Source organism: Pseudomonas sp. R84 (assembly GCF_009834515.1).
Lineage (GTDB): Bacteria > Pseudomonadota > Gammaproteobacteria > Pseudomonadales > Pseudomonadaceae > Aquipseudomonas.
In genome coordinates this window covers 6,362,396-6,476,166 of record NZ_CP019426.1, presented here as the reverse complement: position 1 = coordinate 6,476,166, position 113,771 = coordinate 6,362,396, and the positions used below count along the sequence as shown (strand labels likewise).

112 protein-coding genes and 3 pseudogenes (2 of these 115 running past the window's edge) are annotated in these 113,771 nt (G+C 58.4%); 78 read left to right on the top strand and 37 right to left on the bottom strand.

What is annotated here, in order from left to right:
- The 5 genes from pstA to PspR84_RS28875 all read left to right on the top strand — a co-directional run.
- A protein-coding gene (gene pstA, locus PspR84_RS28895) for a phosphate ABC transporter permease PstA (RefSeq protein WP_007920248.1) crosses the window boundary here: on the top strand, positions 1-627 show its 3' end. Its footprint begins 1,044 nt before the window's first position; the window shows 627 of its 1,671 coding nt (coding positions 1,045-1,671); its start codon lies off the left edge, out of view; its stop codon occupies positions 625-627.
- A 184-nt stretch (positions 628-811) separates the two neighbouring features.
- A complete protein-coding gene (pstB, locus tag PspR84_RS28890) occupies positions 812-1,645 on the top strand; it encodes a phosphate ABC transporter ATP-binding protein PstB (protein WP_016985765.1) in 834 nt (277 codons plus the stop codon).
- Positions 1,646-1,766: 121 nt separating this feature from the next.
- Positions 1,767-2,528 carry a phosphate signaling complex protein PhoU gene (phoU, locus tag PspR84_RS28885; protein WP_007954334.1) on the top strand — a complete coding sequence of 254 codons (762 nt, stop codon included), beginning with the start codon at positions 1,767-1,769 and terminating at the stop codon, positions 2,526-2,528.
- Between the two features lie 176 nt (positions 2,529-2,704).
- Positions 2,705-3,661, top strand: a complete 957-nt coding sequence (locus PspR84_RS28880) for a response regulator (RefSeq protein ID WP_160059960.1) — start codon at positions 2,705-2,707, stop codon at positions 3,659-3,661.
- A gap of 208 nt (positions 3,662-3,869) precedes the next feature.
- Positions 3,870-4,766 (top strand): M23 family metallopeptidase, encoded by an 897-nt coding sequence (locus PspR84_RS28875; RefSeq protein WP_160059959.1) that lies wholly within the window; start codon positions 3,870-3,872, stop codon positions 4,764-4,766.
- Between the two features lie 137 nt (positions 4,767-4,903).
- On the opposite strand, the gene PspR84_RS28870 is transcribed toward PspR84_RS28875, so the two are convergent.
- From PspR84_RS28870 to phoB, 3 genes are all read right to left on the bottom strand, one after another.
- Positions 4,904-6,244, bottom strand: a complete 1,341-nt coding sequence (locus tag PspR84_RS28870; protein WP_007920256.1) for a hemolysin family protein — start codon at positions 6,242-6,244, stop codon at positions 4,904-4,906.
- Positions 6,245-6,354: 110 nt separating this feature from the next.
- Positions 6,355-7,641 carry a phosphate regulon sensor histidine kinase PhoR gene (gene phoR, locus PspR84_RS28865; RefSeq protein WP_238785362.1) on the bottom strand — a complete coding sequence of 429 codons (1,287 nt, stop codon included), beginning with the start codon at positions 7,639-7,641 and terminating at the stop codon, positions 6,355-6,357.
- A 139-nt stretch (positions 7,642-7,780) separates the two neighbouring features.
- Positions 7,781-8,470, bottom strand: a complete 690-nt coding sequence (gene phoB, locus PspR84_RS28860; RefSeq protein WP_007896474.1) for a phosphate regulon transcriptional regulator PhoB — start codon at positions 8,468-8,470, stop codon at positions 7,781-7,783.
- Positions 8,471-8,621: 151 nt separating this feature from the next.
- Between phoB and PspR84_RS28855 the strand changes: the two genes are divergently transcribed.
- A complete protein-coding gene (locus PspR84_RS28855; protein ID WP_160059957.1) occupies positions 8,622-9,005 on the top strand; it encodes a hypothetical protein in 384 nt (127 codons plus the stop codon).
- A gap of 114 nt (positions 9,006-9,119) precedes the next feature.
- Here PspR84_RS28855 and ubiA read toward each other — a convergent pair whose 3' ends face one another.
- Both ubiA and PspR84_RS28845 read right to left on the bottom strand, forming a co-directional pair.
- Positions 9,120-10,010, bottom strand: a complete 891-nt coding sequence (gene ubiA / locus PspR84_RS28850; protein WP_160059956.1) for a 4-hydroxybenzoate octaprenyltransferase — start codon at positions 10,008-10,010, stop codon at positions 9,120-9,122.
- Positions 10,010-10,570, bottom strand: a complete 561-nt coding sequence (locus PspR84_RS28845; RefSeq protein WP_160059955.1) for a chorismate lyase — start codon at positions 10,568-10,570, stop codon at positions 10,010-10,012. Before PspR84_RS28845 ends, ubiA begins: the two co-directional genes overlap by 1 nt.
- Before the next feature lie 201 nt (positions 10,571-10,771).
- Here PspR84_RS28845 and PspR84_RS28840 point away from each other — a divergent pair, with 201 nt between their 5' ends.
- From PspR84_RS28840 to PspR84_RS28710, 28 genes and pseudogenes are all read left to right on the top strand, one after another.
- Entirely contained in the window at positions 10,772-10,939 is a 168-nt protein-coding gene (locus tag PspR84_RS28840) for a rubredoxin (RefSeq protein WP_034152097.1), read from the top strand.
- A gap of 21 nt (positions 10,940-10,960) precedes the next feature.
- Entirely contained in the window at positions 10,961-12,109 is a 1,149-nt protein-coding gene (locus PspR84_RS28835; protein ID WP_160059954.1) for an FAD-dependent oxidoreductase, read from the top strand.
- Between the two features lie 190 nt (positions 12,110-12,299).
- A complete protein-coding gene (locus tag PspR84_RS28830; protein WP_003213368.1) occupies positions 12,300-12,575 on the top strand; it encodes an HU family DNA-binding protein in 276 nt (91 codons plus the stop codon).
- Positions 12,576-13,218: 643 nt separating this feature from the next.
- Positions 13,219-14,781: a type VI secretion system protein TssA gene (gene tssA / locus PspR84_RS28825; RefSeq protein ID WP_007920270.1), complete on the top strand. Its 1,563-nt coding sequence runs from the start codon at positions 13,219-13,221 to the stop codon at positions 14,779-14,781.
- Between the two features lie 32 nt (positions 14,782-14,813).
- Complete coding sequence (gene tssB / locus PspR84_RS28820; RefSeq protein WP_003229587.1) at positions 14,814-15,317, top strand: type VI secretion system contractile sheath small subunit; 504 nt, start codon at positions 14,814-14,816, stop codon at positions 15,315-15,317.
- 25 nt (positions 15,318-15,342) lie between these two features.
- Complete coding sequence (gene tssC / locus PspR84_RS28815) at positions 15,343-16,818, top strand: type VI secretion system contractile sheath large subunit (protein ID WP_007920272.1); 1,476 nt, start codon at positions 15,343-15,345, stop codon at positions 16,816-16,818.
- 9 nt (positions 16,819-16,827) lie between these two features.
- Positions 16,828-17,235, top strand: a complete 408-nt coding sequence (gene tssE / locus PspR84_RS28810) for a type VI secretion system baseplate subunit TssE (protein WP_007920274.1) — start codon at positions 16,828-16,830, stop codon at positions 17,233-17,235.
- Between the two features lie 11 nt (positions 17,236-17,246).
- Positions 17,247-17,771, top strand: a complete 525-nt coding sequence (locus PspR84_RS28805) for a PAAR domain-containing protein (protein WP_160059953.1) — start codon at positions 17,247-17,249, stop codon at positions 17,769-17,771.
- Between the two features lie 11 nt (positions 17,772-17,782).
- Positions 17,783-18,775, top strand: coding sequence for a DUF6402 family protein (locus tag PspR84_RS28800; protein WP_102356311.1), 993 nt, complete (start codon positions 17,783-17,785; stop codon positions 18,773-18,775).
- Positions 18,772-19,158, top strand: coding sequence for a hypothetical protein (locus PspR84_RS28795; RefSeq protein WP_146011287.1), 387 nt, complete (start codon positions 18,772-18,774; stop codon positions 19,156-19,158). Before PspR84_RS28800 ends, PspR84_RS28795 begins: the two co-directional genes overlap by 4 nt.
- Positions 19,159-19,428: 270 nt before the next feature.
- Positions 19,429-19,851: a hypothetical protein gene (locus PspR84_RS28790; protein ID WP_160059952.1), complete on the top strand. Its 423-nt coding sequence runs from the start codon at positions 19,429-19,431 to the stop codon at positions 19,849-19,851.
- 69 nt (positions 19,852-19,920) lie between these two features.
- Positions 19,921-21,708 (top strand): type VI secretion system baseplate subunit TssF, encoded by a 1,788-nt coding sequence (gene tssF, locus PspR84_RS28785; protein WP_160059951.1) that lies wholly within the window; start codon positions 19,921-19,923, stop codon positions 21,706-21,708.
- A complete protein-coding gene (gene tssG / locus PspR84_RS28780) occupies positions 21,672-22,679 on the top strand; it encodes a type VI secretion system baseplate subunit TssG (protein WP_160059950.1) in 1,008 nt (335 codons plus the stop codon). The genes tssF and tssG overlap by 37 nt, the downstream gene beginning before the upstream one ends.
- 11 nt (positions 22,680-22,690) lie before the next feature.
- A complete protein-coding gene (tssH, locus tag PspR84_RS28775; protein WP_160059949.1) occupies positions 22,691-25,348 on the top strand; it encodes a type VI secretion system ATPase TssH in 2,658 nt (885 codons plus the stop codon).
- A 10-nt stretch (positions 25,349-25,358) separates the two neighbouring features.
- Positions 25,359-26,879, top strand: coding sequence for a sigma 54-interacting transcriptional regulator (locus tag PspR84_RS28770; protein WP_108224961.1), 1,521 nt, complete (start codon positions 25,359-25,361; stop codon positions 26,877-26,879).
- A gap of 93 nt (positions 26,880-26,972) precedes the next feature.
- The gene (locus PspR84_RS28765; protein WP_003229566.1) at positions 26,973-27,113 is read left to right on the top strand and encodes a hypothetical protein; all 141 of its coding nucleotides are present in this window, start codon (positions 26,973-26,975) and stop codon (positions 27,111-27,113) included.
- An 18-nt stretch (positions 27,114-27,131) separates the two neighbouring features.
- Complete coding sequence (gene tagH / locus PspR84_RS28760; protein WP_034152083.1) at positions 27,132-28,328, top strand: type VI secretion system-associated FHA domain protein TagH; 1,197 nt, start codon at positions 27,132-27,134, stop codon at positions 28,326-28,328.
- Between the two features lie 5 nt (positions 28,329-28,333).
- On the top strand, positions 28,334-28,834 hold the full coding sequence (gene tssJ, locus PspR84_RS28755; RefSeq protein WP_007920299.1) for a type VI secretion system lipoprotein TssJ: 501 nt from the start codon (positions 28,334-28,336) through the stop codon (positions 28,832-28,834).
- Positions 28,835-28,836: 2 nt separating this feature from the next.
- Complete coding sequence (tssK, locus tag PspR84_RS28750; RefSeq protein ID WP_007920300.1) at positions 28,837-30,168, top strand: type VI secretion system baseplate subunit TssK; 1,332 nt, start codon at positions 28,837-28,839, stop codon at positions 30,166-30,168.
- A gap of 5 nt (positions 30,169-30,173) precedes the next feature.
- Positions 30,174-31,049 carry a type IVB secretion system protein IcmH/DotU gene (icmH, locus tag PspR84_RS28745; RefSeq protein WP_016985783.1) on the top strand — a complete coding sequence of 292 codons (876 nt, stop codon included), beginning with the start codon at positions 30,174-30,176 and terminating at the stop codon, positions 31,047-31,049.
- Positions 31,050-31,062: 13 nt separating this feature from the next.
- Positions 31,063-34,602, top strand: a complete 3,540-nt coding sequence (gene tssM / locus PspR84_RS28740) for a type VI secretion system membrane subunit TssM (RefSeq protein ID WP_160059948.1) — start codon at positions 31,063-31,065, stop codon at positions 34,600-34,602.
- Entirely contained in the window at positions 34,602-35,330 is a 729-nt protein-coding gene (locus PspR84_RS28735) for a PP2C family serine/threonine-protein phosphatase (protein WP_160059947.1), read from the top strand. The genes tssM and PspR84_RS28735 overlap by 1 nt, the downstream gene beginning before the upstream one ends.
- On the top strand, positions 35,327-36,328 hold the full coding sequence (locus PspR84_RS28730; protein ID WP_160059946.1) for a serine/threonine-protein kinase: 1,002 nt from the start codon (positions 35,327-35,329) through the stop codon (positions 36,326-36,328). The genes PspR84_RS28735 and PspR84_RS28730 overlap by 4 nt, the downstream gene beginning before the upstream one ends.
- Before the next feature lie 28 nt (positions 36,329-36,356).
- Positions 36,357-38,357 (top strand): annotated as a pseudogene (locus PspR84_RS28725) (type VI secretion system tip protein VgrG); the annotation flags it as partial.
- The gene (locus PspR84_RS29845; protein WP_342794725.1) at positions 38,334-38,804 is read left to right on the top strand and encodes a peptidoglycan-binding domain-containing protein; all 471 of its coding nucleotides are present in this window, start codon (positions 38,334-38,336) and stop codon (positions 38,802-38,804) included. The pseudogene PspR84_RS28725 and the gene PspR84_RS29845, both read left to right, overlap by 24 nt.
- A gap of 11 nt (positions 38,805-38,815) precedes the next feature.
- Positions 38,816-40,546, top strand: coding sequence for a peptidoglycan-binding protein (locus tag PspR84_RS28720; protein WP_160059944.1), 1,731 nt, complete (start codon positions 38,816-38,818; stop codon positions 40,544-40,546).
- A 3-nt stretch (positions 40,547-40,549) separates the two neighbouring features.
- A complete protein-coding gene (locus PspR84_RS28715) occupies positions 40,550-41,059 on the top strand; it encodes a hypothetical protein (protein ID WP_238785184.1) in 510 nt (169 codons plus the stop codon).
- 94 nt (positions 41,060-41,153) lie between these two features.
- A complete protein-coding gene (locus PspR84_RS28710; protein WP_160059943.1) occupies positions 41,154-41,765 on the top strand; it encodes a hypothetical protein in 612 nt (203 codons plus the stop codon).
- A 57-nt stretch (positions 41,766-41,822) separates the two neighbouring features.
- Here PspR84_RS28710 and PspR84_RS28705 read toward each other — a convergent pair whose 3' ends face one another.
- Positions 41,823-42,191 carry a DUF6124 family protein gene (locus tag PspR84_RS28705; protein ID WP_160060151.1) on the bottom strand — a complete coding sequence of 123 codons (369 nt, stop codon included), beginning with the start codon at positions 42,189-42,191 and terminating at the stop codon, positions 41,823-41,825.
- A 70-nt stretch (positions 42,192-42,261) separates the two neighbouring features.
- Between PspR84_RS28705 and PspR84_RS28700 the strand changes: the two genes are divergently transcribed.
- The 18 genes from PspR84_RS28700 to PspR84_RS29535 all read left to right on the top strand — a co-directional run bounded on the left by PspR84_RS28700 (position 42,262) and on the right by PspR84_RS29535 (position 53,980).
- Positions 42,262-42,768, top strand: coding sequence for a hypothetical protein (locus PspR84_RS28700; protein WP_160059942.1), 507 nt, complete (start codon positions 42,262-42,264; stop codon positions 42,766-42,768).
- A gap of 3 nt (positions 42,769-42,771) precedes the next feature.
- Positions 42,772-43,029, top strand: a complete 258-nt coding sequence (locus PspR84_RS28695) for a hypothetical protein (protein ID WP_160059941.1) — start codon at positions 42,772-42,774, stop codon at positions 43,027-43,029.
- 156 nt (positions 43,030-43,185) lie between these two features.
- Positions 43,186-43,761, top strand: a complete 576-nt coding sequence (locus tag PspR84_RS28690; RefSeq protein ID WP_160059940.1) for a hypothetical protein — start codon at positions 43,186-43,188, stop codon at positions 43,759-43,761.
- A gap of 203 nt (positions 43,762-43,964) precedes the next feature.
- Positions 43,965-44,714 carry a lysozyme inhibitor LprI family protein gene (locus PspR84_RS28685; RefSeq protein ID WP_238785183.1) on the top strand — a complete coding sequence of 250 codons (750 nt, stop codon included), beginning with the start codon at positions 43,965-43,967 and terminating at the stop codon, positions 44,712-44,714.
- 47 nt (positions 44,715-44,761) lie between these two features.
- Positions 44,762-45,187 carry a hypothetical protein gene (locus PspR84_RS28680; RefSeq protein ID WP_160059939.1) on the top strand — a complete coding sequence of 142 codons (426 nt, stop codon included), beginning with the start codon at positions 44,762-44,764 and terminating at the stop codon, positions 45,185-45,187.
- Positions 45,188-45,195: 8 nt separating this feature from the next.
- Positions 45,196-45,657, top strand: a complete 462-nt coding sequence (locus PspR84_RS28675; RefSeq protein ID WP_160059938.1) for a hypothetical protein — start codon at positions 45,196-45,198, stop codon at positions 45,655-45,657.
- Between the two features lie 20 nt (positions 45,658-45,677).
- A complete protein-coding gene (locus PspR84_RS28670; protein WP_160059937.1) occupies positions 45,678-47,042 on the top strand; it encodes a lysozyme inhibitor LprI family protein in 1,365 nt (454 codons plus the stop codon).
- Positions 47,043-47,180: 138 nt separating this feature from the next.
- Positions 47,181-47,669, top strand: a complete 489-nt coding sequence (locus PspR84_RS28665; protein ID WP_160059936.1) for a cell division protein — start codon at positions 47,181-47,183, stop codon at positions 47,667-47,669.
- Positions 47,662-48,414, top strand: a complete 753-nt coding sequence (locus PspR84_RS28660; RefSeq protein ID WP_238785182.1) for a hypothetical protein — start codon at positions 47,662-47,664, stop codon at positions 48,412-48,414. The genes PspR84_RS28665 and PspR84_RS28660 overlap by 8 nt, the downstream gene beginning before the upstream one ends.
- 88 nt (positions 48,415-48,502) lie before the next feature.
- Positions 48,503-48,958, top strand: coding sequence for a hypothetical protein (locus PspR84_RS28655; RefSeq protein ID WP_095119904.1), 456 nt, complete (start codon positions 48,503-48,505; stop codon positions 48,956-48,958).
- Between the two features lie 4 nt (positions 48,959-48,962).
- Positions 48,963-49,334, top strand: a complete 372-nt coding sequence (locus PspR84_RS28650) for a hypothetical protein (protein WP_095119796.1) — start codon at positions 48,963-48,965, stop codon at positions 49,332-49,334.
- Between the two features lie 19 nt (positions 49,335-49,353).
- Entirely contained in the window at positions 49,354-49,902 is a 549-nt protein-coding gene (locus tag PspR84_RS28645; protein ID WP_160059935.1) for a hypothetical protein, read from the top strand.
- Entirely contained in the window at positions 49,889-50,737 is an 849-nt protein-coding gene (locus tag PspR84_RS28640; protein ID WP_160059934.1) for a tetratricopeptide repeat protein, read from the top strand. The genes PspR84_RS28645 and PspR84_RS28640 overlap by 14 nt, the downstream gene beginning before the upstream one ends.
- Positions 50,738-50,793: 56 nt before the next feature.
- Positions 50,794-51,495, top strand: coding sequence for a lysozyme inhibitor LprI family protein (locus PspR84_RS28635; RefSeq protein WP_160060149.1), 702 nt, complete (start codon positions 50,794-50,796; stop codon positions 51,493-51,495).
- A gap of 71 nt (positions 51,496-51,566) precedes the next feature.
- Positions 51,567-52,538, top strand: coding sequence for a hypothetical protein (locus PspR84_RS28630; protein ID WP_160059933.1), 972 nt, complete (start codon positions 51,567-51,569; stop codon positions 52,536-52,538).
- A 56-nt stretch (positions 52,539-52,594) separates the two neighbouring features.
- On the top strand, positions 52,595-53,020 hold the full coding sequence (locus PspR84_RS28625) for a hypothetical protein (protein ID WP_160059932.1): 426 nt from the start codon (positions 52,595-52,597) through the stop codon (positions 53,018-53,020).
- Positions 53,021-53,247: 227 nt separating this feature from the next.
- Positions 53,248-53,781 (top strand): N-acetyltransferase, encoded by a 534-nt coding sequence (locus PspR84_RS28620; RefSeq protein ID WP_160059931.1) that lies wholly within the window; start codon positions 53,248-53,250, stop codon positions 53,779-53,781.
- A gap of 37 nt (positions 53,782-53,818) precedes the next feature.
- Entirely contained in the window at positions 53,819-53,980 is a 162-nt protein-coding gene (locus PspR84_RS29535; RefSeq protein WP_174244486.1) for a hypothetical protein, read from the top strand.
- Between the two features lie 115 nt (positions 53,981-54,095).
- On the opposite strand, the gene PspR84_RS28615 is transcribed toward PspR84_RS29535, so the two are convergent.
- The gene (locus tag PspR84_RS28615) at positions 54,096-54,467 is read right to left on the bottom strand and encodes a DUF6124 family protein (RefSeq protein ID WP_160059930.1); all 372 of its coding nucleotides are present in this window, start codon (positions 54,465-54,467) and stop codon (positions 54,096-54,098) included.
- Between the two features lie 519 nt (positions 54,468-54,986).
- Here PspR84_RS28615 and PspR84_RS28610 point away from each other — a divergent pair.
- Entirely contained in the window at positions 54,987-55,370 is a 384-nt protein-coding gene (locus tag PspR84_RS28610) for a hypothetical protein (RefSeq protein ID WP_007920327.1), read from the top strand.
- A 192-nt stretch (positions 55,371-55,562) separates the two neighbouring features.
- The gene (locus PspR84_RS28605) at positions 55,563-58,175 is read left to right on the top strand and encodes a hypothetical protein (RefSeq protein WP_160059929.1); all 2,613 of its coding nucleotides are present in this window, start codon (positions 55,563-55,565) and stop codon (positions 58,173-58,175) included.
- A gap of 64 nt (positions 58,176-58,239) precedes the next feature.
- Here PspR84_RS28605 and PspR84_RS28600 read toward each other — a convergent pair whose 3' ends face one another.
- From PspR84_RS28600 to exbB, 6 genes are all read right to left on the bottom strand, one after another.
- Entirely contained in the window at positions 58,240-59,640 is a 1,401-nt protein-coding gene (locus PspR84_RS28600) for an aminoacyl-tRNA deacylase and HDOD domain-containing protein (RefSeq protein WP_160059928.1), read from the bottom strand.
- A gap of 79 nt (positions 59,641-59,719) precedes the next feature.
- A complete protein-coding gene (gene recG, locus PspR84_RS28595) occupies positions 59,720-61,795 on the bottom strand; it encodes an ATP-dependent DNA helicase RecG (RefSeq protein WP_077575051.1) in 2,076 nt (691 codons plus the stop codon).
- Between the two features lie 9 nt (positions 61,796-61,804).
- Positions 61,805-62,734, bottom strand: a complete 930-nt coding sequence (locus tag PspR84_RS28590; RefSeq protein ID WP_007920331.1) for a hydrogen peroxide-inducible genes activator — start codon at positions 62,732-62,734, stop codon at positions 61,805-61,807.
- Positions 62,735-62,917: 183 nt separating this feature from the next.
- A complete protein-coding gene (locus PspR84_RS28585; protein ID WP_038359287.1) occupies positions 62,918-63,664 on the bottom strand; it encodes an energy transducer TonB in 747 nt (248 codons plus the stop codon).
- A complete protein-coding gene (gene exbD / locus PspR84_RS28580; RefSeq protein WP_007920333.1) occupies positions 63,661-64,089 on the bottom strand; it encodes a TonB system transport protein ExbD in 429 nt (142 codons plus the stop codon). The genes PspR84_RS28585 and exbD overlap by 4 nt, the downstream gene beginning before the upstream one ends.
- Before the next feature lie 6 nt (positions 64,090-64,095).
- Positions 64,096-65,049 (bottom strand): tonB-system energizer ExbB, encoded by a 954-nt coding sequence (gene exbB / locus PspR84_RS28575; RefSeq protein WP_160059927.1) that lies wholly within the window; start codon positions 65,047-65,049, stop codon positions 64,096-64,098.
- 188 nt (positions 65,050-65,237) lie between these two features.
- Here exbB and PspR84_RS28570 point away from each other — a divergent pair, with 188 nt between their 5' ends.
- Complete coding sequence (locus PspR84_RS28570; RefSeq protein ID WP_160059926.1) at positions 65,238-66,095, top strand: SDR family oxidoreductase; 858 nt, start codon at positions 65,238-65,240, stop codon at positions 66,093-66,095.
- A 140-nt stretch (positions 66,096-66,235) separates the two neighbouring features.
- Here PspR84_RS28570 and PspR84_RS28565 read toward each other — a convergent pair whose 3' ends face one another.
- From PspR84_RS28565 to PspR84_RS28540, 6 genes are all read right to left on the bottom strand, one after another.
- A complete protein-coding gene (locus PspR84_RS28565) occupies positions 66,236-66,976 on the bottom strand; it encodes a hypothetical protein (protein WP_160059925.1) in 741 nt (246 codons plus the stop codon).
- A gap of 67 nt (positions 66,977-67,043) precedes the next feature.
- Entirely contained in the window at positions 67,044-67,424 is a 381-nt protein-coding gene (locus tag PspR84_RS28560; protein WP_003229509.1) for a RidA family protein, read from the bottom strand.
- Positions 67,425-67,448: 24 nt separating this feature from the next.
- Complete coding sequence (spoT, locus tag PspR84_RS28555) at positions 67,449-69,554, bottom strand: bifunctional GTP diphosphokinase/guanosine-3',5'-bis pyrophosphate 3'-pyrophosphohydrolase (protein ID WP_007920338.1); 2,106 nt, start codon at positions 69,552-69,554, stop codon at positions 67,449-67,451.
- 57 nt (positions 69,555-69,611) lie between these two features.
- Positions 69,612-69,875: a DNA-directed RNA polymerase subunit omega gene (gene rpoZ, locus PspR84_RS28550; RefSeq protein WP_007894670.1), complete on the bottom strand. Its 264-nt coding sequence runs from the start codon at positions 69,873-69,875 to the stop codon at positions 69,612-69,614.
- A gap of 167 nt (positions 69,876-70,042) precedes the next feature.
- Positions 70,043-70,663: a guanylate kinase gene (gene gmk, locus PspR84_RS28545; protein ID WP_008078609.1), complete on the bottom strand. Its 621-nt coding sequence runs from the start codon at positions 70,661-70,663 to the stop codon at positions 70,043-70,045.
- A gap of 12 nt (positions 70,664-70,675) precedes the next feature.
- Positions 70,676-71,539, bottom strand: coding sequence for a YicC/YloC family endoribonuclease (locus PspR84_RS28540; protein WP_160059924.1), 864 nt, complete (start codon positions 71,537-71,539; stop codon positions 70,676-70,678).
- A 269-nt stretch (positions 71,540-71,808) separates the two neighbouring features.
- On the opposite strand from PspR84_RS28540, the gene rph reads away from it, so the two are divergent.
- From rph to gltS, 3 genes are all read left to right on the top strand, one after another.
- Positions 71,809-72,531, top strand: a complete 723-nt coding sequence (rph, locus tag PspR84_RS28535) for a ribonuclease PH (protein WP_016985814.1) — start codon at positions 71,809-71,811, stop codon at positions 72,529-72,531.
- A gap of 28 nt (positions 72,532-72,559) precedes the next feature.
- Positions 72,560-72,928: a DUF4870 domain-containing protein gene (locus PspR84_RS28530; protein ID WP_007920344.1), complete on the top strand. Its 369-nt coding sequence runs from the start codon at positions 72,560-72,562 to the stop codon at positions 72,926-72,928.
- Positions 72,929-73,284: 356 nt separating this feature from the next.
- Entirely contained in the window at positions 73,285-74,493 is a 1,209-nt protein-coding gene (gene gltS, locus PspR84_RS28525; RefSeq protein ID WP_160059923.1) for a sodium/glutamate symporter, read from the top strand.
- 80 nt (positions 74,494-74,573) lie between these two features.
- On the opposite strand, the gene PspR84_RS28520 is transcribed toward gltS, so the two are convergent.
- A complete protein-coding gene (locus tag PspR84_RS28520) occupies positions 74,574-75,353 on the bottom strand; it encodes an exodeoxyribonuclease III (protein ID WP_160059922.1) in 780 nt (259 codons plus the stop codon).
- Positions 75,354-75,435: 82 nt separating this feature from the next.
- On the opposite strand from PspR84_RS28520, the gene pyrE reads away from it, so the two are divergent.
- A complete protein-coding gene (pyrE, locus tag PspR84_RS28515; protein WP_160059921.1) occupies positions 75,436-76,080 on the top strand; it encodes an orotate phosphoribosyltransferase in 645 nt (214 codons plus the stop codon).
- A 102-nt stretch (positions 76,081-76,182) separates the two neighbouring features.
- On the opposite strand, the gene PspR84_RS28510 is transcribed toward pyrE, so the two are convergent.
- The 7 genes and pseudogenes from PspR84_RS28510 to coaBC all read right to left on the bottom strand — a co-directional run bounded on the left by PspR84_RS28510 (position 76,183) and on the right by coaBC (position 81,844).
- The gene (locus PspR84_RS28510) at positions 76,183-76,566 is read right to left on the bottom strand and encodes a hypothetical protein (protein ID WP_160059920.1); all 384 of its coding nucleotides are present in this window, start codon (positions 76,564-76,566) and stop codon (positions 76,183-76,185) included.
- Positions 76,553-77,125 carry a hypothetical protein gene (locus PspR84_RS28505; RefSeq protein ID WP_160059919.1) on the bottom strand — a complete coding sequence of 191 codons (573 nt, stop codon included), beginning with the start codon at positions 77,123-77,125 and terminating at the stop codon, positions 76,553-76,555. Before PspR84_RS28505 ends, PspR84_RS28510 begins: the two co-directional genes overlap by 14 nt.
- A gap of 18 nt (positions 77,126-77,143) precedes the next feature.
- Positions 77,144-77,395: a hypothetical protein gene (locus PspR84_RS28500; protein ID WP_160059918.1), complete on the bottom strand. Its 252-nt coding sequence runs from the start codon at positions 77,393-77,395 to the stop codon at positions 77,144-77,146.
- Between the two features lie 211 nt (positions 77,396-77,606).
- A complete protein-coding gene (gene argB, locus PspR84_RS28495) occupies positions 77,607-78,512 on the bottom strand; it encodes an acetylglutamate kinase (protein WP_003229488.1) in 906 nt (301 codons plus the stop codon).
- A gap of 17 nt (positions 78,513-78,529) precedes the next feature.
- A pseudogene (locus PspR84_RS28490) lies at positions 78,530-79,933 on the bottom strand (phosphomannomutase/phosphoglucomutase); the annotation flags it as partial.
- 241 nt (positions 79,934-80,174) lie between these two features.
- Positions 80,175-80,630, bottom strand: coding sequence for a dUTP diphosphatase (gene dut, locus PspR84_RS28485; protein ID WP_160059917.1), 456 nt, complete (start codon positions 80,628-80,630; stop codon positions 80,175-80,177).
- Positions 80,631-80,635: 5 nt separating this feature from the next.
- Positions 80,636-81,844 (bottom strand): bifunctional phosphopantothenoylcysteine decarboxylase/phosphopantothenate--cysteine ligase CoaBC, encoded by a 1,209-nt coding sequence (gene coaBC / locus PspR84_RS28480; RefSeq protein WP_160059916.1) that lies wholly within the window; start codon positions 81,842-81,844, stop codon positions 80,636-80,638.
- 133 nt (positions 81,845-81,977) lie between these two features.
- Here coaBC and radC point away from each other — a divergent pair, with 133 nt between their 5' ends.
- The gene (gene radC / locus PspR84_RS28475; protein ID WP_034152053.1) at positions 81,978-82,652 is read left to right on the top strand and encodes a DNA repair protein RadC; all 675 of its coding nucleotides are present in this window, start codon (positions 81,978-81,980) and stop codon (positions 82,650-82,652) included.
- Between the two features lie 148 nt (positions 82,653-82,800).
- Here the strand turns inward: radC and PspR84_RS28470 are convergent, their stop codons facing one another.
- Positions 82,801-84,387, bottom strand: coding sequence for an ABC transporter substrate-binding protein (locus tag PspR84_RS28470; RefSeq protein WP_160059915.1), 1,587 nt, complete (start codon positions 84,385-84,387; stop codon positions 82,801-82,803).
- A 448-nt stretch (positions 84,388-84,835) separates the two neighbouring features.
- Here PspR84_RS28470 and rpmB point away from each other — a divergent pair, with 448 nt between their 5' ends.
- Together rpmB and rpmG are read left to right on the top strand one after the other, a co-directional pair.
- A complete protein-coding gene (gene rpmB / locus PspR84_RS28465) occupies positions 84,836-85,069 on the top strand; it encodes a 50S ribosomal protein L28 (protein WP_007920377.1) in 234 nt (77 codons plus the stop codon).
- 11 nt (positions 85,070-85,080) lie between these two features.
- Positions 85,081-85,236: a 50S ribosomal protein L33 gene (gene rpmG / locus PspR84_RS28460; RefSeq protein ID WP_003177274.1), complete on the top strand. Its 156-nt coding sequence runs from the start codon at positions 85,081-85,083 to the stop codon at positions 85,234-85,236.
- A 179-nt stretch (positions 85,237-85,415) separates the two neighbouring features.
- On the opposite strand, the gene PspR84_RS28455 is transcribed toward rpmG, so the two are convergent.
- Positions 85,416-85,778, bottom strand: coding sequence for a cupin domain-containing protein (locus PspR84_RS28455; protein ID WP_160059914.1), 363 nt, complete (start codon positions 85,776-85,778; stop codon positions 85,416-85,418).
- Between the two features lie 239 nt (positions 85,779-86,017).
- Between PspR84_RS28455 and PspR84_RS28450 the strand changes: the two genes are divergently transcribed.
- Both PspR84_RS28450 and PspR84_RS28445 read left to right on the top strand, forming a co-directional pair.
- The gene (locus tag PspR84_RS28450) at positions 86,018-87,511 is read left to right on the top strand and encodes an aldehyde dehydrogenase (RefSeq protein ID WP_008086799.1); all 1,494 of its coding nucleotides are present in this window, start codon (positions 86,018-86,020) and stop codon (positions 87,509-87,511) included.
- A gap of 192 nt (positions 87,512-87,703) precedes the next feature.
- Entirely contained in the window at positions 87,704-88,849 is a 1,146-nt protein-coding gene (locus PspR84_RS28445) for an MFS transporter (RefSeq protein WP_160059913.1), read from the top strand.
- A 12-nt stretch (positions 88,850-88,861) separates the two neighbouring features.
- Here the strand turns inward: PspR84_RS28445 and PspR84_RS28440 are convergent, their stop codons facing one another.
- Together PspR84_RS28440 and PspR84_RS28435 are read right to left on the bottom strand one after the other, a co-directional pair.
- The gene (locus PspR84_RS28440; protein ID WP_160059912.1) at positions 88,862-90,430 is read right to left on the bottom strand and encodes a phospholipase D family protein; all 1,569 of its coding nucleotides are present in this window, start codon (positions 90,428-90,430) and stop codon (positions 88,862-88,864) included.
- Positions 90,431-90,490: 60 nt separating this feature from the next.
- Entirely contained in the window at positions 90,491-91,912 is a 1,422-nt protein-coding gene (locus PspR84_RS28435; RefSeq protein WP_160059911.1) for a PLP-dependent aminotransferase family protein, read from the bottom strand.
- A 179-nt stretch (positions 91,913-92,091) separates the two neighbouring features.
- On the opposite strand from PspR84_RS28435, the gene PspR84_RS28430 reads away from it, so the two are divergent.
- A complete protein-coding gene (locus PspR84_RS28430; protein ID WP_160059910.1) occupies positions 92,092-92,337 on the top strand; it encodes a DUF1127 domain-containing protein in 246 nt (81 codons plus the stop codon).
- 142 nt (positions 92,338-92,479) lie between these two features.
- On the opposite strand, the gene PspR84_RS28425 is transcribed toward PspR84_RS28430, so the two are convergent.
- Complete coding sequence (locus tag PspR84_RS28425) at positions 92,480-93,790, bottom strand: FAD-binding oxidoreductase (RefSeq protein WP_160059909.1); 1,311 nt, start codon at positions 93,788-93,790, stop codon at positions 92,480-92,482.
- A 148-nt stretch (positions 93,791-93,938) separates the two neighbouring features.
- Between PspR84_RS28425 and PspR84_RS28420 the strand changes: the two genes are divergently transcribed.
- A complete protein-coding gene (locus tag PspR84_RS28420) occupies positions 93,939-94,292 on the top strand; it encodes a YkgJ family cysteine cluster protein (RefSeq protein ID WP_160059908.1) in 354 nt (117 codons plus the stop codon).
- Positions 94,293-94,402: 110 nt separating this feature from the next.
- Here PspR84_RS28420 and PspR84_RS28415 read toward each other — a convergent pair whose 3' ends face one another.
- Positions 94,403-94,891 carry an Lrp/AsnC ligand binding domain-containing protein gene (locus PspR84_RS28415; protein WP_003177284.1) on the bottom strand — a complete coding sequence of 163 codons (489 nt, stop codon included), beginning with the start codon at positions 94,889-94,891 and terminating at the stop codon, positions 94,403-94,405.
- A 155-nt stretch (positions 94,892-95,046) separates the two neighbouring features.
- Between PspR84_RS28415 and dadA the strand changes: the two genes are divergently transcribed.
- The 6 genes from dadA (at position 95,047) to PspR84_RS28385 (ending at position 101,352) form a co-directional block, all read left to right on the top strand.
- Positions 95,047-96,351, top strand: coding sequence for a D-amino acid dehydrogenase (gene dadA / locus PspR84_RS28410; protein WP_016985828.1), 1,305 nt, complete (start codon positions 95,047-95,049; stop codon positions 96,349-96,351).
- A complete protein-coding gene (locus tag PspR84_RS28405) occupies positions 96,323-96,676 on the top strand; it encodes a RidA family protein (RefSeq protein ID WP_034152045.1) in 354 nt (117 codons plus the stop codon). The genes dadA and PspR84_RS28405 overlap by 29 nt, the downstream gene beginning before the upstream one ends.
- A 94-nt stretch (positions 96,677-96,770) precedes the next feature.
- Entirely contained in the window at positions 96,771-97,844 is a 1,074-nt protein-coding gene (gene alr, locus PspR84_RS28400; RefSeq protein WP_160059907.1) for an alanine racemase, read from the top strand.
- A gap of 88 nt (positions 97,845-97,932) precedes the next feature.
- Positions 97,933-98,481: a cupin domain-containing protein gene (locus PspR84_RS28395; RefSeq protein WP_007920393.1), complete on the top strand. Its 549-nt coding sequence runs from the start codon at positions 97,933-97,935 to the stop codon at positions 98,479-98,481.
- Between the two features lie 181 nt (positions 98,482-98,662).
- On the top strand, positions 98,663-99,076 hold the full coding sequence (locus PspR84_RS28390; RefSeq protein ID WP_160060148.1) for a c-type cytochrome: 414 nt from the start codon (positions 98,663-98,665) through the stop codon (positions 99,074-99,076).
- Positions 99,077-99,429: 353 nt separating this feature from the next.
- A complete protein-coding gene (locus PspR84_RS28385) occupies positions 99,430-101,352 on the top strand; it encodes an acetyl-CoA hydrolase/transferase C-terminal domain-containing protein (RefSeq protein ID WP_160059906.1) in 1,923 nt (640 codons plus the stop codon).
- A gap of 131 nt (positions 101,353-101,483) precedes the next feature.
- Here the strand turns inward: PspR84_RS28385 and PspR84_RS28380 are convergent, their stop codons facing one another.
- Positions 101,484-102,056 (bottom strand): xanthine phosphoribosyltransferase, encoded by a 573-nt coding sequence (locus tag PspR84_RS28380; RefSeq protein ID WP_034152041.1) that lies wholly within the window; start codon positions 102,054-102,056, stop codon positions 101,484-101,486.
- A 59-nt stretch (positions 102,057-102,115) separates the two neighbouring features.
- Positions 102,116-104,125 (bottom strand): DNA helicase Rep, encoded by a 2,010-nt coding sequence (rep, locus tag PspR84_RS28375; protein ID WP_008086063.1) that lies wholly within the window; start codon positions 104,123-104,125, stop codon positions 102,116-102,118.
- A gap of 262 nt (positions 104,126-104,387) precedes the next feature.
- Between rep and PspR84_RS28370 the strand changes: the two genes are divergently transcribed.
- On the top strand, positions 104,388-106,061 hold the full coding sequence (locus PspR84_RS28370; protein WP_160059905.1) for a bifunctional diguanylate cyclase/phosphodiesterase: 1,674 nt from the start codon (positions 104,388-104,390) through the stop codon (positions 106,059-106,061).
- A 107-nt stretch (positions 106,062-106,168) separates the two neighbouring features.
- On the opposite strand, the gene PspR84_RS28365 is transcribed toward PspR84_RS28370, so the two are convergent.
- A complete protein-coding gene (locus tag PspR84_RS28365) occupies positions 106,169-107,566 on the bottom strand; it encodes a NorM family multidrug efflux MATE transporter (protein ID WP_160059904.1) in 1,398 nt (465 codons plus the stop codon).
- Positions 107,567-107,724: 158 nt separating this feature from the next.
- Between PspR84_RS28365 and PspR84_RS28360 the strand changes: the two genes are divergently transcribed.
- From PspR84_RS28360 to PspR84_RS28350, 3 genes are all read left to right on the top strand, one after another.
- Entirely contained in the window at positions 107,725-108,645 is a 921-nt protein-coding gene (locus tag PspR84_RS28360) for a LysR substrate-binding domain-containing protein (RefSeq protein ID WP_160059903.1), read from the top strand.
- 184 nt (positions 108,646-108,829) lie between these two features.
- Positions 108,830-110,806, top strand: a complete 1,977-nt coding sequence (locus PspR84_RS28355) for a methyl-accepting chemotaxis protein (protein WP_160059902.1) — start codon at positions 108,830-108,832, stop codon at positions 110,804-110,806.
- Between the two features lie 219 nt (positions 110,807-111,025).
- The gene (locus PspR84_RS28350) at positions 111,026-112,240 is read left to right on the top strand and encodes an aldose 1-epimerase family protein (protein WP_160059901.1); all 1,215 of its coding nucleotides are present in this window, start codon (positions 111,026-111,028) and stop codon (positions 112,238-112,240) included.
- Here PspR84_RS28350 and PspR84_RS28345 read toward each other — a convergent pair.
- Positions 112,237-112,884: pseudogene (locus PspR84_RS28345) on the bottom strand (ATP-binding protein); the annotation flags it as partial. The gene PspR84_RS28350 and the pseudogene PspR84_RS28345 overlap by 4 nt on opposite strands.
- 235 nt (positions 112,885-113,119) lie before the next feature.
- Between PspR84_RS28345 and PspR84_RS28340 the strand changes: the two are divergent.
- Together PspR84_RS28340 and PspR84_RS28335 are read left to right on the top strand one after the other, a co-directional pair.
- Positions 113,120-113,671, top strand: coding sequence for a TnsA endonuclease N-terminal domain-containing protein (locus tag PspR84_RS28340; protein WP_238785180.1), 552 nt, complete (start codon positions 113,120-113,122; stop codon positions 113,669-113,671).
- Positions 113,668-113,771 carry the 5' portion of a Mu transposase C-terminal domain-containing protein gene (locus tag PspR84_RS28335; RefSeq protein WP_160059899.1) on the top strand. Its footprint extends 1,816 nt past the window's final position, so the window shows 104 of its 1,920 coding nt (coding positions 1-104); the start codon lies at positions 113,668-113,670; its stop codon lies beyond the right edge, outside the window. The genes PspR84_RS28340 and PspR84_RS28335 overlap by 4 nt, the downstream gene beginning before the upstream one ends.

The window sequence follows — 113,771 nt, the reverse complement described above, 5'->3', positions numbered from 1 at the left end:
GCGGTGAACAACCTCGCCGGCGTACCGGCGATCGTTTACGGCGTGTTCGGTCTGGGCTTCTTCGTTTACGTACTCGGTGGTTCGGTCGACCGCTTGTTCTTCCCGGAAGCACTGCCGGCACCGACCTTCGGTACACCGGGTCTGCTCTGGGCGTCGCTGACTTTGGCGCTGCTGGCGGTGCCGGTGGTGATTGTGGCAACCGAGGAAGGTCTGGCGCGAATCCCGCGTACCGTGCGTGAAGGTTCGTTGGCCCTCGGCGCGACCAAGGCTGAAACCTTGTGGAAGATTGTGATCCCGATGGCCAGCCCGGCAATGATGACCGGCATGATCCTCGCCGTGGCCCGTGCCGCCGGTGAAGTGGCGCCGCTGATGCTGGTGGGTGTGGTGAAACTGGCGCCATCGCTGCCTGTGGACGGCAACTACCCGTACCTGCACCTGGACCAGAAGATCATGCACTTGGGCTTCCACATCTATGACGTCGGCTTCCAGAGCCCGAACGTCGAAGCGGCCCGTCCGCTGGTGTACGCCACGGCGCTGTTGCTGGTACTGGTGATCGCCACGTTGAACCTGTCGGCGGTGTATATCCGCAACCACCTGCGCGAAAAATACAAAGCTTTGGACAGTTAACACAAATCCTGTGGGAGCTGGCTTGCCAGCGATGCAGGCGACTCGGTCAGCCAGTAACACCGCGGTGATGCCATCGCTGGCAAGCCAGCTCCCACAAGGATCGGCGCAAGCCACAGATTTTCAGTAACCCATTGGCAAGGCCAGTGGTTCAACGAACCGAATTTGTTAGCACAGGGAGCCTCCCATGCAGCACGAAACACACACCCACGGCATCAACATGTCGGCCCTGGGCCGCGACAAGCAGAGCCTCAGTCTCGAACAGGAAACCGTTGCCATCGAAGTACCGGGCCTGAGCCTGTACTACGGCGAGAAACAAGCGCTGTTCGACGTCAGCATGAACATCCCGAAACAGCGCGTGACCGCCTTCATCGGCCCGTCCGGCTGCGGTAAGTCGACGCTGCTGCGCACCTTCAACCGCATGAACGATCTGGTTGACGGCTGCCGCGTAGAAGGCGCGATCAACCTGTACGGCAACAACATCTATCGCAAGGGCGAAGACGTTGCCGAGCTGCGTCGTCGCGTCGGCATGGTGTTCCAGAAGCCCAACCCGTTCCCGAAGACCATTTACGAAAACGTGGTGTACGGCCTGCGCATCCAGGGCATCAACAAGAAGCGCATTCTCGACGAGGCGGTAGAATGGGCGTTGAAAGGTGCGGCACTGTGGGACGAAGTCAAAGACCGTCTGCATGAATCGGCACTTGGCCTGTCCGGTGGTCAGCAACAGCGTCTGGTCATCGCCCGTACCATCGCGGTTGAGCCGGAAGTGCTGCTGCTCGACGAACCGTGCTCGGCCCTCGACCCGATCTCGACGCTGAAAGTCGAAGAGCTGATCTACGAGCTTAAATCCAAGTTCACCATCGTCATCGTCACGCACAACATGCAACAGGCCGCGCGGGTGTCCGACTACACGGCGTTCATGTACATGGGCAAACTGGTGGAATTCGGCGACACCGATACCCTGTTCACCAATCCGGCGAAGAAGCAGACCGAAGACTACATCACCGGTCGATACGGTTAACCGTACAGCCGCGAGCTTCAAGCTGCGAGCGGCAAGTCAAAGCGGTTCAGCGTAACGACAAATTTCAGCTTGCAGCTTGTAGCTTGCAGCTCTTGGTTAAAGCTTTTGCGGAGCGAACACAATGATTTCTAAGGAAGGCCTGACCCATCACATCTCTGCGCAGTTCAATGCTGAGCTCGAGGAAGTGCGCAGCCACCTCCTGGCCATGGGCGGGCTGGTCGAGAAACAGGTCAACGACGCGGTGACCGCGCTGATCGAGGCCGATTCCGGCCTGGCTCAGCAGGTGCGCGAGATCGATGACCAGATCAACCAGATGGAACGCAACATCGACGAAGAATGCCTGCGCATTCTCGCCCGTCGTCAGCCGGCGGCGTCCGACCTGCGTTTGATCATCAGCATCTCCAAGTCGGTGATCGACCTGGAGCGCATCGGTGACGAAGCGACCAAGATCGCCCGTCGTGCGATTCAGCTGTGCGAAGAAGGTGAAGCGCCGCGCGGTTATGTCGAGGTTCGTCACATTGGCGACCAGGTGCGCAACATGGTTCGTGATGCGCTGGACGCGTTTGCCCGTTTCGACGCCGACCTGGCGTTGTCGGTGGCGCAGTACGACAAGATCATCGACCGCGAATACAAGACCGCGCTGCGTGAGCTGGCCACCTACATGATGGAAGACCCGCGCTCTATCTCGCGGGTCTTGAGCATCATCTGGGTGCTGCGTTCGCTGGAACGCATCGGCGACCACGCGCGCAACATCTCCGAATTGGTCATTTACCTGGTGCGTGGCACCGACGTGCGCCACATGGGCCTCAAGCGCATGAAAGAAGAAGTTGAAGGCACAAGCGGCGAAACCGCTAATGTTCCGGGCGATGCTGACGATAAGTAAGATTGCCTGAGAAAAGCGCCCGGCCCTTTGGCCGGGCGTTTTTGTTTGTGCTTTTCATGGGCAGATTCGATTAAAAAGCAGCACCCGCGAACGAAAAGTCCCGGCGTGACTGAAGAGTTTTGGCAATGTGCCATCAGCCAGCGTTATGCTTGCCGGGATTTTAATAGGGGTGTTGGATGAGCAAGATCAGTGTGTTGGTCGTGGACGATGCTTCGTTCATTCGTGACCTGGTGAAAAAGTGCCTGCGTAATTACTTCCCGGGGATCCGCACCGAGGACGCCGTCAACGGTAAAAAGGCTCAGGCCATGCTGGCCAGAGAAGCCTTCGACCTGGTCCTGTGTGACTGGGAAATGCCGGAAATGTCCGGTCTCGAACTGCTGACCTGGTGCCGCGAGCAAGACAATTTGAAGACCATGCCGTTCGTTATGGTTACCAGCCGTGGCGACAAGGAAAACGTCGTGCAGGCGATTCAGGCCGGCGTTTCCGGCTACGTCAGCAAGCCGTTCACCAACGAGCAACTGCTGACCAAGGTCAAGCAGGCGCTGAACAAGGTCGGCAAGCTCGACACCCTGATGAACAGCGCGCCGACCAAGATGAACTCGGCGTTCGGCAACGATTCCCTGAGTGCCTTGACCGGTGGCAAGCCTGCCGTGGTTGGTGGTGCACCGGCAGCTGCGGCGGTCAACCCGTTCGCCAAACCGGCTGCTGCCGCGCCAGCGCCCGCCGCTGGGCCGTCCCGTGGTTTGCTCAACAGCCCACCGGTCAAGGCGCCAGCCGCCGCTTCAGCGCCGGCCAGCGGTCGTGGCCAAGGCCAATTGCGCCTGCCAAGCGGTACTCAGCAATGCGTGATCAAGGCCCTGAGCATCAAGGAAGCGTTGCTGGTGGTGAAACGCACCGACACCCTGCCGCAGATCCTCGACAGCGCCGTGCTCGATCTGGAGCAGGGCGACAATGCCGAAATCGCCCGCCTCAACGGTTACCTGCACGCGGTTGTCGCGTTTGAGCCGAAACCGGACAGCGACTGGCTGCAACTGACCTTCCGCTTCGTTGATCAGGACGCGCAGAAGCTCGACTACATCTCCCGCCTGATCGCTCGCGGCACGGCGCAGAAGCACTTTGTTCCAGGCGCGTAATTTTCGTCGTCTGACAGTCCGCTATCGCGAGCAGGCTCGCTCCCACCCTGGAATGCATTCCAAATGTGGGAGCGAGCCTGCTCGCGAAGGGTCCATCAAAAGCACCACCCATCTCCCGCTCCTGCCAATTTGAAACATCTGTCGACTAGCCTGGTCTGCTTCACCTGCTAGGCTCATTCCCAGGCCTTACTTCGACAGACTCTTGCCCATGCTCGCGCGCCTGCTGTTTTTCTGTGGTCTCTTCATGGCCTCCACCTCGGCTGTGGCCATGACCATTTACAAATCCACCGATGCCAACGGCGTGGTCTCGTACAGCGACCGGCCGAGCAAAGGCGCGCAGGTGTTCGTTTTTCAGGACCGGATGGTCGAGCGCCTGGAGCGGCAGGTCTATCTCGACATCAAAAAACAGAAAGGCACTGACGTGGTGTTCGTGCGCAATGATCTGTATGCGCCGGTCGAGGTGGCGCTGGCGTTTACCGGGATGAGCAATGTGCGTGGCGCGCCAGCACAAACCATCCGCCGGGTGCTGCCGGCGCGCAGCAATACGCGGTTGGCGTTGCTGACGGCGGTGTCCGGCAAGCAGCCGATGGTGTACACGCCGCAATTTCACTATTCCCTCGGTGACCCTGCCGGCACCGCGCAGGGCTATCGCTATCCGCTGCCATGGCGCGGTGGGCCTTTCCGTCTGAGTCAGGGCGCCAACGGCCAATACAGCCACTACGGGCCGAAGAACAAGTACGCGATGGACATCGCCATGCCGGTCGGCACGCCGATCATTGCCGCGCGGGCAGGGGTGGTGGTGAAAACCGAAAATTCGCAGAGCGGGCGCGGCAATGATGCGTCCGGCAATTTCGTGCGGGTGCTGCACGACGACGGCACCATGGGTGTGTACCTGCACCTCAAGCAAGGTTCGGTGAGCGTGCGTGAAGGGCAGCGGGTGGCGGTGGGCAGTCCGCTGGCACTCTCGGGCAACACCGGCAACAGCAGCGGCCCGCACCTGCACTTCGTGGTGCAGCGCAACAGCGGGGCGGGGCTGGTTTCGATTCCCTACCAGTTCAACCAGCCGCTGGGGGCGTTGCCCAACTTTGCGTTGGGCAAGCAATAAAGCAAAAAAGATCGTCCGATCGCGGCCCGAACCTGCGGCAGCTCCTACATAGGAATGCGATCCCTGTAGGAGCTGCCGCAGGTTCGGGCCGCGATCGGACGATCTTTTAGCAGGCAACGCGGTATCCCGCATTGCACTCAATCCAGCATCAACACCTTGGCCAGCACAATCTTCGGCCCTTTCATCTTCTTGATGATGATCCGCAGGCCTTCGACTTCCAGCACTTCTTCCTCTTCCGGCACCCGTTTCAGGGTTTCGTAGACCAGCCCGGCAAGGGTTTCCGCTTCGATGTGATCAAGGTCGATGCCCAACAGGCGTTCCACCTTGAACAGCGGCGTGTCACCACGCACCAAGAGCTTGCCCGGCTGATAAGCGAGGATCCCGCGCTCCGCTTTGCGGTGTTCGTCCTGAATATCGCCGACCAGCACTTCCAGCACGTCTTCCATGGTCAGGTAGCCGATGATGTTGCCATCAGCCTCTTCGACCACGGCGAAGTGCGAGCCACCCTTGCGGAACTGCTCCAGCAGCTGCGACAGCGGCATGTGGCGCGACACCCGCTCCAGTGGACGGGTCAGTTCAGCGAGGTTGAACGACTCGGGAATGTGGTCCAGCGCCGCCAGCTCCAACAGCAGATCCTTGATGTGCAGCAGGCCGACGAACTCCTGGCGCTCGCTGTCGTACACCGGATAACGGCTGAACTTGTGGCGACGGAACATCGCCAGGATTTCTTTCAGCGGCGCATTGAATTCCAGGGTGATCAAGTCTTCGCGGGAGTTGGCCCAGTCGACCACTTCCAGCTCGCCCATTTCCACCGCCGACGCCAATACACGCATGCCCTGATCACTTGGATCCTGGCCGCGACTGGAATGCAGGATCAGTTTCAGTTCTTCGCGGCTGTAATGGTGTTCGTGATGCGGGCCGGGTTCGCCCTGGCCGGCGATCCGCAGAATCGCGTTGGCGCTGGCGTTGAGCAGATAGATCGCCGGGTACATCGCCCAGTAGAACAGGTACAGCGGCACCGCCGTCCACAGCGACAGCAGCTCGGGTTTGCGGATCGCCCAGGATTTCGGGGCCAGTTCACCGACCACAATGTGCAGGTACGAAATGATGAAGAACGCGGTGAAGAACGATACGCCTTTGACGATCTCCGGCGACTGCACGCCGACCGCGCTCAGCAGCGGTTCGAGAATGTGCGCAAAGGCCGGCTCACCGACCCAACCGAGGCCAAGCGAGGCGAGAGTGATACCGAGCTGGCACGCCGAGAGGTACGCATCGAGCTGACTGTGTACGGTGCGCAGGATGTGCCCGCGCCAGCCGTTCTGATCAGCGATGGCCTCGACCCGGGTCGAGCGCAGTTTGACCATGGCGAATTCCGCCGCAACGAAAAAGCCGTTGAGCAAAACCAGGATCAGAGCAAAAAGGATCATGCCGAAATCGGCGAATATTGTTGCGAGGGACAAGCCAGGGGAAGGGTCCATGATGGAGTTTTGCGGGTTCCGTGTGATTCAAAAGAGAGAAAAGTCGCGCCTGAAAGGCAGGCACAAGTCAGCCAATGTAGCGGCTGACCTGGCGATTGCCTAGTGCGACATTACTCAGCGGCGCTGATCGCCCGCGCCTGGGCCACTTGCGCCGGGGCGAAATGGCAGGTGAACGTGCTGCCGTGACCGGGCACGCTGCTGATCTCCATGCGTGCGCGGTGGCGCAGCAGCACGTGCTTGACGATGGCCAGGCCGAGCCCGGTGCCCCCGGTGTTGGAGTTGCGGCTGGAGTCGACGCGGTAGAAGCGTTCGGTCAGGCGCGGCAAGTGTTTGCTGTCGATGCCGATCCCGGAATCCTGCACGCTGAGGTGCGCGCCCTGATCGTCGCCCCACCAGCGAATGCGGATGTTGCCCTCGGCCGGGGTGTACTTCACCGCGTTGAACACCAGATTGGAAAACGCACTGCGCAATTCCGCCTCGCTGCCCTTGAGCAACAGGCCGGCATCGGCTTCCAGCGTTATGCGCTGGTTCTTTGAGCCGGACAATTGCTGCGCATCGCTCTTGATCGATTGCAGCAGGGTGTCGACTTGCACCGGCTGGTTGTCCGACGGGTAATCGGTGGCTTCGAGTTTCGCCAGCAGCAACAAATCGTTGAGCAGTGTCTGCATGCGCCCGCCCTGTTGTTGCATTTGCTGCAGGGCGCGGCTCCAGCGTGGATTCACTTCCTCGACGTTGTCGAGCAGGGTTTCCAGATAGCCGCAGATCACCGTCAGCGGCGTGCGCAATTCGTGAGAGACGTTGGCGATGAAGTCTTTGCGCATCTGTTCCAGCTGATGGATGCGTGTGACGTCGCGCACCAGCATCAAGTGTTCATTGTTGCCGTAGCGGGTCAGATACAACTGAATGCGCACGCGATCATTGGTTGGCGAGGGGATTTCCAGTGGCTCGGCGTAGCTGTTCTGCTCGAAGTATTCCTTGAAGCGTGGATGGCGCACCAGGTTGGTCACCGGTTGGCCGCTGTCCTGCGGAGTCTTGAGGCCGAGCAGGGTTTCGGCAGCACGGTTCCACCATTCCAGGTTGCCGTCGCTGTCGAGCATGATTACCGCGTCTTTCAGCGCAGCGGTGGATTCCTGCACCCGGTCGATCACCGCTTGCAGGCGCCCGCGCACACGTTGGTCGCGGCGTTGCAGGTGGTAGATGCTGTCGAACACTTCGCCCCACAGGCCATAGCCGTCCGGCGGTGCTTCGTCGGGTTGGTGCTGGCGCAGCCACTCGTGCAGACGCAGCAACTGCTTGAGCGTCCAGCCCAGATAAATACCCAGACCCGCCGCGAGGCTCCAGCCGTAATAGCCGGTGATCAGGCCGATCACCAGACACGCTGTGACCAGCAACAGCATGTGGCGAATCAGGGTGCCATGCCAGTTTTGATTCACGGGGGCGTCCTTAGCCGCAGCTTCAAGTTTCAAGCTGCAAGCTACAAGTCAGAGCGGCTCGCTGTTGCTTGCCGCTTGTAGCTAGAAGCTTGCAGCTGTTTTTTTATGCTTTTGTGGAAAACCGGTAGCCGGTGCCGCGCACGGTTTGTACCAGATTTTCGTAAGCGTCGCCGAGGGCCTTGCGCAGGCGGCGGATGTGCACGTCGACGGTGCGTTCTTCAACGTAGACGTTGCCGCCCCAGACCTGATCCAGCAACTGGCCACGGGTGTAGGCGCGTTCTTGGTGGGTCATGAAGAATTGCAGCAGACGGTATTCGGTCGGGCCCATCTCGGCGGGTTTGCCGTCGATGGTCACGCGGTGGCTGATCGGGTCGAGCAGCAGGCCGCCGACTTCGATCGGTGCTTCGCCGTCGGTCGGGCCGGCGCGACGCAGCACGGCTTTCAGGCGGGCAACCAGTTCGCGCGGGGAAAACGGTTTGGTGATGTAGTCGTCGGCGCCGACTTCAAGCCCCTGGATCTTGTTGTCCTCTTCGCCCTTGGCGGTGAGCATGATGATCGGGATGTCCCCGGTCAGCTCGTCGCGCTTCAGGCGACGGGCCAGCTCGATACCCGAGGTGCCGGGCAGCATCCAGTCGAGCAGGATCAGGTCCGGCTTGCGGTCGACGATGATGGCGTGGGCCTGCTGCGAGTTCTCCGCCTCGAGGCAGTCATAGCCGGCCATTTCCAACGCAACGGCGATCATTTCGCGAATGGGCGCTTCGTCGTCGACGATCAGAATGCTCCTGCCAACCATGCCTTAATCCTCTTGTCATTTAACTGTCTTGCGCCGCATTAGATAACGGAATTATTGCAGTCGTGTGACAGTATTTTAGTCCGGCGGCGATTGTGCAAATCCTCAACTAAGCTCTAAGTCCGAATCCTGACAACCACAAAAGAAGGTTTCCATGACTCAAATGACTGTTTCTTTCAAAGCCCTGCTGATGGCTGCGGCCCTGACATTGCCTGGATTTGCACTGGCTGCGGATCCGGCGATGGAGAAGGACGGCATGTACACCGACCACAAGGGCATGACCCTGTATACCTTCGCCAAGGACGCGGGCGGCAAGTCGATGTGCAACGACAAATGCGCAACGAACTGGCCGCCGTTGATGGCTGAGGCAGGCGATAAGTCGATGGGTGACTGGACTGTCATCAAGCGTGACGACGGCAAGATGCAGTGGGCCTACCAAGGCATGCCGCTGTACACCTTTGTGATGGACAAGAAAGCCGGTGACATGACCGGCGACGGCAAAATGGACGGCGCGTGGAAAGTCGCCAAGGCCAAATAAACGCAAATCCCCTGTGGGAGCGAGCCTGCTCGCGAAAGCGGTGTGTCAGTTAACGTAATGGCTGACTGACACGACGCATTCAGCGAGCAGGCTCGCTCCCACAGTTGTGAATCCTTATCGCAACGCGTAATCCAGCACGATCCCGACGAAAATCGCCAACCCGGCCCAGTGGTTGTGCAAAAACGCCTTGAAGCAACGCATGCGGTCGCGATCGCGGGTGTACCAGAATTCCCACGCATAACAGCCAGCAGCCACCAGCAAGCCGAGATGGAACCACGTCCCCAACTCGAACTTCGACCCCGCCAGCAACAGGCAACCCAGCGACAACGCCTGCAAACTGAGGATGATCACCCGGTCCGCCTCGCCAAAAAGAATCGCCGTCGACTTCACGCCGATCTTCAAGTCGTCATCGCGATCGGTCATCGCGTAATAGGTGTCGTAACCCACCGTCCACAACAGATTGGCGATCCACAGCAGCCAAGCCGCTGCCGGCAGCTCGCCGGTTTCGGCTGTGAACGCCATCGGCATGCCCCATGAGAACGCCGCGCCCAGCACCACTTGCGGGTAATAGGTGTAGCGCTTCATGAACGGATAAGTGAAGGCCAGCGCCAAACCGCCCAGCGACAACCAGATGGTCGGCGCGTTGGTGCACAGCACCAGCAGAAAACTCACGCCCATCAACAGCGCGAAGAACACCAATGCTTCTTTCGAGCTGATTCTGCCCGCAGCCAATGGCCGTTGCGCGGTGCGTTTGACGTGGCCGTCGACCTTGCGATCGGCCCAGTCGTTGATCACACAACCTCCGGCGCGGGTCAGCACTACGCCGAGGACGAAAATCACGATGTTGGCCAACGACGGCGAGCCTTTGCCGGCAATCCACAGCGCCCATAGCGTCGGCCACAGCAGCAGGTAAATGCCGATCGGCTTGTCCATGCGGGTCAACTGAACGAAATCCCAGGCGCGCGGGTTCAAGCGGTTCAGGGACTTGAGCAGGCTCTGATACATCAGCAGTTCTCCGGATGGGCGCGGGCGGCGCTCCACAGGCTAGGCAGGAAGATTTCCGCGACCAGCACGCTCAACGCGCCACGGTCGAAGCGCGAACGGCGACCCCACAATTCGGGCGCTTTCGCGGCTGGTGGCAGCCATTGTTCAGGGTAGTGGCAAACTTCGAGGGCGCGACGCTGGAACGCCTGATCGCAAAACAGCAATTCGCCCAGCGAGCGGCTGCCCAGTTCATCCATGTGCAAACCGTCGCCCTGCAGGGCGGCGCGCGAGGCGACGCTGCGGGCAAACACCCAGGCCTCGCCGTGACCGCGCAAATACACCTCTCGCACCCAGCCTTCGCTGCCTTCGGCCAGATCTAGCGCGGCACATTCGTCAGCGCGCAGGGTGTCCCAGCCTTCGAACAGCGGCGTCACGCTGAAGCCGTCGCCGGACAGCCGGGTCAGGCGGCGGGTGAGGGAGCCTTCGTCGAACAGCCAGTCGAGGGTCAACGAATCGGGGAGGGGCGTCAGTCGGCTTTGGGTCAGCCAGAGCGGGGTCGGGCAGGCATTTGAATGTTGCACAATGAGTCATTATTGGCCGCAAATGAGGCGGCGAGCTTACCATGGCGAGCTGCGAGATTGATTGATCCGGGGCGCCATTGCGCCGAACAGGCTTGCATCTGCCCGGCTCCATCAGTACAAAACGCCCTGAGCCGGATGGCAGCGCAACACCCATCGACCATCCGCGCCGGCAATAAGCCTGAACCCTGAGGAAGTACTTGAATGAAAAAGTGGCAATGTGTGGTCTGCGGCCTGATCTACAACGAAGCCGACGGCTGGCCGGATGACGGCATTGCGCCGGGCACCCTGTGGCAGGACGTGCCGGAAGACTGGCTGTGCCCCGACTGCGGCGTCGGCAAGCTGGACTTCGAAATGATCGAAATCAACTAAGCAAATCGAAAGGAGTAAGGCATGAGCGCACCTGTCGTCATCATTGGCACTGGGCTGGCGGGCTATAACCTGGCCCGCGAGTTTCGCAAGCTCGACAGCGAAACCCCGCTGCTGCTGATCACCGCCGATGACGGCCGCTCTTACTCCAAGCCGATGCTCTCCACCGGTTTCGGCAAGAACAAAGACGCCGACGGCCTGAGCATGGCCGAACCGGGCGCGATGGCCGAGCAGTTGAAGGCCGAGGTGCGCACTCATACGCGCATCAGCGGCATCGACGCCGGCCACAAGCGCTTGTGGATTGGCGAGGAGGCGGTGTACTACCGCGACCTGATCCTCGCCTGGGGCGCAGAAACCGTGCGTGTGCCCATCGAAGGCGATGGCGCCGATCTGGTGTTCCCGATCAATGATCTTGAAGACTACGCACGTTTCCGCGCCGCTGCGGCGGGCAAGCGTCGGGTGCTGCTGCTCGGTGCTGGCCTGATTGGCTGCGAGTTTGCCAATGACCTGATTCTTGGCGGCTACGAAGTGCAACTGGTGGCGCCGTGCGAACAAGTCATGCCGATGCTGCTGCACCCGGCCGCTGCGGCAGCGGTGCAGGCCGGGCTGGAAAGCCTGGGTGCGAAATTCCACCTCGGTCCGGTGCTGACCCGATTGCAGAGAGTTGCCGACGGCCTCGAAGCGCATCTGTCCGACGGCCAGGTCATTCCTTGCGACGTGGTGGTTTCGGCCATCGGCTTGCGCCCGCGTATCGATCTGGCGGCGGCCGCTGGCGTACAGGTCAACCGCGGCGTCGTGGTGGATCGCCATCTGAAAACCTCCCACGCCAACATCTATGCCTTGGGCGATTGTGCCGAAGTCGATGGGCTGAATCTGCTGTACGTGATGCCCCTCATGAGTTGTGCGCGAGCACTGGCACAAACCCTCGCCGGAAACCCGACCGCGGTGAGCTACGGCCCGATGCCGATCACCGTTAAAACCCCGGTGTGCCCACTGGTGGTTTCGCCGCCGCCACGGGGCAGCGAAGGCGTCTGGACGGTTGAAGGGCAGGGCGCCGACATCAAAGCCTTGTGCCACAGCGCAGACGGTCAATTGCTTGGTTACACGCTGACAGGCGCGGCAGTCATGGAAAAACTCGCCCTGAACAAACAGCTTCCGGCGCTGCTGGCGTAAATACCGGTCGTTCTGTCGGAATCACCCCGCTTTTGCCCCGACAAAGGTCGCGGGGAGACTGGCGCCGCCGGTATCCGCGTGCCATTCTCACTCCCGTCTGCCGCAGAGTAGAGCCTGCGGCGCCTTGGGCGCTGTTCCAACGAGAACAGCACGGACATAACAACAAAAAACCGTCAAAGGGGCTTCACTAATGCGTAAACCAGAACTCGCCGCTGCAATCGCTGAAAAAGCAGATCTGACCAAAGAGCAGGCCAACCGCGTACTCAACGCCGTTCTCGAAGAAATCACCGGCGCTCTGCACCGCAAGGACAGCGTGACGCTGGTCGGCTTCGGCACCTTCCTGCAGCGCCACCGCGGCGCCCGCACCGGCAAAAACCCGCAGACCGGCGAACCGGTCAAAATCAAGGCCAGCAACACCGTGGCGTTCAAGCCAGGCAAATCGTTGAAAGACAGCGTCAATCCTTAATTGCGGCGAACTCCTCGAATAACGGGGAGAACCGCAGAAAAAAATGGGCACACCGATTGCGGTCGGGTGCCCATTTTTTATGCCTGCCGATTTATTCTGGCGTGAAGCCTTAATAAAGGCCGACTGACTGATTGCGTTTGTTGGCTATCGATCAGCCTCACACAGTTAAATCAATACTCTATATATAAAAGCCATCATATTGATGGCACTTTCTGAGTTGTTGGTTGTCTCGCTGTGATTTGTTGAAACAACACTGAAGTCTTTCGGAATCATCCTACATCCGATTTTTTCAAAACCCGTCATGCTCCGCGTCATTCTCGCCTGCCCCGGTTTCCGGTGATCGATGGCAGTTGGAACGATCGCTCTAAATCAAGCTTTCCCGGTGTTTTGTACGGGTATGCGAATATAAACAGAGCATCGGGGATTCCCTGACTGAATATAGGGAAACCTCCTACAACAAACAAAGAACACTTCGTCTTGTTGTTTAATCAGATGCTTGCTAGTGGCCATCATAGTGATTACGATGCGCCCACTTGAAAGAGCACATCTCAATTGGATGAGTCGCACCACCGCTCTTCGATACTGTCCCGCGCCGCGGTTACTCCAATAGGCGCCTGACTGTAATCCTTAATAAAGGCCATGGATGTCCTACTCAAGCAAACTTTCCGCCCATTACCTCGAACTCGCTAAAGTCTCTGTTTCCAAAGAGAATTTCGCGGGCGAAGACGTTCGTTTTTCGAGCGAATTCGAGGCGCTGGAAAGCGAGCTGGCCAAAGCCTCTTCGATGCACGAAAGCGGGCAGATCGACTGGCTGAAAATTCGCGAAAACAGCGAAAATCTGCTGCGTACCCAATCCAAGGATTTGCGTGTCGGCGCCTGGCTGACCTGGTCGCTGTACCAGCGCGAATCCTTCCCCGGGCTGCTGGCCGGGCTCGGGTTGCTGCACCATCTGTCGGAAAACAACTGGGCCGACGTTCACCCGCTCAAACCCCGCACCCGTGCCGCCGCCATCGGCTGGCTGGTGCCGCGTCTCGAGCAGGTCATCACCGAAAACATTGCGATCAAAGAGCAGTTGCCGATGTTCCGGCAGCTGTCCGAGCACCTGTCCGGTCTCGAAGCGGCTTGTGCTGAGCACTTGGGTGATGACTCGCCGCTGTTGCTGCCGATTTCCCGTCGCCTGAAAACCATGATCCAGCGCGCGGCCGACAACCAACCGGCCCCCGGCGTTGTGGGTGCGGCAGTGGCGCAGGTCAAGCAGGCCGCGAGCCAGTTGCTCACCCCTGGCGCACCGATCGATAACGAACGAGACGCGCACAAAGCCCTGCGCGCCCAACAGGAAAGCGCGCGTCCGCTGTGCGCCTGGTGGCTCAAGCAGAAAGCCACCGACCTGCGCGCCCTGCGCCTCAATCGCACGCTGTTGTGGATGACCATCGACGCGGTGCCGGAGCGCAACGCCGAGCAGATCACCGTATTGCGCGGTCTGCCGCTGGAAAAACTCAAGCTCTATCAGGACCGTTTCGATCAGGGCAAATACGCTGATCTGCTGGTGGAACTGGAGGCGAGCCTGGCGAAGGCGCCGTTCTGGTTCGATGGCCAGAGGATGGTCTGGGAATGTCTCCAGAACCTCAACGCCGAGTTGGCAATGCGCGAAGTGGAAATCCACTTCGCGCTTTTGGTTCAACGGCTGCCCGGCATTGTCGAGTTGCGTTTCCATGACGGCGCGCCGTTTGCCGATCCGTCCACCCGGGCGTGGATCGCCGCCAACGTCATGCCGCACCTGCAAAGCGCCAGTGCGCCGCGCAAGGTCGAAAGCGAAAACGTCGAAACCCAGCCGGCCTGGGAAAAAGCCCTCGAAGAAGTCCTGCCGCTGCTGCGCAAGGAAGGCCTGAAGCCTGCCGTGCAGACGCTCAAGCAGGGTTTGCAATCCGCTCACGGTGGGCGCGAACGCTTCTTCTGGCAGTTCGCCCTCGCACGCCTGTGCTTCATGGCCAAGAAATACGAACTGGCCAAGAACCAGCTGGAAACCCTCGATCAGACATTACAGGACTCAGGCCTGCACGCCTGGGAGCCCGATCTTGCATTGGAAGTGCTGCATCTACTGCATAGCTGCTGCGAGTTATTGCCGCAGAACCATGCCGTACGTGAACGCAAGGAAGAGATTTATCGCAGGCTGTGCCACCTCGACCTCGAAGTGGTACTCGAATAGGCCCCAGGGCCACAACCGCAAGGAGAAAAGCCATGGCCAAAGAAGGCTCGGTAGCCCCCAAGGAACGCATCAACGTCACCTTCAAACCCGCCACCGGCGGTGCTCAGGAAGAGATTGAACTGCCGCTGAAGCTGCTGGCAATCGGTGACTACACCCACCGCAAGGACGATCGCAAAATCGAAGATCGCAAGCCGATCAGCATCGACAAGATGACCTTCGACGAAGTGTTGGCCAAGCAAGAGCTGGGTCTGACGCTGAGCGTGCCGAACCGTCTGCAGGAAGATGGCGAGGCCGACGAGCTGGCTGTGCAACTGCGCGTCAATTCGATGAAGGACTTCAACCCGGCCAGCCTGGTCGAGCAAGTGCCTGAGCTGAAAAAACTGATGGAACTGCGCGATGCGCTGGTGGCCCTCAAAGGCCCGCTGGGTAACGCACCTGCGTTCCGTAAAGCGATCGAAGGCGTGCTCGCCGACGACGAATCCCGCGGTCGCGTACTCGGTGAGCTGGGCCTGAACGCCGCAGCCCCGGACGCCTGAGACTCCAGCCAAGGAAGCCAACACAATGAGCACTAGCGCAGCACAAGAGAAGAGCGCCGGCAACGGCGAGTACAGCATTCTCGACAGCATCATCGCCGAGACCCGTCTGACTCCGGACGACGAAGCCTACGACATCGCCAAGCGTGGCGTGTCGGCGTTCATCGAAGAACTGCTCAAGCCGCAGAACAACGGTGAGCCGGTCAAGAAGGCCATGGTTGACCGCATGATCGCCGAGATCGATGCCAAGCTCAGCCGTCAGATGGACGAAATCCTGCACCACCCGGATTTCCAGGCTCTGGAATCGTCGTGGCGTGGTCTGCAGTTGCTGGTCGACCGCACCAACTTCCGCGAAAACATCAAGATCGAAATCCTCAACGTCTCCAAAGAAGACCTGCTGGACGATTTCGAAGATTCGCCAGAAGTCATGCAGTCGGGCCTGTACAAGCACATCTACACCGCTGAATACGGCCAGTTCGGTGGTCAGCCTGTGGGCGCGATCATCGCTAACTACTACATGTCGCCAAGCTCGCCAGACGTCAAGCTGATGCAGTACGTGGCCAGCGTTTCGTGCATGTCGCACGCGCCGTTCATCGCTGCTGCCGGCCCGAAATTCTTCGGTCTGGAAAGCTTCACCGGCCTGCCGGATCTGAAAGATCTGAAAGACCACTTCGAAGGCCCGCAATTCGCCAAATGGCAGAGCTTCCGTACTTCGGAAGACTCCCGTTATGTTGGCCTGACCGTGCCGCGTTTCCTGCTGCGTAACCCGTACGATCCGGAAGAAAACCCGGTCAAATCGTTTGTGTACAAGGAAACCGTTGCCAACAGCCACGAGCACTACCTGTGGGGCAACACTGCCTACGCGTTCGGCACCAAGCTGACCGACAGCTTCGCCAAATTCCGCTGGTGCCCGAACATCATCGGCCCACAGAGCGGTGGCGCGGTTGAAGACCTGCCGTTGCACCATTTCGAAAGCATGGGCGAAATCGAAACCAAGATTCCTACCGAAGTTCTGGTTTCCGACCGTCGTGAATACGAACTGGCCGAGGAAGGCTTCATCTCCCTGACCATGCGTAAAGGCTCCGACAACGCGGCGTTCTTCTCCGCAAGCTCAGTGCAGAAGCCGAAGTTCTTCGGCATCAGCGCAGAAGGCAAGGCTGCAGAGCTGAACTACAAGCTCGGCACCCAACTGCCGTACATGATGATCGTCAATCGCCTGGCTCACTACTTGAAAGTGTTGCAGCGCGAGCAACTCGGTTCGTGGAAAGAGCGTACCGACCTCGAGCTGGAACTGAACAAGTGGATCCGTCAGTACGTTGCCGACCAGGAAAACCCGAGCGCCGAAGTGCGTGGCCGTCGTCCGCTGCGCGCTGCGCAAGTGATCGTCAGCGACGTTGAAGGCGAGCCGGGCTGGTACCGCGTGAGCTTGAACGTGCGTCCGCACTTCAAGTACATGGGTGCCGATTTCACCCTGTCGCTGGTTGGCAAGCTGGACAAAGAGTAAGAGCGACTCATGGACGGATACGGCAGCCTGTTCGAACGCCTCAACGGCGACGCGCAACTACGCAAGGGCAACAGCCTTGAGGCTTGTGCCATGGCGTCAGTGGCTGCCCATCTGGCCAAAATGCTCAGCACCCGGGCCGGCAGCGTGCAAACGCTGGCCGACTACGGGCTGCCCGATCTCAATGACATGCGTCTGAGCCTGCACGACTCCCTGAGTCAGGCCCGTCTGGCCATCGAAAACTTCATCGAAGCCTACGAGCCGCGCCTGAGCAACGTGCGTGTCATTTCCCTGCCGCGTGACCACGATCAGCTTCGCCTCGCCTTCAGCATCGAAGGCCTGCTGGAAGTTGAAGGGTTCAAGCGTCAGGTCAGTTTTTCCGCGCGCCTGGATGGCAGCGGACAAGTGAAGGTCACCTAAGGAGATCCCCGATGTCTGGCAAACCAGCAGCACGCGTATCCGACCCCACCGCTTGCCCACTTCCAGGCCACGGTACCAACCCGATCGCCGCCGGTTCCGGCGACGTGTTCTTCGACGGCCTCGCGGCCGCCCGTGAAGGCGATGCCTCTGCGTGTGGTGGTGCGATGGTCGGGGGCCTTGCCACGACGGTAAAAATCAACGGTAAATCTGCTGTCACCGTCGATTCTGAAGGTACGCATGGCAACAAGGTTACGGCAGGTTCCGGAACGGTGATTATCGGCAATTCGCATTCGCCGGCGCCGTTTGTGCCGCCGTTGCCGGTGGAGATTCAGTGGCCGTTCAGCCAGCACTTTGTTGTTCGTAATCCTAGGAATGGAGCACCGGTTGCTGACCGGTCATACACATTGCGTACAGCCTCCGGTAAGGAGGTCAAGGGCGTTACTGATGCGCAAGGCCGAACGAAGCCTATCGCTTCTCACCTTGCTGAAAGTGTCACGCTTATCGTCGAAGAACAGTCTTCGCTCGTGATTGCTTAAGGGACTATCACATGCCGGCACCCACTCCTGTAACAGCTCAGCTCACCCCTTCCTCTGACAAGAAGCCTGCGGAGGCGGCTGTCGATAGCTTCCAGATCACAGATATTCCGGGTGTGATGAGGAAAATGGGCTGGAAGGAAAGTGCTCGACTCATGCAGCGCTGGTTCGACGGTGCGCCTTTTGAGATGTCCCCAAGCGAGAAACGGGGGCGTCTCGCTGTTGACAAGATCACCGCAGAAAAGCTGTTTGATGATTTGGATTTTGAATGGCTCACCTCCTCCTCGCCCCACACAGGTGAAACCATCAAGGAGCTTCTTGCGAAGGCCACAAGCCCCAGTCAATACAATGAGTTTATCGGTCGTCAGCGAGGACTAACGCAGTTAGCACCGGGACTTTTGCAATTTATGACTTGCATGAGAACACTCGGAGTTCTTGATGAAACTGGCCAGGATCTCGTAAGGGGCGCTCATGACTACAGTGCCTTGAGCGCAAGAATGCTGGAGACTGCTACCCAATATAATTTTCGATCGATAGGGATTACCACTTCGGAAAAGAAGAATAATCCACTTGATGACGTGTACGGTACTTTGGGTGGATTCGTGGTTAAGTTTGCAGTCACGAAATTCAGTACAACTCCCAAGACGAAAAAAATGCCTGCTACATTAACGATTGAAGAGATTGGGTGTTATGTACGTGATACCTATGAGTTTTTGAATGAAGATGGTGACGATCAGTTGCTCGGATACTGGAATCACGACGGTGTTGTCAGGCCTAGCGTTTATGCATATTTAACTTCGCCAAAAACATACGAAGTCGAGGGGCAGCTTTATTTCAAGGTGACCAACGATAGCTACAACAGTTACCGCAATAGTTTTGGAAAGGGTGGTGATTTGTTTGTGTACTCTACGGTCAAGAAAATCCCCGTATCAATTCATCATCGTTTCACCGCTGCAGACTTTGCCGAATTTTCGCAACGATCGATCAAGCCAAAGGCGATGCCATGAAAGCTTCACCTAAAAATTGGGTCTTGATTCTTTCACTGTGCGCGCTTGTGCCGGTTTTGATTCTTTTGAGCTTGAAGGTGCTTAGCTCGAAGGCCGCGAAGCCTCTGTACGTTGACTGGAATGAATCTGGTAGTTGCTATATCGCAACCTATGTGCCCAATTACAATTTTTTGGGCGTAGTGGTCGGGCGTGTTTTCAAGTATTTCAGCAGTCCGTATTTTTATCGTGTTTATACAAAAAATGATGATCTGCTAAAAACATCAGAATGGTATCTCTGGCGGGACGAGGGCAGTCCCGGTATTGCCCCTGAGTTTCGTGGAGAGATGATTGTTTATCCAGGCTCTGAAGGCTGGGAAAGTTGGATAGTTTCAGAGTGTCGTTAATGCCTGATTTCAAAAATAGGTTGGCCTCGTCAACTGAGAAAGTAGGAGAACGGTAAGCATGGATGCAATGAGTTTACAGGGGTATCTGGCCGGCGTTGCTGACAGTGACCTGTTTGGCTGTCTGGCGATATTGAGTTTGGTATTGCTACTGACAGCTTCGCATCGCGCGGCTCGACGCTCACGCCTTCACCGTGCCCTAACGCTTTCGGTTTTGGCCGCTGTTGTAGCTATTCATGGCTTTGGATCGTGGTACGGAAATCTGGGACCAGCATGAGCAACTACACCCGTCTTGCCAGTTGCTTGTTTTTCCATGCCGTGGGGTGTGTGGCCTACGTGTTTTTGAATAATGCAGTCGTACATGCCTACAAGCATCTGAACGGCGGGTTCACCACCCGTGGAGTTGCCATCGGTATGGCCAGCTACGCGCTGTTTTACATTTTTCTTGGTGTCAATTTGATAGCTGCGCTGATCCCGAATCTTGTCGCCAAGCTGGTGATCCTGAGCCTTATGGTGGGCTTCATCCTGCTTTGGATGCTACCCGACAACCCACTGAGAGCCTTGTTTTATGGTGTGGCTCAAGGTTGCGTCACGTTGCTGGCAATCCTCGCTTCTCAAGTTGTCGAGTTGCGTTGGGCATCGCGAAACAAGGTCGGGCGCATCCAGCCGAGCCAGCCTGAGAGTGCCATCCAATGATCAGGTCAGGTATCGAGCGTAATCATCAGGTTGGTATTTCCATAAGTTCCACTACCAGGCAGATAACCCGTGTCCTTTAACCACTACTACCAAAGCGAACTCACCGCACTGCGCCAACTCGGTCGCCGTTTCGCCGAGCGTAGTCCGGCGTTGGCGCCGTATCTGGGCCAGGCAGGGCGGGATCCGGACGTGGAGCGGTTGCTCGAAGGCTTTGCGTTTCTGACTGGGCGGCTGCGCCAGAAGCTCGATGACGAGCTGCCGGAACTCAGCCATTCGTTGATGCAATTGCTCTGGCCGAACTACATGCGCCCGCTGCCGGCGTTCAGCATTTTGCAGTTCGATCCGCTCAAGCGTTCCGGGCCGGCGTTGCGCGTCGAGCGTGATACGCCGGTTGAAAGCAAGCCGATCGAAGACGTGCGTTGCCGCTTCCGCACTTGCTATCCGACCGAAGTGTTGCCCCTCGATCTGGCCGCACTGAACTACTCGGTGAAGGGCGACGGCTCGCTGCTCAGCCTGCGTCTGGAAATGAGCGCCGACGGCCACCTCGGTGAGCTGGAACTGAGCAAACTGCGTCTGCACTTTGCCGGCGAGCGCTATATCAGCCAGATGCTCTACCTGAGCCTGCTGCGCAACCTCGAAGGCATCGAACTGATCCCGCTCGACGGTGCCGGCAAACCGATCGATGGCGTCAGCGGCAAGCCGATGGCGTTCAAGATTCCCGGTGATCGAGTCAAACCGGTGGGCTTTGCCGAAGAAGAAGCGCTGATCCCGTATCCGCTGAACACCTTCCGTGGCTATCGCTACCTGCAGGAATACTTCGCCTTCCAGGACAAGTTTCTGTTCGTCGACGTCAACGGTCTGGACATTATCAACGCGCTGCCGGAAGACACCCTCAAGCAGATGCGTGGCCTGGAGTTGCGCTTCGACATTCGCAAGAGCGGCATCATGCGCATGCGGCCGACGCTGGATAATGTGAAGCTGTTCTGCACGCCGATTGCCAACCTGTTCGCCCACGATGCTTTGCCGATTCGCCTCGACGGCAAACAGGATGAATACCTGTTGCTCCCAGCGGAATACGATCTGGAAAACTGCGGCGTGTTCTCGGTGGAAACCGTGACCGGCTGGAAGCCCGGCGGTCTCGGTTATCAGGAATACGTGCCGTTCGAATCCTTCGAACACGACCCGAGTTTCGACGTGCCCAACAGCCGTCCGCATTACAGCATCCGCCAGCGTTCGTCCTTGCTGCACGACGGTCTCGACACCTATCTGAGCTTCGGCATCCGCCACACCGAAGCCCACGAAACCCTGTCGATCGAGCTGATCTGCACCAACCAGAACCTGCCGCGCAAGCTCAAGCTTGGCGACATCTGCATGGCCTGCGAAGAGACGCCGGAGTTCCTCAGTTTCCGCAACATCACCCCGGCCACTTCCAGTTTCGCGCCACCGCTGAACCGTGACTTCCTGTGGAAGCTGATCAGCAACATGTCGCTTAACTATCTGTCGCTGGCCGACGTCAATGCGTTGAAGGTGATTCTCGAAACCTACGACCTGCCGCGCTACTACGACCAGCACGCGGAGAAGGTCAGCAAACGCCTGCTCGGCGGCCTCAAGCACATCAAGCATCACCACGTTGACCGCTTGCACCGTGGGTTGCCGGTGCGCGGTTTGCGCACCGAACTGACCATCGACCCGGAAGGGTATATCGGCGAAGGCGACCTGTTCGTTTTCGCTTCGGTTCTTAACGAGTTTTTCGCGCTTTACGCCAGTCTCAATTCATTCCATGAGCTGCGCGTAAAAAGCACACAGGGAGAGGTGTACCAATGGACACCACGTATGGGCCTGCAGCCCCTGCTTTAAGCGGGCTGACCAAGGTAATACGCGAGTACTCGCTGTTTCAGGCCGTGCTGCTGGTGATCGACCGGCTGCGCGAGGCACACCCGCACCTGAGCGAAGACGATCTGTACGACCATGTGGAGTTCCAGGCCAACCCGAGCCTGGGCTTTCCGCGCAGCGACGTCGATCGCGTCGAGTTCTTCGAAGAGCATGGGCAGATGCGCGCGCGCGTGCGTTTCAACCTGATCGGCCTGGTCGGCTCGGGCTCGCCGTTGCCGGCGTTCTACGGCGAACAAGCCTTGGGCGACAGCGAGGACGGCAACCCGACGCGCAACTTCCTCGACCTGTTCCACCATCGCCTGCAACGGCTGATGCTGCCGATCTGGCGCAAGTATCGCTATCGCGCAAGTTTCCAGAGCGGCGCGCTCGACCCGTTTTCGGCGCAGCTGTTTGCGCTGATCGGTCTCGGCGGCGACGAGATCCGCAAGGCCAAGGAACTCAACTGGAAGCGCCTGCTGCCGTACCTCGGCCTGCTCAGCTTGCGCGCGCACTCGGCGGCGCTGATCGAAGCCGTGCTGCGTTACTACTTCAAGCACGAAGACCTGGTCATCGAGCAGTGCATCGAGCGCCGCGTAGAAATTCTCGAAGAGCAGCGCAATCGTTTGGGTCGTGCCAACAGCCTGCTCGGTGAAGACCTTGTGCTCGGTGAACACGTGCGCGACCGCAGCGGCAAATTCCGCATTCACATCACCGAACTCGACTGGCAGCGATTCCATGAATTCCTGCCGATCGGTTTCGGTTACCAGCCGCTCTGCGCGCTGGTGCGGTTCACCTTGCGTGACCCGCTCGATTACGACATCCGCCTGGTGTTGCGCCAGGAAGAAATCCGCGAACTGCGCATCGGTGAGCAGAACGCCTGTCGCCTCGGTTGGACCAGTTGGCTGGGCCGCGAAAAAGCGGACGGCGTGGTGACCCTGGGCAGCAAAATTCATTAAGGACGTGAGCCATGATCAACGTAGACCTGCAACAACTCATCCAGGCGCTGGACGCCGAAACCCGTCGTGATCTGGAGCGTTCGGCCGAGCGTTGCGTGGCCCGTGGCGGCAGCAAGATCCTCGTCGAAGATTTGATGCTCGGTCTGCTCGAGCGTCCGAACGGCTTGTTGTCGCGCGCACTGCAGGATGCAGACGTCGACGCCGGCGAACTCAGCGCCGCGCTGCAATCGCGCGTCGAGCACAGCGCTTCGCGTAATCCGGTGTTCGCCCCGGAACTGGTGCAGTGGCTGCAAGATGCGCTGCTGGTGGCCAACCTCGAACTGGGCCAGACCCAGGTCGAAGACGCCGCGCTGATCCTCGCCCTGCTGCGCAATCCGATGCGTTACGCCGGCAGCCGTTATCAGCCGCTGCTCGCCAAGCTGAACATCGATCGCCTGAAGGAATTTGCTCTGTCGCAAAAAGAGCAACCGGCGGCCAATGGCAAACCCGCCGCCCAGGGCGAATCGCTGTTGCAGCGCTTCACCCACAACCTGACCCAGCAGGCCCGCGACGGCAAACTCGACCCGGTGCTGTGCCGTGACGGCGCGATTCGGCAGATGGTCGACATCCTCGCCCGTCGTCGCAAGAACAACCCGATCGTCGTCGGTGAGGCCGGTGTCGGTAAGACCGCCATCGTCGAAGGCCTAGCTTCGCGCATTGCTGCCGGTGAAGTGCCGCAAGTGCTCAAAGGCGTTGAACTGCTGTCGCTGGACATGGGCCTTTTGCAGGCCGGCGCCAGCGTCAAAGGTGAATTCGAACGTCGTCTCAAAGGCGTGATCGACGAAGTCAAAGCCTCGCCAAAACCGATCATTCTGTTCATCGACGAAGCCCACACCCTGATCGGCGCGGGCGGCAATGCCGGCGGTTCCGACGCGGCCAACCTGCTGAAACCGGCGCTGGCCCGTGGCGAATTGCGCACCATCGCTGCAACCACCTGGGCTGAGTACAAGAAATACTTCGAGAAAGACCCGGCCTTGGCCCGTCGTTTCCAACCAGTGCAACTGCACGAACCGACCGTCAGCGAAGCGGTGACCATCCTCCGAGGTCTGGCCCAGGTTTACGAGAAGAGCCACGGCATCTACCTGCGTGATGACGCGGTGGTCTCGGCGGCTGAACTGTCCGCACGTTATCTGGCCGGTCGGCAACTGCCGGACAAAGCCGTCGACGTTCTCGACACCGCGTGCGCCCGCGTACGCATCAGCCTCGCCGCCGCCCCGGAAAGTCTTGAGCGCCTGCGTGGCGAACTGGCTGAAGGTGGCCGTCAGCGTCAGGCGCTGCGTCGCGATGCCGAGGCTGGTCTGCTGATCGACCATGAAGCGCTGGAGGCACTGGAAGCGCGTTTGGACGAAGCCGAAACTGAAATGGTCGCGCTGGAAACCCTGTGGACTGAACAGAAGCAACTGGCCGAGCGCCTGCTGGAACTGCGTCAGCAACTGGCCAAGGCCCGCGAAGCCGCAGCCGTCGAGCCTGTGGTGACCGTTGAGGAAGACGCCGAAGGCACTGTGATCGAAACCGTTGCCGCCGAAGTCGAAGAAGGCCAGAGCGTCGAAGCGCTGGAAGCCCAGCTCAACGAAACCCACAGCGCCCTGACCGCCGCACAGGTCAAGGAGCGTCTGGTCAGCTTCGAAGTGTGCCCGCGTCTGGTCGCCGAAGTCATCAGCGCCTGGACCGGCGTGCCATTGGCGCAACTGGCCCGCGAGCACAACGCCAAAGTCGCCAGTTTCGCCACTGACCTGCGCACGCGCATCCGTGGTCAGGAACAAGCCGTGCACGCCCTGGATCGCTCGATGCGTGCGACCGCTGCCGGCCTGAACAAACCTGATGCGCCAGTCGGCGTATTCCTGCTGGTCGGCCCGAGCGGCGTCGGTAAAACCGAAACCGCGCTGGCCCTGGCTGACTTGCTGTACGGCGGTGATCGTTTCATCACCACCATCAACATGTCCGAGTTCCAGGAGAAGCACACCGTCTCCCGCCTGATCGGCGCACCACCAGGCTACGTCGGTTACGGCGAGGGCGGCATGCTCACCGAAGCCGTACGCCAGAAACCGTACTCGGTAGTGCTGCTCGATGAAGTCGAAAAGGCTGACCCGGACGTGCTTAACCTGTTCTACCAAATCTTCGACAAAGGCGTGGCCAACGACGGCGAAGGTCGCGAGATCGACTTCCGCAACACGTTGATCCTGATGACCTCGAACCTCGGTAGCGACAAGATCAGCGACCTCTGCGAAAACGGCGCACGTCCGACTGCCGAAGTCCTCGAAGAAACCATTCGCCCGGTGCTGAGCAAGCACTTCAAACCGGCGCTGCTGGCGCGGATGAAAGTGGTGCCTTACTACCCGGTCGGCGGCCCGGTATTGCGCGAGCTGATCGAGATCAAACTCGGTCGTCTCGGCGAGCGCCTGAATCGTCGTCAGCTGGATTTCAGCTGGTGCCAGAATCTCGTCGATCACCTTTCCGAGCGCTGCACGCAAAGCGACAGCGGCGCGCGCCTGATCGACCATCTGCTCGATCAGCACGTGCTGCCGCTGGTGGCGGATCGTCTGCTCGACGCCATGGCCACCGGCGAAAGCCTCAAGCGTGTGCATGCCACGCTCGACGGTGATGCCAGCGTGACGTGCGAGTTCGCCTGAGGTGGGTGTGATGTTCACTCAGGTGCCGCAGCCACTGGTCTATGCCGAAGCGTTGCTGGCGCAGTTCGCCAGTCTGTCGCGGGCGGCGGACGGTGCTGCGTTGCTGGGTGACTTCGTGCGTGGTCTGGCCGAGTTGAGCGGTTGCGAATTGACGCAGCTGTATCTGCTCGACGCCACTCACACGTGCCTGGGGATGAACGCCGAATGCCTCGACGGCGCCTTGCAACCGCGTGAAGCGGCGAGCCTGCCGGCGGATTACAACGGTGAACAACTGCTGCAATTTGCCCTGTGCCAGAACCGCGTGGTGTGCCTCGACGACTTGAGCGGCAGCCTGCACGAAACCAGTTTTCTGCCGGCGGCGACCTCGCCGTGGCAGTCGCTGTTGTGCGTGCCGCTGGTCAATCAGCACAAAGCTGTTGAAGGTTTGCTGCTGTGCGCCAGCCGTCGTCGCACCCACCTGCAAGGCTTCGCTGATTCCCTCGGCCAGCTCGGCTCGTTCGTGCTTGGCCAATTGCATTTGTTGCAACGCCTGCGTCAGCCGCTGGCGGAATCGACCACGGTGGCACGCAGCGTGCCGAGCATCAGTGGCTATGGCTTGATCGGTAAAAGCGCGGCGATGCGCCAGACCCATTCACTGATCAGCAAAGTCCTGCACAGCCCGTACACCGTGCTGCTGCGCGGTGAAACCGGCACCGGCAAGGAAGTCGTCGCCCGGGCGATTCACGATTGCGGCCCGCGTCGTTCTCAGGCGTTCATCGTGCAGAACTGCGCGGCGGTTCCGGAAAATCTTCTGGAAAGCGAGCTGTTCGGCTATCGCAAAGGCGCGTTCACCGGTGCCGATCGCGACCGCGCCGGCCTGTTCGATGCGGCCAATGGCGGCACGTTGTTGCTCGACGAGATCGGCGACATGCCGTTGTCGTTGCAGGCGAAGATCTTGCGCGTGTTGCAGGAAGGCGAGATCCGTCCGCTGGGCTCCAACGACACGCACAAAATCGATGTACGCATCATCGCCGCAACGCACCGCGATCTGTCGACGCTGGTCAGCGAGGGCAAATTCCGTGAGGACCTGTATTACCGTCTCGCGCAATTCCCGATCGAGCTGCCGGCGCTGCGTCAGCGTGAAGGCGACATCCTCGAACTGGCCCAGCACTTCGCCGAGAAGACCTGCACGTATTTGCAACGCGATCCGGTGCGCTGGTCGAGTGCCGCGCTGGAACACCTGTCCGGCTACAACTTCCCCGGCAACGTGCGTGAACTCAAGGCATTGGTCGAACGTGCGGTGCTGTTGTGCGAAGGCGGCGAGTTGCTCGCCGAGCATTTCTCCCTGCGCATGGAGGCAATGCCGGAAGACAACAGCCACTTGAATTTGCGTGAACGCCTCGAGCAGGTCGAACGCACGTTATTGCTCGATTGCCTGCGCAAAAACGACGGCAACCAGACCCTCGCCGCCCGCGAACTGGGTCTGCCGCGACGCACGCTGCTATATCGGCTCGGCCGTCTGAACATCAATCTGGGAGATTTCGATGGGTAGGCAAAACGTCATCGAAATCCTCGCAAAAACCATTTTCAGCGCCGCCCGCAAGGGTCGGCGCTTTGTGCTTTGTCTACACCTGGAGACCCTCTGATGTCTGTTCGTCACTGGCACGCTGTCCTGCTGACCCTCGTCGTTCTATGCGGCCTTGGCGGCTGTAGCGGCAATTACAAATTCAACGACAACGACTATCGCCCGTTGGGTGATCCGCAAGCGGTCAATCGCGGCAAGTGACCGCAAGGAGCATCAAACATGGAATTGGTTTTCGAAATGCTGAACACCAAGCAGTTCGTGCCCACGGAGTTGTGCCAGAAGACCTTTAAACAGGCCGGCGGCGTGATCGGGCGGGGCGAGGACTGCGACTGGATCATCCCTGACCGCAAGCGTCACCTGTCCAATCACCACGCGATTGTCAGCTACCGCGAGGGCACGTTCTTCCTCACCGACACCAGCAGCAACGGTGTCCAGGACGGCGAGAGCGGCGCGCGTCTGCACAAAGGCGAACCGGTGCGCATCGAACACGGCAGCACCTACGTGCTGGGCGACTTCGAGATTCGCGCGCGCCTGGTACGCGACCCGGCGACCTTCGACGGTGAAGTCGGCCGCCCACGCGCCGCTGGCAGCATCATTCCCGATGATGCTTTCCTCGATCTCGACCCGCTCAATGCTCTCGAGCAACAAGAGCGTGTGTACTCGGAAATCGACGAACTGCTGGCGCCGAACACCAAGCCTGAGGATTCCCGTCAGCGTGCCGACTACGCACGTATCGACATGGAAAGCCTGATGGTGCCGGAGCTGATTGCCGCTCCGGTCGAACCTGAGCCCGCTCCGGCACCGAAAGCCGTCGAGCGCCAGAGCGAAGGTTTCTGGGATCATTTCGGTGCGGCGCTGGGTGTCGACGTCAAAGGTCTCAGCCACGACGAACGCGAAGCCCTGGCGTTGAACGCGGCGCGCTTGCTGCGCCAAAGCATCGGCGGATTGCAGCAGAGCCTGCGCACCCGCTCGGAGCTGAAAAACGAATTGCGTCTGGCCCAGACCACCGTGCAAGGCACCAACAAGAATCCGCTGAAATTCGCCGTCGATCCGAGCGAAGCCCTGCAGATTCTGTTGCAGCCAAGCAAGCCCGGCCATCTGCCGGCCGAGCAAGCGATCTCCCGTGCGTTCCGCGATCTGCAGGCGCATCAAGTCGCACTGCTGACCGCCAGCCGCGCCGCCGTACGCGGCACGCTGGAGCACTTCTCGCCGGAGCAACTGACCCTGCGTTTCGAGCGCGACAACAAGCCGTTGATCGCGACATCGGGCGGGCGCTGGAGAGCGTTTGGCCGCTATCACCAGGCGCTGCGTCAGGACGATGACTGGAGCGAGCGCCTGCTGGCCCGCGACTTTGCCCAGGCTTACGAAGAACAGATCCGCCTGATCTCCACCCTCCACACCGACCACCAAGGATGATGCGCATGTCTCGCCGCTCGACCGCTTTTTTCAAGACGCTGACTGCGCTCACCGTGCTGGTGCTGCTCGCCGGTTGCTCGTCGCTGTCGCCGTACTCGAAAGTGACCAAGATCAACCTGAAGCTGACCGGCAGCGATCAGCTCAACCCGGACCTCAACGGTCGGCCGTCGCCGATCGTCGTGCGCCTGTTCGAACTCAAGCACCCGGTGACTTTCGAGAACGCTGACTTCTTCAGCCTGTACGAACGCGCCAAGGAATCCCTCAATCCGGATCTGGTGGCCAGCGAAGAACTCGAACTGCGCCCGGGTGAAACCGTGGAGATGAAGCTCAAGGTGGAAGAGGGCAGCCTTTATGTCGGCGTTCTCGCCGCTTACCGCGACTTGCCGGACACTCAATGGCGCCACACCGTTCAGATCACTCCGCTGGAAGTCACCGAAGTCGATCTGACTTTGGACCAGACCGGCATCCGTAACACCAATCAAGTGCTCGCCAAGGCGGATGACTGATCATGAATACCCATAAAGTCATTTGGCAGGAAGGCATGCTGCTGCGTCCGCAGCACTTCCAGCACAACGATCGCTATTACGATCACCAGATGAAAACCCGCACGCAATTGTTGGGTGGTTACACCTGGGGTTTCCTCAACCTGGAGATCGACCTGCAGTTCCTCAACATGGGCAAACTGGTGATCAGTGAAGCCTCGGGGATCCTGCCGGACGGCAGCCTGTTCGAACTCGGTGGCAACACCGAGCCGCTGGCGCTGGACGTGCCGCCGAACACCGGCAACACGCCGATTTATCTGGCGCTGCCGCTGGTCACCGGCAACCACATCGAGTCGCGCCGTCCGGAGCAGTCCGACGTGCTTGCGCGTTACACCGCGTACGACGCCGAAGTGGCCGACTCCAACGCCGGCGACGACTCCGCCAGCCAGGTCAGCTGCGGTCGCCCGGACTTCAAACTGTTGCTCGGTGAGCAGCAGAGCGATCAGGCTTACGTGAAACTGAAGATCTGCGACGTGCTCGACACCACGCCGGACGGCGTGATCAGCCTCGACCCGGATTTCGTGCCGACCTACATTCAGGCCCACGCCTCCAGCTACCTGCTGTCGTGCCTGAAAGAAGTCATCAGCATGCTCAACCACCGTGGCGACACGATTGCCGAGCGGATTCGCTCCAACGGCAAGGTCGGCGGTGCTGAGGTCGGTGACTTCATGATGCTGCAACTGATCAACCGCACCGAACTGCTGCTGCGCCACTACCTCGGCCTGGAGCAAGTGCACCCGGAAGAGTTGTACCGCACGCTGCTGACCATGCTCGGCGATCTGGCGACCTTTTCCGGCGAGAGCAAACGTCCGCGTCTGGACAGCCGCTACTCCCACGCCGACCAGGGCGGCAGCTTCCGCAAGCTGATGGAAGCGATTCGTCAGGTACTGTCGATGGTGCTCGAACAGCACGCCATCGAGCTGATCCTGCAAGCACGTCAGTACGGCATCATCGTCTCGCCGTTGCACGACCACAAACTGCTGGGCTCGGCGTCGTTCGTGCTGGCAGCCAGTGCCAACTGCGACTCCGAAGAACTGCGCCACCGTTTGCCGGCGCACCTCAAGGTCGGCCCGGTGGAGCGTATCCGCCAACTGGTCAACCTGCACTTGCCGGGGATCAAGGTCAAACCGTTGCCGGTGGCCCCACGGCAGATCGCGTTCCACTCGAACAAAACCTATTTCATCCTCGAACTCAGTTCCGAAGACCTGGCACAACTCGAGCGCTCCGGCGGTTTCGCGTTCCACGTGTCCGGCGAATTCGCCGAGCTTGAACTGAAATTCTGGGCCATCAGGAACTGACCGACATGATCAAGGAAACGGATTACAACCAGGACGACAAAACCGTCCTGCTCGATCGTCAAGGCCACGGACCGGCATCGAGTCCGCTGACCGACTTCGCCGCGCCGCCGCGTTTCGAGCAACTGGAAGAACGCATGATCTACGCCGCGCGCCTGCGCCCGGCCGAAGCGTTCAACATCAGCCTCAACTCGCTGGTCGCCGCCTCGTCCGAGCTGCTCTCGGAAGTGGTGCGCCTCAAGCACAGCGAAACCCGCGAAGACTTGTACGCGCTGAATGAGCGACTGACTGCGGGCCTGAAACTGTTTGAAGTACGCGCCCTGCACAACGGCGCCGAAAGCAGCCAGGTGATGGCCGCGCGTTACGTGCTCTGCACCGTGGTCGATGAAGCTGTCGTGACCACACCGTGGGGCAACGAAAGCGAATGGTCGCAGATGAGCCTGCTGAGCAGCTTCCACAACGAGACCTTTGGTGGCGAGAAGTTCTTCCAGTTGCTCGATCGACTGTCGAAGAACCCGGTCAAGCACTTGCCGATGCTCGAGCTGATGTACCTGTGCCTGTCCCTCGGTTTCGAGGGCAAGTACCGCGTACAGGCACGCGGCATGCTCGAGCTTGAAGGCATCCGCGATGCTCTGTATCGGCAGATTCGTCAGTTGCGTGGCGACGTGCCGCGCGAGTTGTCGCCGCACTGGGAAGGCTTGAACGATCAGCGTCGCAACCTGGTGCGCATCGTGCCGGCGTGGATGGTGGTGTTGTTCACTTTCGTCTGTCTGGTGGTGATGTATTCGGGCTTCGCCTGGGTCTTGGGCGAGCAGCGCGACACCGTTCTGCAACCTTATCAGCCGCTTGATCCAGCCGCGGTTCAACCGCAGTCGCAGCCGTAAACAGGGACGTGTGATGAAAAAGTTTTTCAAGAAAGTCGGCGCCTTCCTGCGCCAGACCTGGGTCTGGACCTTACTGCTGGTGCTGTTCGTGGCGCTGCTGGTGTGGTTCGTCGGCCCGTTGTTGGCGGTTGATGATTACAAGTTCTGGGAGAGCTCGACCTCTCGCTTGCTGACCATCGCTGTGCTGTTCCTGATCTGGGGCCTGACCATGGTCTTCGTCAGCTGGCGCGCGGGTATCCGCAAGAAAGCCGAGGAAGAAAGCGAGGACGGCCAGGATCGCATTCGCCGCGAAGAGCTGATCGACGAAGAACAGAAGGAGTTGAAAGCGCGCTTCAAAGACGCGCTGAAAACCCTGAAGACTTCCAGCCTGTATCGCGGCCGCAGCGAGCGCTGGCGCAGTGACTTGCCGTGGTATCTGCTGATCGGTCCGCAGGCTTCCGGCAAGACCAGCCTGCTGGACTTTTCCGGTCTGGAATTCCCGATCAACAAGATCGACCGCAAGCTGACCCGCGACACCCTCGGCACTCGTCATTGCGACTGGTACTTCGCCGACCACGGTGTGCTGATCGACACCGCCGGGCGTTACACCACGCAACCGGATGTGGAAGTCGACGGCGGTGCCTGGACGACGTTGCTGGAGCTGTTGCGCAAGCGTCGTCGCGGGCGTCCGTTGAACGGCGTGCTGGTGACCATTCCGGTGGAAACCCTGCTCGGTGGCAGTGAGCAGGACATCGACACCCTCGCGCGCCAGATTCGCGGCCGTCTGCAAGACGTGCATCAGAAACTGCACGTCGACGTGCCGGTCTATCTGGTCCTGAGCAAGGCTGACAAGCTGCTCGGCTTCGACGAGTTTTTCGATCAACTGACCCGCGAAGAAAGCGATCAGGTACTCGGCACCAGTTTCCGCAAGGATCAGGTCGGCACCGACGTCGCTGTGTTGCGCAACGAGTTCGAAGAACTGCTGCGTCGCCTCAACAGCCAAGTGATCATGCGCATGCACTCCGAGCGCGACACTCAGCGCCGTGGCCGCATCCTCGACTTCCCGCATCAACTGGGGCAGATCGGCGAGCGCCTGTGCCTGTTCGTCGACATGGCGTTCACCGGCAACCGTTATCAGCGTGCCACGCAACTGCGCGGTTTCTACCTGACCAGTGCGCCGCACCTGACCCAAGAGATGGATGCGACCACCGCCGGCATCGGCGCCAGTCTCGGCATGAGCGCCGGCGTGCTGCCGACCCTGCGCAGCGGCCGTTCGCGGTTCATTCATCACTTGTTCAGCCAAGTGATTTTCCCTGAGTCCGATCTGGCCGGTCTGGACAAGCGCGAGCGCAGCCGTATTCATTGGGGTCAACGTGCGTTGTACGTCGGCGCACTGGCGGCACTGGCACTGTTCGGCATGCTATGGGCGGGCGGTTTCTCGGCCAACTACGAGCGTCTGGAAAACTTGCGCAATCTGGCGCAGAACTGGACGCAGCAACGCACGGCATTGTCGCCGCGTGATGACGCCATGGGCGTGCTGAAAACCCTCGATACCAGCTACGCTGCGACACAGGTGTTCCCGAAGAAGGGCGACGTTTCGTACCACGAACGTGGCGGTCTGTATCAGGGTGAAGACGTCAATCCAGTGGTCAAAGAGGCTTACGAGCGCGAGCTTGAAAAGCAACTGCTGCCACGGGTTGCAACCATGCTCGAAGGGCAGATCCGCGCCAACATGAAGGACCGCGACCGCCTGCTCAACAGCCTGCGCGCGTACCTGATGCTGAACATGAAAGACCGTCGCGATGCCGCGTGGCTGAAGGACTGGGTCGGCACTGACTGGTCGACGCGCTACACCGGTAATACCGCGGTGCAGAACGGTCTGAATGCGCATCTTGAGCGTTTGCTGAAGCAGCCGTTTATCTACCCGCTGAACGACCAATTGGTCACTCAGGCGCGTCAGGTCTTGCGCAGCGAATCGCTGGCTACCGTGGTTTACCGCATGCTCCGCGAGCAGGCGCGTAATCTGCCGGACTACCGCTTCAGCCAACACCTCGGTCCACAAGGCTCGCTGTTTATCGGCACCGAATACGTGATCCCGGGTTTCTACACGCAAACCGGTTATCAGCAGTATTTCTCGGTGCAGGGTTCGGCGCTGGTCACCGACATCCTGCGTGACAACTGGGTACTCGGCGAAGGCGCCGGCATCAGCGACATGGACTTGCGCCGTCTGATGGTCGAGCTGGAGCAGTTGTATTTCCGCGACTACGCCAATTACTGGAGCGAAGCCGTTGGCCAGGTTGCCCTGCCGCCAATCAGCGACGCCGGTGAAGGCGCCGAACAACTGGCGGGCCTGACTTCGGCCAACTCGCCGGTGCTGGCCTTGCTCACTGAAGTGCGTGAGAACACACGCTTCCAGGCCGCTGCAGATCCTGTCGAAGAAGCTGGCGACGCTGCTGATGCGCTGGCCGGGCAGAAAGGCAAACTGGGTAAAGTCGGTAAACTGGCCTCGGCTGTCGCGGACAAGGCTTCGGCCCTGAACGTGGCGAAGACCCTGCCGGACACCGCGAAGAAGTCGCTGCAACGTCGCTTCGAACCGCTGCATCGTTTGCTCGATGACAACAACGGCCCGGCGGCGGACCTGACGCCTGCACTGAACGCGCTCAACGACCTGCAACTGCAACTCGCCGGTCTGGCCCGTTCCAGCACGCCGGAACAAGCCGCGTTCGAAATGGCGAAAACCCGCATGAGCGGCCAGCGTGATGCGCTGACCAACCTGCGCAATGCGTCCAGCCGTCTGCCGCGTCCGCTCAGCGTGTGGTTCAACGTGCTGGCCGAAGACTCGTGGCGCCTGGTGCTCAACGATGCTTACCAATACCTGAACGGCCGTTATCAGAACGAGCTGTACAGCGTGTATGGCAAAACCATCAGCAAGCGTTATCCGTTCAGCGCCAGCAGCACCAGCGACGTAGCGATCAGCGACTTCCGCGAGTTCTTCCGCGCTCAAGGTACCGTCGACCGCTTCTTCGACAGCTACCTGCGTCCGTTCGTCAGCGGCGATCCGGGCAACTACCGCATGCGCAGTGTCGATGGTCACAGCCTGCCGGTGTCGAAAATGTATCTGGACCAGATGGCCGCCGCGCTGACGATTCGTCAGAGCTTCTTCTCGATCAACCCGGCCGAGCCGACCGTGCAGTTCAAACTGGAGCCGTACACCCTCGACCCGGCGGTCAGCCGTTCCGAGTTCAAGTTCGGCGACAAGACCATGGAGTACCGCCACGGTCCGATCCTGCCAATGTCGTTCAAATGGCCGACCGATGCTGAAGACGGTCGTACCAGTCTGGTCATGGACAAAATGGCCGGGCGCCCGATTGGTATCGAGAAGAACTCCGGCCCATGGTCGCTGTTCCGCCTGTTCGACCTGATGCAGACCGAGTACCTGAGCGGGCGAGACGTGCTGGTACTGAAAGCCGACGTAGGTGGCCTGCGCGCTAACTACCTGCTGACCAGCCAGCGCACGCCGAACCCGTTCGACATGGGCGTACTGCGCACCTTCCGTATGCCGGTGCAGCTCTGATGCTGGTGGCCAGTGCCTGGCGCAGCGCGGCGCGTACCGACCCGGGCAAGGTGCGGGCGCGCAACGAAGATGCCTTCCTCGACTCGCCACAGCAGGGGCTGTGGGTGGTCGCGGACGGCATGGGCGGTCATCAGGGTGGCGACATCGCCAGCCAGTTGATCGTCGCCAGCCTGGCTGAACTGCCGCAACACGAGGACTTCGACGAACGCCTCAAAGCCATTCGCCAGTGCCTGCACTGGCTGAACCGGCGCTTGGGGCAGGAGTTGACGGTCACCGCCGGACGCCACGACAGCATCATGGGCAGCACCGTCGTGGCGCTGCTGGTGGAAGGTAATCGCGCGGCCTGCATCTGGGCCGGCGACAGTCGTTGCTACATGTGGCGCGGGCAGCGGCTGTATCAGCTGTCCAAGGATCATTCGCTGCAGCAGCAATTGATCGACGAACAGCAAATGAGCGTCGAGCAAGCGGCAGCGCACCCGGCGGCTCAGGCATTGACCCGAGCTGTTGGTGCGGCCGAAACACTGACCCTGGACGTCCTCGAACTCGAGGTCTATCCGGGCGATGCGTTTTTGCTCTGCAGCGATGGTTTGTATCAGGGCCTGAGCAGCGATGCCCTCGGCAGCGCCCTCAGCCTCAGCGCGCCGCACGTGGCGCTGGAACGGTTGTTCGACGGCGCCCTGCGTGGCGCCGCGCGCGACAACCTGACAGCCGTGGTGATCCGCCAATGACTGAAATCGAATCCTCAGTCGACGACTTGCTGATGAGCGAAGAACAGGCCAACAACCTGACCTACTTCGCCTTCGCCAAGGAGAACAAGGCAGAACCTTTGCTGGCGCCGACCAAGGCCAGCATCGGTGCACTGCCGGATGTACTCGCCGGTCGCTACCACCTCGAGCGTCTGCTCGGGGCCGGTGGCATGGGCGCCGTTTACCGGGCGCGGGATCTGCTGCACGAACAGTTCGGCGATCCCGATCCTTACATTGCGCTGAAAATCCTCAGCGAAGAATTTGCCGAATCGCCGGACGCCAGTGCCTTGCTCTACAGCGAGTTCGCCCTGACCCGACGCCTGCGCCACGACAACGTCGTGCGTGCACACACCTTTGAAGTCGACACCGATTGCCAGCGGGCCTTCATCACCATGGAATACATGCGTGGCCTGACCCTGGACAAATTGCTCTGCGAGCGGCCCCTCGGCCTGCCGTGGCAAGAACTGCGCGACATCGTCCTGCCGCTGCTCGACACGCTGGCCTACGCCCACGGTCGCGGCGTGCTGCACGGTGACATGAAACCGAGCAACGTCATGCTCAGCGAAGACGGCTTGCGCCTCTTTGACTTCGGTCTCGGCCAGGCAGAGGAGGGCGTGATGCCCGGCCTGCCGCACCTGAGCCGCGAACGCTTCAACGCCTGGACCCCGGGCTACGCCGCCCCCGAACTGCTTGAGGGCCAACCGTTGTCGGCCAGCGCGGACGTGTACGGCGTGGCCTGCGTGATCTATGAACTGGCGGGCGGCAAACACCCGTTCCGCCGCTTGCCCTCGACTCAGGCGCGCGATGAGCACCTGGAGCGCGAACTGCAAGCGCCGGCGAACTTACCGAAACACGGCTGGCCAGCGCTGCGAACCGCGCTGAGCTTCAACCCGGCAGAACGCGGCATCACTGCCCAACAATTGCGTGACGCCTTGGGCGCCACTTCGTCCTGGCTGCAACGGTTGCGACTTCGGGCGTAACGGATGACATTCGAACAGGGAGCACTTTATGTTCAACCCAGCTAACGAAACCCACTTCAGCCTCAAGGTCGAAGACTACGTCGGCGACCTGCAAGTGCTGTCGTTCACCGGCACCGAAGGCATCAGCCAGCCGTTTCGTTTCGACCTCGAACTGGTCAGCGAAAACCCTGATCTGGACCTCGAACAACTGCTGCACAAGCAAGCGTTTCTGGCGTTCGATCCGCAAGGCTCCGGCATCCACGGCCAGATCTACCGCGTCGCCCAAGGCGATGCCGGCAAGCGCCTGACCCGCTACAAAGTGTCGATGGTGCCGCAACTGCAATACCTGCATCACCGCACCAACCAGCGCATCTACCAGCAGATGTCGGCGCCGAAAATCATCGCGCTGATCCTCGAAGAACACGGCATCAAGGGCAACGCCTACAGCTTCCAGCTCAGCCAGCCGTGCCCGGATCGCGACTACTGCGTGCAATACGACGAAACCGACCTGCATTTCGTCCAGCGCCTGTGCGAAGAGGAAGGCATTCACTACCACTTCCAGCACAACCCAAAAGGACACCTGCTGGTGTTCGGCGATGATCAGACCGTGTTCCCCGATCTTGGCCAGCCGACCGCGTACGTGCAAGGCAGCGGCATGGTCGCCGAAGAACCGGTGATCAAAGGTTTCAGACTGCGTCTGGAAACCCGTACCAACCGCACCACGCGCCGTGACTACGACTTCGAAAAGCCGCGCCTGCAAATGGAAGCGGCCTACAAACCCGAAGGCGCTCTCGATAGCAAAGACGCCGAACCAGATCTGGAAGACTACGACTACCCCGGCCGTTTCATCGACCGCGCCCGTGGCAAGTTCCTCAGCCAGCGCGCCCTCGAACGCCACCGCGCCGACTACCGTCAGGCCGAAGGTCGCGGCGACCAGACCAAACTGGTCAGCGGCCACTTCATGGAAATGTCCGACCACCCGCGCACCGAGTGGAACGACCTGTGGCTGCTCACTGAACTCTTCCACGAAGGCAAACAGCCGCAAGTCCTCGAAGAAGGCGTGACCAGCGACACCACCGACAACAAAGACGACTTCCACCAAGGCTACCGCAACACCTTCCTCGCCACCCCGTGGGACGTGTTCTACCGTCCGGCCCTCGAACACCCGAAACCGCGCGTGCTCGGCAGCCAGACCGCCATGGTCACCGGCCCCAAAGGCGAAGAAATCCACTGCGACCAATACGGCCGCATCAAAGTCCAGTTCCACTGGGACCGCGAAGGCCAGGCCGACGACAAAACCAGCTGCTGGCTGCGCGTCTCCAGCTCCTGGGCCGGCGACCGCTACGGCGCCATCTCCATCCCGCGCATCGGCATGGAAGTCCTCGTCACCTTCCTCGAAGGCGACCCCGATCAACCGCTCGTCACCGGCTGCCTGTACCACAAGGAAAACCCGGTGCCGTATGCCTTGCCGGCGAACAAGACTCGCAGCGTGTTCAAAACGCTCAGTTCACCGGGCGGTGGCGGGTACAACGAACTGCGTATTGAAGACAAGAAAGGTGCCGAGCAGATCTACATTCATGCCCAGCGTGATTGGGATGAAAACGTTGAGCACGATCAGAAGATTCGGGTCGGTAATGAACGTCACGACACGGTGGTTAAGAACACCTACACCGAGCTGAAGGCCGAGGAACATCGCACCACGATTGCCGACCGCAAGATTGAAGCGAAGCTGGATGATCACCTGACGATTGGGCAGAACCAGCATGTGAAGTTGGGGACTGCGCAGCTCACCAGCGTGGGGAAAGAGATTCACCTTAAGGCTGGGGACAAGATTGTTATTGAGGCGGGGACAGAGCTGACCATTCTTGGGGGTGGGAGCTTTATCAAGCTGGATGGCGGTGGGGTCACGGTGGTTGGGCCGGTGATCAAAATCAATGCTGGCGGTTCTGCGGGATCGGGTACTGGCATCGGGATTAAACCGCCGGTGCTGCCGGGGGCGGCGGATAAGGATAAGGCGGGGAGTTTGATGGATCAGGCGTTGTTGAATGCGCCGGCATCTCCTCCGCCAGCATCCGAGAAAAAGAGCTTCCGTATTCAGATGAAGCGTCCCTATGACAAAAAGGGGATAGCTGGACAGCCCTATATGCTGGAAGTGGACGGCGTGACCTATAAAGGCACAACTTCCGCTGAAGGGTTTGTCGACCAGCCAGTTCCACCTGATGCGAAGAAAGGCAAACTTACCTTCTATCCATTTGGCGCGGAAGCGCAGCCATGGGTATGGGAGTTGGACTTGAAAGCGCAGTCGGAAGCCTCAGACGTGAAAGGGCTTCAGTCCCGCCTTAAAAATCTTGGGTTCTATGATGGGAAAATCGACGGTGAAAATGGCCCGAAAACGAAGCATGCCACCCGTTGTTTCCACCGTTCTTGTGAGTTGGCAGACAAAGATTATCTTTCTTCCAGCGATATTAAGCGTCTCGAAGAACAGCATATTGCATAAGGGAATGAGCAATGATTTACGGTAATTTTGATCTCCGTCGAGGTGATCATGATGGAAAACCTGAGCAAAACAAGCCCCCTCGTTGGGCTGGAAATGATAATCCAGTGTTATCTGTAGTCACTGCAGAAACAGCAGCTGCATTTCTCGGTACTAGCGCAGCTCTTGGTGTTTCAGAGCATGTAAGAAAACTCCAGGAAGACTTAATTACTTTGGGGTTCTCCATTGTGGGGACACCTGATGGAGGGTTTGGTAGTCATACTGAGTGGGCAGTCAGAGAATTTCAAATATATGCGTCCATGGCGCAAGTTGCTAAAGTTAGAGAAGAAAAAAAAGGGCAACTGCTATTGGACTCTGCAGGTTCTCCAGTAAAAGTTAATAACATGGATGTGTATTTCGATAGCTCTGCATCTATAGTGGCAAAGGCTGGAAAGTCTGCGACAGTAACCGGTGAGACAGTCGGCCCTGTTAGTTATTATGTTGATAGTCTTCAGTCTGTCGCTAACTCTTCGATTTATGCCGGCCCAATAAGCGGTGTAGTAAACGAGCTTACTCGAGCTGCAATTGAATATTGGTTGAGCCATGACTACAGATGTCCAGTAGTCGTTGAGGCATGGAATAATACTGCAGCCGGAGTTCGAACTGATCTAGCCAGCAACGGATGCAATTTGTGGGCGCATAATAGTCTTGCTAGTAATGCCCCGCGAGTGTTTTTTAGGGATTTTACTAGCTATTATGACTATCCTGATACACATAGTAGGCTAGAGTATCAAACTCTTGGGTATTATGAGCCTGGCGGTTTCGGTGGACCTAATACGGCAAAGAAGCATAGTTGGTCGCCAGAGGCGGAAATGTCAATCTTGAATCTTTATGACTCTGCCTATAACGCTGCTGAGGCGAATAGCGCCAAGATATCGACATATCGAACTATGCGTGTGGTGGCTGAGGCTGAATGCTATGGGCGATTTGATGTATTGAACGCTTGGGATAATGCGCTTATGTCTGCCGGACCATGTCACTGGACGATGGGGGTATTTTCGACGACAAATTCAGCGTATGCGCCTGGAGAATTGCCTGGACTTATCGCATATGTTAAAAATTTGAATCCTGAAGTTTTTAACAAGGCTTTCGGAAAGTTTGGGTTAGATACCGTTCTCCAGTGGGGAGAGGCCGGACTATATTTCCCTGGAGTACGTACATATAATACGTGGATTAAGCTTAGCACTGAAACTGACTTTGAGGCGTTGCCGACTACAAAGGAGGGTGCGAATTATATGAAAACATGGCACTGGCATTATAGATTTAGTATGGCGGGTCGAACCATCGGGGCCTACCGTAAAGCTATGTGGAAGCTGACAAAACTTCGGTTGAGTAAGATATTGGATAGAGAGGTCAAATTTAGAGTTTCCGGACATGAGGTGGTCAGCACTCTCGGAGCGGTTTTTACTTCAGAAAAATCTGTGGCTATTTTGCTCCGTTGGCACGTGTATCGTCCCGCTTTCGTTGTTACTAACGCGTCGCTCGTTGTTCCGGCAATTCAATTTGTAATTGACTCAAACTCTCAAGTAAATTGGGCATTGCCAGTTGCTAGCTGGGGGGACACGCATGAGACGTTGTTAACCAATGAGATCCAGAGACGGCTTGCTGCTCTGAACGACTCCATCACTAATGCGATTCAGTATGGTACTAATCTTCCGCAAGGTGCGGTCCGGCCGGGCAGAAACTCCTTCATTATGGATGTGTAACTTATGAAATATTTTTTGCTGTTGATTGGTTTGCTACCCGGAATTGCATGGTCTTCTGTGGGAGATATCTGTAATCCAGAACAAGACTCGAAAAGTTTTATTTCTGATTGGAATCTTGGTAATAGTAAGACAAAAGTATTGTCAATGCAGGATGGAAAAGACTTTTTAGTTGATCACGGCAGTATTGTATATGCCGGTGACTTGAATAATGACGGTAATGACGATTTTATTTTTGAAGCGTCAACAGGCGTTGGTTCAAGTGGTGATCGAGTGTTTAGCTTCCTGCTTCAATGTCATGGCTATCTTAAACCACTCGGTGCTTCGTACTTTGCCAAAGTTGAAGTCCTGGAGCCGGAAAGTGAGCAAAAAAACGTATTTAAAGACATAAAAATTTATTCTTATAAACGAAACTCAAACGGGAGTATCCAGCGAAAAGGTGGTGAGCCTCTGATGACACCTCATATTTGGCACTTCAATCCTAGCTCTCAAAAGTATGAAGGGGAGTCTGAATAAGGCGGGAGTTTGCTGAAACAAAAAAGGGACCAGATTTATTGTGCTCTGAGTTAGCGTCTTCGCCGTCGAGTGCTTTTAATAAAAGGTCTTTGTAATGAAAAAATTATTAATTCCTCTCATGGGATTGTCTTTAGTCGCAGTTTTGTCGGTGGCTCAGTCACATCCGCTGGTTATGTGTGGAGTTTCAATTCCAGATATCCCAAGCTTTAAATTGAATGTAAAACTTGAAGATGGTATTTGCTACGGAGAACTGGTCTCGAACGTAAGCTTAAGGCCAGATATTTTGACAGAGGAGAATATTTTTTTAATTGAGCCTGTGGAGTTTGAGAAAAGCCTGGCTGCATCTGGCCGCTTTGATAGCAATGGTAAATATAAATACAGCTATGCTGCTGATGACGCTTTGCAACAAGGGTCAGAAACGGGAGAGGTGGATCTTGCTCATTCGTCAGCGTCGGGCTCCGCCGCAGTCAGAGTATTAATATCCCCTTTTATGCTTTGGGACTCTGAAAAAGACAGAGCTGCAGCTGAAAGTAAGTACTCGGTGAGAAAAAAGGGGCTGTGGTTCGACTGTTTCTATGGGTTGAAAGGCGTGAAAGGTGCAACGGTCAAGTTTTCTGCATGTGTGCCTAGGTCAAACCTCAAAAGTGATCCTAAGTTATCTGATATTAGATCTTCATTTGAGGCTATGACACCGAGCAAAAATTAGTAGATACAGGGGGGGTAGGGGACGGGCTGTCAACTTAATCCGTCCCCCTCGTTCCGTTTACGTTATCGCTTCCTGCCTCGCCGCTATCAACTCTTCCAGATGATCCAACGCACGTTCCACCATGAGCTGCGCACCATCGGCAATTCGACTCAGTGCCAATGCCACCGAGCGGTTTGAGCCTTCGACATCGTCGGCTAATTTGGCAGCGATGGCGCTGATGGACAGCATGTCTTCGGAGGCGTTGGCCAGGAGGGCTTCCGGGTCAATGCCGGTGGAGATGGTGAAGAGTCTGCCTTTGCGGCGTTTGGACGGTTTGTCATGGGTAGGTGGGAAGTAATGGGCGAAGGCGCGGTCGGCGGCTTCTCTGTCGAGCGTTGCAGTGTCGAGGGATTCTTCGGCGGGGACTGGTAAAGGGGACGGATTTATTTATCTGATGGTTTTATCGTTGAACCCAAATAAATCTGTCCACTTTGTTGATTTGTAAAAAGGCAGAAAAATGAATAAATTTATTTTTTTGTATCTGTTAAGTTCATTTTTGTTTGTGCACGCTAGTGATAGCGTAGTTGTGCAAAGTAAAGGTTGTGTCATGGAGGTAAATGAATCTCCTGGTGTTTTGTTTTTCAAGACTGATGATGATATTTCATTTGTTAAGTACAAATATAAAGATGGTAGAACAGAAAATGTACAGATGAACTGCGTAGCGATGAGTTTTCCAGACGCGGTAGCTAGCGGCTTTGTACAGGAGGCCGACGGATTGAAGATTGGTACGGGAATGCAGCCGCTGTCAAAGGCTAGTCGTGTTTCTGGGGTTAATTGGTTCGGCTGGGAAGGAATATATTATTCTAACTCATACTGCTTTACTGCCGTATTGGAGGCTGGCACTGATCATGTTTTTATGATAGATGCCTGTGGCGACGAAGAAGATGTTAAAACTACCAGAAAGCGTATGCTGTCGTTACTTAAAGGCTCAAAAACTTATCATGTTGAATATGAAGGTGGATAGGTAATGAGTGATACAGGGGCAGACTATGTTTTAGTGTTGGACAGTGAATCGTGGTCTATCCCTATTTTTGCTTTTGGATTATTTTTAATGTCGGTTTTTTCGGTGGCTCAGTCACAGCCTTCAAATATATGTGGAGTTTCAATCCCAGATATCCCAGGTTTTAAATTGAGCGTAAAACTTGAAGATGGTATTTGCTACGGAGAACTGGTTTTGAACGTAAGTTCAAAGCCAGATATTCTGACAGAAGAAAATATTTTTTAATTGAGCCTGTTGAGTTCAAAACAAGCTTAGCTGCATCTGGCCTCTTTGATAGCAGTCGTAAATATAAATACAGCTACGGTGCTGATGAAGCTTTGCAACAAGTGTCAACAACAGGAGTAGTGAGCTCCCAGATCCGTTTAAGGGGAGGAGGCAGTGATGAAGGTTTGGTTGATTGTTTTGGTTCTTTCAATTTCGTCGGTTTCGTTCGCTAATGAAGCGAATGTGAAGTCGTCGGTCATATTTGCAGATCTCAATGTGTGCAAATTTAAAATGAATAATTTGTACGGAGGTGATTATGAGGTGGATAAGGAAGAAGTGCCTGCGCTCTTATTTTATTCGAAAGTTATTAAGCCTGATTCTAGGCGGCCGATAGAAGTCGATTTGAAGTTTCGATGTGTGGATCCCGCCGATGCCCAAACTTTTGCTAACTTTTCGGGTGGGAAAATGACTGACAAAGGATGGGTCATGAGTTTGGATCCAGATGTTGAGGCTGACACGTCCATGCATAATATTTTTTATGTATTAAAAGGGAAGAACTGGGAAGGTCCAGCGATATCTCAGGACGTTACAAATGGTGAAGAGGAGGACCGAACGCGTGGGTTTGGATTCTGCATACCCCATGGATCTGCTGCACTTTGTGGAGGTGGAAATGTGGCCTACTTGAATGATCTAAATGGCTCTGCGTTGAAGGCGGTCATTAAGATGGTTGAAACTATTGAGTTTGTTGAGTGAGGCTCTAAGGTAGAGGAAGGATTTGTTTTCAGCTGAATTTGATAATAATCAAAGGAAACGGATTTATTTATTGCGCTCGACCGCTTTGAGTTTGGTTCAAAACTTAAATAGATCTGGCCCGTTTGTCGGTTCTGCCTCTATCTTCTGTCGCAGGCCCGTTCAGAATTGAACGGATCACTGATTTTTTTTACGGACGCCAAGGAATGCAGATTTTCAGATTCAGCCTCATTTTTTTACTTTCAATACTGTCGCCTGTGGTCATGGCTGAGGGCACGATGATTGCCACCATCCTTCAGGCCGACTTTTCCAAGGACCCGGAAGTCCGGTTGCTTGTCAGAGTCGTTGATGTGGGTGGCGGTTCGGATACCCCTTCAATGGCGGTTCGTAATCAATGCCTGGAGAGGAAGGCGTCCGCAGAACGTCCTGGGCCGGATCCGTGCTTTTCGATAGAGATCACTGAGAGCAATAAGCAACGGGCCATTGTTCGGCAAACGCTATTGAATGATCCTCAGCGCACAACCGACCCTATCTATTTGGAAATTGTTTATCGCTCGGAGGTCAGCGAGAGCGATCCGACGAATCACCATCAGCGATCCGCCACACTGAAGATCGAAGAAAACGGCCTCTACAATTGGAACAATGAGAGCGAACAGGCATTGGCGGACGTTGAGTGGTTTCCCTCGGGAAATGGTGTTCTTGATCTGATGGTTCCTGACGCGGATGCATTGCTGAATTCTGTATATCGGGATCGTATGAACCGGCTGGACGAAAGCGGTCAGAAAGCACTGAGGGAAACTCAAAGAGCCTGGATGAAATTTCGAGATGCGGAGTGCCAGGCCGACCCGAAATTGCATAAATCAGTTTTCGGTGAGTGGTCCGATGCCTGCCTAATTCGCGCGACGATAGAGCGTGCTCGCCAATTGGCTTTGGCACCGGACAAGAGCAGACGTTGAAAAGGACAAGCCAGAGCATTCGCGCGAAAGCGTCAACTGGGATGAGCATGAACAAACTTTTCTTTCTCTTTTTTGCGCTATTTCCTTTAGGCGCTCAAAGCGCAGTCACCACCGAATCACTTTGCTTCGAATTATCCCAATCGAGCCCGGTAAAGTTCGAACTCCGTACCTACTACGACGAAGCCAGCAAATGGTCCGGTGGTTTCGTGAAGTACGCCAAATCCAGCGAACCCATTTCCATTGTGTTGACGGATTCCCAGAACGAAATCCTCGATCCGGACGCGCCTTGGCAGCACACCAGAATCTGGTCCGAAATCGTCAACGGCAAGGTCACGGGGACTTATGAGTTGATGACGCAAGGCTCGCAGATCGTCTCGATGTCTTACACAAAGCAGTCCAACGGTAAGGCTTATAGCTTCGGAATCAGCACCAGCATCGACTCCTCTCTCGAGTCCGGATGCAAGTGGGAGTAGGGCAGTACATGCAATTCAAAACTCTAGCGTTATCACTACTCGGCCTGATGTGGACGATCCCGGCGTTAGCCGAAACCACTACATTCAGCCCAACCAAAGGCGTCGACGCGACGCTGATTCTCGAAGGCTCCAAGCTGAACATCGCGGTTAAAAGCGAAACGCACAGCGAGTCGCGAACAATCGATTTTGAAGCCGAAAACGAACTCTATCTGCAGTTCGATGATTTCAATTTCGACGGCGCCAAGGATTTCGCGATCTGGCAACTCGATGACGGCATGGGCACTTACCACTACTACCGGGTATTCATTTACCAAGCCAAAACCGGCACGTTCGAAGAGTTGCAGCCGGACTGCGGCGATGGCTTCGTTAACCTGCGCGTCGACAAAAAACGTAAAGCGTTGCTCAGCACTTACTGGGAAATGAACATACCCAAGCAATGCATTACCCGATTCACCGAACGCAAAACCTGAATGACTCAAGGATGAACACAGTGAACCGTTTTGTTTTAACCCTGCTGGCCGTATTGCTGCCGGCTTCAGCTGCCTATGCGCAGGACGACTGCAGCCATGTCACCTCAAGTCTGGAAATGGTGCCCTGCTCGGAGGCGGCGAAGAAGGCTGCCGATACGCAGTTGAATGTCAGCTACAAGCAGCTAATGACGCGACTTGAGTCTGACTATCGAGCAGATCCGGCATTGGGCGCGGAGTACGCCGCGAAGGTCAAAGAATCGCAGCGTGCGTGGATGAAATTGCGCGATGCGAATTGCCCGTTGGAGGCATTCGAGATCGAAACGGGGATGCCGGCGCATGTGTTCGCGGTTAACTCGTGCATCTCCAGAATGAGTCGTGAGCGCTCGGCGTATCTGGACAAGATTGTCCCTGCTCTCGCATCCGACAAGAGCACTTCAACGGCACCAGCCAACGGCGCTTGTCCTGCGGAGGAGTTCCCTGCTTTCCTGACAGCGTTTTCCGCCAACAGCGAATCACAACGCCGTCTCACGGCGATGACGGTCAAGTCGCTGGTGTTGAAGCCGGTAGCGGGAAAGGAACGTAGCACCTTTGAGCCTTCGACCTCGGGAGTCAGTGGAGCTACTTTCAACTATCCGCTGATGGCTGCAATCACGCCCGGCAAGACACCTGGAGTCGAAATCGAAGAGGTCGATGACAGTCACGTCAATGTGGTGGATAAGAGGGCAGGTAACAGCAATGTGAAAATCTTCAACTTCTCTCGTCAGGCGTGCTGGGTGCTTGAGGGGATTGAGGATTGGTCGATCAGTGAGAAGGATCTTGTCGCAACACGTAATCCAGGAATGAGCCGCGCCGAGAACTTCTGTGATCAGCGTGCTGAAGCTTTAGGTGGGCTTGGGTTGCTTGAGCAATACCCTCTAACGGTGGAACTGGTTGAAGCGTCCCTGGAAAATTATGTATGTGCTGCGGAGTCAGGTGATGCAGAGGCAAGTCTTTCGGCGGCAAGCCTGAGTCTTTCTCAAATGGCATCCCAGTTGGAAACCAGCAAAGTTGAGGCGTTGTTCAAAGCGGCCTCGAAAATACCGAGTGGCGCGCTGGCCTATGCCACGTTTCTTTGTTCAGGAAACTCCACTGACTATAACGGCCCTTGCCTCCATCCCGAGCAGGCAAAAGAGCAGGTTATTCGTGCTATTTCCATGGGCTCAGCTGATGCGATGAATTATCTGGCCTCGACCTTTGAAGGTGGCGAGTTTGGAGCGAAGGATATGTCCCGGGCGTTAGCCTGTTATCAGATGGCGGCTGACAAAGGTAATCAGTTGGGCATCTTCAACGTGGGGCGATTGGAATCGCAGGGCGCTGAACCGATCAAGGCAAGTCACTGCATCTGAAATGCCAGGTCATGTCTGATGCGTTTTCGCAGTCGTTGAGTCTGAATACGTCCGGTAAAACGTTTAGTTTTTGAGCATCTGACGACCACCATTTTCCTTTAAACTCCACACCCCCAAGGAATGCGCTCAGGACACGGAATGCCAGCCCCCTCGACCTCGCTTCGCCCCGCGCTAGTGCTCTGGCTATACGCCGCCGCAATCGTGCACATTCTCGCCGGACTCACCCTGACCTGGGCCGGGCATTCCGGTTTACTCGACGGCTATCTGCACGTTCTCGAACTGTCGTTCTGGGGCACCGACGCAGTACCCACCGCCGGCCACGAACAACAAGTCTGGTGGCTCGCGCTGTTCGGCGCGACGTTGCAAAGCTATTCGTTGTACATGCTCGCGTTGGTGCACTTGGGCAATCGCTTGAAAGCCCCGGCAGTGTGGGGCTGGTTGAGCGCCGGCATCCTGTTATGGGCGCCGCAGGACATGTGGCTCTCGGCGCAAAAGGAAGTTTGGTCGCACCTGTGGCTTGACGGTTTTGCGCTGCTCGCATTGTTGCCGCCGCTATTTTGGCTCTATCGACATGACTGTCGGAAAGGCATTTGCGAGATCGTATCGAGCGACCCGAGCCGTGGCTGATGTATCACCGATAAGTCTCATAAAACCTCGATACCTACGCGGACTGCTGTTTGGTTTTGCACTCACGCAGGTTAATCATGCAATTGCCGACAAGACCGTGTTGGTCGGTAATGCTTCCGGTCAATCGCAGGCGGCTAAAGGGCCAATCACCGCTTTGGTCGTGATGACACCCTGCCGGTTTTCCATGACGCTTACGCAAGATCAATGGCTGCAGTTCAATTCGCCTGATCTGGTATTCGTTGCGACAAAACAACTTCCCAACACATTGAACGCGCCGCAGTTGTGGCAGGCGTCAAGCTCAAACAGCGCTGAGTGGAATTTCGAAAAGTCAGCAGGTCTGAGCGAGCCATGGTTTGGTGTTATGTGTGAAAACGCGGGGAATTTTTCCGCCCTCACTGCTCAGAAGTTGCCGTCTGATGACTCGATTGAGGTGCAGCTGTTGCGTGAAGCCAACAACCTCAAGTGTCCGGCAACTTTGACTGATCACGGCTGGAGCCCGACATTGTTGGCGGGGGATCCGCAAACCTACACGTTCGAGTCGCTGGAGGGGACAAAGTCGTCAGGATTCATCATCGGTTATCACGATAAAAGTCGACGTCTGTTCAGTCGCATCACCTTCTGCCTTATGCATAACGAACAGGTGCTGATTGGTTCGGCAGAGTCGGGCTCATCAGCCCCGTTGGCGATAAGCGCTGAGGGATTTGAAAAAATCAAAACAGCAGTGCGGAGCATCACCTTCGAGTGAGGATGTTGATGATGCATTGCATAGATGGAGCTACAGCGTGAAAGGATTTTCAGTTCTTCTCGGCAGCTTGATATTGGCTGCCGCGTCCATGGCATTCGCTGCCGATCCAACCTTCAAGGATTACACCGTCACGCCAGTTTTCACCGGCCCCAACCATAAGCTGGTGCCGCAAGAGAACAGCAGCCCAATGATGGATCAGACACGGGTGCAAGCCCTGAAAGGCAAGGTCAACTTCGCCGGCCATTACATCCTGCACAGGCTCGGTTGTGGCGGTAGCGCCATTTGCGGCGAAGTGCTGGACGCCCAGACCGGTGAAGTAGTTGGCGGTCTGCCGAATGCTTACGACGGCAGCACGTTCGGCATGGTTTACCAGCCCGACAGCCGCTTGATCATCGTGTCCGGCATCACGCTCGACGGCGAAGAAGATGCGCAGGGGAATGCTTTGGAAAGTGGTAACCGGGACCGTTACTACGAATTTGTGAACAACGAATTCCGGCTGCTGAGCACGACCGATGTGGAATCGTCGCCGATGGATGAGGAGTGAGTGGATGAACTGGTTTTTCATTCGGCCTGTGCTGATTGCGCTTTTGTTTTTATCTCATTCACTGCCCGCGACTGCCAGTGAAGGGAGTTGCTACGGCTACCTTACTGAGCTTGTCAGGAGCAGCGATTTTCCGTTTCGTTATGTCGGCAAGCACAAGGTCAATTTGCTGATCGACGAGGACGACGGTGAAGTAGTGCGCGCTCAGCTGTTTTTCGACACCGACGGCAGCGGCACGATTGGCTGGATCAAATACACCCCGGCTACCCACGAATTGCTCAACACCTCGGCCGAGTTGGATGAACCGGTGGCGTTGTCATTCGACGCCAAGTTTGCGGACGGCTATGCAAAGTGCCTGACAAAACAAAAGGCCGGCTAACGGCGAAAAGGATTTCTCAATGAATCAGCTTTTGTTCGCCGGGAGCCTGGCATGGTTGTTCTCTTCCCCAGCCTTCGCCGCGCCGACGGATGCTTACACCCAACGCGATGTCATGCAGTGTGGCGGTGTTGAAGTGGTGTTGGTTTCGTCCTGCCGATCCGTGACAGTGCAGGACACGGAAACCCACGTCATTCCGGTCTGCTCCGACCAGACCATCAACATCGGCGGCAAAGTGCTTCGGCGTGATATCAGCAAAGTTTTACAACTCACTTCCGACGGTGCGAAGACGAAAATGTTGAGCAATGTTGTTGTGGCGATGGATTGCGTGGATGGCGCCAAGGGCAGCCTTGTTTCGATAGGCGGATATGGCGGTTGTGGTGCCTGCGCGGAGTGGCACGGGTATTACTCGACAGCAGGGCGATTGGAGCAATACAGCTTCGATAATAATCAACGCTCTTTCGGCTCGAAGGGATCTCGGGGAGAGCTGATCAAGGCCTATGGCGTTACGAAGAGACAGTTAATGTCAGAAAGCCCGGCGGTGAAGAGGATCGTCTATGGCCAGCCTTAAGTGGGTGTTGATGATCAGCTGCCTTCTTACCGTCACAAGTGCCCTTGCCGAGGACCCGCCAATAGTCGGTATCGATGGGCACACCGTGACGTTTAGGGCGACAGAATGGACGATGCCCGGTGTGGATTCGGCGACCGCATGGTTCACCGCCAACGGCAAAACCTTCCCGCTCTTCAGTGCCGATGTTGGCGCTGATGGGCACTCGGATTGGCTCAGTCCTGACAAGAAAACCTTATTGCTCGACCCGGTGGTCTTCGGCATGTTGTCGGACGAGAATCAAGAAGAAAAAATCGTGTCGCAACAGCATTGCGATGTGATCTCCATGGAAACCGGTTGCGTGCTGGCCGAGCGTTCCCCTCGTTTTTGTCTCGGCAAATGGGTGGGCAATCAGTGGTTTTCGGAAGATGGCGAAGTCCTCACACCTAGCCTGGAAACGGAGTCCCCGAAGGAGTGGTTGAAATATATCTCGACCATCAAAGCTGCGCAGTCCCGCGCAGAGTCCATCGAATCGGGCCTGACTTTTTTGAGTCCCGAATCCTACATGGCGTGCCATCCCCCGGCGCAAAATGTTCAGGCGTACAACGACCTCGGTTTTTATCTGGCCGAGGGCGGTAGAGATGAGCTGGCGCTGAGGTTTTATCGCGGCGTTGAGGCCGTTGGTAAGCGCACGGTACTGATGTTGAACATAGCCGACTCGCTCTGGCGCCTTGATCGGAAAGGCGAAGCGCAGCGCTATTACAGCCAATACCGCGACGCGATGAGCGCCGACGGCAAGGCGCAGAAAATACCTCAACGTGTCGTTGAGCGATCTGCCATTCAGGGAATGAAAAATTGAACAGGTTTGTGCGTTTTATCGCGTTGTCCTTTGGATGCCTGTTTGCCTCTTTTGCGATGGCCGAAGACGACTGCAAAGAAATCACCGTGAGCGCCCAGGTCGATCGGTGTGTGGAGGCAGCTCGCAAAGAAGCCGACACGCAACTCAATGCCAGCTACAAGAAACTGCTGGGACGGTTTGAGGCTCAACAACGGCGCGACCCTGAGCAGGGTAAGGTGCTGGTCGCCCTGGCCAGAGAATCCCAGCGCGCCTGGATCAAGCTGCGCGACACCACATGCCCACTTGAAGCCACGGAAATCGAGCCTGGGGTGGCAGCGCATGTCACGACGATCAACAACTGCGTGGCCAGAATGAGTCTGGAGCGCGCGGCTTATCTGGACGCGATCGTCGCTGATGAGCCGGGTAATGTGGTCGATCTCAACAAGGTGTACCTGTCCGGCTCCCAGCGCTTCGGCGATGTCGTGGCACGTTATGTCAGCACCTTTGGCAGCCCATGCCTGACGGTCCAGATACTGGCGCCCAACGGCGGTTGGAGAGTGCTGTCCTCCAAGCGGTTTTGCAGTTTCGAGGGCAAGGCATTTTGGACGGACTATGCCGATGCCGGGTTTGAGGATCATGCGTTTGCCGAGGATGGGTTGCACGTGACGCTCAGTTTGACGGAGCTTCGTGGGCTCGGAGAGAAGCGCCTTGCCTGTGTGATTCCGATTCAGAGCGAGCAAATCAAAGAGCTGAAGTGCGGCGCACCTGAATCATCGTGAAACCATCAGCATTAACATTCGAAGATTGATCAACAGGGAAGTGAGTGGAATTGGCCAGGCTCTTAAGTTGTATGAGTGCGCTCGGATTCGTGGTTGCCTTGTTGGCTCAGCAGGCAATAGCGAGTGACCCACAAACCATCGGTGAGCTGCATCCGCCTGTAGTTGCCTCGCTCGGTGATCAAAAAATCACCGTGTTCTTTTTGAAGAACAACCTCAAAGGTCAGGTGAGGGAAGGGCATGTTCCTTACGCCGAGATCTTCTACACCACCACGAATGCGGTGAAGCCTTCGCTGAATTATGTGTGGAAGGTCGAAGGCGAGCAGATCGCCTCGGTGTTCTTCTTTGAACGCAAATTCCCGGAGCAAGCGGGGAAGTCCATGTTTGTTCTGACAAAACAAAAAGTCTCGCACAGTCAATTCGAAGGTGATTCCTATTCGGTGCTGGAATTGCCTCTGGTGAAGGACGGCGATCAGTTGGCCTTGCGGTTTTTTAGCGGCGACCCGGCAGATCCCGAGCTTCAGAACTGCCTCGACGGTCTAAATCTGGCGGATGATGTAAAGGTAGAATGTGCTTACAAGGATGCGGCCAGCATTAAAAAGCGCTTGGCAGACTTGGATGCAAAGATAACTGCGGATTCAAAACTGCATCAGGACAACGGCCAGAATCCACTCAAAGCCGAGCTTGATACGTCCAATGTTGCTTGCCCTTCGACCGAATTTTCAGCGTTCCTCTCAGCCTTCTCCGAACGCGTAGACGTGCAAAAAGCCTTTGTCCAACAACCGCTGAATATGGCCACGACCGTGCCCGGCGATCCCGAACCCGAGATGGAAAAGCGCAGCCTCAGCGGCGATCAGCTCAAGTTTCCAATCATCCCGGATCAAGCGACGCGAGACACTCAGGGCCTGACGTTGACCGTCAAGGAAGCGCTGGACAAAAAGGCGATCGCAATCCTGCAGAAACCGGATACCGACTATGTCTTCGAATATCGGTTCGTTCGTGGGCAATGTTGGCGGCTGGAAGAAGTGGCGGATTATTCGCTTTAGAAACGCCGGCGTTCATCGGCATAAGCGCATTCCACAGAACGGGTTCAGAGGGATTTGTGAAGAAGTTATTTTTAGTGCTGTTGTTGGTGTTGCCGTTGGCGGCCCACAGCGAAGTTTCTACACAGGTAAGGTGCTTCCATTCGTTGGAAGGCAAAAACATCAATTTTGAGTTCAGAACCTATTACGACGTGGCCGCCAAATGGAGTGGTGCAAGTGTCAGGTACAGCAAGTCGAAGAAAGCCATTACTTTGGTTCATCACCGAACCGAAGAGTACGTCATGACGGAGGGCGGGCCCTACGAATTCACGACGACTTGGGTGGAAGTTTCAGACGGTGCGGTGACGGGACAGTATGTCATTGCAACGCAAGGCGCTCGGGTGAACTCGATGCGCTACACGAATTACAAATCCGGCAAACAGTATTCGTTCGATGAAGACTTCAGCATCGAGGCCTCTCCGGAGACGGGTTGTCAGTGGGGATAAAATCTTCAAGAAAGGGGACTTAACGTCCCCTTTTTTTATCCGCAAATCTCGCTACGGCGTGACTCAATCTCACCCCGTCCTGCCGTTGAGCGATGGCGTAAGTGGCTGAGGCTAGAGGACCGCGGATTGCTCGGACCAGATAATCAATGTCTGGGTATTTCTGTTGATGTTCAAAAGCTTTCAAACGCCGCTACGCTCTCGACCTTGAAAATTGCCAGTGGTTGTCCATGTCCAAGAGTCGAGGGAACGGGTATCGCTACCAGATCTGGCGATCTGAAGCGCGCAAGGCAGCGGAAGATTTGGCGCGCGGGAACCAGAGCCTCATAACCAGAGGTATTGATACAACTCGAATTCAATACGAGCCCATTACTCCCGTTGCCATCGAAGCCGCCGATCTTTGGGGAGATGAGGCTACCTTGTACCCGTGGCACGATGTGCATCAATGGAAGCAAGCAGACACCCGTGGTTTTGACGTCTCGCTTTGGTTCGACAAAGAATTATGTGGGTTATGTTATGCGTCGCCTCGCAAGAGCAAGCTGTGCATCAAGATTGTGATTCTGGAGGGCAAGCCGGACAGATCTCATCCGTTGCGAGGCACCGTGGCCGCTTTGGCATTAACCGCGATTGAAAACTACGCGATCTTGATAGGCTGTACGGAAATTGAAGTTCAAGAACCAGCCGCCGCTGCTATACCGTTGTATGAGAGTTTAGGGTTTGGCTTTGATCCGACGGGCCGGCTTGTTATTGGGGTTGAGCGGTAATACTATCCAGTCAAATTTCGAGACCCGAGAGGTTTCCATGAAAAAGTCCAAACATGAACCCAAGCCTATGATGGCTGCTCGGTTCCAGGCTGAAGCTCGCGAAGTTTTGGCCAATCGCTCTGGTAAGCGCAGCCGCTTTCTGGATGTTGCTCTGTCCAATGGCAGTGACTTCGAGCCTGTCGGTCGACTGGCCGGCTGAAGGTTTTCGGATTCTCAAAAAAGCTGCCGTGATTGGCAGTTTTTTTGTGTCTGGGTTTTTACAGGTAGTTGCAGAAAGGGGACTTAACGTCCCCTTTTTTCATCCGCAAATCTCGCTACGGCTTGGCCGCCACGCTTCGCACTTCAATCTGGTCGAGTGTCCCTTCCACCATCAATCTCACCCCGTCCGCCATTCTGCTCAGGGCCAGTGCCACCGAGCGGCGGGAGCCGTGGAGGTCGTCGGCGAGGTCGCAGGCGATGACGCTGATGGACAGGAGGTCTTCGGAGGCGTTGGCCATGAGGGCTTCGGCGTCGGTGCCGGGGGAGAGTTTGAAGAGGCCGTTCTCGCGTTTGGGATGTGGTTCGACGGCTGGTTTGAAATGGTGGTCGAGGGCGCGCTCGGCGGCTTCGTGGAATTTCTTTGATTCCAGGGTTTCGTAGGGCGAAACGTCTGGGGATTCTGGGGGATTGGGTGTTGGTTTGATCATTCGGTCTTACTCCAGTTTAAGGAGCCGACACCGTTTCGCTCGCACTTCGAAAGTGGTGGCAGCTGTGCATAGGTGTGCAAGACCGGTGGAGTAACCCGGCAGACCCGAAGGTCTCCCATACACAGCTGCCATAACGATCCGCGAGCATAGGAAAACGCTCGGCGAATTGCCATAACCAATGTGTACTCCCACCGGACTTGCACGTCCGTATCGCCAATCTGCGGCGACACACAGAGCCTATCGATAGCCAGCCAACTCGCCTAGTTCATGGACAGCCCCGCACTTTGCAGGAAATTTCCCATCGATTCGCGGGGCGGAAGATCAAAAGATCGCAGGCTTCGCCAGCTCCTACAGGGATGTGTTTCAACAGGTGTAGGACGTTGCCTGCGGAATCGTGACTTGGTAGTCATCGTGCGGGAAATGGTCTGCATCCTCTTCCAACAGCGTCAGATACTGGCGTTATCGTCCGAATCCCTTACACTGCCCCGGCCGTTCATTTTCCCTTTTGAGGCTGTGCGCATGAAATTTCGTTTTCTTCTGTGGATGATGGGTTTGTTGATGGGTAAGGCCAGCCGGACAAATCCTGCGTTCCAGCAGCAGTTGGGTGACAAGGATCTGGTGTTTCAGCTGCAGACGCTGGACGGGAAAGTGGCGCGGCATTTCGTGGTCAAGGATCAGCGCATCACCAGCAAGTCTGGCGTGGTGGCGGAGCCGGCGTTTGCGATTGCGTTTAAAGATGCCGGTTATGGCTTTGCCACGATGCAAGCGAAGAACAAGCAGTTGGCGTTTATGCAGGGGATTCAGGACAAGTCGATCCAGCTCAAGGGTAATCCGGCGCTGGTGATGTGGTTTCAAGGGTTGATGAAGTATTTGAAACCAAGAAAGGCGAAGGCTAAAGCTTAAGAAGTCGCTGGCTTGAACAAACCCATGCACGCGCACTGAATAACGGTGCGCTTGTCTTGTAAGGCCATTATTTCGGCTCGCAAAGACGGTCGGACTGTCATTTCTATCAGGTGTTTTGTGTACCGTCGCGATGCTCTACTCAAGTTCCAGTTCCGGCGTTAAGGGACTTCACCGACTTGATGGAACAAGCTCATGACGCAGACACAGAGTATTTCGATCCCTAGGTCTCTCGATCCGACATTTGATCAGGATGGCGTGTTGACCTTACCGATATCCGGTATCGCGGGCGACGAAGCGGCGGCAGTCTTGGCGCTCCCCGATGCAAAATTACTCGTTGCGATACCTTTAACGGGCGCGAATGCTCCGGTTGCCATTGCGATGCTGAATGAAGACGGTTCGCTGGACGAGACCTTCGGTGCAGCGCGCAGAGGTTTCGTTGAAATAGCGTTGCAAGGTGCTCGGATCAGCTATGTATCCGGTCTCGATGCGCTTGAGGATGATGGTTGGCTGATACACCTTCAGTATTACTCGACTACCTCCAATGACGTTGGCCTGGCATTGGTCCGCCTGAAAAATACCGGTGAACTGAACGAAGCGTTCGGCACCAACGGGATGCGGTATATCTCCTACTACGGCAATCCCGAACCCGCTAACGCGCCGCGCAAGGCAAGTCCCCCGAACACCCGCTCCTCTGAGACTTCGCACCCTCGATCGCGGTCAGTGGCCCTGCTAGTGGGCGACAAAATCGTCCTGCTCCATTCCGTATTTTTTGATGAGGCGCCACTGCCAGTAAATGTTGTGATACGTCTGCAAGCGGATGGGTCACTCGATCAATCATTCAACGGTTCGGGCTATGTGATTCCGGAGATCGCTACATCGAGTACCGCCCACGGCATCGCCGTTCAAGCCGATGGCAAGGTGCTGGTCTGCGGCTCATACCGGGACGGATCGGGAGTCCGCGGGGTTTTTCTGGCGCGTCTGGACGCAAGCGGCGCGCTGGACAGTCAATTCAACAACGGCCTGGCCGTGTTGATTCCCGACGACGAAGGCGAGAGTTTTCTGCAATCGATTTCGGTACGTGAAGGCGATGGCAGGATTATCGTCGCGGGCCGAGCCTTGCGTAGTGGCCTTGAAGGTGGGTTGATCGCTGCGTTCACGACCAGCGGCGCGGCAAACCTTGTGTTCAATGGCGGCAAGCCGCTGTTTTCGCCGTTACTGAAAGGGTTGGCGTGGACGCATGCCTCGCAGGTGGGTGGTTCGATCGTTGTTGTCGGTCACGGTGAATCAGCCATGGTGACGGCGCGTTTTCTTGCTAATGGAAAACCGGATACGGCTTTCAACGGTACGGGGCATGCGCTGTTTGAAGACAGCGCAGGGGCAGCCTTTGCGCGAGGTGTGGCCGTCATGGAGGACAGTCGGATCGTGGTGTGCATCGAGCTCTCCGTCTATGCCGATCCTTCCAGAATCCCTGGGCATTTCGTGCGCTATCTGGCGGGCACACCGTCTTTAAATAACGATCCGACCTTTGGCGAAGATGGCATCCTCAGATTTCCCTTCCTCGGGTTCTCGGGATATGACGTGAGGGCGTTGCTGGCGCTACCGCAAAATAAACTGTTGGTTGCCGTCCGCCTCTCGACGGAGGGTGCGCCCACGCGGATCGTTCGTCTGCTCGAAAACGGCGCTCTCGACACAGCTTTCGGTGGGGAAGACTCTGGCTACGTCGAGATCAGGCTGAAAGAAAGTTTTTACATGAGCCGGATCCTCGGGTTTACACCGCTGAGCGATGGCGGTTGGCTGGTTCGTGCTCAGTACACGGCAGAAGGCTCGAATTACTCGACGGGCCTGGTGCTGGTCAGACAGCGCGAGGACGGACAACCGCAAACGTCTTTCGGGGAACAAGGTGTGCTTTACATTCCCTTCGAGAAGATGGGAGGAGACGCATATACCGCGTTGGCGCAAAAGTCTTCCAGCGGTGCCGCAGGGGCTGGCGCAGCAGGGCTGGTCGCGCAACAACTGGACGAAAAAATCGTCGTGGTCAGTACCGTTGAGGATGCTTCCGGCCGGACAAAAGGTATCGTTCTGAGGTTCGAGCCGAATGGCTCACCCGATACGACCTTCAACGGCACGGGCTTTGCGTTCGTAGAGCTTGCAGAGATTTCGCCTTCGGACATCGTTGCGCAAGCGGCCGCGACCCAGGCTGACGGCGCCGTGGTGATCTGCGGCAATTACTTTGCGGTGAGTGCGCATGGCGCCTTCGTTACTCGTTTCGACGCTACGGGCAAGATTGACACAGGCTTTGGCATCAACGGAGTTGTGGACGTGCCCCACGATCAATGGATCAGCCTGGACGTTGCGGCAATAGTCGACGACAAAATCGTTGTGGCCGGTGGTGCGGCGGTGAAGAACGTTTCTCATGGCTTGATTGCGGTGCTCAATTTCAGCGGCTCCTACAATCAGGTGTTCAATGGTGGTCAACCACTGATTTCTTCACCTGTCCCCCAAGGCGTCAGATGGTTGCATTGCGTGCCGCGTACGGACGGTTCAGTCATCGTTTGCGGTAGCAGTGGCACTGGGGCGCTTGATGAGAATCTCAGCGCGGTCACCGCACGCTTTCTGGCGGATGGTTCTCCAGACGCCTCTTTCTTTGGTTCGGGATTTACCGTTTTCAATGAAAGCGAGGGTTTCGAATACCCCCACGGCATGGCGGTAATGGTCGATGGGCGTATCGTGGTGGGCGGAGTGTATTTCACCGACTCTGGGTACGATAAAGGCTGGGTGATCCGTTACCTGGATAAGTCGGCTTAAGCCGCAGGTTGGCCCATCGCGGGCAAGCGTCGCTCCAACGGGAGGTCGCTTGCCCGCTTTGCATTCAGGCCTGGCTGAACTGCGAAGCCAGTTCGCGCAATAACACCTCGGCCTCAAGCACTTTGCTGACGACGTCATTGGCTTTGTCGCGAGTCAGGCCGACGCGTTCGAGCAGCGCATCCGGAATATCTTCATCCGGTCCAGAGCCAATCCCGCGTCCACGCAGCAGGCGCACGGCCAGGCAGACGAGGTTCGGGTATTCGGCGTAGGCGCCATCGTAGCTTGGGTCGTGCTGGAAGCGCAGGGCGGTGGCCAGTTCGTCGGGCATGTCCCAGTAGCGCATCAGCCACGAGCCGATCTGTTCGCGGCTGATACCGAGCAGGTGTTGCTCGATGTAGCTGTGGCACAGGTGCGGGTTGACCTCCAAGTGGCGGCAGATCAGCGAGAAGTGCGGCGGAAACACGTGGGCCAGCAGCAGGTAACCGAAGTTGTGCAGCAGACCGGCCAGATACGTCAGGCCGGCTTCCGGGCGCTGGGCGCGCGGCATGGCGCGGGTCAGGCCTTCGATGACGGCGGCGGTGTAGATCGACTGCTGCCAGTACGGCGTGGTGTGTTGCGGGTGGTCTTTGGGCAGGCTCAGGGTCTTGCCGAGGGCCAGGCCCAGCGCGAGGTTGATCACCAGATCAAAACCGAGCACGCGAACGATCGCGTCTTCCACCGAACGGATCTTGCCCGGCGACGCGTAGTACGGCGACGCCGCCCAGCTCACCACTTGTGCGGCCAGCGCCGGGTCGGTTTCGACCACGCCGGTGATGTCGTCGATGGTGGCGTTGGGGTCGACGCGCAGTTTGATGATTTTTTGCGCAGTCTCGGCCAGCGGCGGAATCTCGATGGTCGCTTCCAGCCGTTGCTGAATGCGCCGCGCTGTGAACGCCTGTACGGCCTGGGTGATTTCCTCGCGGTCATCGTCCGGGCGATCGAGGTTCGGGCGGATACTGCTCAGCGCTTCGCCGAAATTGGCGGCGCTGGCCTTGGTCAGCATGGTCTTGAAGTCTTCGCTGGCGATTTCCAGCAGCAGGCCCGGCTCACCGGAGTTGATCAGCAACTTCGGCTCACGCAGCAGGCTTTCTTCGTAGAGGCACGGCGAACTGGTCAGCGCCGGCAGGCCTGGCAGCAGGCTCAGGCTGTGTTTGCCGAGCATCTTTTCCAGACGCTCGGTCGAGACGGCAGTCAGACGCCGGCCGGTGAGTTCGGCGAGGCGATTGAGGTCGAGCAGTTGGCTCTGCGGAAACAGCACCATCAGCGCGCCGACGGAGTCGTCCAGCAACACGGCTTGTACCTTGCGCGAGGCATTGAGGCCGTAGTGGTCGAGCACTTCTTCGTAGGCGATGCCCAGCTTGCCTAGCAGCAGCCGAATGACAGACGGCGCGTGCGGGGATTCGGGGGCGAGAGCGGCTTCGGTCATGATCTGTATCCGTTTTTGAAACAATGGCAGGAGTATAACCAGCTTGGTCAGAACGATCTGTCAGAAACTGCGACGGTGCTCACACTTGGCCGTATTGCTGCCCGTGGCGCAACCAGCGATCGAGTAATGGGCTGACGTGGGTTGGCCAGCGTTCCAGCAAGGCTTGCGCGGCGTCGCGGACGGCGGGCAGCAGGTCGGCGTCGCGCATCAGGTCGGCGACTTTGAATTGCAGCAGACCGGTCTGGCGGGTGCCGAGCATTTCCCCGGGGCCGCGCAATTCGAGGTCTTTTTCGGCGATGACGAAACCGTCGTTGGTCTCGCGCATGATGCCCAGTCGCTGGCGACCGATCTGCGACAGCGGCGGATGGTAGAGCAGCACGCAGTGGCTGGCGGCGCTGCCCCGACCGACGCGACCACGCAATTGGTGCAGTTGCGCAAGGCCGAGGCGTTCGGGGTTTTCGATGATCATCAGGCTGGCGTTGGGTACGTCGACGCCGACTTCGATCACTGTGGTGGCGACCAGCAGTTGCAGGTTGCCAGCCTTGAATTCGGCCATGACGGCGGCCTTCTCGACGGGTTTCATGCGCCCGTGGATCAACCCGACTTTCAGTTCGCCGAGGGCGAGGGTGAGATCTTCGAAGGTGGTTTCGGCGGCCTGACAGGTGAGCTCTTCCGACTCTTCGATCAGCGTGCATACCCAATAGGCCTGACGCCCTTCGGCGCAGGCACCGCGCACGCGTTCGATGACTTCGACGCGGCGGGTGTCGGTGACCAGCACGGTGTTGACCGGGGTTCGTCCGGGCGGGAGTTCGTCGAGGATCGAGGTGTCGAGGTCGGCGTAGGCGCTCATCGCCAGTGTTCGAGGAATCGGCGTGGCGGTCATGATCAGTTGGTGCGGGCACATGCGTCCGCCGACGCCTTTCTGCCGCAGCGCCAGACGTTGCTGCACGCCGAAGCGGTGCTGCTCGTCGATGATCACCAGCGCGAGGTTCTTGAACTGCACTTCGTCCTGGAACAGCGCGTGGGTGCCGACCACCATCGGCGTACCGCTGGCGATCTGTTCCAGCGCGGCGACGCGGTTCTTGCCCTTGAGCTTTCCGGCCAGCCATGCGACTTCAATGCCCAGCGGTTCGAGCCAACGCTTGAAGGTGATGAAGTGCTGTTCGGCAAGGATTTCGGTCGGCGCCATCAGCGCGACTTGATACCCGGCCTCCAACGCCTGCAATGCCGCGAGTGCTGCGACCACGGTTTTACCCGCGCCGACGTCGCCCTGAATCAGGCGCAGCATAGGCTCGTGTTGGCTCAGGTCGTAGGCGATTTCGTTGCCGACCCGCTGTTGCGCGCCGGTCGGGTTGAAGCCAAGGTTGGCCAAGTATTTCGGCGGCAGCTTCTTGGCTTTCGGCATCGCTGGCGCGCGCAGCGAACGCATGCTTTCGCGCAGACGTTGTTGCGACAGTTGATGGGTCAGCAGCTCTTCAAAGGCGAGGCGATGCTGGGCCCAGTGATGGCCGAGGGCGAGTTCGTCGACGTCGGCATCGGCGGGGGGGTTGTGCAGGTAGCGGATCGCATCGGCCAGTGGCGCCAGTTGGTAGTCGCGGGCCAGTTCGGTCGGCAGCCAGTCGGGCAGGGTGTCTGGCTTGAGCATGGTCAGCGTCTGCATACACAACTGACGAAGGCGCGCTTGGGTCAGACCTTCGGTGAGCGGGTAGACCGGGGTCAGGGTTTCATCCACTGGCGGCGGTTCGTCACCGGTAATGGCGCGGTATTCCGGGTGGTAGATTTCCAGTCCTGACGCGCCGGGCCGGGCCTCGCCGTAGCAGCGCACCCGCGTGCCGCGCTTGAGGCCTTCTTTCTGTGCGTTGCTGAAATGGTAGAAGCGCAGGCTGAGACCGCCGGTACCATCCTGCAAGCGCACGACGAGGCTGCGCCGGCGGCCCATGACCACGTCGGCGCCGCTGACGGTGCCTTCGACCACGGCGTCCTGCCCCGGTCGCAGCGCACCGATCGGCACCACGCGGGTGCGATCCTGATAACGCAGCGGCAGGTGAAACAGCACGTCCTGCAGATTCTCCAGACCGACCTTGGCCAGTTTCTCGGCCATGGCTTCGCCGACACCCTTGAGTGCCGTCACCGACACTTGCGACAGCTCCGTCATGACGCTCGCTTAACCGGCCGTAACCGGTGCCGCTGGCTTGGCCACCGAACACAGGCGAATGGAGTCGGCGAGGATCTCGATGGCTTTCGGCCGTGGGAAGCTCGCGCGCCAGGCAATGGCGACGGTGCGGAACGGCACCGGTGGCGACAGTGGGCGCACTTCGATCACGCCCGGGGCGTAGTGATGGCTGTCGACCGCCGACAGCGGCAGGATCGAGATGCCCAGACCGGACGCGACCATGTGGCGGATGGTTTCCAGCGAGCTGGATTCGACCGTGGTGTGCTTGGCGCCGTCGTTGCCCTTGGTCAGGGTCGGACAGGCTTCCAGCACTTGGTCGCGGAAGCAGTGGCCTTCGCCAAGCAGCAGCAGGCTCTTGTCGTTGAGCAGGCCGGCGTCGATGGTTTCTTTTTGCGTCCACGGGTGCTGGGCCGGCATCAAGACGTAGAACGGCTCGTCGTACAGCGGCAGGGTCAGCACGTCGGCTTCGTTGAACGGCAGGGCGATGATGATCGCGTCGAGTTCGCCGTTGCGCAGTTTGTCGCGCAGCACGTGGGTGAAGTTTTCTTCGATGTACAACGGCATCTGCGGGGCGACCCGGTGCAGCTGCGGAATCAGGTGCGGGAACAGGTACGGGCCGACGGTGTAGATCGCGCCGACTTTCAGCGGCGCGGTCAGCTGGTTTTTGCCGGCTTGGGCCAGTTCACGGATGCCTTGCGCTTGTTCGAGGACTTTCTGCGCCTGGGCGACGATGCCTTCGCCGACCGGGGTCAGGCGCACGGCACTTTTACTGCGCTCGAAAATCAGCACACCGAGTTCGTCTTCAAGCTTTTTCACGCCCACCGAGAGGGTCGGCTGGCTGACGTGGCAACGTTCGGCGGCGTGGCCGAAATGCTGCTCTTGGGCGAGGGTAACGATGTAGCGTAATTCTGTGAGGGTCATAGCAAGCGTCCATGAAGATGCGGGCCAAGCATACCGGCTGCAATCGATAGACGCACGTTATCAGACTGAGGGCCCAATGCGACTACGTCATAAAGCAAAAGATCGCAGCCTTCGGCAGCTCCTACAGGGAAATGCATTCCAATGTAGGAGCTGCCGAAGGCTGCGATCTCTTGGTCTTGCTACTTAACGGCGGCGTTCGAGGGAATAAACAAACGGCGCAACAATTTCGATCGAGCCGTTGTTGAGCATGTCGGCCGGTGGCTTGGGCAGCGGTTGCGCGCGGCGGATCATTTCCAGGGTAGCCCGGTCCAGATCGGCGTTGCCCGAGCGGCCCACCAGTTCGAACGACAGCACATTACCTTCGGCATCCACCACGAAACGCAGGCGGTTCAAGCCTTCCTTGCCCCGTGCCTGAGCACTGGCCGGGTACTTTTTGTACTTGGCCAAATGCGCGAGCAGGGTGCCTTGCCAACTGGCCTTGGCAGCCATCTGAGCCGGAGAAGGACCCGGTGCAGGCTGGGCGGATTTCTCCGTAGGGGCCTGGGTCGGTTGCGTGTCGGCCGGCTTCTCCTCGGAAGGTTTTTCCTTCGGTGGATCGGGCAGCTTCTTCTCGACCGGCTTCGGCGGTTTAGGCTTGGGCTTCGGCTTGGGTTTCTGCACCGCGATTTCAGCTTTCGGTGCTTCGGCCAGCTTCGGAATCGGCAACTCTTCAACCGGAGCCGGTGGCTGCGGCGGTGTGACGACTTTCGGCGGAGCAGGCGGTGGCGGGGCCGGAACCGGGGCCAGTTCGACCATCATTGCCTGCGGCGGCAATTCGATGGGCGGGCGGGCGGTCCAGTTCAGCGCCAGCGCGATGGCCAGCGCGTGAACGCCCAGCACCACGGCCAGGCTACCGCTGTAACGCGTCAGCTTATGGCGCGTCGTGATCATTTCTTGGCTGCCGTCTCAAGTCCGACCAGACCGACCTTCAGATAACCGGCGGAGCGCAGTTTATCCATCACGCTCATGAGGTCGCCATAATCCACGCCTTTATCGGCCTGGAAGAAGATGGTGGTGTCTTTCTTGCCCTGAGTCTTGGCGTCGAGCACGGCGCCAAGGGTTTCGGCTTTCACTTCATCGTCGCCGATGTACAGGCGTTGGTCAGCCTTGACGCTGAGGAACACCGGTTTTTCTGGCCGCGGTGCCGGTTTGGCGGTCGAGGCAGGCAGGTCGACTTTGATGTCCACGGTGGCCAACGGAGCGGCCACCATGAAGATGATCAACAGCACCAGCATCACGTCGATGAACGGCGTGACGTTGATTTCGTGGTTCTCGGCCAGATCGTCGTCTGCGCCTTCTTTCAAATGCAGGCCCATGGCCGATTACCCCACTTTGACCATGTGCGGCTGGGAGCTGCGCTCAGGCTGGTGGTCGAGGTCGCGGCTGACCAGCAGCAGTACTTCTGCCGAGGCATCGGAAACCTGCGCCTTGTAACCGGCGATGGACCGGGCGAAGACGTTATAGATCACCACGGCCGGAATCGCAGCAACCAGACCCAATGCAGTGGCCAGCAGGGCTTCAGCAATGCCGGGCGCGACGACAGCAAGGTTGGTGGTCTGGGTTTTGGCGATGCCGATGAAGGAGTTCATGATGCCCCACACGGTACCGAACAGGCCGACAAACGGCGCGGTGGAACCGATGGTGGCGAGGACGCCGGTGCCGCTGCTCATATTCCGACCGCAGGCCGCGACCAGGCGCTCGAGACGGAAGCTCACGCGTTCCTTGATGCCTTCTTTCTCGCGGCTGTTGACCGACAGGCGCATCTCTTCGAGGGCGTCGTGCACCAGCAGGTTGGCGAGGGTGCCTTCCTTGCCGGCGGTGGCGCTGGCTTCTTTAAGGGTGGTGGCTTTCTTCAGTGCAGCGATTTCGCCACGCAGACGACGCTTGGCGCCCATCAGCTCGAAGCCTTTGGCGATCCAGATGGTCCAGGTGATGATCGAAGCGATGGCCAGACCGATCATGACGATTTTCACGATGATGTCGGCGTTCTGGTACATGCCCCAAGGCGACAGGTCGTGGGCCATGCCCAGGCTGTTGTCGGCTTCGAGAGCTTCAGGAACGTCGGCAGCGTCAACTGCTTGCACCGGATCGGTAGCGGCCGGGGCAGCCGGAGCAGCGGCTGGTGCGCTTTGCTCGGTGGCGGCTGGCGTTGCAGGTGCCTGGGCGTCGGCGAAAGCGGCGGTCGGTGCCAGCATCAGGCTGAGCAGCAGAGCCGCCACTGCGCTCCAGGCGCGAGGTCGTTTGGTTGGCGAAGCGGGGATTTGATTACGTGTCATGCTGGCCGGACCTGAGATAGAAAAACGTTGATGCTCTTCCAGGCCTCGTGAGGCCGAGAACAAAAGTGACGTGCATTATTGCAAGTAATTCTTGTTAACAAAAGTAATAGAGTATCTTTTTTTCTACCATTGCTAGCCGTTCGTCCTGTGCCAGAGCTAGTCTGTGCCTTTCCGATAGGAGTTTTTTGATGTCCGCGCCTTCTGTTTTGATTGCCGGTTGTGGTGATGTCGGCAGTCGTCTGGCCAAGCAATTGCTGGCGGCTGGCTGGGAAGTTCACGGCCTGCGCCGGGATGTTTCGAAGCTGCCTGCTGGAGTGATCGGCGTTGCCGGCGACCTGTTCAATGAAGACTGCCCGGCGACCTGGCCGGTGGGTGCCGTGGACTATCTGGTGTATTGCGCCGCCGCCACTGATCACGATGAGGCCGGTTATCGCGCGGCTTATGTGCAGGGTTTGCAGAATGTCCTGAGTTGGCTGGACGACTATGGGCAGGTGCCTGAGCGGCTGGTCTTCGTTTCCAGCAGCAGTGTGTATGGGCAGCAGGAGGGTGAGTGGGTCGATGAGACATCGGCGACGGTCGCTGCGGGTTATTCCGGGCGGTTGATGCTCGAAGCGGAGCAAGTGGCGCTGAACAGTGGCATTCCTGCGAGCATTCTGCGTTTGACCGGGATCTACGGGCCGGGCCGCGAATGGCTGCTGACTCAAGTGCGTCGCGGTTATCGCGTGGCGGTTGATCCGCCGCTGTATGGCAATCGGATTCATGCTGACGACGCGGCAGGATTGCTGGCGTTCCTGTTGGAGAAAGATCGGCAGGGCGTGAAGCTGGAGGATTTCTATATCGGCGTTGACGATGCGCCCGCGCCGTTAGCGGAAGTCGTAGGCTGGTTGCGTGAGTATCTGGGCGTTACCGAATGGTCTGAAGATGCCAGTGTGCGGCGCACCGGCAGCAAGCGCTGCAGCAATGGCCGGGCGAAAGCGTTGGGCTGGACGCCAACGTACCCAAGTTACCGCGAAGGCTACGCCGCGATCCTCGAAGGTAAATGCTGACTTCCTGACACCCCAAAAACAAATGTAGGAGTGAGCCTGCTCGCGATAGCGGTCTGACATTCAACACTTATGCTGACTGTTAGACCGCTATCGCGAGCAGGCTCACTCCTACAGGGGATCTCAGCGAGTTGAGGTCCGGGTTACTGTTTCTCCAGCAACCACTTGCGCTCACCCGCGGTGAACTGCGGTTGTTCATCCGCCATGGCAGCATTCACCGCCTGCAGGATTTCCAGTTCTTTGCCCTTGCGCACAAAGATCCAGTTATTGCCCTGGCCGTTCTGCTGCAACCACATGCTGTCGTTGCCGTTGCTCATCGAGGCGCAATCGCCAGCGAGGCACAATGCATAGCGGTCGGCACCCGGTAAGCCGGAGACTTGGCCATCCGCCTGAAATTGCACGGTGCTGCCTTCGCCCTGGCCGTTGGTGATTTTCCAGTCACCACCCAGATAGGCCGAATACAGCGCCCGTTCGAAACTGGCGCCAATCGGTGCGCCTTCCGGCACCGGAATCTGTGCACGGTCGAAAACCTGCTCCGGTTCGTTGTCGCTGGCAGCTTGCTGCAGTTGCCCGCCATCACGTTTCAGCTCGCTGGCGGAACTGCCATAGAAGTCGACTTTCCAGGCACCGGATTTCTCATCCAGCAGCCTTCCTTCGACGTTCTCAAAACCGTTGGTGTAGCGGGCCTGACTGGCCTTGGTGTTAACGTCCCACTCAAGGTTCGGGCCGTAAGCCTGAAGCGCTTCGCGCAGGGGGCCGCCCTTGGCTGCGGCATTGATCGCCACCTGGTTGATCCAGGTGCCGCTGATGTCACGGTCGGCAGGGTTGCTGGCGCAGCCGCCGAGGAAAATGGCGAGCAGCGGGAGAGCTAGCGCTTTGCGCATGGTGGAATCCTTTCAAAACCTTTTCTTGCAGCAGTCGGCGCGGCGGTTGAAGGCCGCGCCGTGCGCATCACTCGATGACCAGAATGGCATCCATTTCAACCTGCGAACCCTTTGGCAGGGCAGCAACGCCGATGGCAGCGCGGGCCGGGTATGGCTGGTCGAAGTACTTGCCCATGATCTCGTTGACCTTGGCGAAGTGGCTCAGGTCGGTGAGGAAGATGTTCAGTTTGACGATGTCCTTGAACGAACCGCCAGCGGCTTCGGCCACGGCTTTGAGGTTTTCGAACACCTGGACGGTCTGGGCTTCGAAGCCTTCAACCAGTTCCATGGTTTTTGGGTCCAGAGGAATTTGACCCGACATGTAAACGGTGTTGCCGGCCTTGATCGCCTGGGAGTAAGTGCCAATGGCGGCGGGGGCCTTGTCGCTGGTGATAACAGTCTTGGTCATGTATGACTCCTTGTAATGGTTGAGTTATGCACGCATGCGGGTGATGCGGATCACCCCGGTCAGGGCGCGCAGCTTCTTGATCACGCGGGCCAGGTGCACACGGTCGTGGACGCTGACCACCAACTGGACCACGCTGATGCGACCATCGCGTTCGTCCATGCTGATTTTCTCGATATTGCCGTCAGCCGCGTTGACGCTGCTGGCCAGCAGAGCGATCAGGCCGCGCTGGTGTTCCAGCTCGACGCGCAGTTCGACGTTGAATTCGCCGGTGACATCCTTGGCCCACGAGAGCTGGATGCATTTTTCCGGGTTGTGCCGGATTTCGCTGATGTTGCGGCAGTTGTCCAGGTGCACGACCATGCCTTTGCCCGCCGACAGGTGCCCGACGATCGGGTCGCCCGGGATCGGCGTGCAGCACTTGGCGTAGCTCAATACCAGACCTTCGGTACCGCGAATGGCCAGCGGTCCTTCCGGGCTTGGCAACTGTTCGCCTTCGCCGAGCAGCCGTCGGGCAACGACGTAAGCCATGCGGTTGCCGAGGCCAATGTCTTCGAGCAAGTCTTCGATCAGTTCGAGGCGGTACTCGGTGAGCATGGCTTTGACGCGTTCGGCCGGGATCTTCTCCAGCGAACTGTCGAAACCGTTGAGCACCTTGTTCAGCAGGCGTTCGCCGAGGCTGATGGACTCGGAGCGACGTTGCAGTTTCAGCGCATGGCGGATGTGCGTGCGCGCCTTGCCGGTGACGACGAAATTGAGCCATGCCGGATTCGGTCGGGCGCCGGGGGCGCTGACGATCTCGACCGTGGAGCCGCTTTGCAGCGGTTCGGACAGCGGCGCGAGACGACGGTTGATCCGGCAGGCAATGCAGCTGTTGCCAACGTCGGTGTGCACCGCGTAGGCAAAGTCGACCGCCGTGGAGCCTTTCGGCAGCTCCATGATCCGGCCTTTTGGCGTGAACACGTAGACCTCGTCCGGGAACAGGTCGATCTTCACGCTCTCGATGAATTCCAGCGAGTTGCCGGCGCGTTGCTGCATTTCCAGCACGCCTTTTACCCACTGACGGGCGCGGGCGTGAGTGCCTTTCGGCTGTTCGTCACCGCTGGATTTGTACAGCCAATGGGCGGCGATGCCGTTGTTGGCCATCTCTTCCATTTCGCGGGTACGGATCTGAATCTCGATCGGTACGCCGTGCATGCCGAACAGCGTGGTATGCAGCGACTGATAGCCGTTGGCCTTGGGGATCGCGATGTAATCCTTGAAGCGCCCCGGCAACGGTTTGTACAAATTATGTACAGCGCCCAGCACGCGGTAGCAGGTATCGACCTTGTCGACGATGATCCGGAACGCGTAGACGTCCATGATCTCGTTGAAGGCCCGACGCTTGCCGCGCATTTTCTTGTAGATGCCGTAGAGGTGTTTCTGGCGACCGCTGACTTCGCCCTGGATGCCGTCGATGGCGAGGCAATGGCCGAGGGATTCTTCGATCTTGTTGACGATTTCCTTGCGATTGCCCCGGGCGCGTTTGACCGCCTGGTAGATCCGCGCGGAACGCATCGGGTGCATGGCCTTGAAGCCGAGGTCTTCGAATTCGATGCGGATCGCATGCATGCCCAGCCGGTTGGCGATGGGCGCATAGATTTCGAGGGTTTCCTTGGCGATCCGGCGGCGTTTTTCGCCGGACAGCACTTCCAGCGTGCGCATGTTGTGCAGGCGGTCGGCAAGCTTGACCAGGATCACGCGAATGTCGCGCGCCATGGCCATGGCCATTTTCTGGAAGTTTTCGGCTTGGGCTTCGGCCTTGGTCTCGAAATTCATCTGGGTCAGTTTGCTGACCCCATCGACCAGTTCGGCCACGGTTTCACCGAACTGCGCTTGCAGCGCTTCTTTGGCGATACCGGTGTCTTCGATCACGTCATGCAGCATCGCGGCCATCAGACTCTGATGGTCCATGTGCATGTCGGCAAGAATATTCGCCACCGCAAGAGGATGCGTGACATACGCCTCGCCGCTGCGACGGCGCTGACCGTCATGGGCTTGTTCGGCGTAGAAATACGCTCGGCGGACCAGGTTGACCTGGTCGTTGCCGAGGTAGGTCGATAAGCGATCGGCGAGGGCGTCTATGCTCGGCATGATAATTCCTGCCGTAAGCTGTGATCCCGCGCCGTGCTACGTCGACCAGGCATAGGCTTAGACGGCCTCGTTGGACTCGTCCTCGAACGCTGCGAACAGCGGTTCGTCTTCGACGATCTCAGCGTTGGCGATGAACTCGTAGCTCATCAGGCCTTCAGCGATTTCACGCAGGGCAACAACGGTAGGCTTGTCGTTTTCCCACTGAACCAGTGGCTCTTTGCCGCCGGTGGCCAGTTGACGGGCACGTTTGGTAGAGAGCATGACCAGCTCAAAACGGTTTTCCACGTGGTTCAGGCAGTCTTCAACGGTTACGCGGGCCATGGTATTCCTCGGAGCGAATGCAATATGCGCGCTGCCCGGTTGGGCGAGCGGACTCAACAGTTTAAAAAATCACCAGCGATTAGGGAAGCGCTGATTTTTTGACCAAGCCCTTCAACGCGCTGCAAGCTCCAATGTAAAGCGCTTGCAGGCGTTTTGGGAAGTGCTGATTAACCGAGCAATTCGGCAAGCAATTTGCCGAAACGTACCTGCTGGCGTTTCTGTTGGAGTTGATTGGCGCGGAAAATCGCCTTCAGATCGTCCAGTGCGTGAGCAAAATCGTCGTTGATGATCAGGTAGTCGTACTCGACATAGTGACTCATCTCGCTGACCGCTTCGCGCATCCGGCCGTCAATGATCTCGTCGCTGTCCTGACCGCGGTTGGTCAGGCGCTGGTGCAGGGCTTGAAGCGATGGCGGCAGGATAAAGATCGAGCGTGCTTGCGGCATCAACTTGCGCACTTGCTCGGCGCCTTGCCAGTCGATTTCCAGAATCAGGTCGTGACCTTCGTCCAGCGTCTGCTGCAGGCGGCTTTGCGAGGTACCGTAGAAGTTGCCGAAGACTTCGGCGCGTTCGAGGAAGTCGCCATGCTCGCCCATCTTCACAAACTCTTCGCGGGTCACGAAGTGATAGTTCACGCCGTCCACTTCGCCCGGACGCATGGCGCGGGTGGTGTGCGAAACCGAAACGCGAATTTCCGGTATGGCGTCGGTCAAAGCCTTGACCAGGCTGCTTTTGCCCGCGCCCGATGGCGCGGAAATAATGTACAGAGTGCCGGTGCTGTGGGTCATGTCGGGGTTGCCTTACTCAATATTCTGCACTTGTTCACGCATCTGCTCGATCAACACCTTGAGGTTGACGGCGGCTTGGGTGCTGCGCGGGTCGAAGGCCTTGGAGCCCAGTGTGTTGGCTTCGCGGTTGAGTTCCTGCATCAGGAAGTCCAGGCGGCGCCCGGCAGCGCCGCCGGACTTCAGTACCCGGCGCACTTCGATGATGTGGGTGCTCAGGCGATCCAGTTCTTCGGCCACATCGCTCTTTTGCGCGAGCATGACCATTTCCTGTTCGAGGCGCTGCGGGTCCAGCTCGGCTTTCATGTCGTTGAAGCGGTCGAGGACTTTCTGGCGTTGGGTGGCGAGCATCTGTGGCACCAGTTCACGCAGGGTCACTACGTCTTCTTCAATGGAAGTCAGGCGCTCGTTGATCAGGCGTGCCAGCTCCGCGCCTTCGCGCTCGCGGCCGGCCTTCAACTCTTTCAGGCCTTGATTGAACAGGGCCAGTGCGTCGGCGTTCAATGCCTGCGGGTCAGTCGCATCACCCACGAGTACACCGGGCCAGGCCAGCACTTCCAGGGGATTGAGTGCGGCAGGATTCTTGATCAGGCCGGCAATGGTCTCGGCTGCTGCGACCAGTTGCGCGGCGCGCTCGCGATCGACTTGCAGGGTTTTGCCGGTGCTTTCTTCGGTGAACCGCAGGGTGCATTCGAGTTTGCCTCGCGACAGGCCCTGACGCAGCGCTTCACGCACCGCGCCTTCGAGGTCGCGAAACGACTCTGGCAGACGCAAATGTGGCTCCAGATAGCGGCTGTTGACCGAGCGCAGCTCCCAGCTCAGGGTGCCCTGGGCGCCGGCTTTTTCGACGCGGGCGAAGGCGGTCATGCTGTGCACCATGGCGGTGACCTCGCAATGCAGATCGGCGCAGCAGGATGTTCCGCAGGCTCGATATCAATGAATTTAAGCCGACTGGCAGCAAAGGCGCAGGATTGTAGCGCAGTGCGGCGAATGCGCCCAAACACACGGTGTGACAAAGGGCTGCAGCCCGTCGGTAATCGGTGTTTCAGGGGCTTCGAGCGTCGCCCGGATTTTTTAACGAGTGCCCAGGCGCGGTGCAGCGCTCTATAATGCTCGGCAGTTTTCCGTCCCCAGTACAGGTATTCCCTATGAAACGTCCAAGTGGTCGCGCTGCCGATCAGCTCCGCTCGATCCGCATTACCCGCAACTACACCAAACACGCCGAGGGATCCGTACTGGTCGAATTCGGTGATACCAAAGTCATCTGCACCGTCAGCGTCGAAAACGGCGTGCCGCGTTTCCTCAAGGGCCAGGGCCAAGGCTGGTTGACTGCCGAATACGGCATGCTGCCGCGTGCTACCGGCGAGCGTAACCAGCGTGAAGCGAGCCGTGGCAAGCAGGGCGGTCGCACCCTGGAAATCCAGCGTCTGATCGGTCGTTCCCTGCGCGCTGCGCTGGACATGTCCAAGCTGGGTGACGTCACCCTTTACGTTGACTGCGACGTGATCCAGGCTGACGGTGGCACTCGCACCGCTTCTATCACTGGCGCAATGGTTGCACTGGTTGATGCGCTGAAAGTGATCAAGAAGCGTGGCGGCCTGAAGGGTGGCGATCCGCTCAAGCAAATGATCGGTGCGGTATCCGTCGGCATGTATCAGGGCGAGGCCGTGCTGGATCTGGACTATCTTGAAGATTCCGCTGCCGAGACCGACCTCAACGTAGTGATGACCAGCACCGGTGGTTTCATCGAAGTACAGGGCACCGCTGAAGGCGCGCCGTTCCAGCCTGAAGACTTGAACGCCATGCTGGAACTGGCCAAGCAGGGCATGAACGAAATCTTCGAACTGCAAAAGGCTGCACTGGCCGACTGAGCAGGTTGATAACCGCAAGGAGGACGCGATGAGTGACGAGCAAGAGTTGCTGCCCAAACCGAGCCAAGAGGTTCGCCAATGGGCGATGTTTTGTCACTTGTCCGCCTTGTTGGGGATCTGGATTCCATTCGGCAATTTGATCGGGCCGTTGATCCTGTGGCAGATGAAGCGCGAGACAGACCCGTTCATCGATGCCCAAGGCAAGGAGGCGCTGAATTTTCAGATCACTGTCGCCATTGCATCGTTGATCTGCTTTCTGCTGATGGTGCTGATCATCGGTTTCTTTCTGTTGGGAATACTGGCTATCGGCGCACTGGTTTTGACGATCATTGCCGGAGTGAAAGCCAATGAAGGTTTTCCTTACAGATATCCATTTACGTGGCGCCTGATCAAATAAGAAACGCGCAAAGTTCTAATACCAATGCCCTGACATGTCAGGGCATTTTTATTTATGCAGCATAATTAATCGTTACTGTATGTAGGAATAGTCTGGCTGCGATGACAAGTCCTGTTATTTTCGCATATACACTTTTAGTCACAACTGCATTGGCTTGGTTAGGATTCATGTCCTTGGAATCAAGGTCAACGATTGTTAAAGTTGCTCGGCTAATATTTCTAATGAAATATTAAGATATGTTCAAGCCATCGAAGGCTCTTGAATTCCCGAGTAATCAGTGTTGAGACAATCAGCCGGTTCAGGGGGTGGATGCAGGTAAAAATTCGCCTCTGAATAAATAGCCAAGAATAATTCCAATGATTCAGCTCGATTTTTACGGAACGCTTGTGGCCGCTTCCTTAGTACTTCTACTGGGGCGCGGGCTCGTTAGGCGTGTTGGCTTCATGCGCAGTTACAATATCCCTGAACCTGTCGCAGGTGGCTTGGTAGTTGCCTTGATTTTACTGTTACTGCGAACGTTCGATATTGAAATTCGCTTTGATACTTCCTTGCAAACACCTTTGATGCTGGCCTTTTTTGCCACCATTGGGCTGAGCGCAGACTTTGCCAGTCTGAAAAAAGGCGGGCGCATCGTCGGAATATTCCTGCTGGCGGTCACCGGTCTGTTGGTGGTGCAGAATGCGATGGGGATCGGGTTGGCAAAAATGCTTGGGCTCGACCCGTTGATGGGGCTGCTGACCGGATCGATCACCCTGGCGGGCGGTCATGGAACCGGCGCTGCTTGGGGCACGGTATTCAGCGAGAAGTACGGTCTGGCCTCGGCGTCCGAACTGGCGATGGCCTCCGCGACGTTTGGTCTGGTGCTGGGTGGTTTGATCGGCGGGCCGGTTGCGCGGTTGCTCATCAAGCGAGTGGAGGTGCCCGGTTGCAATCAGCAGGAAGTGCCACGGTTGCCAAAAGGTTTTGAACAGCCGAACAAGGAGCGCTCGATCACGCCATTTTCGTTTGTCGAAACCCTCGCTCTGATTGCAGTCAGCTTGCTCGCGGGCAATCTGTTGAACGGCCTGCTGCAAGGGACTGCATTCGAGTTGCCGACGTTTGTGTGTGTCCTGTTTGTAGGCGTTGTGCTGCGCAACGGTCTTTCAGCGCTGGGCTTGTATCAGGTGTTTGAGCGTGAGGTCTCGGTACTGGGTAATGTCAGTCTGTCGTTGTTTCTGGCGATCGCCCTGATGTCGCTCAAGTTGTGGGATCTGGCCGCGCTAGCGCTGCCGATCTTCATCATTCTGGCGATGCAGGCCATGGTCATGGCGCTGTTCGCGATTTTCGTGACATTCCGGGTGATGGGCCGTAATTACGATGCCGCCGTCCTGGCGGCGGGACATTGCGGTTTTGGCCTGGGTGCCACGCCGACTGCCATTGCCAACATGCAGGCCGTGACGCAGCGCTACGGCCCCTCGCAGATCGCTTTTCTGGTGGTGCCGATGGTCGGAGCGTTCTTCATCGACATAATCAATGTCATCGTGATCAAGCTATATCTGGCCTTACCGTTCTTCGCCGCAGTCTGAATTCGAGCCTGTCTGGAAGTGCCGCATAAAAAATGCCCGTATCTTGCGATACGGGCATTTTTTGTACTGCAAAACGACGCTTAGATGGTCAGCGTCCAGTCGTAGTCGACGATCAGCGGTGCGTGCTGCGAGAACCGTGGCTGACGTGGCAGGCGTGCGCTGCGCACAAAGCGTCGCAGGCCTGGAGTCAGGATCTGGTAATCGAAACGCCAGCCCAGATTGAGCATCTCGGCCTGTTCGCTGTCCGGCCACCAGCTGTACTGGTCGCCTTCACGGCTGACTTCGCGCAGGGCATCTACGTAGCCCATGTTGCCGACAATCTCGTCCATCCAGGCGCGTTCTGGCGCCAGGAAGCCCGGAGATTGCTGGCTGTCGCGCCAGTTCTTGATGTCGAGCTTCTGCTGCGCCACGTACAACGAGCCACAATAAATGTACTCGCGACGTTTGCGTCGCTGTTTGTCCAGGTACTTGCCGAAGTCGTCCATGAGCTTGAACTTCTGGTTCAAGTCCTCGTCGCCGTTCATCCCCGAAGGGAGCAGCAAGGTGGCAATACTGACTTTGTCGAAATCTGCTTGCAGGTAGCGCCCGTAGCGGTCGGCCGTCTCGAAACCGAGACCGCTGATGACAGCCTTCGGTTGCAACCGCGAATACAAAGCCACGCCGCCTTGGGCAGGGACTTCAGCATCGCAGGCATAAAGGAAGTAGCCATCCAGTTGGAAGGCTGGGTCATCCAGTTCAAAGGCGGAGGCACGGGTGTCCTGCAGGCAGATGACGTCGGCATTCTGTGCTTGCAGCCAACTGAGCAAACCACGCTCGACTGCAGCCTGAATACCATTGACGTTCACACTGATGATCCGCATAAATGGCCCCAAAAATCGCGTGCGTGTATGATACACGGCGTCAAGCTAATTAGCTAAATCCGTGGTATTTGGGGTTTTTTTCATGCAAGCGTATCAGCGCGATTTCATTCGTTTTGCCATCGATCGCGGCGTTTTGCGCTTCGGTGAGTTCACCCTGAAGTCCGGGCGCGCCAGTCCTTACTTCTTCAACGCCGGCCTGTTCAATTCGGGCTCGGCCTTGGCGCAGCTCGGGCGTTTCTACGCTGCGGCCATCGCTGAAAGCGGTATTCCTTTCGACGTTCTGTTCGGCCCGGCCTACAAAGGCATCCCGCTGGCGGCAACTACTGCCGTTGCGCTGGCCGAGCATCACGACCGTGACCTGCCATGGTGCTTCAACCGCAAGGAAGCCAAGGCTCATGGCGAAGGCGGTAGTCTGGTCGGCGCGCCATTGACCGGTGATGTGCTGATCATCGATGACGTGATTACCGCCGGCACCGCAATCCGTGAAGTGATGCAGATCATCGCCTCGCAGGACGGCGCCAAGGCTGCCGGCGTACTGATTGCCCTGAACCGTCAGGAGCGTGGCAATGGTGAGTTGTCGGCCATCCAGGAAGTCGAGCGCGACTTCGGCATTCCTGTGATCAGCATTGTTTCGCTGAATCAGGTGCTGGAATTCCTTGCCGATGATCCGCAGCTCAAGCAACACCTGCCAGCCGTGGAAGCGTACCGCGCCCAGTTCGGCGTCTGATACGACATCATTCTGTAGGAGCTGCCGAAGGCTGCGATCTTTTGATCTTAAAAACAGAATCAAAAGATCGCAGCCTTCGGCAGCTTCTGCAGGGGGGGCGGTTTAACGCAGGTTTCGCCATTTTCTGAGCAGTTTCACGGTTAATCCCGTGTTGATCAGTGCAAATGCCAGCAACGCCATTACGACCATTACGTACAGCGTGCGATCCACATCAAAATCCCACAGATCCAGTGTGCTGCTGCGAATAATCCCCACCGCAGCCGGCAGGTTGACGTAAAACAGCGCCACAAACGCGCACGTCAGCGGCAGCGCGCGCCCGTAAAAAGCCCCCCGAACCTTGTCCCTGCTGCGTTTTCTGTTCAGCGGCCCCGACTGGTATTCATCCAGCGCCAGCGCTTCACTGAGCGCCGGCCACGCCAGATTGAACATGAACGTGGTCAGGGTCAGCAGCAAGCCACTGACCGCGACGATGTCACTGAACGGCATTGAGCCCCAGCGTCGTGCAGAGCAAGTCGTGGGAGTCTTCGCTGATCTCGAACTGCCCGGCGCTGCCTTTGCGCTTGGTGATGGGTTTGAAGGTCGGCTCGTTCTGGGTGATCAGCATGTTCAGCTCATCGCGAATCACGTCCGAGCTGATGACCACCAGAAACACGGTTTGCGCGTGTTCGGCTGTCTCGATCACCGCGCGCATGCTGTGCTGGAGGATGTCGTCGAGCTGATTGCGAAAGCGTGAAACGGTGTTCTTCAGCAAGGTTTTGCTTTGGCTCTGGGTCAGCTGGAAGATCGTCGAGATCTGCGACTCGGTCGGTAGTGTTTGCCCGAAGTAGCTTTGAATCAGGTAGAGCAGGCGATCCTGCTTGGCCTCGTCAGCGCGACTGGGCATGCCGCCCTCGACCAGCATTTTCAGGTATTCGGTCAGACTGGCCTTGGCTATACGCTGCAAGGCGTGGGCGATTTCCGCGTCGCCGATGCGCAAGGTTTTCTTGACCGGTTCCTTTTGTTCCAGCTCGAAAGCGTCGGCGTCAATCGTGAACGAGATCTGCATGTCTCAGGCGCTCCGGGGTTATTTTTTGTTCGAGGGCGTGATGACCTCGGCGCTTTTGATGTTGGCAGGCTGTTCTGGATAAGGGTCTTTGATCGCATCACCTTGCCCAGTGAGGATTTTCCAGCCATTCAACGCATGTGCTGTTTTGCGAAATTGCGGGCACGGAGGCATCGAGGTCTTGGCTTGATTGGAATACTGATGGCCGCAATCAACACACTCGTAAGTGCCAGGGGAAACATCGCTGCCGTAAGGGACGTAATCTTTTTGCATGGGTAAGTCTCCGGTGGATGAAGGGAGGATCCTAGGGAGATTTGTTCTGAGGGAATGTCGGACGTTTCGCTGAGTTATGTCGGACGTTTCTTGCGGGCACAAAAAAGATCGCAGCCTTCGTCAGCTCCTACAGGGAATTCATACAAATGAAATTCCGTGTGATGTAGGAGCCGACGCAGGCTGCGATCTTTGGCTTTTCAGCAATTACCGATCAAGGACGCTTGCGATTGCTGATCAGCGTACCCACACCGGTATCAGTGAAGATTTCCAGCAGGATCGCGTTAGGCACTCGACCGTCAATGATCAACGAACTACCGACGCCGCCCTGAACCGCTTCCAGCGCGCAGCGAATCTTCGGCAGCATGCCGCCGTAGATGGTGCCGTCGGCGATCAGATCGTCGACCTGCTGGGTGCTAAGGCCAGTCAGCACGGTGCCCGACTTGTCCATCAGGCCGGCGATGTTGGTCAGCAGCATCAGCTTCTCGGCTTTCAACGCCTCGGCAACTTTACCAGCGACCAGGTCAGCGTTGATGTTGTACGACTCGCCGTTCTCACCCACGCCAATCGGCGCGATGACCGGGATGAAGTTGCCTTTGACCAGCAAGTTCAGCAGTTCGGTGTTGATCCCGACCACTTCACCTACCTGACCGATGTCGATGATTTCCGGCTGAGTCATCTCCGGCGTCTGGCGGGTCACGGTGAGCTTCTTCGCACGAATCAGCCCGGCGTCTTTACCGGTAAGGCCGATGGCGCTGCCGCCGTGACGGTTGATGAGGTTGACGATGCTCTTGTTGACCTGGCCGCCGAGGACCATTTCCACCACGTCCATGGTCGCGGCATCGGTGACTCGCATGCCATCGACGAAATGGCTTTCGATCGACAGGCGCTTGAGCAGATCACCGATCTGCGGGCCGCCACCGTGCACGACCACCGGGTTGATGCCCACGGCTTTCATCAAGACGATGTCGCGGGCGAAGCCGGTTTTCAGCTCCTCGCTTTCCATCGCGTTGCCGCCGTATTTGATCACCAGGGTCTTGCCGACATAGCGTCGGATGTAAGGCAACGCTTCGGACAGGACCTGGGCGGTATGGGCGGCGGCTTCGCGTTCGAGGGTCATTCAGGGCTCCGGGTGGATCAGAACGGTAGTTGGAGATCAGGTGCAACGCGTTTCAGTTGGGCGTGGAACACATCCTTGATGCGTTGCAATTCAGCCTCGTCATCGGCCTCGAAGCGCAGCACCAGCACCGGTGTGGTGTTGGACGCGCGCACCAGGCCCCAGCCTTTGGCGTAATCGACTCGCACGCCGTCGATGGTGGTCAGGTCAGCGCCTGCGCCCCACTGTGCGTCGTGCAGTGCATCAATGATGCTGAATTTGCTCTCTTCGGTCACATGGATATTGATTTCCGGCGTAGAAATATCGTTCGGGAAGGTCGCAAACAGCTCTTCCGCAGTGGATTTTTCCTTGCTAAGGATCTCCAGCAGCCGTGCGGCGCTGTAGATACCGTCGTCGAAGCCGAACCAGCGTTCCTTGAAGAAGATGTGCCCGCTCATTTCGCCGGCCAATAGCGCACCGGATTGTTTCATTTTCTTTTTGATCAACGAATGACCGGTCTTCCACATTAGCGGTCGGCCGCCGTATTCCTTGATCAGCGGCACCAGACGGCGGGTGCATTTGACGTCGAAGATGATTTCCGCGTCCGGATTGCGCGCCACTACGTCGCGGGCGAACAGCATCAGCAGGCGATCGGGGTAGACGATGCTGCCGGTGTTGGTCACCACGCCGACACGGTCGCCGTCGCCGTCGAAGGCGAGGCCGATGTCGGCGTTGGTTTCCTTGACCTTGGCGATCAGGTCGACGAGGTTTTCAGGCTTGCCCGGATCCGGGTGGTGGTTCGGGAAGTTGCCGTCGACCTCACAGAACAGCGGAATCACTTCGCAATTCAGCGCTTCGATCAGTTGCGGGGCAATCACGCCGGCCGCGCCGTTGCCGCAGTCGACCACGACCTTCATGCGCCGGGCCAGTTTGATGTCCTGGACGATTTCGGTGTTGTAGCGGTCGAGGATTTCTACTTGGGTGACGCTGCCCGTGCCGCTGCTCAAGTTGTTGGTCTTGAGGCGTTCATGCAGGGCCTGGATCTGTTCGTTGGCGAGGGTGTCGCCGGCGATGACGATCTTGAAACCGTTGTAGTTCGACGGGTTGTGGCTGCCGGTGAGCATCACCCCGGATTTGCCGGCCAGGACGTTGGCGGCGTAGTACAGCGCCGGCGTCGGCACCAGACCGACATCGCTGACGTGGCAGCCGCTCTCGGCGATGCCGCGGATCAGCTCGGCAACCAGTTCGGGGCCGGACAAGCGGCCGTCGCGACCGACGGACACGTTCGGCTCACCTTGGGCCAGGCTCTGCGAACCGATGGCGCGGCCAATCCAGTAAGCAGTTTCGGCATTGAGGAATTCCGGCACGGTGCCGCGAATGTCATAGGCGCGGAAAATGCTGTCGGGCAGCTTCGGGGCAATCTTGGCTGGGGTGCTCATCTACGGAAATGCTCCATCTCGAAAGTGGCGGGACAGACCGACGAATCGTTCGACGGCAGGCTCAAACTGAAGGGTATGACGGCGTTTTCCACAGAGAGTTCGTGGTGCGAAAGGGCCATGACGCCTCGGCTGGCGTGACTTTCGGCCGGCAAAACCTTGATTTTTGGCGGTAAACCATTCAACTGATCTGCCTGAAATTTTCCCCTGTGGCGCTGTCTCCGGCAGCGCCTGCAGGGGATTTTTCCGCTTAGTTGGTGCCGGTGTGGCCGAAGCCACCGGTGCCGCGTTCGCTTTGGTCAAACTGCTCGACTATCTCAAAGTGAGCTTGAACCACGGGTACAAGAACCAATTGAGCGATACGTGAGCCAACCTCGATGTTGAATGCAGTCGATCCGCGGTTCCAGCATGAAACCATCAATTCGCCTTGGTAGTCGGAATCGATCAGACCGACGCTATTGCCCAGCACTATGCCGTGTTTATGACCCAGCCCTGAGCGAGGCAAAATCAACGCTGCCAGACCCGGGTCGCCAACGTGGATAGATAATCCTGTTGGGATGAGCAGGGTTTCTCCTGGATTCAGCATCGTGTCCTGTTGGAGCATGGCTCTCAGGTCCAGGGCAGCGGAACCCAGAGTGGCGTATTGCGGCAGCGGGAATTCGCTGCCGATGCGTGGGTCGAGGATCTTGGCTTGCAAAGCGTGCATGTAAATTAAACCTGGTTCAGACGTTCGGCGATAAAAGTGACCAGTTGGCGAGCGATCTTGCTCTTGCTGGTCTGGGCGAAAACCGTGGCGTGCAGCGCACGGTCAATCACGCTGCAGGCGTTTTCTTCACTGTTGAAACCGATGCTCGGGTTGGCGACGTCGTTGGCGACGATCAAATCGAGATTCTTGTCCTTCAGCTTGCGTGCAGCGTAGTCGAGCAGGTGTTCGGTCTCGGCGGCGAAGCCGACACTGAACGGACGGTCGGGACGGGTCGCGATGGTGGCCAGAATGTCTGGATTGCGCACCATTTGCAGGACAAAGCCGTCACCGCTCGTAGGATCTTTCTTGAGTTTTTGCGGGGCGACGACTTCCGGGCGGTAGTCCGCAACGGCTGCCGAGGCGATGAACACGTCGCACGGGATCGCCGATTCACAGGCTGCGAGCATGTCGCGGGCGCTGACCACGTCTATGCGTGTGACGCGATCTGGCGTCGGCAGGTGCACCGGGCCGCTGATCAGGGTCACACGGGCGCCGGCTTCCACGGCTGCTTCGGCGAGGGCAAAGCCCATTTTTCCGGAGCTGTGATTGGTGATGTAGCGCACCGGGTCGATGTTTTCCTGGGTCGGGCCGGCGGTAATGACCACGTGCTTGCCGGTCAGTGCCTGACGCTGGAAACAGTCCGCTGCGCATTGCGCCAGATCGGTGGCTTCCATCATGCGGCCCATGCCGACGTCGCCGCAGGCCTGACTGCCAGACGCCGGGCCGAAGGCCTTAAGGCCACGGCTTTCCAGGAGTTGCAGGTTGGCCTGGGTCGCCGGATCGCGCCACATCGCTTGATTCATTGCCGGAGCAACGGCGACGACAGCGTCGGTGGCCAACACTAAAGTGGTCAGCAAATCGTTGGCGATGCCTTGGGCAAGACGGGCAATCAGGTCGGCGGTGGCCGGGGCGATCAGCACCAGATCGGCCCATTTGGCCAGCTCGATGTGACCCATCGCGGCTTCGGCGGCCGGGTCGAGCAAGTCGAGGTGAACCGGGTGGCCGGACAAGGCCTGCATGGTCAGCGGGGTGATGAACTCGGCGCCACCGTGGGTCATGACCACGCGCACTTCGGCACCCTGGTCGATCAGGCGACGAACCAGATCGGCGCTCTTGTAGGCCGCGATGCCGCCGCCGACGCCCAGAACGATGCGTTTCCGATACAGCCGCTGCATAGGTCTGCCTTTCATTTCGTTGATGACTGCGATGCGATGCCCCTCCCCAGGGTTGAATCGACCGCAAAAAAGATGGGCTACGATATCACAGCGACCGCTACGGAACAGCGGCGCCCACAGACAGGGAATGTGTATGAGTATTCGCGATTGGCCTGCGGCGGAACGCCCGCGGGAAAGGTTATTGGAACACGGTGCAGCGAGCCTTTCGGATGCTGAGTTATTGGCCATTTTTCTGCGCACCGGATTGCCCGGAATAAGCGCTGTGGACCTGGCGCGCAATCTGTTGACTCAATTCGGTAGCCTGCGTTTGCTGCTTGAGGCCGATCAGGACGCATTCAGCAAACAATTGGGGCTCGGACCGGCAAAGTTTGCGCAACTGCAAGCTGCTCAGGAAATGAACAGGCGACATCTGGCTGAGAAATCACGGCAGAAACCAGCCCTGGAAAACCCTCAGGTCGTTCGCGATTATCTGAAATCGATGCTGCGCCACGAACCGCATGAGGTGTTTGGTTGCCTGTTTCTCGACTCCAAACATCAAGTACTGAATTTCGAGATACTGTTTCGCGGCTCGATCGACAACACCAGCGTGCATCCGCGCGAGGTGGTGAAGCGATGTTTGGCCAATAACGCGGCGGCGTTGATCCTGTGCCACAACCATCCATCGGGGAATACCGACCCCAGTCAGGCAGATCGGCTGCTGACCAAGCGCCTGCAAAAGGCGCTGGAGCTGATTGATGTACGGGTGCTGGATCACTTCATCGTCGGCGATGGGGAGCCGTTATCGATGGCGGAGTGTGGCTGGATGTAACGCCCAGGAACGATCAAATCCCTGTGGGAGCGAGCTTGCTCGCGAAGGCGTCGTGTCAGTCAGCATCACTTTTACGGACAGACCGCTTTCGCGAGCAAGCTCGCTCCCACAGGTTTGATTGCATCCACAGAGTTATGTGCCGGGCAGGTTATTTCAGGTTGACCTTGGAATAGTCCTGCCGGCCAAACGGGCTCACGGAGTAACCCTGCACATCCTTGCGCGTCAGCGCGTAGGCAGTCGGGTGCGCCAGCGGCAGCCACAACGCCTGCTGCTGAATCTGCGTCTGCGCCTGTTCGTACAGTTTGGTGCGCACACCTTGCTCACTGGTGGTCTTGCCGGCGCTGATCAGCTTGTCGAGATCAGCATTGCAGTAGCGCGCAAAGTTGGTGCCCGACTTGACCGCTGCGCAGGAAAACTGCGGCGTGAGGAAGTTGTCCGGGTCGCCGTTATCGCCGGCCCAGCCCATGAACAGCAGGTCATGCTCGCCCGCCTTGGCGCGACGGATCAGCTCGCCCCACTCGATCACACGGATTTCCGCTTGAATGCCGATTTCCGCCAGATCCGACTGCAGCATCTGCGCGCCCAGACTCGGGTTTGGGTTGAGCAGGCTGCCCGACGGACGCGTCCAGATGGTGGTCTGGAAGCCATCCTTCAACCCGGCCTTGACCAACAACGCCTTGGCTTTGGCGACATCGTGCGGGTACCCCGGCAGGTTCTTCGCGTAGCTCCAGGTGTTCGGCGGGTAAGGGCCGTTGGCGGCTTCGGCGGTGTCTTCAAACACGGCTTTGATGTAGTTGGCCTTGTCGAAGGCGAGGTTGATCGCCTGACGCACTTCTGGTTTGTCCAGCGGCGGATGCTGGCTGTTGATGCCGACGAATCCGGTCATGAACGCGTCAGTCTTTTCGACTTTCAGCGTCGGTTCTTTCAGCGCGGCCTGTACGTCCAAAGGTTTTGGCGACAGGGCGATCTGGCATTCATTGCGCCGCAGTTTTTGCAGGCGCACGTTAGCGTCCGGGGTGATGGCGAAGATCAACGGATCCACCGCAGGCTTGCCACCGAAGTAATCCGGGTTGGCCTTGTAACGGATCGCTGCGTCTTTCTGGAAACGGTTGAACACGAACGGGCCGGTGCCGATCGGCTGGCTGTTGAGCTTGTCCGTGGCGTTGGCCTTCATCAGTTTGTCGGCGTATTCGGCGGAGTAGATCGAGGCGAAGCCCATGCTCAGGGTCGCCAGGAATGTCGAATCAGGATGATCAAGGGTGAAGCGCACGGTCAGCGGATCGAGCGCGTCAATCTTCTTGATCAGCGCTGGCAACTGCATCGACTGCGCATGCGGGAAGCCGCTTTGAGCGACCTTGTGCCACGGGTTGGCCGGGTCGAGCATGCGGTCGAAGCTGAATTTGACGTCTTCGGCGGTCAACTCGCGGCTCGGTTTGAAGTAATCAGTCGTATGAAATTTCACCTGCGGGTGCAGCTTGAATACATAAGTCAGGCCATCGGTACTGACTTCCCAGCTGTCGGCCAGGCTCGGCACGACTTTGCCGCTGGTGGTATCGAAATCCACCAGGCGGTTCATCAGCACGTCGGCCGAGGCATTGGTGGTGGTCAGCGAGTTGTATTGCACTACGTCGAACCCTTCCGGGCTGGCCTCGGTGCAGACGCTCAGCGCGGCGGCCTGCGCCAGGGGGCTCAGCAGGAGCGGGGCGAGCAACAAGGGTAGGGCAGCGAGGCGCATGGTCGGTTTCCTTTTACAGATCGAAGGCCCATCTGCAAGTGCAGTCTGGAAAAGGCCTACCCTAGAGGGCTGGATTACAAATGACTATCCCCTTTTTGCATTTTAAGGGCACAGTGGTGGCCGTTTTTCAGACCGCGGTGCTTCGCAAAAAGTCTGAAACGCCTGCTTGGGCGACTTTCTGCGACGAGTGGTAAAAATCGATGCCGGCCTTTATCCAAAGCGTTCGCAGACCAAAAAAGCGCCTTTTTACCGATTGATTTCACACCGAATGTTGTTGCACCCCGGTCTTTCTGGTATAAAGCAGCGCTCTTTTCTAGGGGCCCGGTTCCTTCACTGTAGGTGTAGCCGGTAAGACCTCTAAAGAAACGCGGCGCCTGGCGCCAAATGACTGAGAGATTAAGCGGCCAACCCATGCCGGGTTGGGCATGTGGTTTTAGAGGGCTGAGGCATGTCGAGAGTATGTCAAGTTACCGGTAAGGGTCCGGTAACTGGGAATAACATTTCCCACGCAAACAACAAAACCCGTCGTCGTTTCCTGCCGAACCTGCAGCATCACCGCTTCTGGGTTGAAGAAGAGAAACGTTTTGTGCGTCTGCGCGTATCTGCCAAAGGCATGCGTATCATCGACAAGCGTGGCATCACTGTCGTGCTCGCCGAACTTCGCCGCGATGGCAAGATTTAAGGGAGCTAATCATGCGTGAATTGATTCGTTTGATCTCGAGCGCCGGTACTGGTCACTTCTACACTACCGACAAGAACAAGCGTACTACCCCGGACAAAATCGAGATCAAGAAATATGATCCGGTTGTTCGCAAGCACGTGATCTACAAGGAAGGCAAAATCAAGTAATTGATTTTTCCCGACTTACAAAAAAGGCCCGTATCTCACGATACGGGCCTTTTTTGTTGCCTTGATTTTTGTGTCGCCTGTCCTGACGCCTTCGCGAGCAGCTCGCTCCCACAATGGAATGCGGTAGGAATGTGGGAGCGAGCTTGCTCGCGAAGAGGCCGGTAAAATCACCGAAAAACTCAAGCCTTCTGTTCAAAGATCACATAGATCTTGCGGCAAGCCTCAAGCACTTCCCAGGTGCCGCGGAAACCCGCCGGAATTACAAACCGGTCGCCAACACGCAAGGTCTTGGCGTTACCATCGCTGTCACGCAGCACCGAAACCCCCTGCAGGATTTCGCAGTACTCATGCTCGGTGTAATTCACCGTCCACTGCCCGATCGCACCTTCCCAAACGCCAACGCCCATCTGCCCGCAAGGGCTTTCGTACTGATGGAACACCGCTTGCTCAGGATCTCCCTTCAGCACCTTCGCCGGGTCCGGACGATAGCGTTCGGCTTCGCTGCTGGTCAGGCTGATGTCGACGACGTTCTGGATGTTCATTGTTGTTATCCCCCGTGAGTACGGCGCGATTGGCTGGAAAGGGCCAAAGTCTATGTTGATTAAAATCAACACCGCAAGGCCGTATGGCCACCTTATGTCAAATATATTGAAACAACCCCGGCCGCTGGTTTAGGGTGGCGGGTGCCTCTGGCCGAAAAACCGGCTGGCCGGGCAGAATTCCTGAGGACGCTGGCGAAGATCGCGCGGCGCTCGTATTCAACAAGCGGAGGACACTCGAAATGACCACCCTGACTCGTGCCGACTGGGAACAACGCGCCCGCGACCTGAAAATCGAAGGCCGCGCTTATCTCAATGGCGAATACACCGACGCCGTCTCCGGCGAGACCTTCGAGTGCATCAGCCCGGTCGATGGCCGTCTGCTTGGCAAGATCGCCAGCTGTGACGCCGCCGACGCCCAGCGCGCCGTGGAAAACGCCCGCGCCACCTTCAATTCCGGCGTCTGGTCGCGCCTGGCGCCAACCAAGCGCAAAGCCACCATGATCCGTTTTGCCGGCCTGCTGAAGCAGCACGCCGAAGAACTGGCCCTGCTCGAAACCCTCGACATGGGCAAGCCGATCAGCGATTCGCTGTACATCGACGTCCCGGGCGCGGCGCAAGCGCTGAGCTGGAGCGGTGAAGCGATCGACAAGATCTACGACGAAGTCGCCGCTACGCCGCACGACCAGTTGGGTCTGGTGACCCGCGAGCCGGTAGGCGTGGTCGGCGCCATCGTGCCGTGGAACTTCCCACTGATGATGGCTTGCTGGAAACTCGGTCCGGCGCTGTCGACCGGTAACTCGGTGATCCTCAAGCCATCGGAAAAATCCCCGCTGACCGCCATCCGCATCGCCGCACTGGCGGTTGAAGCCGGCATTCCGAAAGGCGTGCTCAACGTGCTGCCGGGCTATGGTCATACCGTTGGCAAGGCGCTGGCCCTGCACAACGACGTCGATACGCTGGTGTTCACCGGTTCGACCAAGATCGCCAAGCAACTGATGATCTACTCCGGCGAATCGAACATGAAACGCGTCTGGCTGGAGGCCGGTGGCAAGAGCCCGAACATCGTCTTTGCCGATGCTCCGGATCTGCAGGCCGCGGCTGAATCCGCCGCCAGCGCCATCGCCTTCAACCAAGGCGAAGTCTGCACCGCCGGCTCGCGTCTGCTGGTCGAGCGTTCGATCAAAGACAAGTTCCTGCCGATGGTGATCGAGGCGCTGAAAGCCTGGAAACCGGGCAATCCGCTGGATCCGGCGACCAACGTTGGTGCGCTGGTGGATACCCAGCAGATGAATACCGTGCTGTCATACATCGAATCCGGTCATACCGATGGCGCCAAATTGGTGGCTGGCGGCAAACGCATTCTGCAGGAAACCGGTGGCACCTACGTTGAGCCAACGATTTTCGACGGCGTGAGCAACGCGATGAAGATCGCTCAGGAAGAGATCTTCGGCCCAGTACTGTCGGTCATCGCTTTCGATACCGCTGAAGAAGCGATCCAGATCGCCAACGACACGCCGTACGGCCTGGCCGCAGCAGTCTGGACCCAGGACATCTCCAAGGCGCACCTGACCGCCAAGGCGCTACGTGCCGGCAGCGTGTGGGTCAACCAGTACGACGGCGGCGACATGACCGCACCGTTTGGCGGCTTCAAGCAATCGGGCAACGGTCGTGACAAGTCGCTGCACGCGTTCGACAAATACACCGAGCTGAAGGCGACGTGGATCAAGCTGTAAGCCGTTAGGAGGGTCTGTTCGCAAGAGCAGAACCTCCAGACGAAGCAGATCCCTGTGGGAGCGAGCCTGCTCGCGAAAGCGGTGTATCAGTCAGCCCATGTGCTGAATGTGCAGCCGTATTCGCGAGCAGGCTCGCTCTCACATTTGTTTGATGCGGCCTCCAAAAAATAATTATCCACAGGAGCGTGGAACATGCGGTGGGCGACGTATTTCGCCGTGTTGGCGTCTGTCTTGAGTGTCGGTCTGGCCCTGGGGGTCAGCATGCCGTTGGTGTCGTTGCGCCTGGAAGGCTGGGGCTACGGCGCCTTCGCCATCGGCGTGATGGCGGCGATGCCAGCGATTGGCGTGTTGTTGGGCGCGAAGATTTCCAGTCATCTGGCGGCACGCTTCGGCACGGCCAATCTGATGCGCCTGTGCCTGTGGGCCGGGGCGCTGTCGATCGGCTTGTTGGCGCTGTTGCCGAGTTACCCGATCTGGCTGGTGCTACGGCTGATGATCGGGGTGATCCTGACCATCGTGTTCATCCTCGGCGAGAGCTGGATCAATCAACTGGTGGTCGAGCACTGGCGCGGTCGCTTGGTGGCGCTGTACGGCAGCAGCTATGCGTTGAGCCAGTTGTCTGGCCCATTGCTGCTGGGTGCGCTCGGCACCGAAGAGGATTACGGATTCTGGGTCGGCGTCGGCCTGCTGTTGGTTTCGCCTTTGCTTCTGTTGGGCCGCAGTGGTGCACCGAGCAGTGAAGCCAGTAGTGTGACGTTCCGCGATCTGTGGGGATTTGCCCGAGAGCTGCCGGCAATTGCCTGGGCGGTGTCATTGTTTGCCGCGTTCGAGGCGATGATCCTGACGTTGCTGCCGGTGTATTGCCTGCAACAGGGCTTCACCGCTGAAATCGCGCTGGCGATGGTCAGCACGGTGGTGGTCGGCGATGCGTTGCTGCAATTGCCGATTGGCGCGTTGGCCGATTATCTGTCGCGGCGTACGTTGTTTGCCGGCTGCGCCGTGGTGTTGATGCTGTCGAGTCTGGCGATTCCGCTGTTGCTCGACACGCTGCTGATCTGGCCACTTTGGGTATTGTTCGGGGCGAGTGCCGGTGGTTTGTTCACCCTGTCGCTGATTCTGATTGGCGAGCGTTATCGCGACGATGCGCTGGTGCGGGCGAACGCGCACATTGCGCAGCTATGGGGTGTGGGTTGTCTGGTCGGGCCGCTCGCGGCCGGGGCGGGCAGTCAGTGGATCAGCGGGCATGCGTTGCCGTTGTTGATGGCGATTGGGGCGTTTGGGTTGGTTCTGCTGCTTTTGCGTCAGGGTGCGTTTGGCCCAGTGACCGAGCCTGCGTAGATCTTTTGCTCTTTAAAGCATTCGCTCAAGCCCGACAGTGGTGCTGAACCACGCGTTGAACCGCCGCCACCAACTCCCCGGCTCCTTGGTCAGGGTGTGCATCTGGCCGTTGTCCTCAGTGATCCAGACAATCTGGCCATCCTGCAATTTCGCCTCGTAACTCAGCGCTGGCGCCATGCCTTGCAGCGCCAGTTCGCGCACATGCCCGGCCAGCTCAGGGCTGTCCACCAACACCCCGACCTCGGTATTCCACAGCACCGAGCGCGGGTCGAAGTTGAACGAGCCGATGAAAGACTTCTGCCGATCAAAGATCATCGCTTTGCTGTGCAGGCTTGAATCGGAACCGCGAAACGACTTGCTGTAAAACACATGCGGGCCGCTGCCGTAGTTATCCCCAGGCTGGCGCCGCAGTTCGTACAGTTTCACGCCGTGCTCCAATAGCGCCTTGCGATACGGTGCATATCCGCCATGCACCGCCGGCACATCGGTGGCCTCCAGCGCGTTGGTCAGCAGGCTCACCGAGACGCCGGCATCGGCGCGACCGGTCAGGTAAACCAGCCCCGGCTGGCCCGGCACGAAGTACGCCGAAATCATGATCAGCTCTTTGCTCACGCCTGTAAGCTCGGGTGCCAGTTGCGTGGTCAGCAGCAATTGCGGATCCGGCTCACCCTTGGCCAAGACCTTGCTCGGCGCGTCCCACAACGCCTGATTCCACGCCCAGATCAGTTCTTTGCGCCAGATGTCCATGCGCGGTTCGGTCTTGAACGTCATCAACTGCTGATACAGCGCGTGATTTTGTTTGCGGGTGTCTTCCAGCGATTCTTCCAGGCGTGTGCGGGTGTTCTGCAGGTCCTTGGCGGTCGGTTGGCTGGTAAGAAACTCGTCGATCGGCTTGCTCAGCGCGCTGTTCCAGTACTGGTCGAAACTGTGTCCGAGCTGCTCGGCCACCGGCCCGACGCTGAGCATGTCGATGTCGGTGAAATTCAGGTTCGGCTCGGCGTCGAAATACTCGTCACCCAGATTGCGCCCGCCGACGATGGCCACGCTGTTATCCGCCAGCCACAGCTTGTTGTGCATGCGTCGATGCTGCAGCGACAGGTTGAACAAGCGACCGGCCGCGCGGGTGACGCCGGTGCTGCGGCCCAGATGCAGCGGATTGAACAAACGAATCTGAATCTGCGGATGCGCCGCCAGAGTGGCGATGATCTGGTCGAGGCCATCGCTGGTGGTGTCATCGAGGAGGATGCGCACGCGCACGCCACGGTCGGCAGCCTTGAGCAGTTCCTCCACCAGCATCCGCGTGCTGATGCCATCGTGGACGATGTAGTACTGCAGATCGAGGCTGGTCTGGGCGTTGCGGATCAGTTCGGCGCGCGCGGTGAACGCCTCGCTGCTGTTGGACAGCAGGCGAAACCCCGAGCGGCCTTGATAGGGCGCCGCTTGTGCCTGAATCGAACGGCCGAAGCTGGAATCGGAAGCCGGCAATGCCTGACTCGGCTCGCGCGGAACATCGAGACTGGCACAGCCGCTCAGGAACGAGGCGAGTAACAGCAAAGCGAACAGGGGCTGTCTGAATCTCACGTAGGGTCATTCCGAATGGCGGCTAGGGTCGGCATATGGACGCGGTTCTCTGGAAAAAGGTCAGTCGGCCTCGGCCAGCAATCTGACGGCCGTCTCGCCGACCTTGCGCACCGCCTCTTCGATCTGCGCTGTCGGTTTGGCAGCGTAGTTCATCCGCAGGCAATTGCGGTACTTGCCCGAGGCGGAAAAAATGCTGCCGACGGCAATCTGTACGCCTTGGTCGTGCAACTCACGATTGAGTTTCAAGGTGTCGAAACCTTCCGGCAATTCGACCCACAACATGAAGCTGCCTTGCGGCCTACTGGCGCGTGTGCCTGCCGGGAAATAGCGGGTAACCCAGTCGATCATCATGTCGCGACTGCGCTGGTATTGCGTGCGCATGCGCCGCAAGTGCGGTTCGAAGTGGCCGGCCTTGAGGAATTCGGCGATGGCGATCTGCGGCTGCGGCGCGGTCGATCCGGTGCTGATGTATTTCATGTGCAGCACGCGCTCGAGGTAGCGGCCCGGTGCGACCCAGCCGATGCGCAGGCCCGGCGCCAAGGTCTTGGAAAACGAACTGCACAGCAATACGCGGCCGTCTTCGTCGAAAGATTTGATCGTGCGCGGGCGCGGGTAGGTGTAGGCCAGCTCGCCATATACATCGTCCTCGATGATCGCCACGTCGAAGCGCTGCGCGAGGGTGAGCAGGGCGCGTTTGCGCGACTCCGGCATGATGTAACCCAGCGGGTTATTGCAGTTGGGGGTGATCTGGATGACCTTGATCGGCCATTGCTCCAGCGCCAGTTCCAGGGCTTCCAGGCTGATGCCGGTGAGCGGATCGGTGGGGATTTCCAGGGCCTTCATGCCCAGGCCTTTAAGCGTCTGCATGGCACCGTGAAAGCTTGGCGAGTCCACCGCGACGATGTCGCCCGGCTCGCAGATCGCGTGGATGCTGGTCGACAGCGCTTCGTGGCAACCGGTGGTGATCACCAGATCGCTGGCGCTCAACTGGCAGCCGGAATCGAGCATCAGTCGGGCGATCTGCTCGCGCAGTTCGAGGGTGCCGTGGATATTGTCGTAATACAGACCGGGCATGTCCTGACGGCGGCTGATTCGTGCCAAGCCGCGCAGCAGCGGCTTCATGGTCGGCGAGCTGATGTCCGGCATGCCGCGACCCAGTTGCACGACATCCTTGCGCGGCACCGCGCGAATCAATTCCAGCACCTGATCCCATTGCGAAATTTCCACCGGTCGCTGTGCCGGGCGGCCAACGGCGGGCAACTCCGGCAGTTCGCGGCCGACTGGCACGAAGTAGCCGGATTTGGGTTTCGGCGTGGCCAGGCCACTGTCTTCGAGCACGCGATAAGCTTGCTGCACCGTGCTCAGGCTGACCCCGTGTTCAACGCTCAAGGCGCGCACCGACGGCAACCGATCGCCGGGACGATAGAAGCCGTTTTCGATGCGCGTGCCGAGCAATTCGGCGAGATTTACGTAAAGGGTCATGGCGCTGCCTCGGTGCAGGTGATTCGATAAACCAGTACAGACGTGGCAAAAATTGACAATTCAGTCGGTAAAACGACGAATCTGTATGGAGTTAATACAGTTGCTTTGAATCTGTAATGGTTTTGCTTGCCCGCGCATCATGGAATCTCTGGCTACCCAAGTAAACAGGAGCATTGAAAATGAATGGCTTGAGCGATGTGCGGCTGACGTTACACAGTCAGGAACTGGCGGCAGGGCAGAAGGATCGTGCACGCAATGAGATCATGCGTAACGCACCGTCCGGCCTGAGTCGCTGGAATCTGTTCTGGCATCGTCTGCACACGCGCAAGGCGTTGCTGGCGCTGACGGCGGATCAGCTCAGGGATATCGGGCTGACGCGTGAACAGGCGCAGGAGGAGGGGTTGAAGCCGTTCTGGCGGATCTGAGATCTGTATTGTTCTTGCCGGCCCCTTCGCGAGCAGGCTCGCTCCCACATTGATCTTCAGTGGATACAAAATTCCCATCCACAGCAGAACCCTGTGGGAGCGAGCCTGCTCGCGAAAGCGGCCTCATGAGCGCCGCAAATCATCAGACCAACTCTTTGAGGCGATGCCACAACATCCCCAGCGCCAACAACGGCGAGCGCAAATGCTTGCCGCCCGGGAAGGTGATGTGCGGCACCTTGGCAAACAGATCAAAGCCACCGCTGTGTTGCCCGCTGATCGCCTCGGCCAATAACTTGCCCGCCAGGTGCGTGGCATTCACCCCGTGCCCGGAGTACGCCTGGGCGTAATACACGTTCGGCTGATCCGCGAGCCGACCAATCTGCGGCAAGCGGTTCGCGCCGATGCCGATCATGCCGCCCCACTGATATTCGATATTCACGCCAGCGAGTTGCGGGAACACTTCGAGCATCTTCGGTTGCATGTAGGCGCCGATATCCTTTGGATCGCGCCCCGAATAATGGCAGGCACCGCCGAACAGCAAACGACGATCCGCCGAGAGTCGGTAATAATCCAGCGCGACACGTTGGTCGCAGACCGCCATGTTCTGCGGCAGCAGGTTATGCGCCTGTTCTTCGCTCAACGGCTCGGTGGCGATGATGTAGCTGCCGGCGGGCAGAACCTTACCGCTAAGCTGTGAATTCAGATCGTTGAGATAGGCGTTGCAACCGAGCACCAATGTTTTGGCGCGCACCGAACCTTGGGCCGTGTGGACTTTGACTTCGGGGCCGTAATCGATATGTGTCACCACCGAGTGTTCAAACAGTTTGACGCCCAATTGCTGCGCCGCCGCTGCTTCGCCCAACGCGAGATTGAGCGGATGCAAATGCCCTGACCCCATGTCGATCAAACCACCGACATAGCGCTTGGAACCGACTACGGTGTGCATCTCGTTGGCTTGCAGCAAACGGGTTTCGTAGCGATAACCGAGGCCACGCAATTCTTCGGCGTCCTCGGCAAAGCCCTCAAGGTCGGCGGGTTTGTTGGCGAGGTCGCAGTAGCCCCAGGTCAGGTCGCAGGCAATCTGAAAACGCTCGACGCGCTGGCGGACGATTTCCACCGCTTCCAGGCCCATCAGTTTCATCTCGCGCACGCCGTCGGCGCCGATGACGTTGGCGAACTGATCGAGACCGTGACCGACCCCGCGAATAAGCTGCCCGCCGTTGCGACCACTGGCGCCCCAACCGATCTTGTGCGCTTCCAGCAACACTACGCTGAGGCCGCGTTCAGCCAGTTCCAGCGCCGTGTTCAACCCGGAAAAGCCACCGCCGACCACGCAGACATCGGCGAGCACCTCACCTTGCAAGATCGGGTGATCGGGCTGCGGCAGGCTGCTGGCGGCGTAGTAAGAGGCAACGTGGGGTTGGCTCGCGGAGGTGAAGGCGCGGGCAGTCATGGGCGTCATCCAACGGCTAAGGTGTCGAGAAAATTTGACGGAGCATAAGCCGCACGCCCGAACGTGGGCAACACTGGTCGGCCTGCGGTGTCTGGATCAGGGCTTTTGCGGCACAATTGACGCCTATTCCACCTTGGTTACCGTTTTGATGAGCTGCAACAGCCAGACAGTCCGCACCTTGCGCCAACAGATCCCCTCGTTCGAGTGCGTGCCCGGCTGCCACGATTGCTGTGGGCCGGTGACCACCTCACCGGAAGAAATGGCCCGCCTGCCGCGCAAGACCCGCGCCGAGCAGGATGCGGCGATGGAAGAACTGAACTGTGTGCACCTGGGGCCGAATGGCTGCACGGTGTATGAAGAGCGGCCGTTGATTTGCCGGCTGTTCGGCACGACCAAAACCTTGCCTTGCCCGAATGAGCGGCGGCCGGTGGAGCTGATTCATCCGCGGGTCGAGAAGCAGATCTTCGAGTACATGGCGGCGCATCGGCAGGTGTTGGTTTAACGCGTTCACTCGGGACCGAGTCGACGCCATCGCGAGCAGGCTCGCTCCCACATTTGGAATGCATTCCCCTGTGGGAGCGAGCCTGCTCGCGAATGGAGCGCCACCGATCTTCAATCCGGAATAGGTAAGCTCAGGCTCTCTTTCACCTCTTCCATCACGATATAACTCTTCGACTCCCGCACATGCGGCAGCTTCAACAGAATGTCGCCCAGCAGCTTGCGGTACGAGGCCATCTCGGAAATCCGCGCCTTCACCAGATAGTCGAAATCCCCTGAGACCAGATGGCATTCCAGCACGTGCGGCAACTTCAGCACCGCGCGGCGGAACTCTTCGAACGTGTCGCCGGATTTGTAGTCGAGGCTGATCTCGACGAACACCAGCAAGCTACCCTTCAAGTGCTGCGGATTCAGCCGGGCGTTGTAGCCCATGATGATCCCTTCGCGCTCCAGACGCCGCACCCGCTCGGTGCACGGCGTGGTGGAGAGGCCGACTTTTTCGCCGAGTTCGGTAAAGGAAATCCGTCCGTCCGCCTGCAGGATCCGCAAGATGTTGCGGTCGATCTTGTCCAGCTCACGTTTGGTCTGAGTGTTGGTACGCATAGGGGATGCGCCTCCGTGAAAAGGGTTTTTGCCGAGAATTGTCGCCAAATATAGGCGCTTATATAGTGAAAAGCACTGGCATTTCTTTTTTACACTGCGCGCATCATTGCTCTAACAACAGACGTGCGCGGCCCAGCCGCGATGAGGGATACAAAATGCGTGTAATGGTCTTGGGTAGCGGCGTCATCGGTACCGCCAGTGCTTACTATCTGGCCCGTGCCGGGTTTGAAGTGGTGGTGGTCGACCGGCAGCCTGCTGCGGCCATGGAGACCAGTTTCGCCAACGCCGGTCAGGTGTCGCCGGGCTACGCCTCGCCGTGGGCCGCGCCGGGCGTACCGCTGAAGGCGATCAAGTGGTTGCTGCAACGCCACGCCCCTCTCGCGATCAAGGCCACTGCCGACATCGACCAGTACCTGTGGATGGCGCAGATGCTGCGCAACTGCACCGCCAACCGTTACGCGGTGAACAAAGAGCGCATGGTGCGTCTGTCCGAGTACAGCCGCGATTGCCTCGACGAATTGCGCGCCGAAACCGGCATCGCCTACGAAGGCCGCAGCCTCGGCACGACCCAGTTGTTCCGCACCCAGGCACAGCTGGATGGCGCCGCCAAAGACATCGCCGTGCTGAAAGAATCCGGGGTGCCGTTTGAAGTCCTCGACCGCGCCGGCATTGCCCGCGTCGAACCGGCACTGGCAGGTGTGACTGACATCCTCGCTGGTGCCCTGCGCCTGCCAAACGACCAGACTGGCGACTGCCAGATGTTCACCACGCGTCTCGCCGAAATGGCCGTGAAGCTCGGTGTCGAATTCCGCTTCGGCCAGGACATCCAGAAACTCGACTACGCCGGTGATCGCATCAACGGTGTGTGGATCGACGGCAAGCTGGAAACCGCCGACCGCTACGTGCTGGCCCTCGGCAGCTACTCGCCGCAACTGCTCAAGCCACTGGGCATCAAAGCCCCGGTGTATCCGCTCAAGGGTTACTCGCTGACCGTGCCGATCACCAACCCGGCGATGGCCCCGACCTCGACCATTCTCGACGAGACCTACAAGGTCGCGATCACCCGTTTCGACAACCGCATCCGCGTTGGCGGCATGGCCGAGATCGCCGGTTTTGACCTGTCGCTCAACCCGCGTCGCCGCGAAACCCTGGAGATGATCGTCAACGACCTTTATCCTCAGGGCGGTAATCTGGCCGAGGCGAGTTTCTGGACCGGTCTGCGTCCGACCACGCCGGACGGCACGCCGATCGTCGGTGCCACGCCGTTCAAAAACCTGTTCCTCAACACCGGTCACGGCACGCTCGGCTGGACCATGGCGTGCGGTTCCGGTCGTTTGCTGGCCGACCTGATGGCGAAGAAAAAACCACAGATCAGCGCCGAAGGCCTCGATATTTCCCGTTATGGCAACAAAACCCAGGAGTCCGCAAAACATGTCAATCCAGCGCCAGCTCACCAATGAGCGCATGAGTCAGATCGTCAGCCACAACGGCACCGTGTATCTGGCCGGACAGGTCGGCGACGACTTCGACGCCGGGATTGAACAGCAGACCCGCGACGTACTGGCCAATATCGAGCGTTTGCTTGATCTGGCCGGGACTGACAAACAGCATCTGTTGTCGGCGACGATTTACCTGAACGACATCGAGGCGCACTTCGCCGGGATGAACTCGGTGTGGGATCAGTGGCTGCCAAAAGGCGCTGCCCCAGCCCGCGCTACTGTCGAAGCGAAAATGGCCAAGCCGAGCATTCTGGTAGAAATTTCTATCGTCGCCGCGCTGCCGTAACCGTTGTAAAGATCCCTCTCCCGGCGCTGTTGGCGGTTCACGTCGTCAGTCGGCGCCGGTTTTTCTTCCCATGACCGCCTAGAAGTCTGCCGCCATGCGTCCTGCCCGTGCCCTGATCGACCTAGAAGCCCTGCGCCACAACTACCGAATTGCCCGCGAAGTCACCGGCGCCAAGGCGCTTGCAGTGATCAAGGCGGACGCCTACGGCCATGGCGCGGTACGTTGCGCCCAGGCACTGGAAGCCGAGGCCGACGGTTTTGCCGTCGCCTGCATCGAAGAAGGGCTGGAGTTGCGCGCGGCCGGCATCAAGGCCCCGGTGTTGTTGCTCGAAGGCATCTTCGAAGCCGATGAGCTGGCGCTGGTTGTCGAGCATGATTTCTGGACCGTGGTGCATTCGCTGTGGCAGCTCGAATCGATCGAGCAGGCGACCCTGAGCAAACCGATTACTGTGTGGCTGAAGCTCGATTCGGGCATGCACCGCGTCGGTCTGCATCCAAAGGATTACGCAGCCGCCTATCAGCGTCTGCTGGCCAGCGGCAAAGTGGCGAAAATCGTCTTGATGAGCCACTTCGCCCGCGCCGATGAACTGCACGCGCAGAGCAGCACCGAACAGGTCGCGGTGTTTGAGGCGGCGCGTCAGGGTCTGGCCGCGGAAGTCAGTCTGCGCAACTCGCCCGCCGTACTCGGTTGGCCGCAGATTCACAGTGACTGGGTGCGCCCGGGCATCATGCTCTACGGCGCGACCCCGTTTGAAGAAGCCAATGCCGTGGCCGAGCGTCTGCAACCGGTGATGACCCTGGAATCTAAAGTCATCTGCGTGCGTGAGCTGCCAGCGGGTGAACCTATCGGTTACGGCGCCAAATTCATCACCGACAAACCGATGCGTATCGGCGTGGTCGCCATGGGTTACGCCGACGGCTATCCGCGTCAGGCGCCGACCGGCACGCCGGTTTTGGTGGCTGGCAAGCGCAGCCGCATCCTCGGGCGCGTGTCGATGGATATGCTGTGTATCGATCTGACGGATGTGCCGGAAGCTGAACTCGGTTCGACCGTCGAACTGTGGGGCAAAAACATCCTCGCCAGTGAAGTGGCGCAGTGGGCCGAGACCATTCCGTATCAGATCTTCTGCAATCTGCGTCGGGTGCCAAGGCTCTATTCCGAGGGTTAAAGCCGCTGCGGGGGTCAAGTGTTGTAAATACTGAACGCTGTCGCCATGATAACGCTCAATATTCTTACAACATCAGGAGGCTCCCGCCTTGGACGTCGGTGAACGACTGCAATCGATCCGCAAGCTCAAAGGGCTTTCCCAGCGTGAACTCGCCAAACGCGCGGGCGTCACCAACAGCACCATTTCGATGATCGAAAAGAACAGCGTCAGCCCCTCGATCAGTTCGTTGAGAAAGGTACTGGGCGGGATTCCCATGTCCATGGTCGAGTTCTTTTCCGAAGAAATCCTGCAGGAAGTCCCGACCCAGATCGTCTACAAGGCCAACGAGCTGATCGACATTTCCGACGGTGCCGTGACCATGAAGCTGGTCGGCCGCGCACACCCCAGCCGCGCCATCGCCTTCCTCAATGAAATCTACCCGCCGGGCGCCGATACCGGCGAAGAAATGCTCACCCATGAAGGCGAGGAAACCGGGATTCTGGTGGAAGGTCGTCTGGAACTGGTGGTGGGCTTGGAAACTTTTATTCTCGAAGCCGGCGACAGCTACTACTTTGAAAGTACCAAGCCGCACCGTTTCCGTAATCCGTTCGACGCGCCTGCGCGACTAATCAGCGCAGCCACGCCGGCGAATTTTTAACAAAGAGGTGCCAAGCCATGATGGCAAAGGCACCCGGAGAGTTTTTCTACCGTGCGGTATAACCCCTTCGACTATGGGGTTGTTTCAGTGTGACGGGCTACCCGCTATACTTCCGCCCGCCTGCGAACCGTGGCCGCAGGCGTGAATAGCCACCATTGAGGGTGAACGCGTGAACCTAATTATGAAAATGCTGGCTGCACCAGCAACCGTACTGGCCCTCTGGGCTGTCAGCGCTCAAGCTGCGCCGAATGACGACATTGCCAAACGCCTCGAGCCAGTCGGCCAGGTGTGTGTTCAGGGGCAGGAATGCAAAGGGATGGAAGTGGCTGCGACTGCCGGCGGCGGTGATGCCAAGACTCCAGACTCAATCATTGCCAAACATTGCAACGCTTGCCATGGCTCCGGCCTGTTAGGCGCGCCGAAAATCGGTGACACCGCAGCCTGGAAAGAACGAGCCGATCACCAGGGCGGCCTCGACGGCATCCTGGCCAAGGCCATCACCGGCATCAATGCCATGCCGCCTAAAGGCACATGCGCCGATTGCTCCGACGCCGACCTGAAAGGCGCAATCGAGAAGATGTCCGGCCTGAAGTAAGGCGCACTTCTGACGAAAAAAACCGTCTTCGGACGGTTTTTTTGTGGGCGCGATTCAAGAACCCCTCACCCCAGCCCTCTCCCGGAGGGAGAGGGGGCAGACCGAGGTTCCGACATCGACCTGAAAGACCTTAGCGATTATGGATTCAACAAAGCTATTTCACGTCGGCGTACCTCCCCAATATCCCCCATTCAGTCCCCTCTCCCTCCGGGAGAGGGCTAGGGTGAGGGTGACGGTTTAAGGCCCTAAACGAATCTGGAAAAAACACTGATCCAATCTCCAAGCTGTTCATTGCAGCAAACTCAAGGCAAGCTCGGTCTACCCCTATTCACGGAACGGGCAGGAGGCTTCAGATGGTGCAGTTGTGTTCGATCGAACAGGCAGTGGACGACGTGCTGGCACGCTTGCCGGCGCACATCCACATGGGCATGCCGCTGGGCCTGGGCAAGCCCAATCACTTCGTCAATGCGCTGTACCGGCGGATCAAAGACCTGCCCGAGCGGCAACTGACGATCTACACCGCGCTGTGCCTCGGCCGGCCGAACCTGGGTGACGGTTTGCAGAAGCGCTTTATCGAACCCTTCGTCGAACGCGTCTTCGGTGACTACCCGGAATTCGATTTCCTCGCCGACCTGCACCGCGACAGCCTGCCCGCCAACATTCGCATCGAACAGTTCTTCATGCAGCCCGGCAGCCTGCTCAATAGCGCGCCGGCCCAGCAGGATTACGTCAGCAGCAACTACAGCCACGCCGCGCGCGACATCAACGCCGCCGGGCTGAATCTGGTGGCGCAATTGCTCGCCAGCAGCAGCGAACATCCGGATCGCCTGAGCCTGAGCTGCAACCCGGACATCACCCTCGACCTGTTGCCGATGATCGCCAAGCGTCGCGAGGCCGGGGAGACTATTTTGCTGGTCGGCCAGGTGCACACCGATCTGCCGTACATGCCCGGCGACGCCGAAGTCGATATCGACACCTTCGACCTGCTGATCGACGCGAAGGACAGCAGCACGCTATTTTCCACGCCAAACATGCCCGTCGGTTTTCAGGATCATTTCATTGGCTTGCACGCGAGTACGCTGGTGCGCGACGGCGGTACGTTGCAGATCGGCATCGGTTCGATGGGCGACGCGTTGACCGCCGCATTGCTGGCGCGTCAGGCGGATAACCCCGGTTATAAGGCGTTGCTCGACGACATCAACCTCAGCCAATGGGCGCAATTGATCAACCGCGAGGGCGGCACTGGGCCATTCGCCAAAGGCCTTTACGGCTGCAGCGAAATGTTCGTCAATGGCCTGCTGGTATTGGCGGACGCGGGAATTATTCGGCGCAAGGTCTACCCCGACGTGCAGACTCAGGAACAGGCCAACGCCGGCACCCTCGACGAGGCCGCGCAAACTGACGGCATCTCGGTGCACGGCGGTTTCTTCCTTGGCCCGCGCAGTTTTTACGAGCGCTTACGTGAGCTGCCACTGAGCAAACGCCTCGAATTCAACATGACCCGCATCAGCTACATCAACGAGCTCTACGGGCAGGAAGAACTCAAGCGTCTGCAGCGCCTCGACGCGCGATTCATCAACACCGTGTTCACCATGACCCTGCTTGGCGCTGGCGTGGCGGATCAACTGGAAGATGGCCGAGTACTCAGCGGTGTCGGCGGGCAGTACAACTTCGTCGCGCAGGGGCACGCGCTGCACGATGCGCGTTCGATTCTGATCCTGCGCAGCTGGCGTGAGTCCGGTGGCGACGTCAGCTCCAACATCGTTTGGGAATACGGCCATTGCACGATCCCACGGCACCTGCGCGACATCGTCGTCACAGAGTACGGCATCGCTGATTTGCGCGGTAAATCCGATGCGGTCGTCATTGAATCGCTGCTGAATATCAGCGATTCACGCTTCCAGCAGGGCCTGATCGAGCAAGCGCAAAAAGTCGGCAAGCTGCCAAAGGATTTCCGTCTCGATCCGCGCTTCACCGAGAACACGCCTCAGCGTTTGCAAGCCATCGCCGCACGCCATCCGAACCTGTTTCCCGAGTATCCGCTGGGCTGTGATTTCACCGCGATCGAACGGGATCTATTGCGTGCGCTGAATTGGCTGAAGAGCAAATTCAAACTCACCGAGATTCTGGAGCTGGGCAAGGCAGCTCTCGATGCGCCGGAGGCTTCGCTATACCCCGAGCACCTTGAGCGCATGCAACTTACAAACCCGGAAGGCCTGAAAGAAGACCTGTTCCAGCGCCTGCTCCTCACCGGCCTGAAAGCCACCGCGCAATAACTGCCTGACCCAAAACAACTGTAGGAGTGAGCCTGCTCGCGATAGCGGTGTATCAGTCGACGAAAATATCAGCTGACACTACGCTATCGCGAGCAGGCTCACTCCTACAGGGGGACTGCGGTGCTGCTGGTTTATTCGATGAAGGTGACCACGCCACCTGTCAGCGATTTCACGCGGGCCAGCGATTCAACGCGGTAGCCCTGCGAGTCCAGTTCGGCGCGGCCGCCCTGGAACGACTTCTCGATGACGATGCCCAGACCGGCAACGGTCGCGCCGGCCTGTTTGATGATCGAGATCAGCGCTTGCGAGGCCTTACCGTTGGCCAAAAAGTCGTCGATGATCAGCACGCGGTCGCTGCTGGTCAGGTGGCGCGGGGAGATGGCCACGGTGCTTTCGGTCTTTTTGGTGAACGAGTAAACGGTCGCCGACAGCAGGTTTTCCGTCAGGGTCAGGGACTGTTGCTTGCGGGCGAAGATCACCGGCACGCCGAGGTTCAGACCGGTCATGATCGCCGGGGCGATGCCCGAGGCTTCGATGGTGACGATCTTGGTGATGCCCGAATCCTTGAACAGCGAGGCGAATTCGTCGCCGATCAGCTTCATCAGGGCCGGGTCGATCTGGTGGTTCAGGAAGGCATCGACCTTCAGGACCTGGTCGGAAAGCACAATGCCTTGTTCGCGGATTTTCTGCTGCAATGCTTCCATGAAGCTGTCCTCTTTTGGCGCTTGGTGCGCCGAAGGTCTAGTAAAAAAAGTGGTCAATTCTAGCGCTTTAACATCGCGCGTATATCAGCCAATGCGCTGTTGCCGCGCACGACTTTGACTTCGGTGGGTGTGTCGTCGTTGCCTTCCCACGCGAGATCGTCCGGCGGCAGCTCATCGAGAAAGCGGCTGGGCGCGCAGTCGATGATCTCGCCGTACTGCTTGCGCTTGGCGGCGAAGGTGAAGGCCAGGGTCTGGCGCGCGCGGGTGATGCCCACGTAGGCCAGGCGGCGTTCTTCTTCGATGGTGTCGGCTTCGATGCTGGAGCGGTGCGGGAGGATTTCTTCTTCCATGCCCATGATGAACACGTAAGGGAATTCCAGACCCTTGGACGCATGCAGCGTCATCATTTGCACGCCTTCGGCGCCGTCTTCCTCTTCCTGCTGACGTTCGAGCATGTCGCGCAGGACCAGTTTGCCGATGGCGTCCTCGACGGTCATTTCGCCTTCTTCGTCCTTCTCGAGGGTGTTTTTCAACGCCTCGATCAGGAACCAGACGTTGCTCATACGGTAATCGGCAGCCTTGTCGCTGGAGCTGTTGGTGCGCAGCCAGTTCTCGTAGTCGATGTCCATGACCATGCTGCGCAGGGCGGAGATCGGGTCTTCGCCGGCGCACTGCTCGCGCACCTTGTCCATGAAACGCTTGAAGCGCGACAGGCGATCGGTGAAGCGGCTGTCCAGATGCTCGCCCAGACCGATTTCGTCGGTGGCGGCGTACATCGAGATCTTGCGTTCGGTGGCGTAGTTGCCGAGTTTTTCCAGCGTGGTCGAGCCGATTTCCCGGCGCGGCACGTTGATCACCCGCAGGAAGGCGTTGTCGTCATCCGGGTTGACGATCAGGCGGAAGTAGGCCATCAGGTCTTTCACTTCCTGACGGCCGAAGAAGCTGTTACCTCCGCTCAGGCGGTACGGCACCTGATGGTGCTGCAGCTTCAGTTCGATCAGCTTGGCCTGATAGTTACCGCGATAAAGGATGGCGAAATCGCTGTATGGACGGTCGGTGCGCAAGTGCAGGCTGAGGATTTCCATGGCCACGCGCTCGGCTTCGGCGTCCTCGTTGCGGCAGCGGATCACGCGGATCTCGTCGCCGTGGCCCATCTCGCTCCACAGCTGCTTTTCGAATTCGTGCGGGTTGTTCGAGATCAGCACGTTGGCGCAACGCAGGATGCGACTCGTCGAGCGGTAGTTCTGCTCGAGCATCACCACTTTCAAGGACGGATAGTCGTCCTTGAGCAACATCAGGTTTTCCGGGCGCGCGCCGCGCCAGGCGTAGATCGACTGGTCGTCGTCGCCTACCACAGTGAACTGGTTGCGCTTGCCGATGAGCATTTTCACTAGCAAATATTGGCTGGCGTTGGTGTCCTGATACTCGTCGACTAGCAGGTAGCGCACTTTGTTCTGCCACTTTTCGAGGATGTCGGCGTGTTCTTCGAAGAGTTTTACCGGCAGCAGGATCAAGTCGTCGAAGTCCACCGCGTTGAACGCTTTCAGCGTGCGCTGATAGTGGGTGTAGACGATGGCGGCAGTCTGCTCCTTGGGATTACGCGCGTTCTCCAGCGCCTGCGGCGGCAGGATCAGGTCGTTTTTCCAGGCGCCGATCATGTTCTTGATTTCGTCGACGCCGTCTTCGCCCGCGTATTCCTTCTGCATGATGTCGGTCATCAGGGACTTGACGTCGGTCTCGTCAAAGATCGAGAAACCGGGCTTGTAGCCCAGCCGCGCGTGTTCCTTGCGGATGATGTTCAGACCAAGGTTGTGGAACGTGCAGACCGTCAGGCCGCGACCTTCACCGGCGCGCAGCAGGGTGCCGACCCGCTCTTTCATCTCGCGCGCGGCCTTGTTGGTAAAGGTCATGGCGACGATGTACTGGGCGCGGATGCCGCAGTTCTGGATCAGGTGCGCGATTTTACGCGTGATCACGCTGGTCTTGCCGGAGCCAGCACCGGCGAGCACCAATAGAGGGCCGCCGACGTAGTTCACGGCTTCTTGCTGCCGGGGATTGAGTCGGGACATACGAAAATTCGGGAGTCGTTGACGAAATGGGCCGGCATTTTAACAGGCTCAGCGATTTGTGCTGCTCTCTCCGACTTGTGACGTACCACGCGATTCAAATTTGCCGGTTTTGTTACTTTCACGCAGGATGCGCGGTGATTTTGCGGCTAATGTTCTCATTCGTGACACAAAATAACGTTTTGATAACCGTTGTCATTTGGTCATTGAACATCGCAACGGCATAATGCCCCGCCCACATCATTGCAGAGTCTAGGGAGCTAGCTTGTCTACGCCTGTCGAACCCTTGCGTTTGCTGCTACTGGCCGAAGAGCCTGCGTGGACAGCGTTATTGCGCGAGTGTCTGGCTCCGATGGGGAGCGCGGCGGTGCTGATCAGCGCGCCGAGCTGGGAGTCGGTCAGCAGTTTGTTCGAAGACAACCGCAATGCGGTGTTGTTGACCCTTCCGGCATTGCAACCGGCACCCGGCCGTTGCAGCCTGCCGACGGTCTTGCTGCTGGAACATGAGCCGGACACCGCGCCGGTTGGCGTCAGTGACTGGCTGGTGTTCGACGCCCTCGACGCCGGCATGCTACGGCGTTGCCTGCGCCATGTACGCGAACGCGGCGTTCTCGAAACCACGCTGCAACGCCTGGCCGAACAGGATCCGCTGACCGGCATTGCCAACCGTCAGGGTTTTCAGACCTTGCTCGCCGCGCGCCTCGCGGAAAACGACGGTCGCGGCCTGGCCCTCGGGCATCTTGATCTCGACAACTTCCGCCACGCCAACGACGCGCTTGGCCATCAGGCCGGCGATCGCTTGATCCTGCAAGTCGTCGCGCGGCTGAAAAGTCAGCTCGAGGCGGGCGATCAACTGGCACGCCTCGGCAGCGATGAATTTGCTTTGCTGATCGACACCCGCCGCGCTCCGCAGCGCGCCGAGTGGATGGCCGAACGCATCACCGAAGCGCTCGCCGAACCTTACTGGGTTGATGGCGAGAGCCTGCTGATCGGCTCCAGCCTCGGCATCGCCCACGCCCGGGCGCAGGGCGGCGCCGACCCGCTGATGTGGCACGCGCACATCGCCATGCAGCAGGCAAAAAGTACCCAAGGCTGCACTTTTCATATCTTCAACGAACGCATCAACCGCAACGCGCGGAGCATGGCTGATCTGGAAAGCGAACTGCGCCGGGCCTTGCGCCGCGATGAGCTGGAACTGCATTACCAGCCCCGTCTGAATATGCAGGATGGCCAGATTGTCGGCCTCGAAGCGTTGGTACGTTGGCGGCACAGCGAGCGCGGCCTGCTGCCGCCGAGTGAATTCGTGCCACTGGCCGAGCAGAGTGGTTTGATCGTGCCGTTGGGTTACTGGGTGATTTCCCGGGCCCTGCGTGACATGCAGGCGCTGCGCGAGCGCGGGTTGCCGGCGCTGCACATGGCGATCAACCTGTCGTTCCGCCAGTTCCAGGACAGTCAGTTATTGCCGACATTGAGCCGATTGATTGCAGAGCGTGGCGTCGAAGCGCAATGGCTGGAGTTTGAGCTGACCGAAACGGCCGTGATGCGCCGCAGCGATCTGGTCAAGCAGACCATGGATGCGCTTGGTCGCCTCGGCGTGCGCTTTTCTCTGGATGACTTCGGCACCGGGTTTTCCTCGTTCGTGCACCTCAACAGCCTGCCGATCACCTTGTTGAAGATCGACAAGAGCTTCGTTGGCGGCATGGAACAACGCGAAGAAAACCGCAAACTGGTGCACGCGATGATCAATCTCGCGCACAACCTGCATCTGGAAGTGGTCGCGGAGGGGGTGGAAACTCCTGAACAGCTAGAACTGCTGCGCGGGTTTGGTTGCGATCAGGTGCAGGGTTATCTGATCAGCCGGCCGTTGCCGTTGGCGGAACTGGTTGAGTATCTGACCTTCGGCTCAAGCCAGCAGTCAGCCCTCGAGATCGTGAGCTGAGCACATAACCAATGTAGGAGTGAGCCTGCTCGCGATAGCGGTGTGTCAGAAATGATGAGTTGTCTGACACACCGCTATCGCGAGCAGGCTCACTCCTACAAGGGATCTCAGTCGGTCTGCGGGACAGTGAACTGACTTGATGACGCAGGCTCCAGCCGAATCATCCGCTTCATCTTCCATTCAAACGCCAGCGTCAAACTCACCGCCGCACACGCCAACCCCAGCGCCAACCCCCACCAGACGCCCGTCGGCCCCCAATTGAGGTGGAACGCCATCCACCACGCGGCCGGTGCACCGATCAGCCAATAGCAGCCGAGACCGACCAGGAACGTGGTTTTCGCATCCTTGAGTCCGCGAATGCAGCCCATGGCAATCGTCTGCGTGCCGTCGAACAACTCAAACCACGCCGCCACCGCCAGCAGGCTCACCGCGAGGCGAATCACCTCGGCAAACGCCGGATCGTTGTGATCGAGAAACAACCCGACCAACTGGTTCGGCAGCAACCAGAACACCATGGCGAAACCCAGCATGACCACGGCGCCGAAGACGATCCCGACCCGCCCGGACATTCGCGCATCGTTCAATTGCCCGGCACCGTAGTGCTGACCGACACGCATGGTGATCGCGTACGACATCCCCGCCGGCACCATGAATGCCACCGAAACAATCTGCAGGGCAATCTGGTGTGCGCCCAGTTGCGTGCTGCCCATGGTGCCCATGCACAGCGCCGCGAAGGCGAACAAACCGACTTCCACAGCGTAGGTCCCGCCAATCGGCAGACCGAGGCGCCACAGTTCTTTCAGGTACTGGCGATTCGGCCGTGACAGGCCCGCGCGCAGCGGATAAGCGTCATACGCCGGATGCCGACGGATGTGCCAGGCCAATGCCAACGCCATGCAGTTGGCAACGATTGCCGTGACCAGGCCGATGCCCATCAGGCCCATTTTCGGCAGGCCGAACATGCCAGTGATCAGCGCGTAATTGAGCAGGAAGTTGGCCACCGTACCGGCCAGGCTGATAACCATCACCGGCGTCGCCCGGCCAATCGCACTGGTGAAGCCGCGCAAAGCCATGAAGCTGAGGTAGCCGGGCAGAGCGAAGGGCAGGGCGATCAGGAATTGTCCGGCGGCATTGACGTTGGTTTCGGTCTGGCCGAACAGCAGCAACACCGGTTTCAGGTTCCACAGCAGCAAGCCGGCGCCCAGTGCCATCAGCCACGCCAGCCACAACCCGGCCTGGGTCAGGCGTGCCGCGCCAATGATGTCGCCGGCGCCCTTGCGAATCGCCACCAGCGTGCCGACCGCCGCAATCACGCCGATGCAGAAAATCGACACGAACGAATAAGTCGCCGCACCCAGTCCGCCGCCAGCCAACGCTTCCGGACTGAGGCGCGCCATCATTAAAGTGTCAGTCAGCACCATCAACATGTGCGCCAACTGTGAAGCGATCAACGGCCCTGCCAGCCGCAGGATAGCCCAGAGTTCGGTACGCACAGGATGCTGCATGGTCATCACCACTCGATTTCAGAGGGAACAGGAGACCGTCGATTCTCGGCGCTTGGCAGGCGTTGCACAAAGGGATAAAAAGGATGGATGGCATGAGTAAAACTCATCCTGAGCAGATTCTGTCAGTCCGGCTGCATCCCGCTATAGGAGCTTTCTGTATGTCCCGTCGTCTTCCTCCCTTGTATGCCCTGCGCGCATTTGAAGCGGCGGCGCGACATAGCTCGTTCACCCGTGCGGCTGAAGAGTTGTCGATTACCCAGAGTGCGGTGAGCCGGCATATTCGAACCCTCGAAGATCACTTCGCCTGTCGGCTGTTTCATCGCAGCGGGCGCAATCTGCAACTGACCGAAGCGGCGCGTCTGCTATTGCCGGGAATCCGCGAAGGCTTCGGTGCTCTGGAGCGGGCCTGCAATACCTTGCGCGCCGAAGACGACATTCTGCGCATGAAGGCGCCGTCGACCCTGACCATGCGCTGGCTGCTCGCGCGACTCAGTCGCTTCCGCCACTTGCAGCCGGGCAACGAAGTGCAACTGACCAGCGCCTGGATGGATGTGGATTCGGTGGACTTCAACGATGAGCCTTTCGACTGTGCTGTGTTGTTGAGTGACGGGCATTTTCCGCCGGACTGGGAGGCCAGCCTGCTGTTTCCTGAAGAGCTGATTCCGGTGGGTGCGCCAAACCTGCTGAATGATCAGCCATGGGATCTGGCTCGACTGGCCTGCACCGAATTGCTCCACCCGACGCCCGACCGTCGCGATTGGCGCAGTTGGCTGGAGCACATGGGGCTGTCCGATCAGGTGTCGCTCAAGGGCGGACAGGTGTTCGATACCCTCGAGTTAGGGATGATCGCAGCGGCGCGCGGTTACGGTGTATCGATGGGTGATCTGTTGATGGTCGCCGAGGACGTCGCGCAAGGACGCCTGAGTCTGCCGTGGCCGACGGCCGTCGCCAGCGGACTGAATTATTATCTGGTGTGGCCAAAGACCCGTCCCGGAGGTGAACGTTTGCGCCGCCTCAGCGACTTTCTGCAAGGCGAAGTCCGCGCCATGGAGCTGCCGGCGGTTGAGCGCTTGAGCTGAAACGTTCGAGCCGCCACAATAGCGGCCTTGCGCCATACCCACGTTGCGCGCTCAAGTATTCGGTTTTCCCGCCGACTATGAGCAAGTGGAACCGTCGTGCCGGTATCCACGATTCGCCCCCACTATTAGAAAATTATCCGAGTCGAGATCAAGGAGGATCCCGTGGCTCGGCCAGGAGCTGTCCATGTCTCAACCTCGCGCTCGGATCGCCTCGCAGCTGGGCCTCGCGCTCGCTGTAATACTGGCGATAGTTATCAGTGGCAGTACGGTGTTCGCCTTGCGTTCGCTGGATTCCGCCAACCTCGCCACCCGTGAAGAGCATCTGGCCAGTGAGGCGCGGCTGCTGGCCGACCAACTGAGTACCTTTCACGGCACGCTGCGTGAAAGCACCCAGCGCCTGAGCGGACTGTTCGAGAAGCGCTTCAGCGCGGGTCTGAGCATTCACCCGAGTGAACCGGTGACGGTGGCCGGCACCCAGACCCCGGGTCTGCACCTGGGCAGCGAAGTCTTGAACAACAACTTCAAGGAGGTCGACGAGTTCAAACAGATGACCGCTGGCGTCGCCACCCTGTTCGTACGCAGCGGCGAAGACTTCGTGCGGGTCAGCACCTCGCTGACCAAGCAGGACGGCACGCGCGCCATCGGCACCTTGCTCGACCACGCGCACCCGGCCTACGCGAAGCTGATGGCAGGACAAAGCTACGTCGGTCGTGCCTTGTTGTTCGAGCGCTCCTACATGACCCAATACACCCCGGTGCGCGATGGCAGCGGCAAGGTGATTGCGGTGCTGTTCGTCGGTTTCGACTACACCGACGCGCAGAACGCCCAGTTCGACAACCTCAAGCGTTTCCGTATCGGTCAGACCGGCTCGCTGGCGCTGCTCGACGAGCAGAACAAATGGCTGGTCGCGCCAGCCGGTGTGCAAGCGCTGGATCAGTCGATTCCAGTGATCACTGGTCTGGCCAAGACGCCGGGCAAAGGTCAGTTCTGGGCTGACAAATCCGAGGATTTCTACAGCGTTGCCGTACCGTTCGACGGCGGGCCGTGGTCGGTGGTGGCGAGCATGCCGAAAGCCGAAATCCGTGCAGTGACCTGGAGCGTCGGTACGCAACTGGCGATCGGCAGTCTGTTGGCGATGCTGTTGGCGGTCGGTTCTGTGGTCTGGCTGCTGCGCAGCAAACTGGCGCCACTGAGTGACCTGGTGCGTCAGGCCGAAGCTTTGGGTGCTGGCGATCTGAGCGTGCGTCTGAACGTATCGAGCAACGATGAAATCGGTCAGTTGTCCCGCGCTTTCAACCAGATGAGCCAGGCGCTGTCGACGATGGTCGAGCACATCCGTCGCTCCTCGGAAGAGGTCAACAGCCGTGCCCAGGCCCTGTCCGGTTTGTCCGGCGGTGCCTATGAAGGCATGGAGCAACAATCTGGCGAAATCACCAGCATGGCCGGCGCGGTGGAAGAGTTCAGCGCAACGTCGCTGAACATTGCCGACAACATGGGCGCGACCCAGCGTCTGGCGCAGGAAAACGCCCAGCAAACCCAGATTGGCCGCAGCTCGATGGAAGAAGCGTCGTCCTCGCTGGAGCAAATCGCTGGCGCCCTGAACAGCACCGCCACCGTGATCAACACCCTCGGTCAGCGCTCGCAGGAAATTGGCGGCATCGTGGGTGTGATCACCTCGATCGCCGAGCAGACCAACCTTCTGGCACTTAACGCAGCAATCGAAGCTGCCCGTGCTGGTGAGCAGGGTCGTGGCTTTGCTGTGGTGGCCGATGAGGTGCGCAGCCTGGCTTCGCGTACTCGTCAGGCCACCGATGAAATTTCCAGCATGATTCACAGCATCCAGCAGGAAACCGGTAACGCGATCAGCACCATGGAGCAGGGCAATGTGCTGATGCAGGAAGGTTTGTCGCGCAATGCCAATGTTGCCTCGGCGCTGGCACGTATTGACGAGCAGAGCCGGTCGGCGGGGCAACAGTTTGCCGCGATTACCACGGCCACTCAGGAGCAGAGCAGCACCGCGACTCTGTTGAGCAGCAATTTGCAGAGCATCGCACTGGCCAACAGTGAGCAGCGTGAGGTTGTGTCGAACCTGGCTGTTACGGCTAAAGAGCTGGAGAAGCTGGCGGCGGATCTGCGTTCCGAGGTTGATCGCTTTCGTTGATGCGCCTTTGAAATAGCTTTCGCGAGCAGGCTCGCTCCCACAGTGTTCGGTGTGATTCACAGTTTTTGTGAAGACCCGGATCCCCTGTGGGAGCGAGCCTGCTCGCGATTGCATCACTGAGGATCTTCGGCAGAACATGCGATCTGTCGATCTAATACACTTGCTGAAACGTTTCCGCAGCGCTATAAAAATGGCACAACTCCAATAAAGGCTGCTGCCATGACCCCGCTCAAACTCGCCGTCGCCCTCGGCGCTTTCACTGCTGCATCCCACGCCGTGGCCTGGGATTACGTCCTTCTCGATACCAACAAGCCCGCGAAAAACTGGACCATCACCAGTGAACAGCTCGGTGTGAAAACCGACCAACCCTTCTCCGTAAGCCTGCGTACCTTGCACGGAGGGCGGCAGGAAGGTGTCAGCATCGTTGATATCGATAACGGCACGATGAAACTCTCGGTGGTACCAACCCGAGGCATGAATGTCTTGCAAGCCTCTGTCGGCAACGTGCGCATGGGTTGGGATTCGCCGGTCAAGGACGTGGTCAACCCGGCCTTCATCGAGCTCAACGGACGCGGTGGGCTGGGTTGGCTGGAAGGCTTCAATGAGCTGGTCGCCCGCTGCGGTTACGAATGGGTCGGCCATCCCGGCATCGATAATGGTGAGCTGCTGACCTTGCACGGACGCGCCGCCAACATTCCGGCGAGTACGGTCACGCTGCACATCGACGAAAAGCCGCCCTACGCCATCAGCCTGCGCGGCGAGCTGAAAGAGCAAGCGTTCAAGAAAGTCGACTTCTCGGTCGTCACTGAGCTGGTCACCGAGCCCGGCAGCGTGCGCTTCGCCCTCAACGATACGCTGACCAACAACGGCGATTACCCGAAGGAATACCAGGCGCTGTATCACAGCAACTTCAGTACGCCGTTCCTCGAGCAAGGCGCACGATTTGCCGCTCCGGTGAAACAGGTGTCGCCGTTCAACGACAAGGCCAAGGGTGATTTGCCAGACTGGCAGACCTACCGCGCACCGACCAAGGACTACGACGAAACCGTCTACAACGTCGTGCCCTATGCCGACGCCAAAGGCGAAACCCTGACCGTTTTGCATAACAAGACGGGCAGCCTCGGTGTTTCTGTTGGCTTCAATACCCAGCAGTTGCCGGTGTTCTCCCTGTGGAAAAATACCGATACCCAAGGCCAGGGCTATGTCACGGGGCTGGAGCCGGGCACCAGTTTTTCTTACAACCGCCGCTATCAGCGTCCGCTGAATCTGGTGCCGACCATTGCACCGAAAGAACACAAACAGTTCCAGATCAGCTACAGCCTGCTCGCGGACAAAGGTGCTGTGGATAAGGCCTTGAAGCGTGTGACCGAAATTCAGGCGGGGCGCGAGACCGAAGTGCGGCAGACGCCGCTGGTTGATCTGACCGAGCATTAAGGCGTCGCCGGCCGGTATTGCAGTGCCTCGGCCAAGTGTTCGCGTTTGATTGCATCGACTTGCTCGAGGTCTGCCAGAGTGCGGGCGACCTTGAGAAGCCGGTGCGCGGAACGCAGCGATAGCGTTAAACGCTCACAGGCCGACTCCAGCCAGGCTTCGTCGACTGTGGATAACTTGCAGTGCCGCTTCAATCCCGGCAGATCGAGAAACGCATTGGCGCAGCCTTGACGCTTTTGCTGCCGTTCTCGCGCCTCGGCTACCAACGCTGCGGCGCTGGCGCTGTCTTCTCCCGGCTTTACCTGCGGGTTCAACGCCGTCGCTTCCCGCGCCACCGTCAGGTGCAGATCAATCCGATCCAACAACGGCCCCGAAAGCTTGTTGCGATAGCGCTGGACCATGTCCGGTGTACACGAGCACTTGCCGCTCGGCTCGCCAAGATATCCACAGGGGCAGGGATTCATCGCTGCGACCAACTGGAAGCGTGCCGGAAAACGTACGCGATCCTTGGCTCGGGAAATCACGATATGACCCGACTCCAAAGGCTCGCGTAAAACCTCCAATACCTTGCGATCAAATTCTGGCAACTCATCGAGAAACAGCACGCCATGGTGGGCGAGGGTAATCTCACCGGGTTGCGGTTTTGAACTGCTGTGACATTCGGAATTAGATGCAACGTAACTGCGCTGCAGTGCGCATTCTGTCGTATGATTTACCCGAATAATTCGCAACTCAAACCTACTAATAAGTGCAACTGGCCGAATTATGGATAGCAATAGCTGCAACCAGCCTCAGTTCTCAGTTGCGAGGCGCATAAAATCTACGACGCGTAGCCTTTCTGGAGTGTTTGCTTTTCGCGGTCAGGGCGTTGCTTTCGAGTCCATGCTTGAGCGTGACTTTCTCAGTCGCATGGATTTCAGGAAGGATGTTCTGACTGTTCTCTCGCAGCCAGTGCAGTTGGATTTCGTTGCTCGCAGCGGCCGGTCTTATACCTATGTCCCCGATTATCTCGTTCATTTCCATGCACATACTTACCAGCGCCCCATGCTGGTCGAGGTCAAGCCGGCTGAAAACTGGCGTGAGAACTGGCGCGATCTGTTACCAAAATGGAAGGCCGCGTTGCGGTATGCGAAGGCGCGTGACTGGGACTTCCACATCTACGACGAATCGCGGATCAGAGGCCAGTCGTTGAAAAACATCCAATACCTGGAACGATTCAGGAATGCGGATTACGCGGATCAGGATCTGGACGCCATTATTCGCACGGTCGCTTTCAAGGGCATCGCAACGATCAGCTATCTCTTGGCACTTCACTTTCAAGGCGAAGAAGCCTTGGGCAAGTCCCATATCTTTCATCTCATCGCGACCCGTCAGCTGGACTGCGACATTTCTGGGCCTTTAAGCGATTCGCTAGAAGTCATGGTGGCCGAATGATTGACAACGTGAGTGGACAGTTGCACAGCGGGAAGATCGATAGATCGTTCGTCAATATTGCGCCGGGCGAGTTCGCTTGTTACCAAAAAGAGGTATTTCG

Coding starts and splice junctions, on each gene's coding strand:
- PspR84_RS28870 (WP_007920256.1), bottom strand. CDS start 6,244: ATGGACCCTTCCCCTGGCTTGTCCCTCGCAACAATATTCGCCGATTTC.
- PspR84_RS28650 (WP_095119796.1), top strand. CDS start 48,963: ATGAACTGGTTTTTCATTCGGCCTGTGCTGATTGCGCTTTTGTTTTTA.
- PspR84_RS28830 (WP_003213368.1), top strand. CDS start 12,300: ATGCGTAAACCAGAACTCGCCGCTGCAATCGCTGAAAAAGCAGATCTG.
- PspR84_RS28665 (WP_160059936.1), top strand. CDS start 47,181: ATGCCAGCCCCCTCGACCTCGCTTCGCCCCGCGCTAGTGCTCTGGCTA.
- PspR84_RS28720 (WP_160059944.1), top strand. CDS start 38,816: ATGATTTACGGTAATTTTGATCTCCGTCGAGGTGATCATGATGGAAAA.
- tssM (WP_160059948.1), top strand. CDS start 31,063: ATGAAAAAGTTTTTCAAGAAAGTCGGCGCCTTCCTGCGCCAGACCTGG.
- PspR84_RS28735 (WP_160059947.1), top strand. CDS start 34,602: ATGCTGGTGGCCAGTGCCTGGCGCAGCGCGGCGCGTACCGACCCGGGC.
- PspR84_RS28615 (WP_160059930.1), bottom strand. CDS start 54,467: ATGATCAAACCAACACCCAATCCCCCAGAATCCCCAGACGTTTCGCCC.
- PspR84_RS28685 (WP_238785183.1), top strand. CDS start 43,965: ATGCAGATTTTCAGATTCAGCCTCATTTTTTTACTTTCAATACTGTCG.
- PspR84_RS28560 (WP_003229509.1), bottom strand. CDS start 67,424: ATGACCAAGACTGTTATCACCAGCGACAAGGCCCCCGCCGCCATTGGC.
- PspR84_RS28365 (WP_160059904.1), bottom strand. CDS start 107,566: ATGCAGCATCCTGTGCGTACCGAACTCTGGGCTATCCTGCGGCTGGCA.
- PspR84_RS28505 (WP_160059919.1), bottom strand. CDS start 77,125: ATGCAGATCTCGTTCACGATTGACGCCGACGCTTTCGAGCTGGAACAA.
- PspR84_RS28520 (WP_160059922.1), bottom strand. CDS start 75,353: ATGCGGATCATCAGTGTGAACGTCAATGGTATTCAGGCTGCAGTCGAG.
- argB (WP_003229488.1), bottom strand. CDS start 78,512: ATGACCCTCGAACGCGAAGCCGCCGCCCATACCGCCCAGGTCCTGTCC.
- PspR84_RS28435 (WP_160059911.1), bottom strand. CDS start 91,912: ATGACCCTTTACGTAAATCTCGCCGAATTGCTCGGCACGCGCATCGAA.
- PspR84_RS29845 (WP_342794725.1), top strand. CDS start 38,334: ATGGATCAGGCGTTGTTGAATGCGCCGGCATCTCCTCCGCCAGCATCC.
- PspR84_RS28875 (WP_160059959.1), top strand. CDS start 3,870: ATGCTCGCGCGCCTGCTGTTTTTCTGTGGTCTCTTCATGGCCTCCACC.
- PspR84_RS28430 (WP_160059910.1), top strand. CDS start 92,092: ATGAATGGCTTGAGCGATGTGCGGCTGACGTTACACAGTCAGGAACTG.
- tagH (WP_034152083.1), top strand. CDS start 27,132: ATGGAATTGGTTTTCGAAATGCTGAACACCAAGCAGTTCGTGCCCACG.
- PspR84_RS28635 (WP_160060149.1), top strand. CDS start 50,794: ATGGCCGAAGACGACTGCAAAGAAATCACCGTGAGCGCCCAGGTCGAT.
- phoR (WP_238785362.1), bottom strand. CDS start 7,641: ATGCTGTTGCTGGTCACAGCGTGTCTGGTGATCGGCCTGATCACCGGC.
- dadA (WP_016985828.1), top strand. CDS start 95,047: ATGCGTGTAATGGTCTTGGGTAGCGGCGTCATCGGTACCGCCAGTGCT.
- phoB (WP_007896474.1), bottom strand. CDS start 8,470: ATGGTTGGCAGGAGCATTCTGATCGTCGACGACGAAGCGCCCATTCGC.
- PspR84_RS28540 (WP_160059924.1), bottom strand. CDS start 71,539: ATGGTGCACAGCATGACCGCCTTCGCCCGCGTCGAAAAAGCCGGCGCC.
- PspR84_RS28500 (WP_160059918.1), bottom strand. CDS start 77,395: ATGCAAAAAGATTACGTCCCTTACGGCAGCGATGTTTCCCCTGGCACT.
- PspR84_RS28600 (WP_160059928.1), bottom strand. CDS start 59,640: ATGACCGAAGCCGCTCTCGCCCCCGAATCCCCGCACGCGCCGTCTGTC.
- PspR84_RS28765 (WP_003229566.1), top strand. CDS start 26,973: ATGTCTGTTCGTCACTGGCACGCTGTCCTGCTGACCCTCGTCGTTCTA.
- gmk (WP_008078609.1), bottom strand. CDS start 70,663: ATGACCCACAGCACCGGCACTCTGTACATTATTTCCGCGCCATCGGGC.
- PspR84_RS28450 (WP_008086799.1), top strand. CDS start 86,018: ATGACCACCCTGACTCGTGCCGACTGGGAACAACGCGCCCGCGACCTG.
- PspR84_RS28640 (WP_160059934.1), top strand. CDS start 49,889: ATGGCCAGCCTTAAGTGGGTGTTGATGATCAGCTGCCTTCTTACCGTC.
- tssE (WP_007920274.1), top strand. CDS start 16,828: ATGGACGGATACGGCAGCCTGTTCGAACGCCTCAACGGCGACGCGCAA.
- PspR84_RS28510 (WP_160059920.1), bottom strand. CDS start 76,566: ATGCCGTTCAGTGACATCGTCGCGGTCAGTGGCTTGCTGCTGACCCTG.
- icmH (WP_016985783.1), top strand. CDS start 30,174: ATGATCAAGGAAACGGATTACAACCAGGACGACAAAACCGTCCTGCTC.
- radC (WP_034152053.1), top strand. CDS start 81,978: ATGAGTATTCGCGATTGGCCTGCGGCGGAACGCCCGCGGGAAAGGTTA.
- PspR84_RS28570 (WP_160059926.1), top strand. CDS start 65,238: ATGTCCGCGCCTTCTGTTTTGATTGCCGGTTGTGGTGATGTCGGCAGT.
- PspR84_RS28355 (WP_160059902.1), top strand. CDS start 108,830: ATGTCTCAACCTCGCGCTCGGATCGCCTCGCAGCTGGGCCTCGCGCTC.
- PspR84_RS28415 (WP_003177284.1), bottom strand. CDS start 94,891: ATGCGTACCAACACTCAGACCAAACGTGAGCTGGACAAGATCGACCGC.
- PspR84_RS28590 (WP_007920331.1), bottom strand. CDS start 62,734: ATGACCCTCACAGAATTACGCTACATCGTTACCCTCGCCCAAGAGCAG.
- ubiA (WP_160059956.1), bottom strand. CDS start 10,010: ATGTATCAGAGCCTGCTCAAGTCCCTGAACCGCTTGAACCCGCGCGCC.
- rpoZ (WP_007894670.1), bottom strand. CDS start 69,875: ATGGCCCGCGTAACCGTTGAAGACTGCCTGAACCACGTGGAAAACCGT.
- PspR84_RS28645 (WP_160059935.1), top strand. CDS start 49,354: ATGAATCAGCTTTTGTTCGCCGGGAGCCTGGCATGGTTGTTCTCTTCC.
- PspR84_RS28840 (WP_034152097.1), top strand. CDS start 10,772: ATGAAAAAGTGGCAATGTGTGGTCTGCGGCCTGATCTACAACGAAGCC.
- PspR84_RS28730 (WP_160059946.1), top strand. CDS start 35,327: ATGACTGAAATCGAATCCTCAGTCGACGACTTGCTGATGAGCGAAGAA.
- spoT (WP_007920338.1), bottom strand. CDS start 69,554: ATGCCGAGCATAGACGCCCTCGCCGATCGCTTATCGACCTACCTCGGC.
- phoU (WP_007954334.1), top strand. CDS start 1,767: ATGATTTCTAAGGAAGGCCTGACCCATCACATCTCTGCGCAGTTCAAT.
- alr (WP_160059907.1), top strand. CDS start 96,771: ATGCGTCCTGCCCGTGCCCTGATCGACCTAGAAGCCCTGCGCCACAAC.
- PspR84_RS28350 (WP_160059901.1), top strand. CDS start 111,026: ATGACCCCGCTCAAACTCGCCGTCGCCCTCGGCGCTTTCACTGCTGCA.
- pyrE (WP_160059921.1), top strand. CDS start 75,436: ATGCAAGCGTATCAGCGCGATTTCATTCGTTTTGCCATCGATCGCGGC.
- PspR84_RS28530 (WP_007920344.1), top strand. CDS start 72,560: ATGAGTGACGAGCAAGAGTTGCTGCCCAAACCGAGCCAAGAGGTTCGC.
- PspR84_RS28655 (WP_095119904.1), top strand. CDS start 48,503: ATGGCATTCGCTGCCGATCCAACCTTCAAGGATTACACCGTCACGCCA.
- PspR84_RS28620 (WP_160059931.1), top strand. CDS start 53,248: ATGTCCAAGAGTCGAGGGAACGGGTATCGCTACCAGATCTGGCGATCT.
- PspR84_RS28800 (WP_102356311.1), top strand. CDS start 17,783: ATGCCGGCACCCACTCCTGTAACAGCTCAGCTCACCCCTTCCTCTGAC.
- PspR84_RS28585 (WP_038359287.1), bottom strand. CDS start 63,664: ATGATCACGACGCGCCATAAGCTGACGCGTTACAGCGGTAGCCTGGCC.
- PspR84_RS28680 (WP_160059939.1), top strand. CDS start 44,762: ATGAACAAACTTTTCTTTCTCTTTTTTGCGCTATTTCCTTTAGGCGCT.
- PspR84_RS28700 (WP_160059942.1), top strand. CDS start 42,262: ATGAATAAATTTATTTTTTTGTATCTGTTAAGTTCATTTTTGTTTGTG.
- PspR84_RS28675 (WP_160059938.1), top strand. CDS start 45,196: ATGCAATTCAAAACTCTAGCGTTATCACTACTCGGCCTGATGTGGACG.
- PspR84_RS28455 (WP_160059914.1), bottom strand. CDS start 85,778: ATGAACATCCAGAACGTCGTCGACATCAGCCTGACCAGCAGCGAAGCC.
- exbD (WP_007920333.1), bottom strand. CDS start 64,089: ATGGGCCTGCATTTGAAAGAAGGCGCAGACGACGATCTGGCCGAGAAC.
- exbB (WP_160059927.1), bottom strand. CDS start 65,049: ATGACACGTAATCAAATCCCCGCTTCGCCAACCAAACGACCTCGCGCC.
- gltS (WP_160059923.1), top strand. CDS start 73,285: ATGATTCAGCTCGATTTTTACGGAACGCTTGTGGCCGCTTCCTTAGTA.
- PspR84_RS28605 (WP_160059929.1), top strand. CDS start 55,563: ATGACGCAGACACAGAGTATTTCGATCCCTAGGTCTCTCGATCCGACA.
- PspR84_RS29535 (WP_174244486.1), top strand. CDS start 53,819: ATGAAAAAGTCCAAACATGAACCCAAGCCTATGATGGCTGCTCGGTTC.
- tssJ (WP_007920299.1), top strand. CDS start 28,334: ATGTCTCGCCGCTCGACCGCTTTTTTCAAGACGCTGACTGCGCTCACC.
- PspR84_RS28390 (WP_160060148.1), top strand. CDS start 98,663: ATGAAAATGCTGGCTGCACCAGCAACCGTACTGGCCCTCTGGGCTGTC.
- PspR84_RS28385 (WP_160059906.1), top strand. CDS start 99,430: ATGGTGCAGTTGTGTTCGATCGAACAGGCAGTGGACGACGTGCTGGCA.
- PspR84_RS28425 (WP_160059909.1), bottom strand. CDS start 93,790: ATGACTGCCCGCGCCTTCACCTCCGCGAGCCAACCCCACGTTGCCTCT.
- PspR84_RS28445 (WP_160059913.1), top strand. CDS start 87,704: ATGCGGTGGGCGACGTATTTCGCCGTGTTGGCGTCTGTCTTGAGTGTC.
- PspR84_RS28420 (WP_160059908.1), top strand. CDS start 93,939: ATGAGCTGCAACAGCCAGACAGTCCGCACCTTGCGCCAACAGATCCCC.
- rpmG (WP_003177274.1), top strand. CDS start 85,081: ATGCGTGAATTGATTCGTTTGATCTCGAGCGCCGGTACTGGTCACTTC.
- PspR84_RS28610 (WP_007920327.1), top strand. CDS start 54,987: ATGAAATTTCGTTTTCTTCTGTGGATGATGGGTTTGTTGATGGGTAAG.
- PspR84_RS28565 (WP_160059925.1), bottom strand. CDS start 66,976: ATGCGCAAAGCGCTAGCTCTCCCGCTGCTCGCCATTTTCCTCGGCGGC.
- tssC (WP_007920272.1), top strand. CDS start 15,343: ATGAGCACTAGCGCAGCACAAGAGAAGAGCGCCGGCAACGGCGAGTAC.
- PspR84_RS28805 (WP_160059953.1), top strand. CDS start 17,247: ATGTCTGGCAAACCAGCAGCACGCGTATCCGACCCCACCGCTTGCCCA.
- PspR84_RS28880 (WP_160059960.1), top strand. CDS start 2,705: ATGAGCAAGATCAGTGTGTTGGTCGTGGACGATGCTTCGTTCATTCGT.
- pstB (WP_016985765.1), top strand. CDS start 812: ATGCAGCACGAAACACACACCCACGGCATCAACATGTCGGCCCTGGGC.
- PspR84_RS28405 (WP_034152045.1), top strand. CDS start 96,323: ATGTCAATCCAGCGCCAGCTCACCAATGAGCGCATGAGTCAGATCGTC.
- PspR84_RS28380 (WP_034152041.1), bottom strand. CDS start 102,056: ATGGAAGCATTGCAGCAGAAAATCCGCGAACAAGGCATTGTGCTTTCC.
- tssG (WP_160059950.1), top strand. CDS start 21,672: ATGGACACCACGTATGGGCCTGCAGCCCCTGCTTTAAGCGGGCTGACC.
- PspR84_RS28835 (WP_160059954.1), top strand. CDS start 10,961: ATGAGCGCACCTGTCGTCATCATTGGCACTGGGCTGGCGGGCTATAAC.
- PspR84_RS28690 (WP_160059940.1), top strand. CDS start 43,186: ATGAAGGTTTGGTTGATTGTTTTGGTTCTTTCAATTTCGTCGGTTTCG.
- PspR84_RS28715 (WP_238785184.1), top strand. CDS start 40,550: ATGAAATATTTTTTGCTGTTGATTGGTTTGCTACCCGGAATTGCATGG.
- PspR84_RS28770 (WP_108224961.1), top strand. CDS start 25,359: ATGTTCACTCAGGTGCCGCAGCCACTGGTCTATGCCGAAGCGTTGCTG.
- PspR84_RS28470 (WP_160059915.1), bottom strand. CDS start 84,387: ATGCGCCTCGCTGCCCTACCCTTGTTGCTCGCCCCGCTCCTGCTGAGC.
- rep (WP_008086063.1), bottom strand. CDS start 104,125: ATGTCCCGACTCAATCCCCGGCAGCAAGAAGCCGTGAACTACGTCGGC.
- PspR84_RS28795 (WP_146011287.1), top strand. CDS start 18,772: ATGAAAGCTTCACCTAAAAATTGGGTCTTGATTCTTTCACTGTGCGCG.
- coaBC (WP_160059916.1), bottom strand. CDS start 81,844: ATGCAGCGGCTGTATCGGAAACGCATCGTTCTGGGCGTCGGCGGCGGC.
- tssK (WP_007920300.1), top strand. CDS start 28,837: ATGAATACCCATAAAGTCATTTGGCAGGAAGGCATGCTGCTGCGTCCG.
- tssH (WP_160059949.1), top strand. CDS start 22,691: ATGATCAACGTAGACCTGCAACAACTCATCCAGGCGCTGGACGCCGAA.
- PspR84_RS28630 (WP_160059933.1), top strand. CDS start 51,567: ATGAGTGCGCTCGGATTCGTGGTTGCCTTGTTGGCTCAGCAGGCAATA.
- PspR84_RS28695 (WP_160059941.1), top strand. CDS start 42,772: ATGAGTGATACAGGGGCAGACTATGTTTTAGTGTTGGACAGTGAATCG.
- PspR84_RS28340 (WP_238785180.1), top strand. CDS start 113,120: ATGCTTGAGCGTGACTTTCTCAGTCGCATGGATTTCAGGAAGGATGTT.
- recG (WP_077575051.1), bottom strand. CDS start 61,795: ATGACGGAGCTGTCGCAAGTGTCGGTGACGGCACTCAAGGGTGTCGGC.
- PspR84_RS28360 (WP_160059903.1), top strand. CDS start 107,725: ATGTCCCGTCGTCTTCCTCCCTTGTATGCCCTGCGCGCATTTGAAGCG.
- rph (WP_016985814.1), top strand. CDS start 71,809: ATGAAACGTCCAAGTGGTCGCGCTGCCGATCAGCTCCGCTCGATCCGC.
- tssA (WP_007920270.1), top strand. CDS start 13,219: ATGTCCTACTCAAGCAAACTTTCCGCCCATTACCTCGAACTCGCTAAA.
- tssB (WP_003229587.1), top strand. CDS start 14,814: ATGGCCAAAGAAGGCTCGGTAGCCCCCAAGGAACGCATCAACGTCACC.
- dut (WP_160059917.1), bottom strand. CDS start 80,630: ATGCACGCTTTGCAAGCCAAGATCCTCGACCCACGCATCGGCAGCGAA.
- PspR84_RS28790 (WP_160059952.1), top strand. CDS start 19,429: ATGAGCAACTACACCCGTCTTGCCAGTTGCTTGTTTTTCCATGCCGTG.
- rpmB (WP_007920377.1), top strand. CDS start 84,836: ATGTCGAGAGTATGTCAAGTTACCGGTAAGGGTCCGGTAACTGGGAAT.
- PspR84_RS28855 (WP_160059957.1), top strand. CDS start 8,622: ATGACTCAAATGACTGTTTCTTTCAAAGCCCTGCTGATGGCTGCGGCC.
- PspR84_RS28710 (WP_160059943.1), top strand. CDS start 41,154: ATGAAAAAATTATTAATTCCTCTCATGGGATTGTCTTTAGTCGCAGTT.